Origin of the sequence: Cerasicoccus sp. TK19100 (assembly GCF_027257155.1) — a bacterium.
Taxonomy (GTDB): Bacteria; Verrucomicrobiota; Verrucomicrobiia; order Opitutales; family Cerasicoccaceae; genus Cerasicoccus; species Cerasicoccus fimbriatus.
Map to the genome: position 1 here is coordinate 512948 of NZ_JAPWDU010000002.1, position 115343 is coordinate 628290.

The following is a 115343-nucleotide window of genomic DNA, read 5'->3' on the forward strand; positions in this document are numbered from 1 at the left end:
CGCGGCACTGTTCTCCTCGATCCATGGCAACTGGCTGGCAGCGGCACCTTTGTTCATCCTTGGCATTCTGCTTTGCTACGCCTATGAACGCCATGGTAACATCTTTGTATCGATGGCAATGCATGGCTTTTTCAACGCAAATACCATTTTGATCCTGTTTCTTGCGCCCGACCTCGATTCGCTGTAAACGAAAACATTGTGACTCCTTTTACTGACCAGACTGACGACCAGATCATCCGCATTGGCGAAGTGCGACTGATCGAGAAAATCACCAAATGGATGGAGCCCATTTCCCCGCCACCGCCCTTTGGCATCGGCGATGACTGCGCCGTGATGGACTCCGGCGACGTCGGCACGCTCCTGACGACGGTGGACGCCTTAATCTGGAACGAACACTTTGACGACACCTTCACCCCCGAAGAGGCCGGTGCGAAACTCGTCAAACGCAACCTAAGCGACATCGCGGCCATGGGCGGTGCCCCGGCTGGCGCGGTCATCGCGCTGACCATGGCCGACAACGTCAGCATCTCCTGGCTGGAGCGGTTTTACGCCGGGATTTGCCAGGCGGCGATGCAGAATTATTTCCTCATCGTTGGCGGCGACATCACCCGGGGCGGTGCCAAAGATTTCTTCGGCGCACACCTGACCCTGATGGGCAGCGCCCCGCGCGCCATCCGGCGCCAAGGGGGGCAAAAGGCGGGCGACTTCATCCTCGTCACCGGTGAGTTGGGCGGCACCCGGCACGGCAAGGAAAAGACCTTCACTCCACGCCTGCGCGAGGGGGAATGGTTCGGCCAGCAAAACGTCGTCAAGGCAATGATCGACGTCACCGACGGCCTCGCCAAAGACCTCCCCGCCTTGCTACCCGAGGGCACGTGCGCCCACCTCGACGTCCCCAAGCTCCCCATCAGCGAATCGGCAAAACAGATTGCCACCAAGTCCGGTAAAACGCCACTGGAACACGCCCTGTGTGACGGCGAAGACTACGAGCTGCTGGTGATCCTCGACAGCGAAGTCGACCCCGAGCTCATGATTGGCGAGTGGCAAAAAAAGCACGACGCACCGCTCAGTTTGATTGGCCGTATCGCCGCAGCCGCCGACGGCCAAAACCGCGCCCTGCTCGACGCTGCCACCGGGGAGATTATCCAATGCGCCGCATTCGAGCATTTCCAGCGTTAGCGCACGCCCGGCAAAATGTCCGTGACTGACAAACTAAAGGGCTTATTCCTCGGAACCATGCGACATAGAGCAATTAGTGTGCAGAGGACGCCTCGGAGAAACGTCCCTACTCTTCATTGAAGTCCCCCCATTTGCCCAATGGGCAAATCCATGGATAGAACCGCAGGTTCTTACATGCCAGAGTAGGCCATGACTTCGAGCAGGGCCTGCTGAATCTTAGCCACGGCGGCACTGAGGGCCTGGCCGACGAAGTCCATTTTGGCGATGGTTTGGATGCGCTCCTTGTGGTCGATACGCTCTTGCTCGGTGAAGACGACGTTGCTCAGGTCGCAGGCGTCCATGAGGCAAATAATCACGACATCGCGCGGGTCCGGAATAGCATCGTGGTCGAGCACCACATCGCGGATGCGGGACTTGACCTCCTGCTCTTCGCGATCGTCGATCACCGGGTAGCGGCGCTCCTTGAGCACAAACAGAAAGCGGTGTTCCTCCTGTTTGAGGATGCCGCCCTGCTTGAGCTCGTCAAACAGGCGGGTCTTCCATTCGTCGATGTTGGCATTAACGGCGTTGAGCGCGCGCTGGATGGAGAGGTCGCTCTCGGCGGGGATCTTTGCCAGCACATCGTCCAGCAGCGCATCGCCGGTCGGCTGGCGGGAGATGACCTGCATGGTCTTGTCGTCGGAATCCAACACCCCCTTGAAGGCCAGCTCCATAATGAGCGCGCCCGAAATCGCCAGGCCCAGTGAGCCCTCCGGCAACGGGTGGACTTTGCCCGACGCATCGTCGAGCGCGAGCAAGAGGATTTCTTCCGCAAATCGTAGAGACATAAGCACAGCATGAGCGACTTTTCGGGCGGGCTAAAGCGAAAAGTTTTAGGTGTTGAGCTATCCCTCAAAATTCAACTCACTGTGCGGTATGGCAAAAGTCATCATCGTAGGAGCGGGAGGCGTCGGTAACGTCGTTGCCCATAAGTGTGCCCAAGCCCCGGAAGTATTTTCCGAGATCGTGCTCGCTTCGCGCACGGTGTCCAAGTGCGAGGCGATCGCGGCGGACATCAAGGCCAAGCAGGGTCGCGAGATTCGCGTAGCCGCGATCGACGCTGATGACGTCGCCGCGATGACGGAGTTCCTCAAGGCCGAGAAGCCCGACCTGCTGCTCAACGTTGCCCTGCCCTACCAGGACCTGCCGTTGATGGATGCCTGCCTTGCCGCCGGTGTGGACTACCTGGACACCGCCAACTACGAGCCGCCGGAAGAAGCCAAGTTTGAATACAAGTGGCAGTGGGCCTACCAGGACCGCTTTAAGGACGCCGGCCGCATGGCGCTGCTCGGCAGCGGCTTCGACCCCGGCGTGACCAATGTTTTTTGCGCCTACGCCCAGAAGCACTATTTTGACGAGATCGAGACCATCGACATCCTCGACGCCAATGCTGGCGACCACGGCCACCACTTCGCCACCAATTTTAACCCGGAGATCAACATCCGCGAGATCACGCAGGACGGTAAATACTGGGAAGAAGGCGAATGGAAGGAAATCCCGGCCATGAGTGTCATGCAGGTGTATGATTTCCCCGTTGTCGGCCCCAAGGACGCCTACCTGCTCTACCACGAAGAGCTGGAGTCACTGTGCCAGAACATCAAGGGCCTCAAGCGCATCCGCTTCTGGATGACTTTCGGGCAAAAATACATCACGCACCTCAACGTGCTGCAAAACGTCGGCATGACGTCGATCGAGCCCATTAACTTCAAGGGCCAGGAGATCGCCCCGATTGAGTTCCTCAAGGCCGTGCTGCCCGACCCGGCGTCCCTTGGCCCCCGCACCAAGGGCAAGACCTGCATCGGCTGCGACATCGTCGGCTACAAGGACGGCCAGAAGAAGCGCATTTTCATCTACAACGTCTGCGACCACGAGGAGTGCTACGCAGAGGTTTCCAGCCAAGCCATCAGCTACACAACTGGTGTGCCCGCCATGATAGGCGGCATGATGATGGTCACCGGTAAATGGCGTCAGGACGGCGTCTGGAACATGGAACAGCTCGACCCCGATCCCTTCATGGAACAGCTTAACCTGCGCGGCCTCCCTTGGCAGGTGCAGGAGCTACCCGTCGAGTGATAAATGCCTTACGTGGACCCATCTCCCTCAGGTAAAAAGCGCAAGCGCCGCAAGAGCGCCAACAGCAGCGGAAGTAGCCGAAACAGCAAAAGCGGGAGTAGCCCAAAGCGCTCCCGCAAAGCGAAGTCTGCGACCTTTAAGGACAAACCGGTGCCCACGTTCAGCATTGCCAGCTCGCTCTTTAACCGGGTTGAGCCCGGGGCCAAGGCGCGTAAGCTGCGTGCACGGGAGAAAGTCGCGTTGTATGTCCTGGGCTTTGTGTGCCTGGTCACCATCACATTAGTCACGTTTGCGTGGAATTCCCGCAGCCAGCCACTGCTCGACTGGCAAACCGTGGAAGCCTTGCCCACGCTGGAGGACCACGTGCTCGGCGTCAGCAGCGGAGCCGAAAAAGACAGCGCGGCCTACATCGAGCCCTTTATCTGCCGCGGCGACACCCGCTTTGCCCTGGATAACCTGGAGGCGCTTCTCCGCGCCGATGACAACTTCCGCTCGGTTCGCCGGACCCGCAACCAACTCCAGGCCGTGTATGTTTCCACCGCACTCGGCTTCAACAACGACCTGGTTTTTCAGGCCCGTAGCAAACCGGAGCGACTGGAGGTTTATGCCTCGGCCCGTATCAGCATTGGCGACTTCGGCACCAATCGCGTGGCACTGGAAGATCTGCGTGAGCGCTTGCGTGAACTGCATGTGTTGCGGTAGTTTTCCCGCAACACCATCACTGCCATGATCAACCAATACCACATGAAGGGGGGCGGCTACTACAACGCGCACTCCACCCCACAACACGATGCCATGTATGGCTGCCTGCCGTGGCTGCTCGAAGCGGTCGCATCGATGAAGCTCCCCGCCGATAAGCAACTGCGCACGCTGGATGTCGGGTGTTCGCAGGGCGCGAACTCCGTGGACATGCTCAAGCAACTCGTGGCCAAGCTACGCGAGGCCGGTGCCACTTCCATCCAGCCAAGCCTGGCTGACCTGCCCAGTAACGACTTTAACAGCGTTTTCGAGAACCTGTTTCCCGGCGGAGATAACGTCTTTGGTGGCACGGACGTGCTGCCGGCTGCGATCGGCGGCTCAGCCTATGAGCGCCTCGCCCCCACGCAATCGCTGCATGTCGTAACCACGTTCAACATGCTGGGCTGGCGCAAACAACCGCCAGTGACGCGGCTGCGCAACACCATTGCCGCATTTCATCCCACGCCATACGCAGAGCCACATGGTCCGCAGGCCGACCCGGCCGCGATTGACGCCGCGGTGGCAGAAGCCAAGCCGGACTTGGTCGACTTCTTCCGTGCCCGCGCCGAGGAACTAGTCCCCGGAGGCAAAATGCTCGTGCAAATATTCGGCAGCAGCGACGATGGTGGCAACACCGCACATGGCTGGCTGGACGCCTTGAACGACGTTTTGTTTTCGCTCATTGACGAGGGTAAATTGACCCAGCAGGCGATGGATGACTTTACCTTCCCCGTGGTTTGGCGTACCTTGGCAGAGCTGAAAGAGCCGCTGGAAAACGAACCCGACTTACGCGCCGCCTTCACCATCGAAAAGGCCGACAGCTGGGAAGTCCCGGTCGATTTTAACGTGCGTTACGAAGAAAGCGGCAACCTGCAAAACTGGGCGCACGAATACACCGAGGTGTTCCGCGCCGTCACCGAGACGACCTTAGCAGGCATCTTCCCCGAGGAGACGTGCGAAGCCTTGATCGATGAAGTTTACAAACGCATTGAAACGCGGTTTGCCGAAGATCCCGTTCGCTACCAGTTCCACTTTTATTCCATCGCCGTCTTGCTAACGCGCAACTGAAACATGGCCCAAGACCCGACACCACCTTTGACACCCGAGCGCCTGCAAGCGCTACGCGACATCCCCGCCCAAGACACACCCTCACCGTGCTACGTGGTCAACCTCGACCGACTGGAGGACAACTGCCGCATCCTGGCCAGCGTCCGCGAACGCTCCAGCGCGAAGGTCATACTTGCGCAAAAGGGATTCTCCATGCACGCCACCTACCCGCTACTGGCGCGCTACCTCGACGGCTCCACTGCAAGCGGTCTGCACGAGGCGCTGCTGGCCGAGGAGTATTTTGGCAAGGAAGTCCATGTTTACTCAGCGGCGTTTAAAGAGACGGACATCGCTTCGCTAGGCCGGTTCGCGCACACGCTGGTGTTCAATTCCGTGCGCCAATGGCAGCGCCACCAACCAGCGCTGGATACTTTGCAACGCAAAGTAGAAGTCGGTCTGCGCGTTAACCCCGAGCATTCCGAGGTCGAGACCGATCTCTACAACCCGGCCGCCCCCTGCTCCCGCCTGGGCATCACACGCGCCGAGCTGGACCGCCAAATGGCCGAAGCTGGCCTCACCGATTTAAGCGCGCTCGACGGCCTGCATTTCCATGCGCTCTGCGAACAGGACTCCGATGCGTTGGAAGGTGTTGCGCGCGCGTTCGAGGAGAAGTTTGGCGACCTGATTGCGAGTGGTAATTTCAAGTGGCTGAACTTCGGCGGCGGCCACCACATTACCCGCCCGGGCTACGACCTCGACCGCCTGTGCCGCGTCGTCTCGGAGTTTCGCGAAAAGTATGGCGTCGAGGTTTACCTGGAGCCCGGCGAAGCCGTGGCGCTGCATACCGGCGTGCTCGTGGCCACCGTGCTCGATGTGCTGGAAGCTGGCGGCGTCACGAACGCAATTCTGGATGTCTCCGCCACCTGCCACATGCCCGACGTGCTAGAAATGCCTTACCGGCCCAACATCCTAGACGCCGGTCAACCGGGCCAACGCGCCCACAACTACCGCCTCGGCGGCCCCAGCTGCCTGGCAGGCGATGTGATCGGCGATTACAGTTTCGACGCCCCGCTCGAGCCCGGCAGGCGCATCGTCTTCCTCGACATGGCGCACTACACGATGGTCAAGACTTCGACCTTTAACGGCGTGCCCCTACCCGCCATCGCGACCTTTAGTCAGGCCGATGGGCTGCAAGTCGTGCGCAAGTTTGGGTATCGGGACTTCGCGGAGAGGCTTAGTTAAAAGCGGCCATTATTGCTTAGTCCAAAAAACGCAGTGTCCGGAGTCTTTGGCATGTCGCCAAACCCGCATAACTTGCTCCCAATCCTCGGTCACACGTGTGAAGGAATTGGCGCGATAGTATTCGTATAAGCTATCAACATCACGGTAAATTGTCGCCAAGTTTTCCGTCTGAATTTTGATCGCACTGTGATGTGGGTCCGCGGCTTGCACCCTTTCGATGACTGAGCGGGCTTGATCCTGATGCCATTTCAATCGTTTTTCCGTAGCCTCGCGCTGAGCACGCACACGGGCATAGACCCCCACTACATCGCTAATATCAATTTGCTCAATCAACGCAAACTCCCGCACCACGCTTTCATGAAAGTAGACCGCAACGTAAACTTCCGGCATGTCTGAATAAAATTCTTTTTCATTAAAGAAGTGGCGGTTCACATGTGAGATAAATTCGATATAGGCCAACCGACTGGATGACGTTTCAACCTCAAAATTGATAATTTCAGCCGCTTCGGAAAAACGCAGCATCTGATTTTTGCTGAAGCTTGAATTTACCACGAGTGGGCGCAACTCAAACAAGTAAGCAACGCTACCTTCATCGAAATTGTCACCAAACTCTTTCCACCCTTGTTCCAACACCTGACGAGGTGCAGAAAAATGAATATCCTCAACCCCCATATTACCACTGCTTCTTCGAGCAACCGATGGCCACCATCACGATGCCAGCGGCACCCTGTAGCCCAAGGACCGTCAGCGCGAGCCATGGGGACGTAATCCACTCCGAATGCGAGTCGCGATAGGCGTCGAAAATACGGCTATCGATCATGGAGCTCATGTAGCCGCCCCAGCCCCAGTAGGCGTTGATGAACGGGCGGCAGACCCAGATCAGGTAGCTCGGCAGCGCCAGCACCACGCCGGACAAAGGCAACTGAAAACCGACCAAGTAGATCGACAAGAGCGAGGCTTTTTCCGCCGAGCGAAACAGCGCGCTGAAGCCCAGGCAGACCAGCGTCATCGACACACAAACGCCCGCCAAAACTGCGATCTGCGGCAGCCATGGGCCGGGAAATTGACAGATCACCTTTACGAACGCCGTCATCCACGCACCTTGCAGCGCGGCGAGCACGCCAACGAAGATCAGCTTGGACAAGGCATATGCGCCGACACTCAGGCCCGACAGGCGCTCCTTTTCGTAAATAGTGCGCTCACCTGCGATTTCGCGCGCGCCGTTGTTGGAGCCCATCAGCGTGAGCAGAATCACCTGAAACATGATCAGCCCCGTGACCAGTGAGGCGGTCTCCATTTTTTCAATGCGTATCTGAATCTCCTCCTGCATTTGCTGCAGGGTGTCGACCCGCTCCAGGGCCAGGCTCTCGATTTGCGGCAGCCCATCGAGCGCGAAGATCACCACCAGACACGGGAAGCCGAAGGTAATGGCCAGCGTCAACCAGAGGTAGCCGGTATCGCGGAAAAACAACACCATGCGTCGGCTAAGCAAGGTCATCAGCTGCGCCGCCATCGACGGGCGCTTTTCCGTGGGGTGGTCGGCCCGCTTGGGCGGTGGTGTTTGCAGCGCCTGCTTAGCCTGGGCCCAGCGCTCTTGCCAGTGGCTCAGCTCGTGCTGGTTGAGCAGGTCGTAGAGGTGCAACGCGTCGGGGATGCCGAAGTAGGCGCAGAGCTCTTCGTTGTTGCCCTGGAAGACGACATCGCCCTCGTATACGACCGTAATACGGTCAAAAAGCTCCAGCTTGGCGAGGTTGTGGATAATGCACAGGAAGGTCTTGCCATCGCGCTCGCTGAGTTGGCGCAGCAGCGCGAGAATCTGGTCTTCGGACAACGGGTCGAGGCCGGAGGTCACCTCATCACAGACCAGGCACTGTGGGTCGAGCGTCATTTCCAGCCCAAGGCCGAGGCGGCGCAATTGCCCCCCCGAAAGCGACTCCACTCGCTTTTCCCGGTGCTGGGCCAGGCCGATGGTTTCCAAAATATTCTCTAGGCGCTCCTTACGCTTGGCGGCGTCGGCCACATTTAGCTGGAGCGTAAAGCGGATCGACTCCTCCACCGTTAGCTTTGACTGGGCGATGCTAAACTGTGGCGCGAACCCCACGTGCCCCACGAGATCCTCTGAGCGGGTGATTTTCTGATCCCCGAAATAGGCCTCGCCCTCCGAGGGAAGGATGCCCAGAATTGCTTTCATGAGGGTGGTTTTACCACAACCGGAGGGGCCGATCACGGCATTGAGCCCGCCATCGAGGAACTCCGCGGATGCTCCGCTCAGGATCATGGGGCCCTGGCCGCCGGCGCGGACAATCATATTTTTGCAACGAAGCATGAATCAAAAAAGCGTTTGCGTGGTTTAAGAGGATTGATTGACAATGATTGTGGCAATGAGAAAAAACATCCCTCTTTATTTACTCCTCGGTTTGCTAATGGCGTTCACCCCGCTACAGGCAATCAAGGTCAAGGAAAACGCCTTGCGCAACAAGCGCTTGTTCGGCATCGAGATGCCGACGAACCTACAGTCGTTCTACGGGCGGCACGATCGGCTGAATTCCGTCTCACTACAAGAGTATCAGGCAGGCCCCTACAAGGTGACCGAGGTGGTTATCGACATTGCGTCCAGCCCCTGCCAAGTGCGGATCTACCACACCGAAGTCGGCTCGCTGCAGGATGCCCACGCAGCTGCGCCAACGGGCCCCACCGACAAGAAGCCGAATATTCCGTCTCAAGTGCAAAAGGTGGCCGACAAAGGTCGCAGCAAGATCAACGAAATCAACCCGCCGGTCATTAAGGATTACCCGATCACCACTCACGCCAAGACCATTGAGTTCCGCGTGTCTACCAAAGAAGAGCTGGAGGAATTTTATCGCCTGTTTGTCGGTGCCTACACCCAAAATAATGCCGTTGGTGCCGCCGATGAAGGAGACGATGAAGCCTCGGCCCGTGGACTGGCTGGCACCATTTTCCAGTTGGAATAAGCACGGCTCGCGATCGGTTAATCTTTGCCGTGACCCATTAGGAACTTTGCCTGACGGGCCACCGGCTCACTGATTTGTGCTTCCACAACTCGCATGGTGGAAGGAAAATGTCTGTCCGCTGTCATTTTTCATTCCCAGACACCCCCAAAAGCATAATGTGTATGGTAAAATGAACCCATTGCCCACCCGTTAATGCCCCAAATCCCCCAAGGACCGTTTACGCCAAGTCATCGCGGTGAATTTTTCGCCGGAGCTGAGTGCATCTGGAAGCTAGAGCTTTCCCAGAGCTACAATTGCCACTTGGCCTTTCGAAAATCATTTACCTGCGAATACGAGCTGTTCGCCGGCGAGCTTCGCATTAGCGCCAGTGACACCTACCGGTTGTTTATCAACGGCGCGGCAGTCGGTGAAGGCCCGGCCCGGAGCGAACGCGGCCAATGCTATGCCGATCTTTACGATGTCTCCCTGCTGCCTTTCACGCCCGGCGAAAATATCATTACGGTTCTCGCGCTAAATAAGAACTTGGCGGAGCACGGGCAGCCCCCCAAGAACGGCGCGCTTATCGCATCTCTCCTCGCCCACGACATTCGGGGAAACACCGTTAAGGTTCTCACTGGACCGGATTGGAAAGTTAGCGTGGCCGACTGGTATGTCACCCCTGCTCCCCGCCGCTTTTTTCCCGTGGGCTTCAACGAACACGTCGATTTTCGACGGGTCCAACACGACATCCTCGCGTTCAACTATCCCGACGATGACTGGGAACTCGCAGACGTGGTTGGCGACACCCACATGGCGCAATGCCTCAAGCGCCCGATCCCGCCCTACAAACAGAACCACATATTTCCCAAGCGGATCCTTCGTTACGGCAAGCTGGGTGAGCAATCGGGCATCATGGGCGTCGCGCTTAGCCAAACGCAACCATTCGACGCCCAGCACGCGCAGTTTCGGACATGGGTTTACGCGGAAAAAGACGTCGCGGAGGCCTATCTGTATTTCGGCTGCGACAACTACTCGCGCGTGCTTTTAAACGGTGACGAAATCTGGACTCAGGGCGAGCCCGACCACGGGTTCATTCATCATCTAAGCCATTACGAGGCGGCAACTTATGAGGGTATGATTCACGGCCAAGGGCTGCGCTACGAACCCAATACCAGTTGCCGTGAACGTGCGGCTTGCCAACTAAATACCGGTTGGAACGAACTCATTGTTGAGGTCAATTTCCTGAATCATGGCTACGGCTTTGAGCTGGTCTTTTGTGATTCGAAAACAGATTTACCGCTGCCGTTAATCTGCAGTGCGGAACAAAACGCTAAAACACAACACGGTTGGCACTGGCGCGAAAAGGACACCGAGATATGGCAGCCTCTGCCGACTGATTTGCCCGACCACCGCCCCTGGCTATCGCCCTCGCACTTGGCAGCCTGGGACCAGCGTATGTCAACCACCGCCAATGAATCCATTGAGTCGTTATTCCGACTGGGCGTTGATGAGGAAGTCGCCGTTTTGCAACCGGGAGAGTTTATTGAACTTGAGTTGGAAACCTACGCGATTGGCTACCTGAAACTACAGCTCACAGGGCCAGCCGGAAGCATCATCGACTTCGCCATTGCCGAGCGGGATGACGCAGACAGTGATCGGCTGCCATTCCTGAACAATGGCCTTTGGTTGGCCGAGCGCATCGTCCTGAGTGGCGATGAAAATTTCTACACCGGACTCGAACGCCGTGGCGGCCGCTTTCTGTACCTATGTGTGAGGCAGGCGGATGGTCCGGTAGCGATCAACTCCGTCATGATCCGCAATATCCGCTACGGCAACAGCCGTGCTGGAGAATTCACGTGTTCAGACCCCATCCTCAACTGGATGTGGAAGGCTGGCACGCTCACCACCGAGCTGGCCACTTTCGACCTCAGTGAAGATTGCCCAACTCGTGAAATGGCTCAATGGAGCGGCGACAGCTACCTGCGCATGTTTCTACTCGCGGGTCTGTGGGGAGACATGCGCATTTCCGAGAAAGCCTTACGCGAATTCGCCGCCGACCAAACCAACGTTCGTTGGGGCCGTGCCATGGTCCCGGCTGGCTATGGCGACAGCATTGTCGACTATGCCTTGCTCTTGCCCATTTGGTCGTGGGAGCACTACCAATTGACCGGCGATAATCAGTTCCTGCCTGCCGTTTTTTCCGGCGTCAGGAATTTGCTCGAATTCGCCGCAACACAAGTAGACATCCGCGGCTACTTGATTCCAAAAGATCGACATGCCAATCAGGTGTATCTCGACATGAAACTGGTCGGTGTCGTGCGCCAGCTACCACTCGTAACTGGTTTACAGGCCTACTACGTAAAGTCTCTTGAATGCGCTGCGCTGCTTGCCGAACTGATGGAGGAGCCGAACTTGGCGCGCAACTGGCGAGACACGGCGTCGAAACTGCGCCTGCAAATTAACCACGATCTATGGGCCGTTGACGAAGCGCTTTACGTCGATGGAGAGGACAGAGACGGAAACATCGCCCCCACCACCCGCGCCGCTACGAACTACATCATGCTCTGGGCCGACATCCCCGAGGCCCCGCAGCGCCAAGCAATTTTGCGTCAACTGTTCCCCAGAGATGCCAAGGAAAACCTTGCACTGTGGCGCAATGGCGAAGGTGTTTACTTAAAGCATTTCATGGCCGAAGCGCTTCTTAAGAACGGCCACGTAAAAGAAACCCTTCACGCATGGCGTGGGTTCTATGGCTCCATGATGAAACAACTGGAAACCATTCCCGAGGCCTGGGACCGCAGTTGGGCCGAGGAACTGCCAACCGGACAGGGAGGCACCCCATCGGCCAATGGGAATCCGGTCAGCACGGCCTCCCTACGCAGTATGGTACACCCCTTTGGTATCAGCACCATTTGGCATTTCATCTACTACATTGGCGGCATTCAGCCAGCCAAGCCGGGCTATCGGGAAATTTTTTGGGTTCCCATGCCGGGCGATTTGGAATTCCTCAACCTCCGTTTTCCACTCCCCAATAGTAATGAATATCTTACGCTCAAGATGGAGCCCAACAGTCGCGGCGGACGCGATTTAATCCTAACTTGCCCAGACAACATCCCCGTTCACCATGACGCGCGTTGGCTCAACCAGCGGGATAGCATGCAGGTGACACCGTAGCTAGAGCAGGCAGGCTAGAAAATACAAACGCCCGACGCCAATAAAGACGCCGGGCGCGGTTCACTGCTCCCCAAAAAAATTACTTTCGGCGGCGTATTGCGACGTATCCCAATACCAGGATACCTCCGCATAGCGCGAAGCTGCTAACTTCAGGTACCGCCGTTAAATAACCACTTCCGTCAATGTAGGCAGAGCCACCATTCAACATAATTTGTGAAAGCTGAGTGTTCGTTAAGCCCGAGGCATCAGTCCCAAATCGAATGCTGTCAACGCCCTCCACGAAGTTCATAATATTAAGCACTGTTGAAGCATTCCAGCTAATGGCGCTGCTATCGGAAAAGCTAAGGTCGGAATCACCGGCTCCCAGGTCGATAGCCGAGTCAGCCGAAAGCTGCAGCGTGCCCATTGCATCGGAGAAGCCGTTCGTCGAAAGCGTGCCGCCGTTGAAGACGATAGCACTCGTATCCGCGATGCGATCAGCGGCTCCCAGCAGCAGCGTTCCACTAGTAAGCGTCGTCGCTCCGGTGTAAGTATTTGCGCCATTGAGCCTGAGCGTTCCAACGCCCACCAACGAGATTCCGTTTGCACCACTCACATCGCCATTAATCTGAAAAGTGCCAGACGTATCCTTCACATTAATGTTGAGATTACTGTTCAGTATTACCCCGGTATTGATCTCCATCGTTGGATTCGCAAACAGGTTTTGGTAATTCAGAGTGGCAGAACCACTAGTGGTTTGAAAAACAAGACTGGCAGACCCTCCAGACACATTGTTTACCTCATACGAATGTGAACTCGCTCCACCTCCGCCACCAGATCCTAATGTCAGCGTACCAACGGTAAATGACTGATCAACACCTGCACTATTGGCGAGAATAAGTTTCTGATTAACATTAATGCCGCTCTTTTGAAGTGAAGCCACCGTATCGACACCGTCCGGAAATGAACCACCTACCCAGTTGGCACCATTGCCCCAGTAATTATCACCACCTGCATTATCAAAAGTAAAGGCGGACAACTGGGTCGCGAGCGCGGACAAGCATATAGGTGCCAGTGCCTTATGGTAATTTTTGATTATAGTTATGGCTTTTGGGGTTTTCATGATCAGATCTTTCGATAGGGGTTAGGAATCAAGCGAGAGTTCGCATGTAGATAACTAATAGGAGTAATCATGCCTAAGACTATTTACAGACCTTTGAATCTTTATCAGTTAGGTAAGCCATCATTGAAGATTCCTAAAAAGTTCTAAGATCATGTACGGGAACTTTCAGCCAGCAAAGACGCCGCTACCATGAGCCCTAACTGGTAAAGCATGCCCAATCTTGTGAACGGATTCTCCTGCATCAGAATTGTGCAAAGTTCGGGCAAGGTCAGTCTTCTCATTCGCTGACCGGTATTGCCCTCCACGCCCCCGCCGAGTGCAAGATGTGGGACAGCGTTTGCCCCTAACCAAGGCTACAAAACCAAGGCCATTCATCGAAAACAAACACTACAACCAACGACAGGAATCTTCCCCAAGCGTTTACGCCCAATAAAACATGAGCAGCTCATACGGATACTTTGACGACTCGAATCGCGAGTACGTCATCACTCGCCCCAACACGCCACGCCCTTGGAGCAACTACATCGGCAACGCCAACTTTGGTGGTGTCATTACCAACAATGCCGCAGGCTACACCTTTTATCGGTCTGCTGCTCAGGGGAAGTTGACTCGCTACAAATTTAACGCCCATGCAGGCGAGCTTAACGGTCGCTATGTTTACCTGCGCGACCAAGCCAATGGCGATTTCTGGAGCATTTCCTGGATGCCCGTTAAAAAACCACTGGCCCAATTTGAAAGCACCTGTCGCCATGGCACCGGCTATACGTGTATTGAGTCGACATACGGCTCGATAGCCAGCGAAGTCACATACTTTACGCCAGCCGGGGCGCTCTACGAAGTGTGGCGAATCACCGTTACCAACACCGGTAAACAAGCCCGTCACCTCAAAGTATTTCCGTGTGTGGAGCCCCAGTGTAACTGGAGCGCCGAAGACGACACGAAAAACCTGCAATACAATCAATACATCAGCGTAACGACCGGGACGCAAAACCTGATCGATATCGGCAGTAACATCAACATGCCGGAAGACCCCGGGCATTTTGAAAACAAGGATCAGGCGCGACACACATTTTTCGGTTTGGCCGGAGCCAAGGCCAACGCGTTCGACGCCGACCTGACGACCTTCCTCGGTACCTATGGGACTTACGCTGCCCCCGAGGCCGTGGTTCAGGGCCGTTGCTCCAACTCCACTGCTTCCGGCGACATGCCAGCCGCAGCCTTTGAAATCGAACTACAGTTGGCCCCCGGTGAAAGCAAAACTTTCGCCTGTGTCTTCGGCGTTGGTAAAGCCGAAGTCGAGGGCCGGGTAGCATTGCAATCGATGGCGAGCACTGAGCAGATCGATGCGGCGCTGAATACCATTAAAACCGAGACGCATCAGAAACTGCAATCCTTCGAAGTGCAAACACCCGATGCTGGCTTCAACAGCATGCTCAACACGTGGGCACCCTACAACTGCCTGATGACATTCTATTGGTCGCGCACGGCCAGCCTGGTTTACGCAGGTGAGCGCGACGGCCTTGGCTTCCGCGACACCATGCAGGACATGCTCGGCGCGATGGCGATAGAGCTGGACGAAGCACAGCGACGCATCGAACTCCTCCTGACCGGGCAGTTGGCCAACGGCGGTGCCCTGCCGGTTGTCAAACCCTTTGCCCATACCCCTGGCGCAATGCAGGAGCCCGATCATTACCGCGCCGACGACTGCCTTTGGTTCTTCAATGCCATCCCGGAATTCGTCAGGGAATCGGGCAATATCGACTTTTATAAAAAAGTCCTTCCCTACGCCGACAAAGGCAACGACACGGTGCTGGCGCACATGCGCCGCGCGATGGAATTCAACTTCGAGCGTTGCGGTGCCCACGGCCTTCCCTGCGGCTTACACGCCGACTGGAATGATTGCCTACGGCTCGGAGAATCGGGTGAGTCCATCTTCGTCGCTTTCCAGCTTCGCTTTGCGCTGCGCGAATACATCGACATTTGCGAACGCCTAAGCGAGCCGGAAGAGAAGGAATGGGCCACCGAAAAGCTTAAGGCATACGATACCGCCTTGGCCGAGCATGCCTGGGACGGGCAATGGTATTTGCGCGCCTATCGACATGACGGGCTCAAGTTCGGCTCTCAGGAAAATGAGGAAGGCAGCATCTTCATGAACCCGCAAGCGTGGGCCATCATCAGTGGACACGCGGACGATGAACGCGCAGCTCAATCCATGCAGGCGCTAAGGGATAAGCTGTCGACGGAGTATGGAGTCATGCTTTGCAGTCCACCCTACGTGAAAACCGATCCCAAGGTCGCCTTGTCCGTGCTGTTCAATCCTGGCATGAAGGAAAACGCTGGCATCTTTAACCACACGCAGGGCTGGGCGGTCATCGCGGAAGCCATGCTCGGGCACGGCGACCAAGCATGGCAGTATTTTCAAGCTTCGATGCCCGCCAGCTATAATGACAGAGCTGACCTGCGTGAAGTCGAACCATACGTCGTCTGCCAAAGCACACACAGCCAATACAGCCCACGCTTCGGTGCTGGCCGTGTTTCCTGGCTGTCGGGCAGCGCGACCTGGAACTACCACGCCGCGACGCAATACATCCTCGGCATCCGCCCCGACTACGATGGGCTGCGAATCGCTCCCTGCCTGCCAAGCCATTGGCCGGAAGTCAGCATTAGCCGCACGTTCCGCGGCAAACGTTTCGACATCACGATACGCAACGGAAGTGGTCAGCCGAAAATCGTATGCAATGGGCAATCGCTTCCATCCAATCTCATCTCCATGGAGCTTGCTGAAGCCAGCAACCAAATCCTCGTCACTCTTTAAGCCAAAATTACCGCATGAATAACACCTATCAAACGCGTCGCGACCAAATCACCCAGAGCTATCAAGCGCTCATCCAAACGCCCAACGAGGTGAATACCCATTGGACAAACGGCTGGTATGAACGCTGGAAGAACCCTGTGCTGACGGCGGCGCACGTGCCCCCGCATTGGCGCTACGATTACAATCCGGAAACCAATCCGCACTTCCTGGAACGCCTGGGTATCAATGCCATTTGTAACCCTGGTGCCATCGAAATGGATGGCAAATTTTTGTTGGTTGGCCGCGTCGAAGGCTTTGACCGCAAATCGTTTTTCGCGGTGGCGGAAAGCCCGAACGGAGTCGACCAATTTCAGTTTTGGGATGAGCCGATTGTCATGCCCGAAACCGACGTGCCAGACACCAACGTTTATGACATGCGCCTGGTTCGCCATGAAGATGGCTGGATCTACGGCCTCTTCTGCACGGAGCGCAAAGACCCGAACGCGAAGCCCGGCGACCTCTCGTCCGCCATTGCCCAGTGTGGCATCGCTAAGACCAAAGATCTCAAGACATGGACTCGTCTGCCGGACTTGAAGACCAATTCCGCTCAGCAACGTAACGTCGTGCTGCACCCCGAGTTTATTGATGGGCAATACGCCTTCTACACACGGCCGCAGGATGGCTTTATCGATGCTGGCAACGGCGGTGGCATCGGCTGGGGACTGTGCGCAGATATTAACCATGCGCAAATTGGCGACGAGATCATTATCAACGAGCGCGCTTATCACACGATCAAGGAATCAAAGAACGGCCAAGGCCCAGCCCCAATCAAGACCGAGCACGGCTGGTTGCACATTGCTCACGGGGTCCGCGGCTGCGCGGCCGGCCTTCGCTATGTCATTTACGGGTTTATAACGGCCTTGGATGAGCCATGGCGCATGACGCATAATCCGGGCGGATACCTGATCGCCCCAGAGGGAGAGGAACGCATTGGCGATGTGTCCAATGTCGTCTTTACCAATGGTGCCATTGCCCGCGACAATGGCGACGTGTATCTCTACTACGCCAGCTCTGACACGCGTTGCCACGTGGCCACCACGACTATAGAGCGTCTAACGGATGTCTTGATGAACACACCTGCTGACCCACTGCGCAGCGCAGCTTGCGTAGATCAACGACTGAAATTGATTCGCGCGAACCAGCAATTTCTCTAAACTATCCAGCATGATTACCCTGCGCCCGGAACAAACCATCGTCTTCGATGGCGACAGCCTCACGGCATTGCGATCCAGCCCCACAATGGATCAATGGCCTTGGCTAAAAATCAGCAACAATCATCGCTCATGGGCCGATGTTTTCTCCGAGCTGATTTTCGCCTGGCGTCCGGATCTGGGGCTGAACTTTCGCACTGCCGCAGTCGGCGGCTCAACCTGCATCGACTTGGAGCAGCGCTTTGATGCGACCATCGCGAAGATACGCCCCGATTGGGTGTTCATGACACTGGGCAGCAACGATGCCGCACAATCAATTCCCCTCGAACGTTTCGAGTCCACCCTTCGCAACTATGCGGAACGACTGAGCGACTGGGGCGGACAGCTGGTCTTCCTCCATAATTTTAAAAGCTGCGCGGGTGCCAGCGAGGAAGCGATTCGCAAAGAGTCGCTTCGCGTCCCCTACTACGAAGCTGAAGCCCAACTGGCTGAGGAAAGGCCAAACGTGCATCTCATCGATGTCGGTGAAGCATTAAGAACGAAAGCGGAGGCCTTACATGCGCAATACAACGGGCATAGTGTTTACAGCGACGGCCTCCATTTTAGTCATCTCGGCGCTATCATAATCGCCGGCGAAGTGCTCAAGGCCTGCGGCATCGTTACCCAATAAATCACATCAAGCATTTTATGATAAAATCCATTCACCAAACGATCCGCCTGATCTTCGCAATTTGCATTCTTGTGAACTTCACCAGGACGGCGTCGGCCAGCGCTGATGATTCCACCGGAGCCACGCGCGTAGCCAGTTGGAAAGATGACCGCACCGCTGCGTTCATGCTCATGTTTGACGATGGGTGGCCAGGGCAATTACAGGTAGCCATTCCGGAGCTACAGAAACGCGAGTTGACGGCCACCTTTTACATGGTCCCCGATAAGGGCGAATACAAGACACTTGCCCCCAAGTGGGCCGAAGCGATTAAGGGTGGATACATCATCTATGGTAACCACACCATGACGCATCAGGGCGTCCGCGACTACGAACACGCGCAGACTGAAATCCTTGAATGCACACGCATCATCCGGGAAGAGCTTCAACCAATTCCAGGCAAGCCCAATCGCCTAATCTCTTTTGCTCAGCCCGGCGTACCAAAGGGTAAGTGGACCCTCCCGAAGGAAGATTTAATCCGGGTTTTGGAAGAAGACAACATGATCAAGCGACCAACCTTCCGCGGACATGGTGCCATTTCTCACTTGCAAGAACTCGAGCAAATGACCGCCTTAGCCGAGGAAGCGATCGCCTCCCAAGGGACAGAGTATCTCATCTTGCACGGCGTCGAACGCATCGGCTCCAAGTGGCAGGATTTTTGGGCGCTCAAGCAGGACATCTTCCTCCCTCTGCTGGACTACCTGGCAGAGAAACAGGCAGCCAATGAGCTCTGGATCACCGACCACATTTCCTGGCATCAATACGAAACCGAGCGCAACGCAGCATCCGTCAAACTCCTGCAAGCCAACGACTCCAAAATTGAGCTCGAGCTCACGGCCTCCGTGAATCCTGAGCTATATGACCTGCCGCTCACCCTGATCACCAATGTGCCCGCAGAATGGAGCGAGTGTCAGATTAAGCAAGGTGATCGCACCGCCCTTGTCAGCGTCACCGATGGCAAGATCATCTATGACGCACTCCCTAACGGTGCCACGATTCAGATATCGGCGAAGAAATAAATTTCCACTGCGCTTACTGACGTGTAGCGCTTCAGTAAAAAGCGCATGAATATACACAAAAAAAAAAGCCGTCGCGTAATTGCGACGGCTTCTTTTTTAAAAGTGCACGATCAGTTGGACCGGCGACGCAATATTGCCAGGCCTAGAACAGAGAACCCAACCATCATGGCGTAAGTGCTAGGCTCGGGGATGGCGACGAGTTCGATCGCGTTAACAAAGGCTGCGTCCGTCGACAAAGTTCCGGTAACAGGAATGCTTACTACAATTTTCCCGGTTCCGTCCGTATTTAATCCTGAGAATGAATAAACATTCGTATTGTCTTCCGGCTCGATAGTGACCGAGTCTTGGCCCGCAATGTTCCAAGTAAAACTGGCTCTGTCGGTTCCAGCCGGCGTCCGGCTGATGAACGAAAGCGTATAGCTCAGACTGTCGTCCAAATTGGAGAAAGTAAACGTATTGGTAGAATTCTCGTTACTAAAGTATGCCAAATCCTGATAGGCCGTTTCCGGAATGGCCCCACTACCAATAAATCCCGGCGACGAAAAGCTTCCCGGATCGGTAACGGTGTTGATGCCGCCAATGCCGACTTTCGAGAGGGACTGGTTAGCGAGTGCTAACCCCACCCCGGTTGAGGCTCCGTCAGAAAACCGGATGGCATTCGTCACCGCATTGGCAGATTGCCCACCAGATGCAGCGGATAAGTTATTCCAATTGCCCCCCGTCGTGGAAGCAGAGAGTCCCAAGTCGAACACCAGCACATCGCCGCTTACGATGACGGCAGATGCCGGTACAGGCATGCTGAGAGAAGCAATAGCTAGGGGAAGTATTATTTTCATAAGTTTGTTGGGATATTGAGTGTGATTGTGGAACTAAATACTGAAAAATTTCGAATTTGAAGGCGAGCCCGCCTCCACTTTATCAGTTAGGTAAACTGCATCAGCTGCCTTTGGTGACAGGTATTCCTTCTGATGCACAGCCCTGGACGATCGCCCTAGCTGAGGCCCGGATACCCGGCAAACATGATGTTCTCACAGTCACCGATCCGTATTGCCGCAGCCAGGACGACACGTTGAGGCTAGTTCAGTCTACTGACTCTGGAAGACACCGCGGCCTTTCGTGCCAATGAAGACTTTGCCATAGTTTTGGCGGTCTCCGGCAAGGGCTTGAATATCTTTGATCGTTGGATTGGGAAGCGCCTCCCAAGTGGAGCCATAGTCATCCGAGCGATAGATACCAGGAACGCCGCTGATTCTTCCGTGGATAAAGACCGTGTAACCTGACCCGGTCTCAGCCTTACCAAAGCTAACCGCTGTTACCTTACCAACAGTAGTGATCGGTGACCAATTGTCGCCGGCATTAGTGGAGCGCCACAGGCCACCTCCGTTGTCATTGTAGGAGCCATCGTCACAGAGCCAGACATCGCCTCCGCTGGGACAAGTGGGCGATACCGGTGCCGCAACCAACTGAGGTGTACGCATATTGTAACTATTGCCATTCGAGACCGTCGCAACCTGTGTCCAATTAGCACCTTGGTTGGTGCTGCGATAGATTTTATGTGAAGTACCGCCGAAATTCGCGGCGTAGAAGTAGCCATTGGCGCGGTCCGATGCCAGAGGCTGCCCCAAAGGAGCCACGCTACTTCCGTTCGTATAGATGCCAGTGATTTCGGTGTAAGGGCCACCCGAAGCAGCCGACCAAGTCACGCCACGGTCCTTGCTATAATACATGGGCGTATTGGAGCCACCATTCTTAATGCCCATCCATACAATATTGTCAGGATTGGTCGCCGATACGGCAACACGTCCCCCGCCCTTCCAGAGCGCGCCCGGTGTCGAGTGCAGGTTCGTCGGGCGATTCGACCAGGTAATTTCGTTAGCGGGCGAATTGTCCGTACCACCATCGCCTTCGACCCAAGTCGTTGTCGGGGTCGCTTCGATAGTGGTATAGAAAGCCGTTGTGTCCGAGGCCTCGGCAAGTCGGTAAAGACGTAGAGTGGCCGATGTGATCGGCGCCTGTCCGCTGAGATCAAATTTCAGGTAGCTCCAGCGATGATAGTTCGCCTGACCGTAATAATTCTGAGCCTGTAATTCGACGTGATTCCCGTAGTTACTGCTCCCTCCGGCCGCACGAACGTAAGCATCGGCTGTCGGCGTTAATGTTGTGCTGCCGTTCAGCAAAAGCTCAGGTGGGTTCGTTCCTTCTTTCGAGGAGAAGTGCAAATAGGCATGGTTGGTTTGACCCGACTTGGCACGCAGCACCAAGGTGACCGAAGTGGCACCATCAGCCTGTCTTTTGCGGAGATACGGGCCAACATCGAATGTTTCCCAACCGGCAGTAGACGCATTGCTGACGTCCTTGGAATCCAGCACGCCAAATGTGCTCCAGTTCTCGCCGCCATCAATCGAAACACCACCTGATCCAGTGGATCCATTTGAGTTAACGGTTCCACGAACCCAGACATCTGGCGTCCCCTCAGAAAAATCCAAACCCGTAATATTGCTACCACCGGTTGTGTTACCACCGGCACCGTAAGGACGCGCGTTTGTATCCAGGTAACGCATGCCACCCACGTCCGCAAGGCCCGTGAGGAGTGCCGCGCCACTGGGTGCATTTTTCAGCGAGAGCGCCACCGTTTCTTCCTGGCGCTTTTGAAGCGTATGCCAGGTCGCTGCGGGGCTGCCGCCCAGATTTTGCGCATCCCGCGTCCGGCTAACGCCAAAGAAATCGCTGTGCCAGAGTTCATTGGAATCGGCGGGGTTTACCATCAATGAGGCCGTCGACCCAAACCAGTAGCCGGTTAAAGATTTCGTGCCGTCCGGCTCTTCCCGGCTCTGGCTAATCGAAGTCTGATTCGCCCACGTCGCACCACCATCCGTCGAACGCAGAACAATGCCCGAACCTTTGGTGACTTCTGCTACATAGACCGTGTTACCGGTCGCATCATTCGGATCGACCGCGACTGCATGATAGGCGACGGTCCGGCTGGGATAGCCGGCGGTCGTTGGCAGTGTGCTAAGTAGGCTCAACGTGCCATTGCGTGGCAGCTTGGCCACTCCGTCCGTACCACCCGACACATATAACGTGCCGTTATCCGCGATCTGCGCGCGGCGGGGCTCCGGCAAGGAGTCACCACCAACCTTCGACCAGGACGAGCCACCATCGGTGCTCTTATAGACGCCGCCGACGGACGGATCTGAAACGCCAGCATACAGAATTGTGCTACCGCCATTTGCGTCGCAAACCACGAAGGAGATGCCCGTATTGGTCGTACCGTAGGGCACTTCGCTGGAAGAAATTTGTGTGGCTGTCCAGGTGCCGCCACTCTTCTCAAATTTGCGCAGGCCCGAAGTGGAGGAGCCATACCAAAAAATATCGGAATCGTTCGGATCGACGGCCAAACGTTCGCCGTGAGCACGCTTACTTCCGTTACCTTGAATCACGAAGGTGTTACTATTGTCGACGAGCGACCAAGTTGCCCCGTAATCATCCGAAGTGTAGATGCCCCTTGCCGTAGGTGAAATTGAAGGATTGCCCACTGCTTTATAGAGCCGGCCTGGCGTACTCGGATCAACGGCAATACTCTCCACACACATCAATGCCGAAGCATCTACCGTATCATAGGGGACCATGGCGTCTGAAATAGAGACCCATGAACCATTGCCATCGACATCATCGGTCGGAGCCCAGCGAAAAGCACCGCCAACATCCGTGCGACAGTAAATCGCGTCGCCCGAAGGATCACTGATAACTCCGGTCACATAGCCGCCGCCGCCCAGTGGGACAGAGGTCCACAGCGGTACCGACTCCGTAGTATAATCCAGCGTAGGCAGATAACTACCACCACTATCAGCCATGCCAACTTGATAGAAGTTCCAGTAAATATAGGCATCGGGATTGATCCGGAAAAACACATAACCCTCGGTCGCATTGGCTTCGCGCATCGCGTTAAGTTGCAAATTCAGGTAGTCAACCAACGCAGCGCTGGAGTTGCTAACCTGCGTGTAAGATGGCGTACTTGGAAGGATGAAGTTGTCCTCGATGAGCACGCTATCGCTATCGAAAGGCCCACTGTAAAAATCCGATGGGTAAACGTCAGCGCCCGTCATGCTGTAGCCGATGCCATAGAGGTCTCCATTAATTGAGTGTGGAGACATGTAAGCAGTTCGCACGGTGTAAGTGGCCGAGGAAAACTGCTGCGTCGGGTCATTCAATATCGAATCAGGGATTTCAAACATATTGACCACTGCATACTGAACGCCGGAAATACCACCAATTCGCCCAGCGGTCGAAGTCGTACTTCCAACGGTTCCATCACTTCGGACTTCTGCGTCTTCGGTTAGGCCATCTAACGTGCCCGTTAAGGCTGATGCCGATGTAGAAAAAGTCACTGAGGATCCGATAGCAAGGAGCGCATAAGCGAGGGGGTTCCACCATTTTTTCCCAGCCGGTGGACGGCTGATTCTTATTTGTTTCATGTATACTTAGGGGTGTTACGGGGTTAGTTGATAAACTCACTGCTTGATCTTATAGAGTCCGACATAGCCGACCCAAAGTTCGCGAGTGAGTGGGTTGTAACGTAGAATTTGAGGACGGTTGTAGGGGATGTCTCCAGTCATATCCTGCCAGCTAGAGCCTCCATCAATGCTTTTGTAAATTGCGCCATCTGCAGCGTTGCTCCACACGTTGGCCGATATCCATATCGTATTGGGATCTTCCGGGTGAACCTCAATGCCGACGATAGAACGGTTGTTCTTAAAGTTCGTCAGCGTTTGCCAGGTTTTCCCCTGGTCCGTACTGCGATAAAGCTCTTTACCACCCGCATAGATGACGCCATCAGCCGTTGCCTTCAGATTGAACAAATACTGATCCTTGCGAAACACTCGCTGCCAGCTCTCACCGGCATCTTCACTACGATAAACACCGCCCTTTGAACCGAAGCCCGCCCAGAATATGCGCTGTGGATTCGTAGGATCGATAGCGAGCCCATAATACATGCGACGGCTGCCGGGTTGGTTCTTCAATTGGTCCCAAGTGTAGCCGCCATCAACGGATTTAAAGACTCCGCCACCGTTTTTGCCCGGAGTTGGGTCACCATCAATTCCCATGTAAACGATCTGCGGATTGGACGGGTCCACCGCCAAGGCGCGCGGATAACCGCGACCCCACATCGTGTTGGCGCTGATTTGATAATCCGGGAGGCCTGCTTTGGTCGCCTGATAGGTTTTGCCGCCGTCCTCGCTCACGACGACCAGCTGTGGGTATTCTCCACCCCATGGGCTAGCAGTCGAAATAATGCGATCCTGCCCCTCAATTTGATCCACTCTGACACGCCAATTGTGACCACTAAGATTGGCCTCATATTTCATCGGCCAGAGCTGCCTCCAACTATTCCCGTTGTCCGAGCTCATCAATGTCCCCTCATCCATGACCGATACGTAAACCCGGTCTCCCACGAACTGAATATCCGTGATGCAAGAGATGTCGGCGCCTTTAATGCGCTCCTCCCAAGTCACACCGCCATCCTCACTGAAAGAGCAGCGCCAATTGGCGCTCGTAAAGAGCTGCTCAGGATTGGCGGGATTGATTGTGACGTTCGTGACCGTGCTCATGCTCACGACCTTCCCCGACTCCGGCAGCGTCGGATTCCAAACGTAATCGGGCCTTGTTTTAGACGAGTTCGCCCATGTATTCCCACCATCTTCGGAACGATAAAATGCGCCATTCCAGCCGTCAGCACCAACGACATAGACATCCTGCGAATTGGTTGGGCTCACCGCGACTTCCAACAGGGATACTTTGTCTGAAATCCCCTCTTCCAAGCGGCTCCATGTCTTACCGTAATCAACCGACTTCCAGACGCCGTCGGAAAAGAATGTTCCATACACGACGTTTGCATGCTGCGGATCAAACGCGACACCAGAGGCTTTTTGTGGCGTCTCCAAGCGCACCCAGCTATTGCCCTGGTCACTGCTCAATACCAAGCCATTACTATCTGTCGCCGCAATCACGCGTGTAGGATCGACAGGAGAAACCGCCACCGAGTAAACCGAACCGACTACAGGATCGCCAATACGAAGATTGCCGTATTTAGACGGCTTTGAGTTATTGCTTAAAACCTTGGTCGGGATGATTACCGGCTTCGCAACCGAACCAGCTTGCCCGTCGATTGTTTGCGTGGCGGCAATGAAGAATGAACTGATGCTTGCCACATGCTGCTCCCGTGGCAGATCTCCAACGCAAGATAGATCAACGCGATCAATCTTAGACCAATCCGGCGTCGCTGGTGCCTCTGCCGCTTTGGCCGGGTGCTTTTTAGCGAACTCGGGATCGATTGAAAAGTCCTCCGCAGTCAGGATCACATCACGAGCGTCAGTATCGGCAAGAAGTCCATTGAGATTGCGACTGCGGTAGCTAAAGCCTGGCCCTTTCAAATAAACAAAGAAGCCTTTTGACGGAGTCGATCCATCGCCTTTGAAGTTCATGCCGAAGCCCACGGCATCAGCAGGATTCACGTTCTCAGGGAACGAGAGCTTCGTCCACATACCGCCGAAGTAATTGTCGTTGGCCTTGCCAAACTGCAAGCGGAGGCGGCCTTCCTCCGCGCCCTTGACGGCGACTTGATAAACCTCTTTCCAGAATTGTCCGCCATCTTTACTGCGAAAGACCTTCCCATTCGGAGTCCCGGCAAATATGATGTTTCCATCCGATGGCACAACAGCTACAGAGCGGATGCTCTTCTTTTTCTTACCAATAATGGCCAGCTCCTTCGGGCCCGCCTGGGGCAGCAGCTGCCAGCTCTCGCCTGCATCGGTGCTCTTGCATAGGCCACCAACAGTGGCTGCATATACCGTGTCAGGATTGCTTGGATCGACAGCCAATGAAAACACCGCGTAATCAACCAAGCCTTTATTGATTATGCGCCAATTCCGGCCGTGATCCTCGGTTTTATAGACACCACCCACATCGCCGGCCAGATAGATAACGCCATCACGAGTTGGATGGAAAGCAGCTGCATAGTAATAACCGCCTCCCCCCCAACCGGCGTGTTCCCATTCGGCATCGGAGGTCGATGTCGCCGCCAATGAAGAGAAGGCTAAAATGAGCCCTGCTAAAAACAGTCCAACCACATGGAAGCGAAAATGACGGAACGAGAAATAAGGGTACATCATACTTTTCGGTGAAAAGGCAAAAATAGCATCACCATAGCGAATTCAGAGAATTCGATAATCAGATGAAGGGCCGCATGTAACTGCTGGGGAATCGAGAAGCCGTCATCATTAATGCCTACCATCAAAGCATCAAATAAGTTGCTTCTTTAACAGTTAGGGCCACATCCACATCCGCCGATTCCGCACATAGCTGCGCTCTACAAGTGATACACAAGACACAGCAAGAGTGCTGGAACCATGCTTTTTGTAGACCTATATTTGAAAGCACAGATCTGACGCTCATCACTAGCCGACTGACCAGGCAACCGCTACGGCTCAATCGCAATGATGCAGAACCGCATCACATATCCTAACTACCGATGATCGTAACGATCACTTAAAAATAAAGCAATAGCATCAACTTCCACGGCACTGGCAGGCAAATCAATCAACTCCCAGAGCACTTTCCATTCTTGCTTTTGCCCCTTGGGCAAAGCCCATGTCGGGCTGATCGTTTCAATTTCGAAAGTTTCGCTTTCGCGTTTTAGGTATGACTGAAGATTACTCAGCTCTAAGTATAATTCATTAGGATCGAACTCAATGCTTTGGCAAAAAGCTTGTCTGTCCCTGACCATGGCAATCCAATTCCCATAAGTCCCGATTTTTTGCTCAGTATCATTTGCCACGCTAAACATTAAAACTCGCGAATCCGGTATGAGCGATGCAATGGGAGCTTCAGGAAATTTTGCAGGCCAGCGTCGATACGGTTTCTTCTTGGCATGCGCGATTCTCTCATCGGAATCCAATAAAATGTAATCTCCCTCACCCACCCCGGTAATCGTCCAAACATGCACTGGGTATGGGCTCTCTGCTACGCGATCCAGCCAATAGGTATGCAGTACTTTTGCGCTGTCTTCAAGTAGCTCAATATGATGAGTAATCTGCAAACCCAACTCAGGGCTGATGCCACTACGCATGGTCAAGCTCGTATCCGTTTTCGCAATCAACTCCCATGGTTCACCATCAATGACAGGATCAAAACCCGTATTACCATAAATCTGAGGGTTTAAATGCTGAGCTGTCGGCCAGATGCGATCACCACCCCATGGATGCCAATGCCAACTGGGAATTGATTCGATATCGAAGACAACAATCCAATCTGGTTCGTTATGCTGCTTGAATGATACAATGCGCCCGACCTCAAGCGCTACTTGTAAGCTCACAACATCGTTATCTATAGTTTCAACGGGCCCCAAATACTCGTAGTCGGCACGACTCCTGAGCAAAGATACGATAAAAAAAATGAGCGCTAAAGAATGCTTTTTTACCATGTCGATAACAGCGATATGATGCCCCCCTCCCCTTCGAATAAACTGACAGCAACGGGGCTACATAATAATAAAAAGGCTGTCCAGCCAACTGCCAGACAACCTCAAGAAACAAGCTTTTCGCGAGAGACTTACTTTCTGCGCATCAGCACAACGCCCAAGAGGGCAAAGGCACCAGCTATAGCCGCGTAAGTACCAGGCTCGGGAACTACTGCAGCGGAGAAGGAATCAAAGTTGACGGTTGTGCCACCGCCAGAGGGAGTACGAACACGCATCCCCATCGCAGAGCCCGTGTAATGTGTTGAGGCATCAAAGGCAGACGCAGTAATCGTTTGCGTCGGGCTACCGTCATCATAATCAGCCGAAAGCGTCAGCATGGAGCCGACATAGGTGCCCGTAACGGTAAGCGTAATGGACTGACCCAACGCAAAGGTGCCTCCAAAACTGGATGCGGATACAGCTGTGCCCGTCCCCGCTCCACCGACGTTGATGATCCGAAACTGGCCATTGCTGCCTTGATAGTCGACTAAGATGTAATCACTGGGAGAGCTTTCGCTGCTGCCGAGAATCGCCAAGCCCCAGTAAGCCTGCCCTGGGTCCACGGAGGACACCGAAAAAGTTGTGCTCACAGTGAAATCTGTGAAGTTGGAACCGGGGTTACCACCAAGCGTCAGCATCGAAAACCCAGCGGAGGTTGAGGTGTTTGCAGTAAACTGATAGGCGTCAGGATTCGTGTCTGAGTTCGTATCAACCAAGTTCCAACTGCCAACACCGGAAGTTGTGAAATCGGCCGCAGAGCTCGTAAAATCATTTAGGTAAGGAGATGCTACCGTTGCAGCGGATAATGAGCTGGTAAAAGCAATGGCTGCACTGCACGCGCCAATGAGAGTAATGTGATGAGTCTTCATTTGGGATTTATCTGTTTGGGGTTAGTGAAAATATTACGTTTATATCAGCAAAAATGCCACAGATGTAAGCAGAGCTCAATTTACATTTTACTTTATCAGTTAGGCCTCTATTTATCTTGCATTCGCAGCATATTTGATCCCATCTGTCAGCTGCCTTTGCAAATGTAATGCTGCAAAATTTACCAACTGCGCTACCATCATCGATCCGACTCAAATAATCGATCTATGGCAGAATCCCGACGCCCCCGTTTAAAAGATATCGCTGCAGAAGTTGGCGTATCGACCATGCTGGTTTCCATCGCTCTGCGAGGGATGACTGGAGTCTCTGAAGAAACGCGCAAGAAAATCAAAGACTGCGCAGACCGTCTTGGCTATAAGCCCGATCCGGCGCTTGCGGCATTGGCCGATTATCGACGTCGCACACGCGAACCGTCGTCATTCGAGCAGTTGGCCTACGTGACCAATTATGCGGTTAAAAACGACCCCTCCTGGGATTTCTCTAATCAGTTTTTTATCGGAGCCCAAAGACGTGGGATGGATTATGGCTACAAGGTTGTCCCCTATTGGTTAAAAGAAGATGGCTGCTCCCAAAGCCGGGCAAGTTCGATATTGTTCAACCGTGGAATCCGTGGGCTCATCATTGCCCCCGTGCCCGAAATTGAAGATAAGCTGGAACTGAACTGGAAGTATTTTTCCTCGGTGGCCATTGGCACATCACTCGTCAGCCCGGAACTGGACCACGTTGCATTCGATCACCACCATGCGATGAGAACAACGCTCGAAAAGCTACACGAGAAAGGCTATCGCAGAGTGGGACTATATATACGCAACCCGATAAATCGCCTGCGATTTTCACCGATGGATGCCTATCTAGGCTACCAGTATCGTGACGCTGATTCATCGCCCATCCCACCGTTAATGTTGCTGGGAGTTTCGTCTTCGGCTTTTTGGTCGTGGTATGACGAACATAAACCTGACGCGATCGTTACCGACAGCGATCCTGCTGTCCTTGGCCTCTTAAAAGAGCGTGGGCTTCAGGCACCTAAAGACGTCGGCCTAGCCTGCTTCAACCGATTCAGTCACGACAAGCGCAGCACCTCCTCCGTAACGCAGGACCTCCAGGCCATTGGAGCGGCATCGGTTGATCGTCTACACACCAACTTGTTGAGGAATGCATACGGAATCCCCGAGAACTCTTATGGCATTCACCTGCAAGGCCAGTGGTTCGCGGGCGATACGCTTCGCTAACTCGCCGAAGTCACTGAGTGATAGGCATATTCGATAGCTGCAATTGCCCACAGCTCGCTACCTAACTGGTAAAGTTTTTAAAGTTTTGAATAACCTCTTCAATTCCCAGAAACTGTCGACCATTAACGGCAATCATACCTCCGACTCCGCCGAGTGAAACAACCTTCCAAAGGCGTAAAATAATAGCCCCGAAATCCCGAAAAACGATTAACGTCTTGGCTTGCCAAAACGAAGTGCGGCAGGCGAACGGCGTAACTTTATTCTCAAACAAGTCCTATTCAGGCACTGCATCCATCCATCATCGATTGGATTATGCACGTAAATCATTCATCAATGAACACGTTTAAGCGCATCAAAACCCATTATACATTCGCCTTAGTTTTCTTAAGTTTAAGCGTGGGCATTAGCCATGCACAGGAATCGTCGACCAAGGAAATAGTATCGGGCAATGCGATGGTTATCGCCCAAGCACCCGAAGATGAATTGCCCGCACCGAGCGACTTAGTCATCTGGAAAGAGAGCCGCTACCCACGGTTTGAGAAAGGCTCTGTTGTGGATGCCGGAGAATGGCTTGGCGACGGCCAACCCGCGGGCGTCCATGGTGCGCTGCTAACGAACGATGAGGGAAATTTCGTCTTTGAAGACGGAACACCTGCGCGCTTTTGGGGCACCACGCTCGCCTATGGAGCCAGCTTCCCCAAGAACGATCATCAGATCGAAGCAATGGCGGATGCAATCGCTGCCAAGGGTTACAATGTAGTCCGCTTTCATCACAATGACCATATCTGGGGCAGCGTCAGCTTTCTGAAAAATGGTGAAGTGTTTGATCTCGACCCGAGCCGGATCGACATCGTTGACAAGTTGATAAAGGCCTTCATCGATCGCGGCATCTATATCTACATTGATCTGGTAGACCAACGCGGATGGACGGAAGAGGTTGGCATCCCCGATTGGGAGAAATTTGCAAAGCTCGAGAACTTCGGCTGGAAGGGCGTCTTCCCCATGCCGGTGATGGTCGATGCATGGAAGCGCGCCACAGACAAACTCATCAACCATGTAAATCCCTACACGGGCAAAAGCTATGCAGAAGATCCCGCCGTGATCTGCATAGAGATCATCAATGAAAACGGCCCCTTCTGGGATTGGACTTTCCTGACGCCGCCATCCGTAAAAACATGGTTCGATACGGCCTGGAATGCTTGGCTGTTGGAACGCTACGGAAATCGGGAAACGCTCGCCGCAGCCTGGACCGATGAAGAAGGCGTCTGCGGACTCTTCGATGATGAGGACCCCGCAGAGGGCAATGTTTACCGCCCCCAACTACAAGTGCTCGACAACTGGAATCGCTCCTATCGATCCAAGGCTCGTGGGGCCGCTCGCTACAATGACTTCATCGCCTTTTACCGGGACATCGCTACGGAATTCTATCAAGAGGCCAGTGCGCATTTGCGGGAAAGCGGATATAAGGGCCAGATCGTTGGGAGCCATGAATTACGCGGTCCCCAAAATCAGCTAGCCGAGATTGAAGGAGCCGGAACGATTTCCGCGCACCTTTACGGCGGAGACAAGATCGCATTCATGACGCGGCCAGGCACCTCCGGCGTCTCAATCGACGGAGTCGATGTCAGCTCGAAAAATTGGTTTGCCAACATACTGCGCATCAATGTGGACGGCACCCCGAGTTGGAATAACGAGTGGACCGCTGGCGGTCTCAGCTACCGCGCCGATTCTCACTTGGCAATCGCAGCCATGTTGGCCTTTCAGGGCATCAACGGTAGTGTGCATTTCACTTGGAGCCAGATTTGGGGTGGCGAACAAATGCCGGACCGCGATATCACCTACGACTGGATTGGTTGGCGCAAAAAATTCCACAAGTCCTTCACGACTTTGCATGACTCGCCCACGATGGCGATCCACCGCATCGCCGCCGCGCTCATGCGTCGCAGTGATCTGCCCCCTGCCCGCTACACGGTTCAGGTGGCTCATTCCGCGGAAGATGCCGCTGAGCAAAACCTACATGCAGTCGGTCTTGAAGGAGGCTCGGGCACCATTGGTGGCGCGGCGAACTTCCTGCCGATGTTGCATCAAACGGAAACGTATTTCTTCGAAGAAGCCTACGACGGTGATGCGGATGTCGTCTTCAGCACCGGCCGAACCGCTAGCGGCGATTACAGTCAGGCCAAGCACGCAGTCATCCTTGGCGATAATCCTTGGAACGACCGTTACCATAAAACACGTGACCTAGCCGCCCCTGCCCGCAAGTTACACCCGAAGCTGGTAACGACGAATCTCAGTGCGCCTACCGACTTCACCATCGAGCTCGGCTACGATGAGCCACTCACGGTCACATTCAGCAAGCTCGAAGCCGCCATCGAAGTTGATTCACTGCCCGACGGATCGACACCGATTGGCCTGAGCAAGGATGGCAAATATACACTGGGATGGCTAGATGACCGCTTTTTGGTTTTCCCTGCCGCAGGTCAATTTGATCGCTTGGGCCAGGACCCTCGTTGGCTCTATCGTTTCTACTTACAGGCGGCTGAGCACTGGGGCATGGACCTGGGAGAGAACAGCATGGAAAGCGCCACCTACTTCAGTGACAATGGGGCGCTTCGCACCGACTGGGGAACTGGCACGCAGTTTATCAATAGCCCGCGCACCCAAGCCATTGCAGGCTATCCTGGCTTTCGTCAAAAGAACCAAACTGATAACCTGGAAGTAGAACTCGTTCGCCCCTATGGCGTCGTTGCACTGACCAGCGCCGATGGCGAGCCGATTGAAAACTCCAAGCGCATGCTACTCGTCGCAGCAGGCCGCGTCCAGAATACCGATACGGAATACGTGACGGGTGAAGACGGCAAAGTACGCATGAAAAAGCTTGGCAAGGCACCGATCCGTGTCGAAGGCCTACATGGTCGCGTGACGCTTTCTAATTTGAAGCGCAACGACTTGGTCGTCCATGCCCTGGATGTCGAAGGTCGTCGCCTCGGCGAAGTGCACGTTGACCGCAAGGACAATGGTTTGGAATTTAACCTGAACCCGAGCCTGCAAACGATATGGTTCGAAATCGCGAGCCCGGAAATTTCGGCCCCATTGCTGGCTAAAGATGAACCATGGCCAACGGAAACAGTGCCGACTCCAGCCAAGCCCGACATTGCACCGTTAACGGTGAGCGAGTACACTGCATTGCTGATTCAGGACGGAGAAACCGCTACCGTAGTCGAAGACAGTGAAGACAATTTCCGCATTCCGCTAACCATCGCGGCTGACTTCAAACCCTATCAAGCTTACGGTAACTTAAAGGCGAGTTCAGCCAAATACAGTGATGAGTCCGCAGTCAAACTCGACCTTGGCGAGCACACTCAAGATTGGCACGCGGGAGCTTGGTTTGATGCAGCGCCAACTCCGGGTCTGAAGCCGGATGATGGCGAGGGCTTGAGCTTCTTCTTTGCTGGAGATGGCACAATGCCCCGCGATTGCAATATCGTCGTAAAGTGGACCGACGATCAAGGCAACAAGCAGCAGGCGAAATCCAGGAACCTCAGCGAACTGTTTGAAGATACCGCATGGAAAGAAATCATCCTGGGCCAGAACGATTTCCCCAATAAGGAGGTTGATTTCACGCGCATCGATCGGATCGATTTTTCCGTGGTTTCAAATCTGATGGCATCCAAGCATTTGGGCTACATTGGCGGTTTCCGCCTAGTGACCAAGACAAACTCTGCCGATGCGATGCTCCTGCAATATCTAGCTGAACGCATGCCGGCAGTTCAACAGCCCACGAGCGCAAAAATACGTTTGCCAATTGTTGCCGACACTAAAATCACTGCAGACGGAATGCCAGATGAAGCTGCCTGGGCTCAGAGCGTCAGCATTTCGATTGATGAAGGCAATGTACCTGGTTGGCAGAGTATTGGAAGCGCCCTCGTCACCGGTAACCGCAAAGGCGATGAGAAAGCAGACGTATGGATGCTAGCAACCCCAACCGGTTTGGCGCTCTACGTGGCGGTGGACAAGGCAGGCGCTCCAATCGTAAACGATGGCACCGAATGGTTTGAAGGCGACTGCATCGAAGTCTTCATCGATAAAGCTAACAGCAAAGGCAAACCGAGCAGCCAGCTATTCTTTGCCTACAAACGCCCGGGCATCAATCGCGCCACTACGAAAACCAGAGCGGCTGGAGTTGGGCGTATGCGCACACCTGAAGGCTACGCGCTGGAGATTTTTATACCGTGGAATGCAATACAGGTCAGCCCGGTTCCAGGCACCGTTTTCGCACTGGATTTTCAAATTAATTTTGGCGATCCCTCTGGTCGCTACCTCCAATACAGCTACGCCACCGGCACGAACGAGGCATGGTTCTCCAGTGAACGATACCTCGAAATTACCTTAGCCGAGTGATCTTGAATCCCAATCGAATTCCATTACCATCAACTCACCCACCTCCAATTGCTCTTATTCGCGATGATAAAAACATCGTGAGTGGACCCCCTCCCCTTGAAGAAACACAAAAATCAGAATAATGCCCCGGGCTTCGCGCTAATCATCGCGTTGAGCTTGATGGCATTCATCGTGTTACTGCTTTTGAGTTTCACGACTTTGGCTTCGATTGAAGTGAACCGCAGTGAACTCGACCGGGTGAAGCTTCTGGCGCAGGAAAATGCGCGCCTTGGAATACTTTCTGCGATTGGTGAGCTACAAAGACATACCGGGCCGGATCAACGCACCACAGCCCGAGCCGACATCAACGCAAACCTGGTCAACGCGACGAATGCCAACGCACATTGGTTGGGTGCTTACAAAAATGGCACCAGCGGAGATTACACTAAAACCCCCGGCGAAGTTGCCACGGAAATTATCAATGCTTCATCCAGCAATGGTAGCCAGGCCAAGTTATTAAACTGGTTGGTTAGCGGAAACGAAGGACTCGTCAGCTCCGACGGAACCTCCAATGGGCTCAAATTCTCGCCGGAAAGCACAGTCAATAATTTAACGTCCGCCAATGCGCTTTCGACAGACATCACGATTGCCAACAGCCCTGCCCGCCTACTGGTCGGCCCAAAAACGGTTGGTCAATCAGCCGTGGATTACGTTGCCGCACCACTGGTAGAAGTCGTCAATGATGACAACGTCGTCACCGGAGGCTACGCATGGTGGATCAGTGACAACGGCACCAAGGCCCCCCTCAATCTAACGATGCCCGAAGCGCTCGAAGAATCGAGCTATGCGTTTGTCACTTCACCCCGTGCGGCCATTGAGCTGATGGATGCCGAAAACGCGTCCGACCAGGTAACATTGGCCTCTTCTGACATGTTGGAGTTGGATCCGATGAGCGACGAGGCAGTATACGATCCAACGGACCCTGATTTACCAAGATTGCTGGATTTGGATCAAATGCCACTCCTGAAAGGTAGCGCAAATCGTTCTACCCTATCCAAACTGATTGACCTTCGCTACCACGACCTGACGACCGAATCGCAAGGCCTCTTAACCGATACCTATGCGGGTGGACTCAAGCAGGATATGTCAGTACTGCTATCGACATCCGCCCTCGAACCGCTGGACACGGATTTTCTCTTCCAAACAGAACCTGATCCCAATGATTCCGCCGAGCCGGACTTCGGCGTGCCGACCTGGGGTCAGCTGCGCAGCTTTGCTCAAACCACAGTCAACGATGAGTTAACGCCACGACTGCCGACTGAAACGGAAAGCGGCATCGCTCCATTACTCACCTACTTTTCGCTTGGCTTTGAGTATATCGTCTCAGCCGCTGGTATCGACATCCACCTGGCAGTCTCCCCCGTGGTCGTTCTTTGGAATCCCTACACAGTGCCCATCAAAGCCGCGAAATACGAAGTTGGCATGCAGCGCCGTAGTTCGGACAAAGCATGGTTTCAGCTTCAGGAATCACAACCGGATGGTAGCTGGAAAGACAAGGAGACACGCAGTTTGAACCGCGCTGGTGGCACATGGAATGGTGGCGAAAAACACAGATACTTTCGTTTTGTTGTTGATGCGGATGCCATTCCACCGGGCAAGAGCATCATCTACACATTAGAAGGCTCCGAGAGTGGAAAGACTTACGACGCTCCTTCGGATGGTGAGCCAGAAAACGTTTTAACTCCCGGCTTCAATCCAACTGGTCACGTATTGATGCGCTCTATTTCCAAGAAGAGCGAAGATAGTGATGCCTCCACTGTGTATCGAGTTGCCGTTGATCGAACCGATACGAGCAACAGAACCATTACAGGCAATACGTCCTATATCTCCTATAATAATTTCAAACCCAATCAAGGTGAGCTGTGCACCTACCTAGGAGAAGTCGTCAGTACGGAACCAATTGGAACAAACCCTACGGCTGATAAGCGTTGGTATCAAAGCTTCACCCGGGCTTATCCCGGAACGTTTCCCGGGATGTCCAGCAGCGGCCACACAGGACTCGCCCAGGGGCCAGCTCCGCTATCTTCGCTGACAACGCCTGCCTTTGCGCAAACATTCAAAGCCAGATTCTCCGGCTCGCCGATGCGCTGGCTTGCCCAAGGCAATCCCCGAGCATTTATCGCAATGCGTTATCCCCGCCGTTTGGGAGATTCAGGTGATGGTATGGACACCACCACCCCGGGATACATCGGCACCTCAAGTAATACAGATTGGCCGCAGTTTATTGTGGGCGATGATGAGGACGCCTCGTCCGGCTACGGACTAGACGCCGATGGCTCGGGAGAAACGATTCAAGCAACGCTGTTTGAGTATCGCCCGGAAAACCAACCCTTGCTGAGCTTGGGCCAGCTACAGCACGCAAATCTAGGTATCACCAACGGGCACCCCGCCTACGCAATCGGCAATAGCCTCGCAGATTTCCGATTGGGATCACTCAGTGACGTGCTATACTTCGCCAACGACAATACGTATAAACCGACGGCACTCGTCCGCATTTACTATGATTTTTCCTGGAATTTGAACCGTGCATTGTGGGACCGCTACTTCGTCTCCACGGTACCCAATGTCGGAACTGGCAAAATCACCGATACCGTATTAACGCCGATTCCAGACCAACTACCCAATTCTCGTATCAAGCTGAACGACGTCTACGTTGAGTCCGAAATCAGGGATGCGAATCTGGCGGCCAAGCACATGTCAATAAACGGTGCGTTCAACATCAACTCAACTTCCGAACAAGCATGGCGAGCGGTTCTGGGCGGTGCGAATCAACTGGGCTACGATCCGGTATCCGGAACACTTTCCACGGATCGAACTCAAGCTGCACTCTCGCGCTTTACCAAACCGACCACCGCTCCGAATGCAGTGAGCGCGACTTGGCAGGGGCATCGCGAACTCGACGAAGAACAGATCGCACAACTGGCGGCAAACATCGTTGAAGAAATCCGCAACCGTGGTCCCTTCGTATCACTGGCCGATTTCGTCAACCGCCGATTGGTCGACAATCCGAACACTCAATATCCCGATGGCGATCCTCTGGACGAACGTCTCCGCGGTACACTGCAGGGCGCAATTGACCGCACAACCAGCGGAGCCCTAGCCGCCAACAACGACACCACGCTGCACCTTGATGACATTCCAGACTACAGTGACACTAGCCAATACTACAACAAAAGCGCGATGCGTGGCGGTCGGGATTCGGTCGCACCATACAGCTCGAAGTCGGCCTTTGCGCCACAGTTCTTAACACAGGCAGACATCCTTTCCGCGATCGGTCCTATTTTATCCGCTCGGTCAGATACCTTTACGATACGCTCCTATGGCGAGTACGTAAACCCCTTGACCAATAACATAGAAAGTCGCGCATGGTGCGAAGCTGTCGTTCAGCGAACATACAATTATGTCGATGACGGAGTCAGTCCCGAGACACCGCCATCCCTGGCCGGTGCTATCAACCAATCCCTCGGGCGCAAATATGAAATCATATCTTTCAAATGGCTAACACCCGAAGAAATTTAAGCATCCTGCCGGTCTACGTCATCCTGGCACTACTCACGTTTTCCAGTCAGCCGCTGCTGGCTGCGGCAACCGATGCACTGACTTTCCGCACGTTGGCGGTGAGGCGTGCTTCGCCAAAATTGTTTTACAATGATGGTGAGAAGGAAGTGCGGCTTCACGCTGGCGATACAGCCTTGTCCAACGCATACACCGCTCCCCCCTCTGGAAAAATTGAAATATACTGCTATGTGCCAGCCAAGGATCCCAAGCTGCCCCCTGTGAAAGTGACCTTGGCTGAAGAACAGTTGTCGAATACCAGCGACAACATTCTCCTGATCCTGACTAACTCCAACAGTGATGAGGCAAACAAGGGGGCACCTTCGATTGAAACCCGCATGGTCGATGCCTCACTCGAAGCGCATCCGCTGAATACCGCCAGAGTTTTTAACTTCTCCAAACGAGATGCGGCCGCGAAGATTGAGGATGAATTTGCGCAGATCAATTCGGGAAAGGACCACCTGTTTAAATTTCCGGAAGACAATAAAATGTGGGTCAAAATTGCCGCCTATGAAGGATCTGATGAAGGTTGGATTATGAGAAATGGCGGCCCCAAGGCGGTCTTCCCCAACACGCGATCCATCATCGTGCTCTCAGACGCGTATCCATCGCGCGAAGACCCCGAGGGAAAACGCATCACGCTTCGCAACATTGTCGACCGCCACCCGCCCGTCCCTGCGGAAAGCTAAACACTCGCATTATCTGGCAATCCTAAGATCGATGGCGGTGCAGTATCCAAAACCGACGATGCAGCAAATTGCTCAGGCTGCCGGAGTTTCGCAGGCCGCAGTCTCCATGGCTTTGCGCAACCACGCTCGTATATCGAAGGCGACCTGTAAGCGCATTCAAGGCATAGCGAAAGAAATGGGCTACCGTCCGGACCCGTTGATCAGTACGCTTATGGCACAGCGACGTACGCGCAGCGCAACCAGCACCCAAGTCTGCCTGGCGATCATATCACTCTGGCCTGAAAGAAACGAAGCTTGGGAGAATAGCGAATTTTACAAACCCTACCGCGAAGGCATTGAGCAGCGGGCTGAGGCGCTCTCTTACCGCACCGAGATATATCCCTGTGATGGCTCAGCAAAAGAAGTAAGCTGCTTGCTGCGCATACTGAATGTCCGTGGTATTCAGGGAATTATTTTTTGCCAGGCTCACGAATCGATAACGACCATTCCCTTCCCTTTGGATTCATTTGCTTCGGTATTGATTGGCCCAGGCATTCGCGAGCCGAATATCTCGCGAGTAGATTCAGCGCTCGATTATGACATACATTTGGCTTGGCAAAGACTGCTCGATGCGGGGCGCAAGCGCATTGGGCTAGTCACTCACTCAATCTTTACGCACAAGACGCGTGGCGCGGCAATGGGCACTTTTTTAAATCTACAACGTCGCCTCGCCATTAAGGATAGCTTGGCTCCACTGGAGCTGGGGCAAGCCGATGACCTGCAGTCCATCTCTGAATGGATACAAGCTACGCGCCCGGATGCCATCCTGACTGAGCGGGCAGATATCGCCGAAGAACTGTCGCGCACATATCCTCAACTCGATGTCGTATGCTTTGCCTTATCTGATGGTCAGACCGGCCGTGGCATTCGCGTGGAGCGCAAAGAGATTGGAATGACTGCCGTCGATATTGTCGTCACGCAATTAAATCAAGGCGAACGCGGAATCCCGGCCGTTCCCAAGCGTCTATTAATCGAAGGTCATTGGCAGGATTAAACCCACCTAATGAATCGCCTGCCGTCATTTTAACGACAGGCTTCGCCGGTTCTCTATACAGTAGCCACCGAATGAGGCAAAGCAGCCAAATCCTCTGCCTCGCTAAGGCGTATGTTGCGCGTGTAGCGGGTGGTAATCTCGAGCTCGTCGATGTCCTGAACCACATGGTCGTTAATACGCATGTTAATGATGTTCACATCCTCAATGAGGTTGTCTTGGCTCCAGCCACCGATGATGGAAACGGTGTATCCTTGATTGCAAGGCATCATATGCCAGTGGATGCCGCGCAGGGTCACGCCACGGATGTGACCACGTTCTTCATCACTGCTGAAGCGCGATTTCGAAATGCGGAAGTCGATAAATTTGTCCCAGCAATGCTCGATACGGATATCCTCAAAGGTGATATTCTCGATGTTTGCCCGGTCATTATTGTGCAGGGAAAACACCGCGCCATTAGTATGGACTGAGAGCACGTCGATGTTTCGGAAAGTGACATCGCGCACATACTCGACACTTAGCTCATGCCCGATTTCCATGGCGTTACCCGCCTCAGCGCAAAGCAGTGTGCAGTTCTCGATAAGGATATCTTCCGGACATTCGCGAAAATCAAATTGTGCCGCCGTCAGATTCTTTTTGCCCAGGAGAAGAGCCTTTACCACGACGCAGTCGTCATTGTTCCGAAGGAAACAATCGTGGATGTGCACATGCTTGGATCCAACGATGTCGATACCGTCCGAGCAGACGACTTCACCGATTTGTTTCAGGTTATAGATTTCGACATGCTCAGAGGCTCCAGGCACCACCATCCAGCCACTGGGATGAATCATCGTAATGTCATGCAGCGTCACCCGGCGGCATCGGTTAAAAACAATGCTGGCAACATAGTCGCCACGCTCTCGGTCGTAAAAACCGCCGTCCAAAATGCCATATCCGCGAATGGTGACATCCTGTGCATTGTTGCATATCACGCGCGCCTTTAGCACCGCACCACCTTCGATGTAGAGCGTTTCACCGGAGTTTATTTCCAGCTCACCAATTTCGTATATTTGCCCTCGCTTGAAATAGCGGACCTTCGGATCCTCCGGAGAAGGCTTAACCGTTTCGGGCGGATTCGCCCAGAGAAACAGCGGGCGCATGCCTTCGATCTCGACACTCACTTTATCGGTATTCTCCAGCGTAAATCGCAGCTCTTTAACCTCTGCCTTTCCTTCGATACCAAGCTTTACCGGGCGGATTGCGAACTCTTCAATCGTATCGTGAAGCCGTTTCACCACCACCTCGACGGGTCCGTCCGATGGATCAAAAACGAAGTTCGCGAATGCCGCTGCTTCAGTGTGAAGCACCTCAATGGATTGGCCTGCCACGGTGAGCAGGAACTCCTTCGAAAAAACGCAGGAACGCGGATGCTTGAAATGCTGAATTGCAGGTGCCTTGGTTGCATCGACACGCTGCGAAGAAGAATCTTGGGCGGTTGAAATCATAGAGTGCAATTGGGGTGCTATCCAGAACACGCCCATCTTGCACGATGCTCCCTTTTTCCTTACGGGGAACAAACCATTTGTTGCTTATATCGATCAGCAAAACCCCGCATCAGCAAAGCACCTTGAATGAACTAAAGCCCGAGTAATTCACGAAGCCGCACATAAATCCTGGTAGCAATAAAAAGGTGGCCGGATGTATTCGGGTGCACACCGTCGTCAGCCAAATCGCTGGGCTTAATATGATGCATGAGCTCGGCAAAGGCTGCATTCAGATCCAGGAAATCGGTGCCATGTTTTTCGGCCGATGCTCCACTCGCGCTGACGTATAATTTCACTGATTCGCGAATCCTTGCTCGATACGAGTCGGGAAGATCGTCGTCCAAACTCAGATAGAATGGTGACACGAGCAAGAACCTCGTTGCTGGCAAGTGGCGGCACGTTAGCTCAATAATTTGGTCCAGAATTTTCGCATAACTTTCCGGGCTTTGTAGCACATTGGTAGCCGGGTCGACCTCGTAACGATTGCAGTCATTGATTCCCACCTTCAGCACGATCCAATCCGGTTTTTCGCACAAAGCATGATCCGTCCAGCGCGACCTCAAGTCTTCCATCGTATTACCCGCAATACCACGGTTAACCACCTCAAGCGGCCGCTCGGGGTGATAAATTTTCAGCATGTCCGCGACCAGTTGGACATAGCCATTGCCCAATGGCTGGTTCGTCGTGCGGCGATTGCAATCAGTAATGCTATCACCGATAAACAAAATGCGGGTCAGGTTTCCACTAACGCTTTTCATAAAGTAGCGCGGATCTAAAAATCAAACCGCTGGCTGCGCAACCTAAAGAAACGAAGTCGATTGACGGTAGTAAATTAACCCCTGAAAAAGTGGCCCAACCAACGGCGATGATGGCGGGCCTTTCAGCTTGGAGGTCGTCCGTATTAAAACTTTCGGACATCCGATCCATCGCGCAAGTATCATCTAGGCATTGACGCAGACCTGGGCTGGCACTTTGATAACCGGGCTTAATCCCCTTGATAAGGTTCACCGTAATGTCGCTTCAGACCGTCAACCCAGCCACCGGTGAGCTCGTTCGCGAGTTCCCATCCATCGATATACCCGAAATACTCCGCATCCTCGAAAACGTCGAGGCCGATGCAGCCGCTTGGCGTGAGGTGGCTTTCGAAGATCGCACCAAGTGCATGCGCAAGGCCGCGGAAGTACTGCTCGCCAACAAGGAAGCCTACGCGAAAACCATCACGCTCGAAATGGGCAAACCGATCAGCGAGGCCCTCGCTGAGGTCGAAAAATGCGCCAAGGTGTGCGAATACTACGCCGAAAACGCCGCCAACTTCCTGCAAGATCAGCCCTTGGAAGGCTCTGGACAAAAAGCCTTTGCAACATTTCAGCCGATCGGCTGCGTGCTGGCGATCATGCCTTGGAACTTCCCCTTCTGGCAGGTGTTCCGCGCGGCGGCCCCTGCCCTCATGGCGGGCAACGCCATGGTGCTCAAGCACGCCTCCAACGTCCCCCAGTGTGCACTGACCATTGAGGCCATTTTCCAGCAGGCAGGCTTTCCGATGAATTTATTCCGCACGCTCATGGTCGGCAATGACGGCGCAGCGGTTGCCATCGCCCACCCCACGGTGAGCGCGGTCACGCTGACTGGCTCCACCGCCGCCGGGGAGAAAGTTGCCGCCATGGCCGGTTCCCAGATCAAGAAGACGGTGCTGGAGCTCGGTGGTGCCGATGCCTACATCGTTCTCGAAGACGCCGATCTGGACCTCGCGGTAGAAAAAATTGTCGCCGGGCGTATGCTCAATGCGGGCCAAAGCTGCATTGCCGCCAAGCGCGCGATCGTGCTTTCCGAAGTGCGCCAAGCCTTTGAAGCTAAAGTCGTTGCGGCAATGGAGAAAATCTCTGCCGGCGATCCCACCAGTGCCGACACGAAGCTCGGCCCGATGGCTCGCGTCGACCTGCGAGACGAGCTTCACCAACAGGTGAGCGACAGCCTGAAGGCCGGTGCCGAGCTGCTAACGGGCGGCGTGGTTCCCGATAAGCCCGGTGCTTGGTATCCACCGACAGTGATCACTGGCGCACCGGAGGGCTCCCCCGGCTACGGCGAGGAACTGTTCGGCCCGGTGTTATCCATTATCGAAGCAAAGGACGAAGATGACGCAGTCCGCATCGCCAACAGCAGCGAATACGGACTCGGTGGCGGGGTTTTCACGCAAAACCACGAGCGCGGCATCGCTCTGGCCCGAACAAAACTCCATACGGGCACCGTGTTCATCAATGATTTCGTGAAATCCGACCCACGATTACCCTTTGGAGGCGTAAAAAGGTCTGGCTATGGCCGCGAATTGTCCGATTATGGCATCAAAGAATTTGTGAACATCAAGACGGTCTTGCTCGCCTAGACACAATAAGGTCGTAAAATTCCTTTCCTACCCTCAAGATTTCAATCCAAGCAGTCCCATGAGTAATTTTTTCCCTCACGAATCGCAAAAAGTCTACCAACTCGGTATCGAGTGGGTGGTTATGGTCGAAAATATCATCGAGGGAGATACACGTCGCAAGGGTCTCGCAGACCAGTTGGACAACATCGCCAACACCATTCCGATCCACATCGTTGCAGGCCTCGGCAAGAACTCAGCGGGTGAGCGCGTGAAGGCGTTTGACGCCGCCAAAAGCCAAGTCCTCGCCTGCTCCGCCGTAATGGATATGATGGTCGCGCGTAATGTCATGGAAAATGGCGACGCCAACCGCGGCAAACGCCACTTATCGGAAATGGCCCGCCTCCTCAACGGCATGATCCAATCCGCCAATACGCACGAGCTCATTCGCAACCGCCTACAGGTGCCGAGCTGATTGTTCACAATCGCACATTGAAACGAAAATCAGCTAGCGCGCCAGAATGGTGTAGCTGACCACGTTGGGCATGGGTGACATAAAATAGACGTCGATGGCGTCGTTTGCCGGAATGACCGTCGGCACGAAGGAAGTCTTGCCGGAACCCGCACTCGACGAATTAAAATTGCACGCTACGCGCGTGTCCAAATCGCTGTCCGTCAGGTTGTTAACGCGCACCCATACCCGCAGCGATCCATCGGTCAACGGATGCGCCTCGATACGGCCGAAACTGACGTTATCCGTGTGCGCATGAGACATTTGCGCGCCTGCCGGGATGAGCACGGTGCCATCCCAATCGCGCTCCAGTCCCTTGGGCGTAACGCCGAGGCCTGAGTTGCTGATCGGGGAGGCTTTTTCCACGCGAACCACGGTATGGTTGGCGTCCGTGGTACGAAGTTGCGGCTTCTTGGATCCCGTTTTCACGCTTTCGAGAGCGGCCGGAAACTCCGTGGCGCTGTCCACCGTATGCGGCATGGCCACATCAGCGCCGCCATCCATGGCCACGAGATTCGCGCCACCGGCGGAGACTTTATCTTGCTTGGCCTCCGGCTTAGCGCAGCCGGATAAGGAGAGGCCGACCAACAAACTAACGCCAAGGGCGATGCGTGCAGCCAACGCAGGCTTGGGAGATTGAGTTTTCACAGCAGAAAATGTAGAGCAGTTAACGCAAACTAAGCTAAGCCACCTGTCTCTCCAGGTCAGCAAAAAAGCGTAGAAAATTACCCGAACTGACCCGGGTCACGGTTCCGTTAACTACGCCACTGTCTGCCTGCGCTGCCAAATAGCCGCCAGGAAAAACAGCCCGCCCAGCCACAGCACCCAGTCGCCATAGCGCGCATAGAAGGTCAGTTGATCCCGCCAGATTGGATCATAGCTAAGCGCAAAAGATTTGCTCTGGCGCGAGTAAACCCGGCCATCCTCAGCCAGCAGGACATCGCGCACGTTGCCATATTCGTCGATCCAGCCACTCCAGCCATGGTTGCCGCAACGAACGACTGGGCGACGCGTTTCGACGGCGCGCAGCACTGAATGTGCTGCATGTTGGTAGGCACCGGCCTCTTCACCATACCAACCGTCATTGGTCACAACGACAATAAAGTCCGCGCCACTACGCACGACCTCCCGCCCTAGTCGCGAAAAGATGTCCTCATAACAAATCAGTGGCCCAGCTTGCCAGGTCTCCTCGCCCACAGTAACCGGTAAGGGTCGGGAGTGGTCGCCGGGCTTCAAATCAATGTCCAGCGGAACCACCGTACTGATGAAAAACAACACATCACGCAGCGGTATGTATTCGCCAAAAGGCACGAGCCGACGCTTGGCGTAATGCCCGTCATAGAGGCCTTTTTCCGGTTCCAGTAAGAAGAGCGCGTTGGCCCATTCGCCATTGGGGAACTGCGCCAGAGCGCCCGTTATCAGCGGGATGCCATGCTTGTCCACCCCACCCTGAATCCACAGCTCCATTTCGCGCTGCCCCTTGGCATTGATGATCGGGTAAGGTGGCGCGGCCTCCGGCCACAGGATCAGATCGGGTTTGGGCGTGGAGATCACCGCCTGCTCGGTCAGTTGACGCAGGACCCGGAAATTCTCATTCACCATGGACTGGTCCCATTTCAGGTCGGCCGGTATCCAAGGTTGCACGGCGGCAACGTTGAGCATCGGCTCCCGCTCCTGCGCCTTGCCAACTGTGCGCACATAGAGCCATACCGAGACAAACACCAGCGCCAGGGCCACGTAGAACTCAGGGCAAAACTGCCACCGCAGCTTCAGGCGGCTCGCCTTAGCGGGAGCGTCAGCCTTACCATCCTTCTCGTCATTGGCCGGGGTCAGGAAGAGCCGCTTGATGTAGAAAGCCAGCGTGAGATTAAAGAAGATCAGGATAAACGAGACCGCATACTGCCCGCCGAATTCTGCGGTTTGCAGCATCGGCGGGCGCTGCCATTGACTCGCCGCCAGTGGCAGCCAAGGGAAGCCCGTGAGTACCCAGGTCTTCAGCCATTCCAGGATCACCCACAGACCGGCCATACCCAGTAGCGCCAAAAGCCGCGCACCGAACCCGCGTTTCACGGCGTTGGGTAATATCCAGCGCCCCGCCAGTGCCCAGCCAGCCGGAAACAGCCCCAGCAAAAATGACAAGATCACCAGGCCGACCGAGCCCATCGGCGGATGCACATGGCGCAGCCAGATGATCAGCAAAAACCAACTAAGCCAAAAGCCGCCCAGCGCGCAGAAAAACGTCCGCCAGCGGGGCGGATTTGTCAGCAGCCAGAGCAACAGCGGAATAGCAAAGACATAGGCCGCCTCCGCCACATTACCCGGAGGAAACGCAGCAAAATGCAGCAAGCCCGAGGTAATCCCCGCCAGCGCGCCGATTAAACAGGGGCGTCTCGTCATGCCTTATTTTCCGGCGGTGGGAAAGCTCGCCATCAGCGTCTGCACGCCAGCATCCAAAGCATTGGTGGAAAGCGGCTCGTTTGCCGACCAGAGCTTTTCGCCATCCTTGCTTGCAGACAGGAACACATAAAGCGCGCGTTGCACATGCATGCTGCTATCACTGTAGCCCACGCTGTTGTTGGCCGACGTCGCCGACGACTGGTTCACGACCTTCCCCTGCTCATAGCTTCCGGAAATGACAATATCTGCGCTGCTCTTATCCTGAGTCACGTGGTATCCCTTCGCGGTCAGAACGTTAGCAATTGCCTCGTGGATGGCATTATCCACGCGCTCATGCGGAGCCGGATAACCATCGGTTTCCGGGAAATCCGGTTCAATATAAGCCGAGCTGGAGGCAGCTAGCTTTGCATTACCAGCCGAGCTGGAGTCCACATCCACATTTTCACAGCCCACCAGAAATAGCGCTACTGCAACAATGCTCGAAAAAACAGATAGTAACTTTGCCATGCCGTAGTAATCCGCCGACTGCTTCCGTATTGCAATTGAATTTTCCCATATTTAAGATTCCTCTAATCATTACCCAAGCAGCGCCCCCTAGCGCAAAATTGCTGAAACTTAATTTTCCATTAAGGGTTAAATACCTGCAATGAGTCTCGTCATCGGTCACCAAAGTCCCCGCCAAGCCTGGCAACCGCTGTCACCGGACAAGTGGGATACTGACAGCGCTGCGCACCTGCTGCGGCGGATGGGCTTTTCCGCGCGGCCAGCCGATGTCCAGCAGGCGCTCAACGATGGCCTACAGGCCACCGTGCGCGACGCCTTCAAAGGCCGCGAATTCCCCGTCCCTACCAAAACATGGGAGGCCGATTTAAAGGTAAAATACTTGCGCCGCAGCATGCGCAACCAGGACGAGGAAACACGCCGCGAAATTCAGCGTGAAATCCGTAAAGCCGAGCGCGACGCCTTCAGTGAATTCGCCATGGCGTGGATGGAGTTTGCCCGCCAACCGGAGAACTCCGCCCAAGAAAAATACGTGCTATTTTTAGAGAGCGTGTTTGTCGTCTCCTATGAAAAAGTGAAGGACGCCGGACGCCTTTACGACCACCAGAACATTCTGCGACGCGAAGGTTTCGACAGCTACCGCGACCTGGCCAAGACCGTCAGCCGCTCGCCGGCGATGATTCATTACCTCGACCTCAACCGCAGCACCAAGCAGGCACCCAATGAAAACTTCGCCCGCGAGCTGATGGAGCTCTTTACCCTCGGCCAGGGCAACTACACCGAGAACGACATCAAGCAGGCCGCGCGCTCGTTTACCGGCTATGGCTACCGCGAGTCCGATTATTACTTTGCCGAATTCAACTTTAACCCGCACGCCTACGACAACGGCGTGAAAACCGTCTTCGGTCAGACCGGTCGCTGGAACGGCGATGAGGTCATCGAAATGATCTTTGAGCAACCCGGTGCTAAGCTCTTCCTGCCCCGCGAATTATGCCTCTTTTACCTTAGCGAAACGCCGATCCCCGACGAATATCTGCAACCACTGGGAGACGAATGGGCACGCCGTGACTTCGACCAGCGTTGGCTCCTGGAAACCGTCTTTACCAGCGAGTTGTTCTTCGACCCACAGTTTCGCGGTGAGCTCATTAAGTCGCCGATTCATTACTACCTCGGCCTGTGCCAAGACATCAATCTCGACGTCTTCCCCGTACCTGAGCGCGTCGAGCAACAACTGCGCGGCATGGGCCAGCAGTTTCAAAACCCGCCCAACGTTCGGGGCTGGCTCGGCGGCAAGCACTGGATCACTTCCTCGACGCTCTCCGCCCGGCAGCAGCTCGTGCGGAACCTGCTCTACCCACCGAATATCAAACGCCTCAATGCTGACGAAAAAATGCGCATCGAGGAAGCGGTGGCCGACGGCAAGGGGCCGTTTTTTGTGGACGACGAGCGCCTAGAACCGCTGCTCAACAAGGACTCGCCCGACATGATCAACCACCTCTGCCGGTATTTCCTGCCACGCGATCCAACGGACGAGTTTAAGCAGCAGCTCGTCTCCCACATCAAGGTGCCCGTCAGCCAGCGCACTGAGCGCGTACGGGAGGCCTTGCTTGCCCTGCTCCAGTCGCCCGCCTATCAACTTTCCTAACGCCAACCAACGCCCAGCCATGTATAACCGCAACACGCCCATCGCCGTCACCCGGCGCGAATTCCTCCGCAGCTCCATGGGAGGCCTGGGCATGGTGGCGTTCAGCGGATTTGCACCCAGCTTTCTCGCGACGACTGCCCGTGCCAACGTCGCCGCGCCGGAGAAGGACCGGCAGATCCTGGTGCTTATTCAGCTCGCTGGCGGTAACGACGGGCTCAACACCTGCATCCCTTACTTGGATGATGAATATTACCGCCTGCGCCCCGACTTGGGCATCAAGGAAGGCTATCGCCAGATATCCGATCTCATTGCGCTTCACCCCAGTTGCGGCGGCATGGAGCGCCTGTTCAAAGACGGCAACCTGAGCATCATCCAGAACGTCGGCTACCCCAACCCCAACCGCAGCCACTTCCGCTCCACCGAAATTTGGGAAACAGCAACCGACAGCGACATCATCGGCCGCGATGGCTGGATCGGAAATTACTTCGACAACTACTGCGACGGGGCCGGCCACACCAGCAGCGACCCGCTAGGCCTGCACATCAGCAACGAGACACCCGGCCTGTTCATGTCCGAGAAAGTGCACTCCGTTTACGGCATGCCAACTCGTGGGCGCGTCGCGAAAAAAGCCGACACCGAAATGCAGTTGTTGGAAAAGCTCACTCAGGCCCCCGCCGCGTCCGACTCCGGCAACTACCTGCAGCACATGATGATGGATGCCATCGTCACCGAGCGGCGCGTGCAGGAAATCGTCGACCGCTACCGCCCACAGGCAAACTATCAAGGCAACCTCGGCCAGTCCTTGCGCAAGGTCGCCGCCATGGTCGCCAACGGCTTCGAAACGCGCGTGTACTTCGTGTCCCAAGGTGGCTATGACACCCACGCCAACCAGGCAGGTGGCCACGCCAACCGCCTCAACGAACTCTCCAACGCGCTCAGCGCCTTTCAGCAGGACCTGCAAAAACACGGCCTCGATGACCAGGTGCTGACGCTCGTCTTCTCCGAGTTTGGCCGCCGCCCCCAGCAAAACGGCAGCAACGGCACTGACCACGGAGCCGCCGCCCCGCTCTTCATCATGGGCAAGGATTTGCAGACGCCCCTCATGGGCAACCCGCCGGACCTCATCAACCTGGAAAACAAAGACCTGCGCCACGAATACGATTTCCGCCAAGTCTATGCGACCGTGATTCAGGACTGGTTCCAAGCCGACCCAAGCAAAGTCATCGACGGCCAATTCGACACCCTGCCGATCTTGTAGCTTCTAGACGCGGCTTCCTTTGCGGCAACGCTCGCTTACGGATTGGCCATCGACTCACCGGCGATGTGTCCGGTTGTCCATGCGGCCTGGAAATTGAAGCCGCCTGTAATGCCATCGATGTCGATACATTCACCGGCAAAGTGCAGCCCCGGAGCCATCTTGCTCTCCATGCGACGCCAGTCGATTTCCTTGCGACAGACCCCTCCGCAGGTGACAAACTCGTCCTTGTTCGTCGTCTTGCCCTGGATTGAGTAGCTGCCCGCCACGAGTTCCTGGATCAAGGCGTTTTCCTGATCCTTGGGCAGTTGCGCCCAGCGCATGTCTTCGCTAATACCGGATACGGAAACCAGTCGCTCCCAAAGCCGGCGCGGGATCGCGTCAAAAACCTTTGCCGTCACGTTGGTCTTGCCCGAACGCTTGCGCAGGCGGTTAAACTGCTCGCGGACTTGATTTTCCGTCGTCTGGCCAAGCCAATTAATGCTGATCGCGAAGTGGTAATTCTCCTCCTGTAGCGCCCTCGCCTCCCACGCTGAGAGCCGGAGAATCGCCGGGCCACTCAAGCCACGGTGGGTAATTAATATGGGGCCTTGTTGTGGCTTTCCGCCATCGTTGACGCGCACCTCGGCATCCTGCACCGAAAGCCCGGCCAAGCCATGCGTGCGCTTGTCCGCCACATTAAAGGCAAAGAGCGACGGTGCCAGCGGCTCAATCGTGTGGCCGAGCGCTTCGATCGCGCGGACCAAGGGCGAGGCCTTCAGCGAACCCGCCGCAATGCACACCGCGTCGGCACCATCCGTCTGGCCGTCCGTTCGCTCCAAGCGATAACCGCCGTCGCTGCGCGCAGTCAGCGACTTCAAACCCACGCCTTTGAGCCGTTCAATCCCCGCCTCTTGCGCACAGCGGAGAAAGCAATCTATGATCGTCTGCGAGTCGTCCGTTACGGGGAACATCCGCCCGTCATCCTCGCGCTTAATCTTGACGCCACGCGCGGCAAACCAGTCCAGCGTGTCCTGCGGCTGCCAGCGATGAAAGGCCGCGCGCAGCTCGCGTGAGCCGCGCGGATAGCGGGTGGAAAGCTCTTTGGGATCAAAGCACGAATGCGTCACGTTGCAGCGGCCGCCTCCCGAAATTTTGACCTTCGCCAGCCATTTTTGCCCACGCTCGTAGAGGGTGATTCTGGCACCGGGGTTCGCCTCAGCCGCAGTCAGCGCGGTAAAAAAGCCTGCCGCCCCGCCCCCGACAATTGCCAATCGGGGTGAGCGTTTCGAAGTTTGCGAAGCCTGCGCGCTTTTTTCCATGCGCATGGAGTTAGCTGCGATCATCGGCGAAAGACAAGGCCGGAACGAATCGGCTGGCGAATCACCACAAAGTGTTTTGACTAATGATTGCGCATCACGCTAGATCCATCACGTGCCACGAAACCAGCGCTCCAAATCATACTCGCGTTCAAAACGTAAAGACCTGAAAAAGCCGCTAACCGCGTTAACGGCAGTGATTCTACCGAGCGCCGCGCTGGTCAAGCTATCCGGCTGGATCAGCTATCAATATATATTGATCTATCTTGCGGTGATCTCGCTGATAACGTTCATCGCCTATCGGCGCGACAAACAAAAGGCGCAAACCGACGCTTGGCGAACACCGGAAAGCACCCTTCATATGATGGAGCTCGCGGGTGGCTGGCTTGCCGCCTTCTTCGCCCAAAGAACCTTCCGGCACAAGACCCAGAAAACATCCTTTCAGGTAACATTCTGGGCAATCGCCATTTTGCACAACTTGATCGCGCTGGAATACTTGCTCAATTGGCGTTTCACGAACGCGTTCATTCAGTTGATTAAAACTCACGCCGGATAGCGCTATCCAAGTGATTCCGGTGCCCCGGACTCCTATCGGAGCATCTTCTTATTGAATAAACAGGGCTTGTCGGGCGCGGGTTTTACCTTGAAACTGCGCGCATGACTCAACCTGCCTCCGAAGACGAACAACACGGCGAAGACTGGATTATCTGCGGACGCGCGGCCCTTGACGCCGTGTTCAAAAACCGCCCCAAGGCGCTGCGCAAACTATGGCTCGTTGAGGAAAATCAGGGCCCATTGGGTGAAATCTGCGCGTACCTGGCCGACGAAAAGCGCTCGTACTCGACGCAGACTTACGATCGCTTAACGCGCGTGGTTAAACACCCCAATCACGATGGCGTCATTGCGTTTATCGACCCGCCGCTCAAGCCGCAGTTTCAGATGTCCCACCTCGTCGACTGGCAAAAAAGCGGCGAGCCCCTGCTGATTATCGACCAGGTCGCGGCCCCCATTGAATTCGGTCGGCTGCTCAAAGTCGCGGTCAGCTTCAACATGCGCCGCGCCCTGGTGACCGATTCCCCGATGCAAGCGCCCATCGATGGCTCGGTTTACTCTGCCAGCCAAGGTGCCCTGGAGCATATTCGCTGCTACAGGATTGGTAAACTCGTGCCACTCTTTAAGCACATGGAGCCATATTTCCTGTCGATTGGTGTCGGCGGCCCCGGTGCCAGCCGCCCCAACTGGGCCAAGCCCTTGCGTGCCCCCGGCCGCTCGGCGGCAATCATTATCAGCGACCGTCCCGAAGGCATCGACAAGCGGATCGTCCCCCACTGCGAGCACCGCATTTACATCCCAACCAAGGGGCCGCTCCCACTGTCGGCAGCGGAAAATTTAGCCACGCTGCTCGCCTGGCTCACCGTCGAGGGCAAGCAGGGCAAGGACCGCGGATTCCGCGCGCGCCAAGCCGCCAAGAAGGCTGAAAAGAAGAAGTAATTCCTTTCGCCGAGTAATCGTTCTGCGCAACTTGCGCTACGCGGGCTTTCGCGTGGCCCACAGCGCGCCATCCACAATGAATTGCCACACGTGCGGGTGCTCATCGTATTCGGTAGGCTTGTGCCCGAGCGCGCAATAGAAGACCTTGCCAGCACCCCAGTTTTTGGTCCACGCGACCGGCATGTTAATCGTGTTGCCGTCGAACTGGTAATCCGTGGCCAGCAGAACGTTGTTACCCGGATCAACGTGCAGGTAGTATTGCTCGGAATCGTAGGCAAAGGTCGACGGCATGCCCGCAGTCAGCGGATGCTCCGGCTGCGTCACGCGCACCGCGTATTCGCCAACGTAGGGGTGCGAAACGAATTGGCCGCCCATCATGTGGCAGTAGTTCAGCGCCCCACGAAACGCGTCGCCCGAGCCATGCGCCGCCGCAAGGCCGGTGCCGTTCTTCACCGCATTCGTGAGCGCCGCTTCGCGCTCGTGCGAAAGCTCCGCCATAGTCACACACGGGATGATTAAGTCATATGAGGCCAGCTGCGTCGCATCATCGAGGCAGTCCAGTCCTTCGCATTGGGTGACGTCGTAACCATGCTCGGTCAGCGCGGCAACGTAGCGTTGGGCAATCTCTTTTGGGCTGTGGCCTTCCCAACCACCATGGAAAACAAGGGCTTTATAGGGCATGTTCTAGCTTGATAGGATTTCCGGATATGCTTGCAACCAAATTGAGTTGCCCTGCCCTCAGGCATCAGTTGATTGATATAAACGATGCCTCCCCCGAATATTCTCCTGATCACCGCCGACGACATGAACTGGGACGCCGTGGGTGTCTTCGGTTGCCCCGATGAAGCCACGACGCCCCACCTCGATCAGCTCGCGGCAGACGGCATACGCTTTGACCACGCTCATGTGACCATCGCCGTTTGCTGGCCATCGCGCTCGGCGATGATGACGGGGCGTTATCCTCACCGCAGCGGCGGCGAAGGCTTTCACCCATTACGTCAGGACAACGTCCCGATCCTGCCATCGCTCTTACGCGACGGCGGTTACCGCGTGGGCATTCTTGGCAAACTCGAACATTCAACCCCGTATGCCGAATTCCAGTGGGATATGGCGCTCGATCGCGAAGACCTCGGCCAGGGCCGCAATCCGGAAATCTACCGTCAGCGCGCGGCTGACTTTGTATCGCAAAGTAAAGCCAGTGGGCAGCCGTTTTTTCTGATGCTCAATAGCCACGATCCGCATCGGCCGTTTTACGGCAATGATGAATCTGCCTGGTATGACGACCGGGAATCACCGGCGGCGAAACCATCAAAAACCTTTACGCCGGATGAAGTCACCACTCCCGATTTTTTAACGGATCTACCGGAAGTCCGCCTGGAAGTATCCGAGTATTACAGTTCGGTTCGGCGCTGCGATGATACCGTGGGCGAAACGCTGGCCATGCTGCGCGAGCAAGGCCTCGAAAACAACACGCTCGTCATCTTTTTGTCCGACAACGGCATGGCCTTCCCGTTTGCCAAAACCAACTGCTACCTGCATAGCACGCGGACCCCCTGGATCATGCGCTGGCCGGGCGTCATTCAGTCTGGCACCGTAGACCGCGAGCATTTCGTGACCGGCATCGACATTGCCCCCACCCTTCTGGAGGCCGCTGGCGTCGCACAACCGGATGGCATGGACGGCGAATCATTTTTGCCCGTTTTACGTGGCGAAAAGCAAGGCGGCCGCGCGTTGGCGTTTACGCAATTTCACCAGACCGCAGGCCAACGAAACTACCCGATGCGCTGCGTGCAAAACCGCCGCTTTGGCTATATTTTCAACCCGTGGTCCAACGGCCAGCGCGTCTTTATGAACGAATCCCAGGCCGGGAGGACTTTTAACGCCATGCAAGCCGCCGCCGCGCAGGACCCCGAACTTGCCGCTCGCGTGCAGCTCTTTCTCTATCGTGTGCCGGAGGAATTTTACGATTTCCAGAACGACCCGCATGCCCTTGTAAACCTGATCGACGATCCCGCTTATGCCGATGAGCTCAACGCGCTGCGAAACGAATTGGAAGCTTGGATGCAGCGAACTGAAGACCCCACACTCACCGCGTTTCGTAACCGCAATTCCGCCGAAGCCCGTGAGGCATTCATGGCCGAATGTGGCGAACGTTAACCCAATTTTTTATGAAGAAACGCCCGAACATCATGCTCCTCGTCGCCGAAGACACTGGCCGCCACCAAGGCTGTTATGGCGACCCCGTGAACTGCACCCCGGCTGTGGACTCCATTGCGGCAGCTGGCACTCGCTACACGAATGCGTTTTCCACGGCACCGGTTTGCGCGCCCAGCCGCTCTGCCATGATGATGGGCAAGACCGCGTTTTCGCAAGGCTCGCACCACATGCGCTCCATGTTGAAGCACCCGCCCAAGCTCTTCACCGAAGCGCTGCGTGAATCGGGTTACTACGTTAATTGGACGAATAAGACGGACTTCAACTTCGAGCCGCCGTCGAGCTTTGCCGACGATTGCAGCTCGTGGTATGACGACCTCGCCAGCGGAAAACTGAAAGACCGCCCGTGGCTGCTCTACCGCAATTACGAGATCAGCCACGAGAGCAAAATGTGGCCGGATGCCTGGGGTGACGCCGTAGCGCCGCATCTGACGGAGAGTGACCGCGTCGATCCGGCTCGCGTTCCCGTGCCCCCCTACCTCGCCGATACGCCGGAGATTCGCGCGGACATTGCGCGCTATTATGAGTCACTCATTGCGCAAAACAAAGGCATCGCCCAGGCGCTCGATGCACTGGAAAAATCCGGCGAGCGCGACAACACCATCATCTTTTACTTTTCGGATCACGGTCGCGGCTTGCTACGCGAAAAGCGCTGGATGTACGACGCCGGTATCCACCTGCCATTGATCGTAAGCGCACCCGGCATAACGACTCCCGGCAGCGTCAGCGATGAGCTCGTCAGTTGGTTAGATCTCTCCAAAACAATTCTGTCACTTTGCGATGCAAAGCCAATCGATGGCGCGCAGGGTCGCATCTTTCTGGGCCCGGATACGCAACCCGAGCCCAAGTATGTATTCGCCGGGCGCGACCGAATGGACGAGGTGTTCGACCGCGTCCGCGTCGCCCGCAGTCGCAAGTATCACTACATTCGAAACGACTTTCCGCAACTGCCTTGGGCTTCGCGCCAGCAATACATGGAAAAGCAGATCACCACGCAGCAGATGCGCGAACTGAACGCCAAGGGACAACTAAACGCCGCGCAAGCCAACTGGTTCTCAACGGAGAAACCCGCTGAAGAATTTTTCGACATCCAGCAGGATCCACATTGCCTGAACAATCTGGCCAGCGCCCCATCAGTTGGCAAAGAACTCGCCGCACACCGAAAGGCACTGGCTGAGTTCCTCGACCAAACCGGCGACTTGGGCCAGCGTCCCGAAGCCGACCTGATCGCCGAGGGAATCGTTGAAAACAAGTTGCCAGAGTATTACGAACGCGTCGCCCCATTGCCGGAAAATTACCGCATTGGTGACCTCGTGGAAGCCCCCGTCGAGATGCCAAAGTAAGGCACCGGAATTTTGCTACGAATCATTACTCTTATTAGCAGCCAATCGGTGTCTGTTTAAGAAATCGCTCCAGGTGCCGATAAATAGACTAACACTTTTCGACCCGGGACCTAACCCGCTGCGTCTCAAGTCACCGCGTCTATCCCGGTGACTGCTGCAAAGCCCTCCGCCTGAAGACATCTAAGGCGGAGGTGTCTTTGCCTGCTGTTATTTGATGCGGCGCACTTGCGAACTTGTCAGTTTAAGCCATGCTAAAACTATGCCCAACGCAAAACGCATCGCCATCACCGGGGCCACTGGCCTGGTCGGAACCGCGCTAACCACTGCCCTGCGTGCACGGGGGGATGAAGTGGTCCCCATTTCGCGCTCATCACAACCTGGCGGCGTCGTATGGGATGTTGAGCAAGGCGAGTTGCCAGACAATGCCCTGGAGGGCATTGATGCGGTTATCCACCTGGCCGGAGCGGGCGTTGCCGACGAACGCTGGACGGACGAGCGCAAACGCATTCTTCGCGACAGCCGCATCAAAAGCGCCAACATGCTCGTCGATGTCATGCGTAAAATGGCCAAGCCTCCAAGCGTCTTTCTCTCGGCCTCGGGCGTTGGCTACTACGGGGCGCAGCCCGGCGCGGAGGTCGATGAATCAGCACCGCTTGGACAGGGCTTTCTCGCGGAAATCTGCCGCGACTGGGAGTCTGCCGCCATGAATGCAACCTCGGTCGGTGCCCGCGTCGCCATTGCGCGAACCGGCGTTGTGCTTGCCGAAAATGGCGGCGCACTGGACCGCATGCTGCCGCCGTTTAAGCTCGGTGTGGGCGGCCCGATTGGCTCGGGCAAACAGCGCCTGGGCTGGATTGCCCTCGACGACGCCGTGTCGGCATACCTCTTTCTCCTGGATAACGACCAGGCATCCGGCCCGTATAATTTCTGTGCGCCAGAAATCGTGACCAACAAGGAGTTTGCTACCGCTCTGGGCAAGGCCCTCGACCGCCCAGCCAAAGTGCCCGCACCCAAAATCGCGCTCAAGCTGGCCTTTGGTGAGCTAGTCGACGAAACGCTGCTCGCCGATCAACCCGCCGTGCCCAAGCGACTGACCGAGATGGGCTTCAATTTTCAATTTCCTACGCTCGACGCCGCACTACGGCACATACTTAAATAAACCATGGCTGACACAAAGATCGATCTACTCGTGATTGGCGCGGGCATCGCCGGGCTCTTGGCAGCGCGCGAGCTCGTGGATAAACACGGCCTGCGGGTGGCCATTTTTGATAAGAGCCGCGGCGTAGGAGGCCGCATGGCGACTCGGCGAGATGGCGATGCGTCCTACGACCATGGCGCTCAGTTTTTCTCGGTGACCAACCCGCGATTCAAGACGTGGGTGGACCAGTGGCTCGACCAGCGCGTCGTAAAGTTGTGGTTCGAACAGTTTGGCGACGAGCCGCCCATGATGCGCTATGCCGCCCTGCCATCGATGACAGCGGTCGCGAAAAAATTAGTCGACGGCTTGGAACTCCACCGTCAGTCCAAGATAACATCGGCCAGTCGGGAGTCAGGCGAATGGATCCTGAAAACCGAGGACGGTAACACCTTTCGTGGCCAGCGCTTGCTGATCAATGCACCGGTGCCGCAGGCCCTGGAAATTCTCGATGCGGGCGGTGTTTCGCTGCCCTCCGAAGACGACGCATTCCTGCGCTCGATTCGCTACGCCAAGACCATCGCTGCCATGGCTGAGCTGGATGGCCCCAGTGGATTGCCTGCCCCCGGTCGCCTCAAGCTAAATCCCCCCGAGCCGATTCAATGGATGGCAGACAACCAGCAAAAAGGCATCAGCGCCTTGCCAGCGGTCACCATCCATAGCGGGCATGATTTTGCCGAAAAGTATTTTGACGCGCCTGATGACGAGCGCCTGCCGCTGCTCGTTGAGGCGGCAAAGCCACACCTCCAGGCCAATATCCTCTCCGTGAAGGGCCATCGTTGGAAATTCGCCCACCGCCTCACTGAGCATGATCGCGACTTTTACGCCAACGCCGGGCTCGGCCTGTGGATGGCGGGTGACAGTTTCCACGCCCCCAAGGTGGAGGGTGCCGCGATGTCTGGCCTGCTCGCGGCGGATGATATTGCCGCGTCAGTCTGACGCCTCCCGTGCCCGCCATGCCGATTCACTATATTTTGCCCGCCATCGCGGCGGCGCTGTATGCGCTGTCCTCGTTGTTCAGTAAGCGGGCGCTGCAGGAAGGCGCAGGCACTTTGCGGCTGTCGTTCATGACGAACGTCGCCTTCTTTTTGGCCTTTGCGCCGATGGCGCTGCTGGCCGACGGGCAGCCGGACTGGAGCCAAGTCCACTGGCCGATCCTGGCGGGCACGGGCTTTTTCATCGGCCATGTGCTGACTTTTGCCGCGATCAAGCTGGGCGATGTTTCCGTGCAAGCCCCGATGATGGGCACCAAGGTCGTCTTTGTCGCAGCCTTCAGCGTGATCATTGGTGCCGGCCATGTGCCACTGCATTGGTGGATTGGCGCGGGGCTGACGGCGGTCGCGATTTTCCTGCTGGGCTTTTCGGATTGGTCGAACCGCCGCGCAGTCTGGCGCACGGCGGTCATGGCACTGGCGGCATCGGCCGTGTTTGGTCTCACCGATGCGATGGTCATGAAACACGCGGGTGCCTTTGGCCCGGGCTGGTTTCTGGCTACCGTAAACGGCGTGATGCTGCTGGAGTCCCTGCTGTTAATCCCGTTCTTCGAAGGGGGCCTGCGCGGCATCCCCAAGCCAGCCTGGAAATGGTTGATCGGCGGCTCAACCCTCATGGCCATCCAGGCCGTGTGCATTGGCACATCCATCGCATTTTGGGGCGACGCCACGGCGGTGAATATCATCTACGCCTCCCGTGGGCTGTGGGGGATAGTGCTCGTGTGGCTGGTCGGCAGCTGGTTTGGCAACCGCGAACGCGAGGCTGGAGGCAAGGTGATGGGGCGGCGTATGGCGGGTGCCATGATGCTCGTCGCAGCGATCATTCTCGTGCTCATTTAGCGTTGCCCTGAGGCGGCATCGGCCTACGGTTTACCGCTTTTCTTCAACCGATATACAACATGGCCACCTATAAAACATTACCCGGATTCCGCGACTTCTACCCTGAAGACTGTTCGCTGCGCAATCATCTGTTTTCCGTGTGGCGACAGACTTCCAAGCGCTTCGGCTTTCAGGAATACGACGGCCCTGTGCTCGAATCCCTGGAACTGCTCACGGCCAAGAGTGGCCAGGAAATCGTTGGCCAGTTGTTTAATTTTGAAGACAAAGGCGGGCGCGCCGTCACCCTGCGCCCGGAGCTGACCCCCACCCTGGCCCGCATGGTAGGGGCCAAGGCCAACGCCCTGCCCCGCCCCGTCAAGTGGTTTAGCATCGGCGAGAATTTCCGCTACGAGCGCCAGCAAAAGGGACGCCTGCGCTCGTTCTACCAGTTTAACGCCGACATCCTCGGCGAGCCCGGCCCCATCGCCGATGCCGAGGTGATCGGCCTCCTCGTTGAGAGCCTTTGCAACCAGGGCTTACGCGCGGGTGAGTTCATTGTCCGCCTGAGCGACCGCAATCTGTGGTACTACTTCATCGAGAGCCTTGGTTTCTCGGGTGATCAAGCCACCGCCGCGCTCGGCGTGATCGACAAAATGGAGCGTATGCCGCCGGAGAAGTCCGAGGCCGCCTTGGCCGAGCTCGGTGCCAGCGATCCCGCCAAGGTCCTACAGGCTATTCAGGAGTTTCAGGAGCTGCCCGATGTCTGCGCGATTGCCGCCTTCCTCGACAAGATGGACCTCGCCAGCGACGCCCGCGAAAAGCTCAATGGCCGCTTGGAGGCCTGGCGCGAACTGCTTTCGCTGATCGACGCCGCCGGTCTGGATCATTTCGTAAAAGTCGACCTGCGTATAGTTCGTGGGCTGGCTTACTACACGGGCTTCGTTTTCGAGGCATTTCAAACCGTCGGCAAGGGCCGTGCATTGGCCGGTGGTGGTCGCTACGATGACCTCATTGAAAAGCTCGGTGGTGCCTCGATGCCGGCCGTTGGTTTCGGCATGGGTGACGTGGTTCTCATGGACCTGCTCGACGAGCTCAAGCGCCTGCCCAAGCTAATCGACAAGGCCGATGTGTTCCTCGTTTACAGCGGAGACGACGCCTTCAAGATCGCCTTGGCCGATGCCTACGCACTGCGCCGCCAAGGCCTCCGTGCCGAGCTCAGCTACAAGGGTGCCGGTATGGGCAAGCAGTTTAAGCAGGCATCCAGCTCGGGTGCCGATTTTGCCCTGGTTTACGGCCCAGAGGAGCTCGCGCAAGGGATCGTAACCGTCAAGCACATGCGCTCCGGTGAACAGCAGACCGTGCCTTCCGCCCAGTTGGTAGGCAGCGTGCTGGCCCTATGGCGCGAGGGCTAAGGCCCAATGCCTGCGGGGTGTATCCGCTCTAATTCTGCATAATTTGCAAAGTAACTGCTAATTAAATGTTTAGCAGACCCGATGAAGCATTTCTGGTTTCAATTCGTATTGTCATTGAATATTTTCAGTGATACTCAATGGTGACAAATACAAGCACAGGCACGGCATGAAGCTCAAGAATCTCATTCTCATCCTCCTATTAGGTGGTCTCGGCTACTTCGGATACACGTATCTAGTAACGAATTTTAGCTCCGAGGCGATGGTCTACAAACGCTTCGCCGGTGCCTTGCTTGATGGCGAATCCTCGCGAGTTAAGCAACTGGTCGCTGATCAATCGGTGCTGGAGGCATTTCAAGCTCGGCAGCAGCGGGAAAATTTTCTCAATGGTGACGTCCGCTTCACCTGGTATTCCTTCAAGGATAAAGTCGTCTCTGAGGACGGCAACACCATCACCCTGACCGTGCTCCAAAACGCGCGTGTCGATCCGCCCGGCCAAGATACCTTCTACGGTGCCGAAGTGCGCACCGACCGCCACGTGGTTACCTTGAAAAAATTCCAGTCCTCCTGGCAGATATCCAGCTTTCAGGATACGCCAACCATGCAGTATAAGGCGGAGAAAAAGTCTAAATGAGCTGGCTCCAGCAAAACCTGAAAATTGCCCTTATTTCCCTGGGCATCGCAGCGGTCGCCATCTTCTTTATTGTCTCCGGTGAGTCTGGTCCTGAGGCCGAAATCAACGGCCTGCTCGACAAGCTTTGCGATAAACTTTCCTACGAAACCCAGCCCGCAAAACTGTCCCAATTGACGTCAGCCAAAGAGCTGTCCGGCTACTTCACGGAAGACCCCTATTTGCTGGCTTGGCCCGGACGCGCCGCAGTGACCAGCCGCGACGGCGTTAGCGGCGTGTTTATGTATGTCTTTTCCTACGCGAGCGAGGCGGATGTATCCATGTCGAGTCGGCAAGTGACCATCGATGGCAACCGCGCCATTGTCACCGCCACCATCACGGGCCGTGCCACGGTCGCAGGTGACTCCGAGCGCCACTCCGGCCGCTACCGCATCGAGCTGGAAAAAATCGACGGCGACTGGCTAATCGCTTCCACCGAGCCGATTAACTAGAGCACCTACACTTTAAATAGATGTGCTCTAACGCTTCTGTGCGGCAATACCGCTGCTGTCAGTGACCACCTTGTAGCTGGAAGGCTTGGTGAAATAAAAGCTCAGCATGCCGGAGTTGCGCACGACTTTTTCAAGCTTGGCTTCAGCGATTACTTTGCCGTTGAAAGACGTCTTCACCAGTCTGGGGACCAGCAAACCGTCCATGCGCTCGTAGTCGGAAAACTCAGTAACCAGTGGCGTCGTGCCCTCCTCCGGCGCGTAGGCCCGACGGCTTTCCACGAACGAATTTGCGTCGATCCAGACATCCAGCACGTCGCCATGAGCGTAGCCTTCCAGCCGCACATGGTGCTCGGGGATGTTTTGCTCATTCAGCTCCAGGCCTTTGTAAGAGGTCGTCAAGCGGAAGGAATCCGGCGAATCAAACGGCGTCAAAAACGAGTTGTTCAGCAGGAAAAAGCGCAGCTGCTGCGGGGTCAATTTTCGCACGCCCAAACTGGGCTGACCAGCAATCCAGCGCCAGCCATCTTCCCCATCGTAAACCTGCGTGACCGTGCCATCCGGCGTATCCAGTGTGTAGCGGACTTCGCCACTGCTGCGCTGGGTTAGCTCAAACGCCATGCTGCGCCCGTCCTGCTCCAGCGTCCCCTTGACCGTAATGCTGTTAATTTTCAGATAAGCCGAAGCATCTGCCCGCGCCTCACGGTAGCGAATCTGTAAGTCGTGCAAGTCGCGCGACATCTGTCCATGCGCAACGGACGCAATGACAAGGGCTATGACGCATAGGCATAACTTATTCATAGTGGGAATCATACGACAGTTTCCACTCTATTGGAATTTGCGCGGCTGGCAAAATTATTCGCCGCCAAAAACGCGCTTTCCAGCCCGTCTAATTCACACCAAAACGCGAGCTACGCCTCACCTTGATCCAGCGCGATCTTATACAGGAACGCATCACGCAATGCCTCCAGCGAAGCCTCGATGATATCGTCCGACGCGCCCACGGTGCCCCAAATGTTTTCGCCATCGGTCGACTCGATCTGGACGCGGACGATTGCCTTCGAGGCCTTTTGCCCATCCAGCACGCGCACCTTGAAGTCGGTCAGGCGGACATCATGCACCTTCGGGAACTCCGCCTCCAGCGCCTTGCGCAACGCGCCGTCAAGCGCGCCAACCGGGCCCGTAGCTTCGTCCACTACGTGGTAAACTTTTTCGCCGATCTTCACCTTCATGGTCGCCTCGGCAGTCACGTCGTCCTTCCACTCACCGTATTCGTCGTTGAGCTTGAAATTCTGAATCGTGAAAGGCTCGCTCTTACCATCGATATAGCGGCGGATGAGCAACTTAAACGACGCGTCGGCAGCCTCGTATTCGTAGCCCTTGAATTCCAGCGTCTTCAACTCATCGAGGAAGCTCTTCATCGCGGGGGACTTCGATTCGACGTCGAGGCCCATCTCGTGCGCCTTCATCATGATCGACGCGCGGCCCGACATATCCGAAACGACCACCCGCGTGCGGTTGCCAACGGCTTCGGGCTCAATGTGCTCGTAGGAATGCTTCACCTTGTTGACCGCGTCCGCATGCACCCCGCCCTTGTGGACAAAGGCCGATGCGCCCACGTAGGGCTGCTTGCTGTCGTGGCGCTGGTTCGCGAGCTCCGCTGTAAAGAGAGACAGATCGCGCAAGCTGGCAATCTTTCCCGAGCAAGCCATCGGGTAGCCCATTTTCAGCGAAAGATTCGGGATGATCGTCGTCAGGTTGGCGTTGCCGATACGTTCGCCGTAGCCGTTCATCGTGCCCTGCACCATCGTGGCACCCGCCTCGACGCCCGCCAGCGAAACGGCTACGCCCAATCCCGCATCGTTGTGGCAATGCATGCCAATCCGGGTCTGCGGGAAATGCGCTACGATCTTCTGAACGATGTCCTGCACCTCGCCGACGAGCGTGCCGCCATTGGTGTCGCACAGGGTCAGGAACGACGCCCCGCCGCGTTGAGCAGCTTCCAGGGTCTTTAGTGCAAACTCGGGGTTGTCCTTGTAACCGTCGAAAAAGTGTTCTGCGTCATAAACTACCTCACGCCCGTTATCGACGAGGTAGCGCGTAGTGTCTTCGATCATTTTGAGGTTTTCCTCGGCCGTCGTGCGCAGCACCTCCTCCACGTGCAGGAGCCAGGTTTTGCCGAAAAAGGTCACCACCGGCGTCTCCGCCTCCAGTAGCAGTTGGACCTGCGGGTCCTCCTCCACGGCGAGCTTCGCGCGGCGCGTCGAGCCAAATGCCGCCACCTTGGCGTGCTTGAATTTCACCTTCTTCACCTGCTCGAAGAACGCCATGTCTCGCGGGTTCGAGCCCGGCCAACCGCCCTCAATGTAATCAATACCGAACGAGTCCAGTTTCTCCGCCAGTCGCACTTTGGAGCTGACGGTGAAAGAAATGCCTTCGCCCTGCGTGCCGTCACGCAGGGTCGTGTCGTAAACAAAAACGTTTGGTTTCGCGGTATTCATCGTTCGGGAAAAACGGAGCATTGTGCCACATTGCGCCCCCGGGCCAAGTCTGAATTCACGGAGTTCGCGGTGTGTCGAACGGAGGAGTGGCGGAACAATGGCGGAACGCGAACCTCTGTATTCGCATTCTACCCATCACTTCCAATCTACCAGCATGGGCACCTGGCAAACGTGATGCGAACACGGAGGTTCGCGATCCGCCAGCGTTCGTTATCATTTGCTGCCCGCGGCCATGTGCGAAATCCCGTTGCCAACGGGAAAAATAGCCTGTTAGCTCTTAGGTTTAGCCTATGATTCAAACTGATGACCTGAACCCGATGATTAACCGCGCGTTCCTGCTGGGGGTGCGCGGACCCAAGATGCCCGAAGGGGAAGCCGAGACACTGCTCGATGAGCTGGAAGAGTTGGTCAGCAATTTAGGCATAGGTGTCGGCGTGAAGCAGGTCGTTAAAATTCGGGAGGCCAATGCGGCCTTTTTGCTCGGCACGGGAAAAGTCCGTGAGATCGCCGAGGAGATTAAGAATCACGGCTGCGATTCGCTGATTTTCGATGAACCGCTCTCGGCTGGTCAGCAGCGCAACTGGGAGAAGGAGCTCGGCGGGAAGATACTCGTCATCGACCGGCAGGAGATCATTTTAGATATCTTTAACAGCCGCGCGCAGACCAAGGAGGCGTCACTCCAAGTCGAGCTGGCGCGGCTGGAGTACGAGCTGCCGCGGATGAAGCGCGCGTGGAGCCACCTGGACCGTCAGCGCGGCGGTGGTGCCGTCCAGCGTGACGCCGGTGAAACCCAGCTCGAAATGGACCAACGCATGATCCGCACCCGCATTTCGCGGTTGAAGAAGGAGCTGACCGAGGTCCTCCAACACCGCGAGGTGCAGCGCAAAAAACGCCAGCGTGTCCCCTTGCCCACGGCCTCGATCGTTGGCTACACCAATGCGGGCAAGAGCAGCCTGCTCAACCGCGTCACGCAGTCCGAGGTGCTCGCGGCGGACAAACTCTTTGCCACACTCGATCCGACCACCCGCCGCGCCGAATTACCCAGTGGACAGGCCTTGCTCATGACGGACACGGTGGGCTTTATCCGCCGCCTGCCTCACCGCCTTGTCGAGGCCTTTAAGGCGACGCTGGAAGAAGCCGTCGTGGCGACGTTCTTGATTCACGTGCTCGACGCCTCCAGCCCAGATGTGGAGCACCATTACGCCACCACAATGAACGTCCTCAAAGAGCTCAAGGCCGACGAAAAGACGATCATCACCGTCTTCAACAAGGTGGACAAGATTGAAGACCCCATGCAGCTAACGATGCTGCGCCATGATTACCCGGATGCGTTGTTTATCAGCGTCAAGACCGGCTATGGCTTGGACAAACTGCTCGACAAGTGCCAGGAGTGCATTGGCGAATGGGGCGAGCCCGTCGAGCTACTGATCCCGCACGACCGCTACGACCTCATCAATCAGTTGCACGAGGCTGGTGCCATCACGAGTAAGGAAGTCACCGATGAGGGGGTCCACATCGAGGGCACGGCACCTAAGCGGTTGCTTGACCAAGTGAAGCCTTTTCTAATAAATGGCAGGACGATTGCTTAATCAACTGCTGTTATGAAAACACGCCTGTCCATCATTCTGCTTGCCAGCCTGGCACTGCTCGGCTTTCGCACGGTTTCCCCCGAAGAACGCGCCAAAGACATTATCCAGCGCGCCGAGGGGCACTTTACCATTCAGGAGTATGCCGAGTTGTATCGCTACGTGCGCATTACCAATGATGGCGACGTATTTGAGGGCCAGATGTTGATCATTTTTCGCTACAAGGATGACAAGATAAACGGCGTCTTCCGCCTCCTGCCCGACGACGACAACAAGGGCGTCACCCTGCTCAGCCGACAAGAGCCCAACCAACGGCCCAAGCTCGAAATGTATGACCACAATACTGACGAGGGCGGCCCGGTTGAGCTAAGTGAAGTTCGCAAAAAGTTGGGCGACACAGACTGGTATCTGGAAGGCATCTACGACGACGACCACAATCCGTGGATCTACGAAAACGTAAAATCAGCCAACTACCGCGGCTACGATGTCGATGTGATCGTGGGCCGCTACCGGGAGCGCGACATGCGCGATGCCACGGGCTATGACCACCGCCGCATGCTGATCCGCAAGTCCGACGAGCAGCCGCTGAGCATTGAGTTTTACGACTACAGCGGCCAGCTCATATACTGCGTGGACCTGCTCAGCAACGAGCACTTTGACTTCCAGGGCGAGACGAAATCCCGCACCAGGCAGCTACAACTGATCGACTTTCAGACTGGCTCCACCACCGTGCTGACCCGCATTCGCAGCAACTGGAATCCGCAACTGCCCGAGAAAATTTACGCACTGGAATACGCCGACGATTGGAACGAGGAAACGGACCGTTTGGTAACCAGCAAACTAATGCGCGACCTGAATAGTTACTAAGTGATGCCCCAGCCCCCCTCCTCCGGTGAAATCCTCTCCCGTGGCCTGACGGGCAGCTGCCCCAAGTGCGGCCAGCGCGGCCTGTTCCGCAATTGGTTTTTACTCAAAGACGCCTGCCCACACTGTGGCCTCAGCCTGGGCAAGGAAGACGGCTTCTACCTCGGCACGACCTCCATTGGGTATGTCGCGGCGATCATCATCGTGCTGATCCCGATTTGCTTTCTCGTGGTGGCAGATGTCATTGGGGTGTGGACCGGCGTGGCCATCGGCATTGCTGGCAGCCTGGTGCTCGTGGCAGCGCTTTACCCTGCCATGTTGATGGCGCTGATCACCGTTTACTATTTTTTCAGACCGCAGGAGCTGGCCGACAGCGCGGAAAACGACGCATAAACCATTCGCAGGATGCCAAGAAATCTCATTGCGGTTTATCGAACAGTAGGGACAATCGCCCCATGAAAAATGCTGTCATTTTCATGGGCGTCGCCTTCCTGGCGGCGTTTGCAGCTTGGTTGATAATCGGTTATGGTGCCCAAGAACAGGCACCAGTGGAAACGGAGAGTGAAACCGTTGTCGCGACCGAGGTGTTACCGACCCAAGCCTCTGCGGAAGAGCTCGCCGCCGCCGAACAACGCGTTTTGGAAGAGCGCGCCAAGGCTGAAGAAGCCGCGCGCCTGGCTGAGCTGGCCAACGCCCGGATCGACGCCGAGCGCAAGGCCCGCATTGACGAGCTAAACGAGCGACTGGCTCGCGAAGAGCGTGCCCGCGAAAACGCCGAGCGCGCCGCCGAAAACATGCGCATTAAGATGGAGCGCCTTCAAGCCGAACGCGAGAAAATGAAAACCGAGGAAGCGCAGTTGGCCAAGCGCGCTGCTGAGGCTGAGCAGGATTCACAAGCCACGCAGGCGCTGCTGCGCGAGATGGAGCGACGCCAAGCCGAGATGGAAAAGCGCAACGCCGAAATCGAGATGCTCGCCCAGAAGACCGAAGCCCTCGAAGCACAGTCGGCCTCCATCAAGCAGCGCCAAATTCAAATCGAAGAAACCATTCAAGCTGAAGGCGGCGAAATTACCATTCCTGGCTACAAAATCTGGTCTCCCAACTACCGACCCACACGCTTTAGCGATTAATCTTTCCCCCACCATGAAAGCTGCCCCCATCTTCATTCTTGGCCTTCTTCTGGGCGGGGCGGCCGGGTATTTTCTTTTTTCAGGCTCAGCCGCGCCGGAATCTGTTGCCGCAGTCGAAACGCAGGCAGCAGCCCACGAGACCAACGTTGCCAATCAGGACTGGCAAACACCCGCCGAAGTCGAAGCCGCCAACGAAGCGGTCGTGGAGCAATTGCGCAGTCTCGACTACAGCGATAAGATCGCAGCATTCGACGTATTGAAGCTCAGCCCAACGGCGAACAACATGATCAAAAGCCTGCAAGCCGCGCAGGCCATGAGCAGTGCCGAGCTTCAGCGAGCGTTAGAAGAGCTAGGCCAGTCGCCACCGACCGGGATTGGTGATTTTGCGGCACCGTTTTTCATTTTCTCGGCCTGGGTGGAGAGCGATTCCGACTCTGCCTACGCCTACTACCAGTCGGCGCAAAACCCAATGCAGCGCGGCATGTACGCGGCAGCGCTGTTTTCCGCCTGGGGCTCTACCGATCCCGAAGGCGCGCTGGAGGCCGTATACGCCATCGACAACTACCGCGAAAAGCAGGGCGCGTTTGGCGCGGTGATAGGTGCTATGGCTTCCAAAGACCCGGCCCGCGCCTATCAGGCCCTCCAGCAAAACCCGGACCTCGGCGGGCACCAGGCCTACCACGCATTATTCGGCAAATGGGCGACCACCGATCCCGCAGGTGCCTGGGCCGCGATTAATGTCCTGGACCCCGGTGCCAATCGTTCGATGGCAATCTCCAGCTATTTCGGCGCACTCGCCCGATCTGACAAACAACAGGCCGCCGACCAAGCCATGAACCTCATGGTCGCCAGCGAACGCGAATCAGCCATCTCCACCGTGATGCGGGTCTGGATGAGCGATGATTTCGAGGGCGCGCTGACCTATTTGGAATCCGTCCCCAGCGGCCCCGATCGCAACAAGATGCTCGAATCGGTGTCCTGGAATTTTGGTCAACAAAACCCCCAACGTGCGCTCGAGTGGGTGCTGGTCAACACCGATGGCAGCATGAAAGACCGGCTGACCGGAAACATCGTCCTCAACCTTGCGGACAGTGATCCCGTTGCGGCAGCGGCATTCGTTGAGACTCTTCCCTTTGGCAACGCCTACGAGAATTCCTTGCGCAACGTTGCCGGCGTCTGGCGGCGAACCGACCCGCAAAGTGCCGTGGAGTGGCTGATGAGTCTCCCAGAGGACAACGCGCGCAACTCCAGCCTCAACCGCACGATGACGGAGTTTGCCAAAAACCGCCCCAACGAGGCCAAGGCCTACGTGCTCACGATGGAAACCGGCGCGCAGCGCAGCCAGATGATCAACGAGATCGCCAAAGGCCTCGCCGAGCAGGACCCCTACGATGCCCTCAGTTGGGCCAAGAGCCTCGAAGAAGGCGAACAAAGCGAAGCGCGCAAGCAGACCCTTTGGCAATGGGCGGAAAACGATCCCGCCGCCGTCGCCAACTACCTGACCACCAAGGGCGAGGATGGCGATATGGACCACCTGACCAAGCAAATCGCCGGGAACTGGACCCGGCAAAACCCGGCAGAGGCCGGTGCCTGGGCCCTCTCCATTGAAGACGAGAGCCAGCAGGTCAAAGCCGTGGAATCCGTGAGCCGCCAATGGCTGGAGCACAACAGCTACGAAGCCTCCGAGTGGATCGCCGGGCTGCCCGAAGGCGAAGTCCGCGAAACCGGCGTCGTCCAGTTGGTGAATTCTTTAAAAAATTCCGACCCCGCCACCGCCCTTGAATGGACCGCCGAGCTGAGCGACACCGGACAGCAATACAAAGCGGCAGTGGATATTTACGCGCAGTTGTATAAGTCGGACCCGGTCGCCGCGGAAGAAACCTTACGCGGCAGTGATCTGCACCCTGATACGATCAACAAGCTGCTTGAAAAGCAGCAGAAGGAATGAGTGCAATCGAAGTATGCCGTAATAAATAATCGCCAAAAGCACGGCGGTCATGCATTCCCTTGTCCATGCATTTTGTGCGCATCATGCAGCTACTGCAAATGGGACGGAGTAAGGAAGCGGAGGAGATTGCCCGCGACTGGATCACCAAAGAGCCAAACGAAGCCAATGCCTTTTTCTGGCTGGCCCGCACGTTGACGAATCAGTCGCGCTACCGCGAGGCGCTCGATGTCATCAAAGCTGGTCTGGATCTCGACGCGATGAACGGCGATGCGCATTACATTCATGCCGAGATCCTCTTCCACATGGGCAAGCACCGCGCCGCGCTCAAGGAGCTGGAAACCGCCATCGAGATCGATCCCGACGACGAGCACTACCTCATCCTGATGGGCTACATCCTGCTCAAGCAGGGCAAGCGCCCCAAAGCGCTTGAGGCCGCCAATCGCGCGCTCGCCCTGGATCCGGAAAGCACCGACGCCCTGCAACTGCGCGCCGCCATCCTCGCCCGCATGAACAAAGCCGAAGCGGCTGAGGAAGACATGAACCTCGTCTTTGCCGACGCGGCGGACGACGATGGTGCCCACATGACCCAAGGCTGGAATTGCCTGCTGGGCGGCTCCTACGACCGCGCCCGCACCCACTTTGCCGAAGCCCTGCGCATCGATCCCACCAACGAAAGCGCTCGCCTCGGTCTGTTGGAAACGTTTAAGGCGCGCAGCGTGGTTTACCGTGTCCTTTTTGGCTTTTTGCTCTGGTACACGAAGCTGCCAACCATGTGGCAACTGGGGGTCATGGGCGGCTTTTTATTCCTGCGGGATGATATCCCATTGTGGATCGGTATGGTGTTTCGCTCGGCCGCAGTCTATATCATAGTCGACTACACCATCACGCTGTTTCTTATTCTGCTGCTGGCCAAAGACGCGATATTCAACCTGGTCATCTACTCCGACCCAACCACGAGAGTCGCCCTGAACGACATGGAAAAACGCGGCGTCGCCTGGTCGGCCCCGTTCCTGTTGCTCATCATTGCAGCCGCCGCGGCGCGGTTTTTCACGGGCTCGTTGTTCTTCATCCTGCACATGCTATTGGGCTCCGTCGGTGCCAGCGTGATGACCGAGATTCACCAACTGCGCAACGACAAGAGCCGCCGCGAAGGCTGGATTGGCGCAGGTCTCATCACAGCGTTGTGCATCGTATTTACCGTGGGTTATTACACCGGGCTGCCCGAGTCTTACCGCTGGTTTGGTATGTGTGTCCTGGGGATGCTCCTCGTTTCGCTGCGCCTGGATTACCTAAGTGAGCGGGAGTAGCCAACCGCAGTTTCCCAAAGGTAGGGCGCAGTCCCGCTTAGCGGGACAAGCCGCCACGCCGGAATGGCGTGCGCGGTTGGCTTTAGCCATCCGCATTTCGGCGAGAATCGACCTGTCGGCCTCTAAAGAGACCGACCTACGCCATCCACCGCCCTACCCTTATTAATAGCTGAAATCGCTGTAATCACGGAAGAAACCGGCATTGTCCGGGTCGTCAAACGGCGGCTCGATCGGCTGGTAGTCGAGGTAAAAGAAACGCGTATCATTGCCGCCCAGCGTGGTTTCGGTGATGCTGGTGTTGCCGTCGCCATCGAAGTCAGACCCGAGCGGGAACCAGGCTGAAAGATCATCGCTGTAATGCCACTGGTAGTGCAGGCTGGCGTTGGTGTTTGTCGTTAAATCCACCATGCCGGGCGACGGCTGTGGTGCCATGCTAACTGCTGGTCCCGGGCGCAGGCAATACTCCAACCATTTGAGCACCTCAACGCGGGCCAGGCGCTTCGCTTTCTGGTCGGCGTCTTCGTTGATGGTGTTCCAGTCGACCTCCGCGGCAAGCGTCGCCAAGTCGAAGGAGTGCTCGGCCAAATCGAAAATAAAGTGATGCTTCAGCGGATCATCGACGCCTTCAGCCTGCGCTTGCAGACTGGATGACAGCAGCTGCTTCATCGGATAAAGCGTGCCCGTCATCGGCGTCACGTTGGGGTTGGCAATGCCCATGAGGCTATCCTCGGTGCCGTGAAACACCAGCACCTGCATCCGGCGGTCGAGCATGTAACGGCCCGCCGCAATTGAGCTAGCCTGACCATGGTAGCGGTAGTGTGAGCCGCCACCATAGTAGAACGCGCCAAACTTCGGGAACGGCAGATTGTCCGGTATGCGCACCGGGCTGTCGACTTCCTTCATCACCGTCTCTTCGACGTACTGAACCGGATTTGTATTTTTAACCGCCACCAAGTCAACGTAGCTAACCTCATAAGTTCCCAGATCGACCGACGCATCGAGCACCGCGTTCATCCCGGTTTGCGCCCCGTGTGAAAAGCCGATCAGACCAATATTTTCCGTGTCGATATCGCCTCGCCCGGCCAGATAGGTCAAGGCCGCCACCACGTCTTTGGGGCGCTCGTAGTTGGGCGAGCACAGATCGTCGTCGACGAGCGGGTCGTAGCTGGGCCGGCGACTGCCGAAGTTACCGTCGATGCCGCGCGGATTGTAGCTGTCCACCAACAGCGCGACGAAACCCAGATCGGCCAGCATTTCGCCCCACTGCTCCAGGTGCGAGAGCGGTCCATTGGCAATCAGGTCATTGGACCAGTTGCCGCCCGAACCGTGTAAAAAAATAACCGCCGGGAACGGCCCGTTGCCGTGGATGTTAACATCCGGCACGTAAATTTGCGCGGCGAGGGTCAGTTGGTTCGGATTGTTGGGATAGCCCGGCAGCGCCGCGAGCTGCGCCGAAGGCGCGGGGATGACTTGTCGCAGAAGATTTTGCGGCATGTCGAAGAACACGATTTCCGTGGTAAAAGCCGCCAGCGCAGATGCGCCACTCATGAGAAAGGCCAGCACGCTGGCACGGATCGGTAGCATTGGAGCAGACATAGTTGCGGGATTAAAAAGCCAATGAGCCTAGCAAAATATCACACTTTGGGCAATTCCATCGCGATTGCCCTCTTCCTTTACCGATTCCTTTACAATCGCCAGTAGCGCTCGCCCGCCGGAAAAAGTTTCCGCTTTCGCGTCACGCTGGCTTGCATCGGCGGCGGTTCGTCTTCTCACTGCTTGTTTTTGGCATGCCCTGGTATCTGTATCTCGCGTTCAAACAACTGTTTCCGACTGGTCGGGCGGCATCGTTTTTCGCGTGGATAAGCATCACGGGCGTCGCGCTGGGCGTGGCGATCCTGATCGTGTTCGCCAGCATCATGAACGGCCTCGGTGAGCGCATTCGCGGCAAGGTTTCCGAGACATTCGGTCACGCCCACGTCTTCACCGGCAGCATTATTTACGACTACGAGGAGCTGCTCGACGATCTGCGCGCCTACCCAGGTGTCAAGGCCGCCACACCCTACACGAATGGCATGCTGATGATGCAGTTCGGCAATCGCCCGGCCTTCCCGAAAATCACCGGCCTCAACCCATGGGAAGAAGACCAGGTGGTGCCGCTGGAGGACTACATTCTGCAGGGCAGCATCGATAAATTTAACGACCAGAAAATCATTATCAGTATGGGCATCGCCCGCCAGCTTCAGGTTGGCGTGGGCGACTTGGTCAACCTCTACTCGCCCCTCATGCTCCAGCAGCTCAAGCGCGACGAGATCCCGCTGCCCATGGAGCTCGAAGTGTGCGCGATTTTCGAGTCCGGCTTTAACGAGGTGGATAACAACACCATCGTCGTCACCCGCCGCACAATGCAGGAACTTTACGGTCTGGGTGACGGTATTCACGGCGTCATGCTACTGATTGACGACCCGGACAGTGTCCACGATTTCACCCACAAGTTGCAGCAGCACCTCGGCGGTGATTACCAGTCACTCAGTTGGATGGAGGCTAATGAAAACCTGCTCTTTTTGCTCCAGTTTGAAAAGACGATCATGCTGTTTTTGCTGTTCGTGATCCTGATCATCGCGGGCTTCTGCATTAGCGCGATTTTGATCGTAACCGCGCTGCAAAAGACACGCGAAATTGGCCTGCTGCACGCCATGGGAGGACGCTCGCGCCAGCTAGCGGCCATTTTCTGCTTGGACGGTATGCTGGTTAGCATGATGGGCTGCATCGTGGGTACCGTGATGGCATTTCTGCTCATCAACGTCCGCAGCTTCATCATCAAGCTGATGCTTTACACAACCGGCCAAAGCGACGCCTTTCAGGAGCATTACCCTTTGCCCATCATGGACTTGCCGATCGCCTATCAAATCAGCGACTTCGTCCTCATTTACATTTTCTGCCTGCTCGTGGGTGCACTGGCCGGGCTCTATCCCGCGTGGCGCGCCGCCAATATGAACCCATCGGAAGCCATTCGGGCTGAGTAATTTATGACCCAGCAAAGCGCCATACTCGAAGCTCGCGGGCTCAGCAAAACCTTCCAAACGCCCACCCGGCCCATCCAGGTGCTCGACGAAGCCAACGTATTGCTCGCTTATGGCGAGAGCCTCTCGATTCGCGGCGAATCCGGCGCGGGCAAGACTACCCTGCTCTACCTGCTCTCGGTATTGGAAAAACCCGACAGCGGCGAACTTTACTGGGGTGGCGAAAGCGTGCTGGACAAGTCCCCAAACTGGCGCGCCCGCAAGCGCGCGACGTTCATGGGTTTTGTTTTTCAGGCCTACTATTTGATGCCCGAGCTCAATGCGCTGGAGAATGTCCTCCTGGCCCGCCGACTGCTTGGCAAAGTCCGCCGCGAAGACCGCGAACGCGCCGCCGATCTGCTCAACCGTGTCGGGCTGTCCGAACGTGCCAAACAAATACCGTCCAAGCTTTCCGGCGGCGAAAAGCAACGCGTGGCCGTCGCCCGCGCCCTGATGAATCAGCCGCCGCTCATCCTCGCCGACGAGCCCACGGGCAACCTCGACGAACGCACCGGCGAGCAAATTATGGACCTGCTGCTCAACCTGTGCGCCGAGGAAAAGACCAGTCTCATTCTCGTCACCCACAACCCAGACTTCGCCAAGCGCACAGATCGCGGCCTGAATTTGCACAATGGCCGGTTTGAGTCGGCGTAAATGCGACTGCTCCGCCCCCCTAGGCACAAGCCATTTGGCGCATTATTTAAAAACCAATCAGGCAGAGCGTGATTTTTATCTAGCCGCCGCGCCGCATTAACGCTACCCCATTGCGGCATGGAAATCGGAGCTATTTTTGACTGGGACGGCGTCGTCATCGACTCCTCCGCCGCACACGAACGCAGTTGGGAGCTACTGGCAGAGGAGAAAAACCTCCCGCTGCCCGCCGACCATTTTAAGAAAGGCTTTGGCCGGAAAAATCAATTTATCATCCCGAATCTGCTCAACTGGACGCAGAACACGGTCGAGATCGAAGAGCTCAGCTACCGTAAAGAGGAGCTCTATCGCGAGATCATCAAACGCGATGGCATCGACGCTCTGCCCGGCATCAAGGAGCTGCTTCAGTTCTTGCACAGCCGCGAAATCCCCTGCGTGGTCGGCACCTCCACGCCCCGCATTAACGTGGAAACCATCATCGACGTGCTTGGCATTCGCGAGTTTTTCAAGGACATCGTTTCGGCGGAAGATGTTACGCACGGCAAGCCCGACCCCGAGGTCTTCCTGCTTGGTGCCAAGAAGATCGTCCGTGAGCCCAACCGTTGTCTGGTGTTTGAAGACGCCCACTACGGAATCGAGGCCGGCATTAACGGCGGCATGAAGGTCGTCGCCGTCGCCACCACGCACCCGATTGAGGACCTCGGAGCCGCGCACATGCAAGTTCACCGCCTCAGCGACCTCAATTATGAAGCAATGCTCGACCTGGTAAGGTAAAATTTCCCGGGAACAAAACAGCCACTGACCTCTCTTACCCTGAAAGTAACCCGAAATAGAGGCTGGGAATTCCATTGACCTCCCCGCCGCAATAACAAATATCGCCCGCTTATGATACTAAAGCACCTACGTCCCCTCGCAGCCGCCGCCTTGCTATCTTTGCCCCTCGTATCGATGGCAGAGGACGCTGGTAGCGCCCAAAATATGACTACGATAGAAAACTTCGGCTGGTTCGTTGCCGAAAGCACGCAAAAACTCGAATTCAACGATGCCGAGAAGGAAGCGTTCATGAAAGGCGTCAAGCAAGCGCTCGACGGTCAAGACGGACCAGAAGACAAGCAAACAGCAGCCATGCAGGTGCAGCAATACCTGCAGCAGCGTTTCAACACCATTCAGGAGGGCGAAACCAAGAAGTTCTTTGAAGAACTGGCCGCCAATCCCAATGTGAAGCAGAGCCCAACCGGCCTCTACTATGAAATCATTGAAGAAGGCGACGCTGAGCGCGCCGGCGCGGATGATTCCGTAAAGGTTAACTACAAGGGCTCCCTGATCGACGGCACAGAGTTCGACAGCTCCTACAAGCGCGGCGAACCCGCAACCTTCCCGGTTGGTGGCGTCGTCAAGGGCTTCGGCGAAGGTGTCCAGCTCGTTGGCCCCGGTGGCAAGGTAAAGCTCTACATCCCGGGCAACCTCGGCTACGGCCCGAACCCGCCACGCGGCAGCCAGATCCCGCCGAACGGCACCCTGATCTTCGAAGTCGAGATGATCGACATCAACCCCGAGTCCTAAGCTTCAGCGACTCGTTCAATTTGAAAGGCGGCTCCAGCGGGGTCGCCTTTTTTATGAAGCACGGGCGTCTCGCCTGTGCCTCATTTAATCATTTATATCGTGTAGAAATCGTCGCATTAGGCACAGGCGGGACGCCCGTGCTACGACCAACTACTCGTCAAAATACACCGCGATCGCCGTCACGTTGTCCGGGCCGCCGCGATAGTTCGCCGTTTCGATGATCTCGTTCACGAGGTCTTTCGGCGAATCGGTTGCGAGAATCTTTTCGTGAATCTCGTCCATTTCCATGGTCTTGGTGACTCCATCGGAAAACAAGAGTGCGCGCTCACCGGGAACAATAATGTCCTCGTAGGTATCCACCTTGATACTCGCCAGTTGGCCAATACAGCGCGTGAGCGTATGCGAGAAATATTCGGGGATATAGGCGTGCTCCCCAGGGCGCAAACGGTCGAGCATATCCTGGGCCATGGTATGGTCCCTTGTGACTTGGCGCCAGGAGTCTTTGCCGAATACCACCAGACCGGTGTCACCCACATGACCGATGTGAAAGCGGTCCTGACGGAACTGAGCAACGGTCAAAGTCGTGCCAATACCCATATCGGCGCTGATTGAGCGGCCCTTTTCAAACACGCGTAAGTTCACGCGCTCAAACATGCTGCCGAAATCAACGGCATCGCCCGGCGCAAGCCCGGCAAGGTATTCATTGATGACTTCTGTTGCGAGGCCGGAGGCGACCGATCCTTCAGGCAGTCCGCCCAAGCCATCGGCTACAGCGAACAACTGGTGCGGCTCGGAAACAAAATAACTGTCTTCATTCTCGCTACGCATGAGCCCCTGATCGGTTTGCCCAAACGCACGAATAGAAAAGCTGGATACAGATGTAGACATAGTTAAAACACGAGCAGCAGTGGACGCACAATGTGTTTAAAATCAATCTTCTAGACCATTATCGTCGGAATGTAAAGCCGCTGAAGTTTCGAATACAGGAATTGAGGAAATTTCATTAATAACTTACGCGATACCCAGCAGTTGATCGCGGGTTTGCCGAGTGTATCGCTTATAGTCACGCTTAGGCAAGGCCCCCAGGAAGTAGCGGCCATATTCCTTATGTAATATCCGACTATCAAGTATCACCAAGCGCCCATGGTCCGTCTTTTTTCGCAACAGGCGGCCCACGCCTTGCCGAAAACGCATGATCGCATCGGGTAAGGTCATTTCGGCAAACGGATTGCCGCCACGCTGCTGAATCCACTCCGAGCGCGCTTCAAGCACCGGGTGCGTGGGCACATCAAACGGCAGGCGCGTGATAATTACCTGCGTTAAGGCCGGCCCTGGCGCATCGAATCCTGTCCAAAAGCTTTCCGTGCCCAGCAGCACCGCGTTACCGTCCTCCATGAAACGCTCCTTCAACTCGGCACGCGACATGCCCTGCCCTTGCATGAGCAGTTGGCGGTCCGAGCGATGCAGCAAGGGCGCGAGCTGATCGCCCACAGCCTTCAAGTCGGCATAGCTAGTAAACAGCGCCAGCACCCCACCCGCCATGGAGTGCGCGCAGGCGGCGATGTTCTCCGTCATGAATTTCCGGTCCAGCTGCCCCTGCCCCCGCGTCGGCTGAGGGGCGTCTTCTGCGATGAAAATATCCAGGTTGTTCTCGAAATCAAAGGGCGAGCTTTCCACGGCAAAATCCTCCCCCTCGGCCCCGGCCCGCCGCGCGAACGGGCTCATGTCGCCGCCGCTGGCGAGGGTGGCGCTGGTCATCAACACCGAGGTGCCGCGGTCAAACAACGTCTTGCGCAACGCCTCGGCGACATCCAGCGGCGCCGAGCGTATCTGCACGATGCTTTTCTTCCGTCCCGCCAGCTCCAACCAATACACGTGGTGCTCGCGGTGCTTGAGCTCCAGCGCGTGCTGAAGGCCGGTCAACATCTCATGCAGGCGGCGGCGGTGGTCGCCCAGTTCGTCCTTTAAATGATCGTCTTTGACGTTCGTCCGCAAGATGCCCAGGCGGTCCACCACCCGGCCCAATGGACGGTGCAACACGGGCACGGCCCAGTCTTCCTCGTGCAGGCGCACGATGTCCTGCCGCCTGAGCAGGCGGGAGCGGAGGTCATTGAAAAAGCCTTCACTGGCGGCGAGTGCCTCGGTCACCGCGCGATGATCCTGCGTCGAGCCGACCTTGGCCAGCAGCCCCTTGCCCTTCTTGCGGCTAGGGTTGTAGAGCAGCTTAAGCGCGCGGTCGACGCCGTAACTACTGATGCCGAGCCCGTAGTGATCCGTCGCAATGCCGGGCACGGTGTGCGCCTCGTCGAGCACCAGATAGTCCTCCGGGTAAAGCACTCCCGCGCTGTTGCCTGGGGCCAGCCCCGCCGCGATCAGGCTGAACAGCAGGCTGTGGTTCATCACGACCAAGTGCGACTCTTGGCGGGCCTTCAGCGCCCTCCGGTAAAAGCAGGTCTCCGGCGTGCAGTTCTTCTTGTTACACGAGGAAGAGTCGGCATTGACCCACTCCCAAACCTCGGAATCCGGGGCCGGCGAGAGCTCGTCGCGCAGGCCTTCCTTGGTGAGCGTCGACCACTCCGCAATGCGCTGCAGGTCCTCCACCTGCGGCCCGCCAAAGAGGTCACTCTTGGTCGCAATGGCCCGCGAAAGCCGGTAGCCGCACAGGTAATTGCCCCGTCCGACGAGGAGCGTGGCCTTAAAATTCCGGTAATCCGCCAGCTCGGGCGTCTTTTGGAACAGCATGCGCACCAAGGGGATATCGCTGTTGAGCAACTGCTGCTGCAGCGCAATGGTATGGGTGGACACCAGAAACGGCCGTCGCGCAATCACCGCCCGCATAATCCCTGGCACCAGGTAAGCCATCGACTTGCCCACGCCCGTCCCCGCCTCGAACAGCAGTGGGCGGTCGCTGACGAAATTGCGGATCACCGCCTGCGCCATCGCCTCCTGCTGTGGCCGGTGCTCCAAGCCAAGGTTATCCGCCAGCCACCCCGTCTCAGCAAAGACGTTGTCACTCGCCGCAACCAATGCTTTGGCGTATTGAGCGGCGTCCGGCGCCTCGGCGTTTTCACGGAAGGAGATCATTCAGCCAAGCAGTCTCACGGATGACCGCCCAGAGGCCAAGGAAAAGCTGACGTGAAGTTTGTCCCGTAACTCTTCGAGAAGAGTCTGCTAAGTTTGGAGTGCGCCAGCCCTCTGGCGCTTTAGAATTTTGTGCTTACGAATAAAAAGCTATACGAGCGTATTTTGGCTATATTTCAGTTGATCTGGCTTCATTGAAAATGCCAAAGCGCCAGAGGGCTGGCGCACTCCAAACCCATCAAACGAGTTTCACCTCCACCCTTCACACCAAAAACGAGTCCACTAGTCGACCGCCGTGGACCCAACCAGGGTGCGTCGAGTCCTCTAGCGTGCATTGCTCGGCGCGGAAAGTTTCGTAGAACTCGGCGCGTTCTTTCGGGGCGTCGTGTTGTGGGCAGGCGCAGTCGGTGAAGTCCAGTTCGTAGCCGGTGCGGTCTGCGATCAGGCCGCTAATACGCTCTTGATATAAGTGGTCACGCGAGAGTCGATCCATCGAGACCACCAGGTCCGTGTGCTGCATCGCCGCGCCGTAGGACAACAGATAGACCAGGATAAACGACTCACGCAGCAGGTCGAGATTGTCCGCGAAATTCCGGCTGATCTGATTATACGCCTCGGTAAAGCTCTCGTGCGCGCCCTTGATTTTCAGCTTAGGCAGATGGTGCTTCAGCGCGAGCGCTTCCAGGGCTGGAACCGTCCGGCTGAGCGTGGCCAGCATCACATATTGCATCGTAAAATAAGCCGTGTCGGCATCGCGCAACTGCTGGTAGTTCGACCAAAACACATCGAAGGGATCACGAATCAGCACGATATGAAACCCGCCCAACTCGCGCAGATGCGAGAGACGCCCGAGCGACCGGGTGAAGCCCAGCACCGGCTCTTTGTCTCGCTCCCGGGCGAGATCCAGCAGCCCCTGCAAGTAATGCAGTTGGCCGTGGTCCTTCCCGTCGAACCAGTAATTGAGCGCGAAGCGGATGTCATAATTGGCCACGCCGCAATCGCCGGTTTTGCCGCGCGGGCCGATCAGGTCAGCATAAACGGCCAGTTCCGGGCTCAAACCACCCGAATTGGCACCCACAATAGATAGTTGATCATTAAAGGGTTCCGTGAATACTAATGCGCTGTCACTCCCCTTGAATTTTTCCAGGAAATAAGTGTTCGAACACCGCCACAGACTATGGACAAACACCGGATTTCCCGTTTTTTTCAGTAACTTCATCAAAATATTTCCAGCCAGCTATAACAGTGCCTGATAAACTAGGAAAGCATGGATTTGCCCGCGTCGCCACGGCCTCGCCCGAGCTTCGCGTGGCCGATGTCGCCTTTAACGTCGGGGCCATCGTGGCTGCCTGGCAAGAATTCGCCGCCCAGGGCGCGCGCCTGGCCGTCTTCCCCGAGCTATGCCTGACGGGGTACACCTGCGCCGACCTGTTTCTCGACGCCACCCTTCGCCGCGCCGCGCTGGAGGCCCTGGCCACGCTGCGCGCCGCGAGCGTCAAGCTGCCCACGGCCATCGTCGTCGGCCTGCCGCTGGAGTCGCAGAACCGCCTTTACAATGTGGCTGCAGTCATCGGCGGCGGTGAAATCCTCGGCCTCGTGCCCAAGACGCACCTGCCAAATTACACCGAATTTTACGAGCAACGCTGGTTCGCCTCGGCCAACGAAACGCTGGCCGACGTCGTGGAAATCGATGGCGACGAGGTGCCCTTTGGCGCAGACCTGCTCTTCGATCTCGGCGGTGAGTCGCCCTGCATCGTCGGCGTGGAAATCTGCGAAGACCTGTGGACCGTCCAGCCGCCCAGTGGCAAGCTGGCCCTCGCCGGGGCCAACGTGATCGTCAACCCATCCGCCAGCGATGAGCTGTTGGGCAAGGCCGACTATCGCCGCGCCCTCGTCACCCAGCAATCCGCCCGCACCTACAGCGCCTACCTCTACGCCGGTGCCGGCCCGGGCGAGTCCAGCACGGACCTGGTCTACTCCGGCCACTGCATGATCGCCGAGAGCGGCCGCCTGCTCGCCGAGAGCGAGCGTTTTCACTTTGCCACGCAAAGCTTGGTGGCGGATATCGACTTGGACCACCTCAACCAGGACCGCCTGCGCAACAGCAGTTTCTCCGAGTCGATCGTGGCCAACGAATTCCGCGTCATCCGCGCGAGCCTGGGCGACGCCTCCCCCGCCCTGCCGCTCCAGCGCGACGTGAAGCGCCAGCCCTTTGTGCCGAGCGACCCCACGCGCCGTGCCGAGCGTTGCCGTGAAATCTTCGCCATCCAAGCCACCGGCCTCGCCAAGCGCCTGCGCCACACCGGCACGCAAAAGATCGTGGTCGGCATCTCCGGCGGGCTCGACTCCACCCTCGCCCTGCTCGTGGCCGTGGAAGCCTTTGACAAACTGGGCCTCGACCGCGCCGGCATCGTCGCGATCACCATGCCCGGCTTTGGCACCACCGACCGCACGAAGAACAACGCCACGCAGCTAATCGAAGTCCTAGGCGCCGAGCTGCGGACCATTTCCATCGACGCCGCCTGCCGACAGCACTTTGCCGACATCGGCCACGACGAGTCCGAGCACAACGTCGTTTACGAAAACACGCAGGCCCGCGAGCGCACGCAAATCCTGATGAACGTGGCAAACCAGGTCGGCGGCTTCGTCCTCGGCACGGGGGATCTCTCCGAGGCCGCGCTCGGCTGGTGCACCTACGCTGGCGACCACATTTCGATGTATCACGTAAACATCGGCGTGCCCAAGACCCTCGTACGCTACATCGTCGACTGGTGCGCGGACGAGCGCTACGCCGACGTCGCCCAAGCCCTGCTCCACGACATCGCCGAGACCCCGATCACGCCCGAGCTGCTCCCGCTCGACGACCTCGGCCAGCTCGCCCAAAAGACCGAGGAAACCGTCGGACCCTACGAGCTACACGATTTCTTCCTCTACTACGTGGTGCGCTTCGGCTACCGCCCGGGCAAGATCCTCTTCCTGGCCACGCACGCCTTCGACGGCGCTTATGACACAGTCACGATCAAGCACTGGCTAACGACATTCTACCGCCGCTTCTTCTCGCAACAGTTCAAGCGCAGTTGCTTCACCGACGGCCCCAAAGTCGGCACCGTCTCCCTCTCCCCCCGCGGCGACTGGCGCATGCCCAGCGACGCCGTCAGCAAGCTCTGGCTGGAGGAAGTGGAGCAATGGGAGGAGTAATGGGCTAAGGTGACTTGACAGATATAAACGATTAAAAACTAGCAATTCATCTACATATAACCATTAATTAATATCTATAGATTTCAATTATCACCCATTACAAAAATTGCTAATGGAATTGCCATCAACATATAGCGACGATTTTTATGGTGTAGAAGGTGGATACTACGAAGACACGGAGCCATCAGATTGCAGAGTGTATTCATTAGTATTCCCCCGTTAGGCTTCATTCCTTTCGCAGGAACTGGCAACGGGGACTACCACGGTTTCTATTGGCCAATAGGTAGAGAAAATAGCGAACCCATAGTTGCTTACAGTAGCCATGATGCATTTGCACTAATTCCTGAATATGGCGACATGCTTGCGGCAGCTAGGTGCCAAATAGCACAAAGCGAGGATCAAATGCCGCTGGACCCATTTGCTACTGCAATGGATATAGCAGGAATAGATCTCCCTACAGGTTTTGACATAGCGTCCATTGCCTCAAGCGACCATCAATCCTTCCTCAAACTCGATATCGATTCGCCATTTAGGAACTGTGCTGTGGCTGATATGCACGTGATGGAGGGCGATTTGGAGAAAGCGGAGGCACTTTATAAAAAGGCAATATCTTTACTGCCAGAATATGGCGCAGCACATTTCGGACTTGGATATTTATTACGTCGGTCAAGAAGGCATAGTGAAGCCGCAATACATCTGCGCTTAGCATTAATCTGTCCGCTTGTATTCTGGGGAGGAAGCTTCTGGGCTGAACATATTTTACCAGGATCCTTCCGGAATGATTGGGCGAGAAAGTCATTATTGTGGGTTAAAGGTATCAAGGAACCACATGAATCGCTAAAGGACGATCCGTTCCTAGAACGAATTCATGAGCTCAAACTCGAGACAGGAGTCGTCGAATGCGCAGACATGGATATTCTAAGCGAGTTAGTCGTTGAATACACTTCTCGAGGTCAGCACCTCGACGCGTTGATGATATGGATGAATCGGGCAGATCGAGCTGCCATGGAAACGACATCATTTCGTAAGCGATATAACATCACTCCATCAAGCTACGCTGAAACACTTAGTAGATTACTAAGGAACGCTAGTTGTGATAGGAGGGCCGAGTTGCTTGCGGATATGTTGAACAAGCTAGCCAATCCAAACGCTCTGCACCTCTAGTCTTATTAATCATGCGCCTCAGCCAAACGCTTTAGTTTGCCTTGCACAATGACGCGGCATCCAATCCGCGCATGCCCGATCTCTACCTCTCCGAGCCCTACCTCCAATCAATTCGCCAACGCATCGCTGACAAAGATCCGACCATCATGCCAGCAGCGTGGAAACACTGGCAGCACGAGGCGGATACTGTGGCCATGGTGGAGGCGCCGATCCGCATCGGCGACAACGGCGGCTACCGGGATTTTCGCAGCGATGTAACCTACGTTAAAGACGGTGTCATTCACCCCGAGGCCAACCACGAGAGCGTCCCACCTGCTCAACAAGCTCAGCCAGCGCACGCTGAGCCTCTCCTATCGCCTGAGCGGCGATACCCGATACGCCGAGCGCGCGCTGGAGTGGATTCACCGCTGGTGCATCGATCAGGACAGCTACATGTTTCCCGATGGCATCGTGGTTGCGCCGTTCACGCCCGGGCTTCGGCCCGGTGGCGATGTGGGCATATTCCTGCGCGGGGCCGAGGGCAAATCCGCCAAGCTCGCCGTCGACTATTGCTTAAATGGCCTGCTGGACATCGAGAACTGGCCCTTCGAGCTGATTAAGCCGATTGAGCAGGAGATCAGCGCGCACCCACCCGCGTTTCTCAAAATCGCCCAACGCCAATGGGGCGACGCCCGCTACCAACAGGTGCAGGAAAAATATTGGCCGGAGACACAGCACCTCGGCGAGGGTGCGTTGTTGTTTGGCTGATGCGGTAAGCGAGAGGTAGGGCGTCCGCGTCTTCATTTAAAACGTAGGGCTCGCGCTTGCGCGATGCCGCAGTCGCTCAAGCCTTACTGTCGGGCCACCTATTGCGGCATCGCGCAAGCGCGAGCCCTACATTTAAAAAGACACATGCGGCTTTTCAAAAACAACACTACTGTTGTTGCTCCGACACAGCAGGCTGTGTTGCTCCAACATAGCCACTGTTGTTTCCTAAACACAGCCACTGTTGTTTTGAAAAAGAAGCACTAGGCTTTTCGGAAAAGAAGCATAGGGCTTTTTGAAAACATAGCATTGGGCTTTTTGAACCAAAAACAGCTGGCTGCGAAAACACCCGTAGCATAGGCGTCCCGCCTGTGCCCGATTCAACGATTCTGAAACGCTACAACTCTTGATTGCGTAAGGCACAGGCGGGACGCCTATGCTACGTGGCGGCGGTGACGACGCACCGCCCTCCAGCTCAGCCGACTACCCCTGCCCGCCTTCGGCGATTTGCTGGGCGCGGGTGTATTGCTCGCGGAAGTGGCCGGAAATTTGGGTTAGCAGCTCCAGGCGGCCAAGGGCACCCTCACCGAGCTTTTCGTCGATCGTGGTTTTGGCCTGTTCGAAGTCGATCGCGGAGAGATCGCTGAGCACCGCGTAGGCGACGTCGGCATCGGCGGTGCGCCCCTCTTCACGGGCACGAAGGATCGAGCCCCACGCAGCACGGAGCTCCTCACCGGGGTCGATAAACGCCGCGCGCACCACGAAACGCAGCTCGCTGAAAAGTCGCCCGGTCCAACTAGGCTGGTAGACGAACCCCTCGGTCTCCTCGTAAGGCAACACGGTGGGATCGGAGCGGTATTCGGCGTATTGCGGCTCGTAAAGATCGCGGCGGATCGGCGAGCGGCGCAGTGCGTATTGGATCGGGCCACCGGGCGCGCCGACCTTGAAGTCCCAGAGCTTTTGCCCATCCGGCGATAGCGTGTATTCGATAAAGGCTTCGGCGATTTCCTCGTTCGGCGCGCCGCGCAGCAGGCCAATTGGGTCGGCCGAAATCGACGAGCCGCCCGGCGGCATGATGAAGCCAAAGCGGTCGCCGCCATCGCGGTCCACGAGGTTTTGCTCCTGGAAGCGGCCGTAGAAATCGATGGCCATGCCGATGGCGCAGTCGCCAGCGGAGACGTCGAGCACGGGCTTGGTCGCCGAGTCGGTGAAATAGCGGGCGTTGGCGCTGATCAGTTGGATCAGTTGCATGCCGTTCATCCAGCCTTGTGGGACGGCTTGCTCCTCGGGCATCCCCTCGGCAACGAGCTCCTGCATCTGCTGCTGCACGAGCATTTCGAAAGCCTTAGTGATCGAGCCGCTCTTGGTCGGGTCGGCCACAGCGACGCTGCCGTAAAACTTTGGGTCGGCCAAGTCGCGCCAATGCGTGGGCTCGCCTTCGAATCCGGCGGAGCGCAGTTCATCGCGGTTAAAGATAATGCCAAAGCTGGACAGCACTGCGCCGACATAGCGGTGCTCGTTGTCCCACAAAACTTCGCCCGAAAAGGTCTGCGGAATAATGTCCTCGGTGAACCAGCCGGGATGCTTTTCGAATACGTTGCTCGCCACGAGTTGGCCCTGCTGAGCCTTCACATTGAAGTCGTACCAGCCGCCACCGTGAAAGAGATCGATCCCCACGCCGACATTGCTATCGAGAAACGCCCGGCGCGCGGACTGCGCCTCGTCGTCGTCCGCAGGATCAGCGGGCAGCTCAATTCGGCGATTGTCGAACGCGCCAGCGACGGTGTCGTTCCAAGGGCGGCCAAGCTCCTTGGTCCAATAAAGGCGGAACTGGTTCGTGTATTCGGCGTTGAGGTACTTAACGATCTCACTCGTGCCGCCCGGGCTACGCCAGTCGATGACAACTACCTTGCCCGTTTCCCCCTCATACCATTTGCGGAAAGCGGTCTCGAACTCGTAGCGAATCGCCTCGTTGTGCGGCGAAATGATGACCAGCGTCGCATCCGGATTTTTCACGATATCCTGCTCTTTGCGCAAGGCAATCGGCACGCCAACGACGATGGCGATGAGCAGGACGATGATGGAATTCTTGAGCATGAGGATTAATTATCCCGCAGTGGCGCGGAGACGCGGAGGAGCCTTTGAAAACGAACTCTGCGCCTCTGCGCCACTGCGGGAAATACTCATCAGAAATTAGTTAGTTAGTTAGTTAGTATGACCACGTCTTCCGGGCGGGCGGTGGCGTAGATTTGGCCTTCGCGGGCACCGCCGAGGTGCTGTGGATTGATTTCGGAAACGCGGAGCGACTTGCCTCCGCCGGTGGGGGCAACGTCATAGTGCGCGACCTCACCGTAGTAAGTCAGGCCGGCTATCTTCGCGGGTATGCCATTAATCGCGGGTGCGTCGTCGAGGAGTTGAAGCATCTCGGGGCGAATCATTACCTGCACACTGTCGCCAGGCTTGAGCGTGACACCCTCAGGCGCGGCGCCGTGGATTTCGCCCATCGCGGTTTCGATGACCTCGTGGCCATTGGCGGTCGCCTTGTGCTTGCCCGGGATGAAATTCGCCTCGCCAATGAAGTCTGCTACAAACTGGTTCTTCGGGCGGCGGTAGACGTCTACCGGGCTGCCGACCTGCTGGAGCTCACCGCGCGAGAAGACCGCCATGCGGTCGGCGATGCTGAGGGCCTCCTTTTGGTCGTGGGTCACGTAAATCGTGGTCAGCTGATACTCCTTGCAGATGCGGCGGATTTCCAGGCGCATGTCGTTGCGGAGCTTGGCGTCGAGGTTGGAAAGCGGTTCGTCGAGCAGAAGGCACTTGGGGCGGATCACGAGGGCGCGGGCCAGTGCGACGCGCTGCTGCTGCCCGCCGGAAAGCGCGTTGGGCTTGCGCTCGGCGTATTCCTCCATCTGGACGGAGGCCAAGGCTTCGCGGGCACGTTGAGCGCGTTCGGCCTTGGGGACCTTTTGCTGCTCCAGGCCGAAGGCGACGTTGTCCAGCACAGTCATGTGTGGCCACAGCGCGTAGCTCTGGAACATCATGCCGGTGCCGCGCTTATGGGGTTCCCGCTTGGTGACATCTTCGTCGCCAAAGAGGATTTTGCCCTCCTCGGGAATATAAAATCCCGCCAGGCAGCGCAGGAGCGTGGTCTTGCCGCAGCCGCTGGGGCCGAGGAGGAAGAACAGCTCTCCGGGCGCGATTTCAACGTCAATACCGGCGAGCGCTGTCGTCTCGCCAAAGCGCTTTACGACGCCCTGCACACTTACCCCGATCATGCGGGCAACTCAGCGAATGCGGTGCCAACTGTCAAAACAAACGCGAGAAAATGGCAGTTGCGTCACACAATTGCTACCGTGGTGGCCGTAACTGGCGCGTAAAACGCTGTGGAACAAGCCATTCCGGTGCGGTTCATATTGACACCACGATGGCCAATGGCACCCTGTCAGGTTTTATTCATGTTAGAAGCTAGATTTCTCGGACTGTTTTTTGCGGCCCTTCTCGCCGCCCTCCCCCTGCACGCCAATCGGGAGCTAAAGGCCGACAACGGCGACCAGAGCCTCGCTGGCCTGGAAAAGCGCGTCGCCGCCGATCCGGATAATCTGGAGCTGCGCTATGACCTCGGCATCGCCTATACCGAAGTCGCCATGAACGAGGAAGACGAGGAGGCGCTGGACCGCTCGCTCATCATTTTTAAGCAGATTCTCAAAGACGATCCCAACAACGCGAAGACCCGCGCCATGCTCGGCAGCAACACCGTGATGAAGGCGCAGTATGTCTCCATTTTCAGTAAGCTGGACTACGTCGAGGAAGGCTACACGATCCTGGACGAGCTCATTGCCAGCGACCCGAATAACCCCGACACACGCCTGATCCGTGGCATTAACGCCTCCCGCAGCCCGGGCTTCCTCGGCCGTGGCGACGTCGCCGAAGAGGACTTCAATTGGCTGCTGACCGATCTACAAAAATCGGCCAACACCTATGACGACAACTACCGCCGCACGATCTACTATTATGTGGGCGACTGGTATCTGGACGACCGCGACAAGCGCTGCGTGGAGCTGCTCCTCAAGGCCTCTCAACTGCCCGGCGCGCCCCGCCTGACCGACGACATTGAAAAATCGCTCAAGAAAGCACAAAAACGTTTCCCATCGACTTACCGAAAGCTCACGCAATGACGCAAATTAGCCTAATGGACGACCTGGCCGAAATCCTCGTTAGCGAGGAGGCGCTGGCAGAGCGTATCGCGGAGCTCGGCGAAGAGATCACCAACCACTACCTTGGCAAAGACATCGAGGAGATCGTGGTGGTGGCCGTGACCAACGGCTCCATCGTGTTCGTGGCCGACCTGATGCGCAAGCTCAAGCTGCATGCGCGACTGGACTGCATCCGCGTGTCCTCGTACCGCGACGACACCCAACCCGTTTCCGAGCCCGAAATTATCGACAATATTCGCCTCAACATCGCGGGCGAACACGTGTTACTCATCGACGATATTCTCGACACCGGCAGCACCCTGCAAAAACTCGTCAGCGTGCTTCGCGCCATGAAGCCAGCCAGCCTGCGCACCTGCATCCTGCTGGACAAGGAAGGCCGACGCACCAAGACCTACCGCGCCAGCTACAGCGGCTTTACCATCCCGGAAGCCTTCGTCGTAGGCTACGGTTTGGACTTCGCCGAGCGCTACCGGAACCTGCCTTGCATCGGCGTTTTGCGTCCGGAATTGCAAAACCCGCCGGAATGGTGTTAGGGTAAAGGTTTGTAAAGTTTGAAGGCTCAAACAGTTCGAATGTTGAATAAACGCCGAGCAGCTAGTAACCTGGCAACCTTCGAACTTACAAACATTTCGAACCTTCGAACATTTACCAAATGACATTAGCAGAGAAACGGGACGAGCTCGTCGAGGACCTGTCGATCATTGAGGACCCGCAGGAGCGTTTTGCTTACATTATCGATAACGCACGGAGCCAAAAGCCCCTAGCAGACGAATTTAAGGTCGAAGCCTTCCGTATTGAGGGTTGCCAGTCTCAGCTGTGGCTCGTGCCGCGTTTTGAGGACGGGAAATGCTACTTTGAGACCGACTCAGACGCCGTGATCACCAAGGGCGTAGCAGGCCTTCTAACCCAGCTCTACAGCGGGTTTCCACCGGAAGAAATCATTGCCCTGCCGCCGGACTTCCTCGCCGAAGTCGGCATTACGCAGCACCTGACCCCCAACCGCCGTAATGGTCTTTCGAACGTCTGGAGTAAGATCGAGTCCTTCGCCGCGCACTGCTTAAAATCAGCCACCAGCGAGGCGAATTGACCCTAGAAAAATCGCAAATTTACCCCCGATAAATATTCGTGCAATCCAGTAGCCGCTGAGCAAGATTAGCCCGCACATGAATGTGTTAATCGCAGAAGACGACGCCATTTCGCAGAATTTGTTGAAGACCAATCTTCAACAAATGGGCTACCACGTGGCCGTTGCCAGCGATGGTGAGGAAGCTTGGCGCATTTACGACACCTGCCCGACCCGTATCGTAGTCAGCGACTGGCTGATGCCCTGCCTCGACGGCCTGGGCCTACTGGAGCGCATTCGCAATCGCCCCGAGTCGGACTACACCTACTTTATCATGCTCACGGCCAACGTTGGCGACGAGCAAAACTACGTCCGCGCGATGGATGCCGGCGTCGACGACTTCCTGAGCAAACCGCTCGACCGCACACAGCTGAAAATGCGCCTGCGCGTAGCCGAACGCATCCTGCAAAGCACCTCCCGTATCAAGTCGTTGGAAAACATCCTAACCATTTGCAGCTACACGAAGAAGATCAACTTCCCCGAAGAAGGCTGGCAGACGATCGAGCAATTCATGTCGCGCCACCTCGGCATCCAGGTCTCCCACGGCATTGATCCCGACTACTACGAGCGCGTTATCAAGCCCCAGCTCGAGGAGCTGAAGGCGGAAAACAAGCAAGCCTGATCCAGATTTTTTGCCTCAATCGCCTCGGCGCTAATTCGTTGCGATTTACCCTTGTCGACTGCTCTCCGGAACGTAGCATACTGCGTCATCCTTCCCGCTGAGAAGTCTCAGCGCCCAAGCCCGGGTGGTGGAATCGGTAGACACTGGGGACTTAAAATCCCTTGCCCGCAAGGGCGTGCGGGTTCGAGTCCCGCCCCGGGCACCACTTTGGGACGAAGGACTTGTGTGCTTTTGACCAAACAGCATACTAACACAAATAAAATCCTGTGCAGTTAAGATGCATAAAAGCCCCGCTCTTGAACACCATGAATGCATTGATACGTGAAACGGATAACCGTTTTTCAGTTCTTGACGAATCACAAGTTTTGACTGATATTTAAACATCATCCCCGTGGGAATCCACTCCTTTGAGAGTTGGCCTCACGGCTCCCCCCAGGCTACGGTCTGGGGGATTTTTATTTCTACTGATGTCATCCTCTCCGAATCGGACAGTCTTCTTTGTCGATGGATTTAATCTGTATCATTCAATCAGCGATGCCGAAAAAGATACGGACAGCCGACCGCTAAAATGGCTAGACCTGGGAAGTCTATGTGAATCCACGCTGCATTTGATCTCCCCGAACGCGGTTTTCGCTGGAGTTCACTATTTCTCAGCCTACGCCGATCATCTCTCGGAAGAGTCGCCAGAGAAGCCCAAGCGCCATCGCTTATTTGTTCGCGCTCTGACAGCCTCCCGACGGGTAAAATTTCATAGAGGTCGATTCAGTAAGCGCAAAACCTTTATCAAGTCCCTCGACTGCTACGAAGCCATCCACGAAGAGAAGGAGACTGACGTTGCCATAGCCTGCAAAGTACTAGGTATGGCTGTTCAAGATCAACTGGATACAGCAGTCCTAATAACCGGCGACAGCGATTTGCTTCCAGCGGTTAAAATGTTCCGCGAAGTTTGCCCATCTAAGACGATCTGCTTTGCGTTCCCATACCGAAGAAAGAGTAAAGAATTGTCCAAGGCCTGCCCAGGGTCATTTTCCCTCAGCCTGAAATCCTATGTTAAAAACCAATTTCCTGAGCGTGTCCGGTTGCCGAGTGGCAAACATATAATAATGCCGACAGAGTGGAAAAAGTGAAACCCCATTTATACGACCTTGAGGGTGCCTTTTTGGAGTGCCTACGCAGTTCACCACCATATTCATTTGATGCTTCTTCGCGGAAGAATGTCGTATTTGAAGAATTCGAGCGACAGCACTTTTAAGATTCCGTAGTCAGTACCCTAATCAAGAGAGGGATCGTTACGGCCGATGATATCGCTACGATGGATTTCAGCACATGGCTGAGCTTAAAAACAACCGATGTAAACTATTTGGCTAAGTTCGCCAGAAACGCATCGGTCGGGCGGCCTGAAGGAATAAAACGCGGTGGGTAGTGCGATTCATGCTGCTGGAAGCTGACTCCCGGGTCCTCCACGAGCGCTTCCCAGGTTGTCATGCCAAGCATGCCCTTTTCTTGGCCAAGCTCTGGATCAACCACTGCGACTTGCGTTGACTTAGGCAGCAGGCATTCGATGCCCATCGTCCAAACACAGTAGTTCATCAACTCACCGGTTTCCTGGTTGCGGCTAGCGTAGAATGACGCGACAAACAAATCGGTTCCCTCCTCTTCAAATTTCGCATCGAGCATTGCCTTCTGCTCCTCATATTCGCCCGCCTGAGTTTGCAAATGCAGCAACTCGAAGTTCGCCCGCAACTCGGCGTCCTCACCGGAGTATTCAAATAGGCTCCACTGCCCATTTCGCAATACCATCGCCTGTGGGCGCATCGCGCGCGGTTCTTGCAGGGCCTTTTGTGTGAATGCGAGAATGGCGCGCAGCCCTTCGGTGGATTCATCGCCAGTTGCAAAGACACGATTGCGATTCGCGCAAATGACGACCACATCTCCAGCAACATCGAGCGTGTTCCAGAGGTGCGTTAACAATAAGCGGGAGGAATCATAGTCATCATCCCAAGCCGCGATGTAAACCCCTTCCGTGGGTGAAATAAACTGCGGTTTCGTGAGGAGGCCTAAATTATTTCGCGCCAGCGATAAACCCTCTTCATAGTTCATGCCCCAATTCGCGAGTTGCTCCTGATTGATCATCGCCATGGCGTTCGGCGAATCGTAAACCAACGCCAGGCAAAGATTTCCGACCCAATTTTCAAACGCGACTTGCTTGGCGTCTTGAAACTTCGAGCGCAGTTTGATGCCCTCAAACATCATCCGCTCACGGACTACAGGTATGATATTTTCTTTGGCGTCCTCAAAGCGTTCCGGCATTTCATTGGCTCCCGCCTGCGCAACGCCCTGCACAAACCGATCCAACTGCGCTTTACGCTCAGCCCCCTTACTTTGGAGGTAATGGCCGTAAATATTACCCAGGAAAACCGAGCGGTCCTTACCGTCGTTTAACGTAAAATCTTTCTGATTATAACGAAAGCAATCCGAGCCGACCGCCTGGTTGAACCGCTTCCGCATCATCTCCGCAAAATCATCTTTGGAGAGGTCCTTTTGACGAAAGAAAGAAAACATAGAGTGACCCAAGGCATGGGGCGTTGTCATAGCAAGGCAATTTTTAAGCTTTACTAGGACGACACACCAGGCTTGAGCATTGCCGCCATGGCGTAAAGACAACTTCGCTTACCCGCCGAAGAAGCCGTCGATAAACTGGTTGTAGGTGCCCAGGTTGGGATCGTTGTCCACAAGCTGCGTATTCGGGTCACGAATCGGGCGATAGCCGGATGTGTTGAACGGCTGGTCTGGCAGCGTTTCGTTGGCCAGGGATTCGTCGTAGTGGAATGGGCCTGGCTTGCCGTTGAAGGTGGCGTTGTAGGCAAGCAAAGCGCCATACATCGCCCCTTTTCCGCCGCCGCCGTTGGAGACGAACATCGCCTCGGGCGCATAGATGACACCCGCGAAGTCGACATCACCATTTAAACTGATTTTCTGGCGCAGTTCGTCGGTCATGGTCTCCTCATCGAACTCACGCGTCGCATAGAGCTTAAGATTCGCGGGGCGACCTTCGTTGTTGATCGAAGCCGTGCCATTAACGGTAAAATCGCCATTGAAATATATCGTCACCCGGCCATTGACCGTGATGACTGGATTACCGCTGATGGTGATGTTTTGATCGGCAACAATGACCGTAGGGCCGTCGAACGTGACATCGCCCAGATCGACATCCTCTTTCAAGTGGTAATATTCCGGATAGCTGGAGGTACCGCCAATGGTGATACCACTCAATGTCTCTGCAACATCGGTCGTGGTGCCCATGACCACGTCCGCCGCATCATCGATCAATTTCTTGACGGGACCCTTTCCTGGATTGTCATCCTTCGCGGCCCAAGCGGCGACAGAAATAAAGCACCCAAGAAACAGCAGGAGCTTGACGAGGACCCGGCCGGAAAATTTGTGCTTTTGCTTGTTCATGGGAAAATTCGGATGTTTATATTATAAACGACTCTTCCAGATCGATGTGTCACTAGTATCAGGTAAGGTGATCACTGGAAATTCTGCGTTAAAACCATCGTAGATGCCGCCGGTTATCTGGATCGCCTTGCTTGCATCAACGTTTACAGCATCATCAGCGCCACTTCGCACGTCGCCGCGAATATCCGTTTGCGGGCCAAAAGAAATCTTCATTTCTTCGGATTCAGAGACCGTTCCAGCCGTGGCGTTATTGCGCTCCTTGTTCGTCGCCGGCACACCATAGGCACCGTATGATGAGTCGTAACTGTCCAACATTGAGTTATAATTGAGGTCGTTCTTTACGACGACGCCGCGGAACGGCGGGCTAAGCTCGGCGATAAAGGAAATGACCTTCTCCGCGCTGTGGCCAGTGCGGGTGTCAGATACCACGGCCTTACTAAAGACAGCGTATTGGTGGCTCGTCGAGTTCTCATCAGGCTTGGTGACGACCACGCGAATGACGGCCTGGTTGTTGCCCGCATAAACGTCTTCAGCGCTCATTTGGTCGTCTTCGGGCATGCGGATTTCGCGCACCCAATACTCGTCGCCATAGTAGTCATCACCAACGGTCCAGCCTTCGTCCAACCAGCTATTATCGTCGAACCGGTTGTTATTGAGCGACCACATCACCTCGTCCGCCCCAGCCTCAGCCGCAGCGTAAGCCATGTTGTAGAGGCGATTGTTAACGCTGGATTCGTAGTCGTTGACCACCATGGGCATCAGGGAGCCCAAGACGACGAATACAAACATGGAAAAGAGAAAAGCTGCAATTAGTGCCGAGCCCCGCTTCCGGTAGAAAGCGGCCATCCTGGCAAATAACTTTGGCTTAGGTATCATGGGTCAGTTTCGGGATGCAACTCGGGTAGTAAGATTTTTCTCGTAGGCTTGGCCACCGGCCTGCCGACTGGAGGTAATCGTCAGATCAAAAGACGACGTGCCAAAAACGCGATCGAACTGCATGTCGGTCACGCCCTCAAGCAAGCGCGTGCTTTTGTTATTCAACAGCTGCCCGCTGCTGGAAAACTCCGCGTATTGGCGACGCAGCACCTGATCGTCGCCAACCAGGTAAATAACCTTCGTCGTGGCGGGTTGAACACCGTTGGCATTTCTAATGGAAGGCAGGAAAATGGTGACCTTCGGAATTTCGCCGTTCTCGATCTCCTCATCGGTTAATTCTTCGATCTCAATCGACTGCAAACCGCGGATGTCATCAGTGATCCAGTTGATCGCATAGCGGAAATCGCGGTCGAGATCCGCCTGCGTCGCCAAGCTGTAGTGCACACGGCTGAAGCGTAGCATCGCCGTGAACCCAACCGCGAAGACCACCAGCGCGATACTGGAGGCGACCATCAGCTCCACCATGGTGAAGCCCTGGCGTCGATGTTGGCGAACTGTAGGGTGGTTACGCACTGATTCCGTATTTGGTGACCAAAGTGACAACACGTGCCTGCTGCTGCTTGCCGCTGGCGTCTAACCAGTTGACCTCGAGAATAACCTCCAGCTGATCTTCGCGATTATTGTGTTCTTGAATGAAAACTGCGGTCGAGATGCGGGGATCGGTAACGGACGTTTGGAACGGCCCCTCATTTTCGAGCTTAATGACTTCGCCCCAGCCCATGCCGCGCACACGCTCCATTTCCGCGAGTAAGATCTCGTTGGCCGTGACGTTTAGCCGACTGTTTTCCGACGCGAGCATAGCCGGGCGAAGCGCTGCGAAGGCAGCGCCCATCACCATGGCCACAAGGGACATGGCTACCATGACCTCTACCAGTGTCATACCAGCACAGGGCCATTTAGCTCTAGTAGGAATATTCATTTGCCTGCTATTACAACGGGTCTGAGGCCCTAAGCTTAATGAAAATCTAGCTTCACTGCAAGAAACCATTGATAAAGAAAGATTAAAAAACGACGCCCACCGTACCGGCATCGTCCCAAAATGCGAAAAAACAGCCAAACTCTCCCTAAAACTTGGAAAAGAAATCCTCGTAGGTGCCCAGCTTGGCGTCGCCGTCAAAGCTATCATTTGCCTTCACAATGTTGTAGTCTTCCATGTACATGGAATCATCGGCCAGCGTCATATCCTGCAGAGCCTCGTCGTAGTTGAGACCATTAAAGAGGTGATTCGTTGAGCCTTGGCCGTTGTTCGTGATGGTATTGGCGATCACGGCACCAAACATCCCGGAAGTGCCCTTGATTGAGAAGTCCGCATCCGGGGCATAAATAACCGCCGAAAGCCCAGCATTCCCGCCCAAACCAATCGTCTGCCCTTCCCCACCCGTGCCGTAAATCAAGAAATTGGAGGGGACCGACAACGTATTCACATCCGCATTTCCCTGAAGCGATAGCGGACCTTGCGCATACATTTTCAGGGAAGAATTGGGCGATATTTGAATGTCGCGGTTCTGAAAATCAAAGCCTTGGTCCGCAACGATGACCGCGTGGCCCACGATCTTGACGGCATTCGGCAGCGAAAAATTTTCCCTGAAATGAATAACGCTCGGATTATCCGGCGTACCTGCAGCATAAATCGTCGTCACCGCATTGGCCCCATTTCCGGATTTTTTCGAATAGACTCCGCTGGTTACCGCATCAATAACGCCGCCCAGAGTATCACCCAAGCTGCCCCCGCCGGAGGAACCACCGCCCGTGCCAGTACCACCGGAATCAGAATTGCCGGAGCTACCCGTGCCCGAGCCGCCCGAATTGCCGGAGCCATTTCCGTTGCCGTTGCCAGAGCTGGAACCGTTGCCTTGATTCGTCCCGCCGGAGCTTGATCCCCCTGTGTCGTTGCCCGAGCCGCCGGAACTGCCAGTGCCCGTATCGGAACCTCCGGTGTCACCACCGCCCGTTTCGGAACCTCCGGTGCCTGAGCCGCTGCCATTGCCATTGCCGTTGCCCCCACTGTTGCCGTTACCATTGCCGTTGCTTTTATCGTTTTTGGCTTCGACGTAAGGGATCGATACCGAAACGAGACCGGCGAGAATGAAGACCGAAAGGATTCGGCTGAGTTTGGTAGATTTCATGGGAGCAAATATTTCAGAATAAGCCGGGGCCATTATTGCCACTGGCGGCAGGGTGATCCACAGACGGGAAGCTGGCGGTGTAATTCGTGGTCTGGTTGTTAATCGTTCCGTTATACGAAACCGCATCACTGAAGACGTTGGCCCCGGTTAAAACATTACCAATGAGGAAGGCCGTCATATTCGCCTGAGTCTTTTTATTGGAGCTGCTGAGGCTGACGGAGTTGGAATCCGTGCTTAAAGATCCAACCACCCCATCGCTATCGCGGTTGTTGAGCGCATCAATGATGCTCGGGTAGTCATCGGAATTCGTAGCACCAATGATCGTTCCACTGCCCAAATCGAGAGAGTCCTTGGCGATAAAGCCAACGAAAGGCTTCAACTGATCGGTATTCACCTGAACGATTTGGTTGAGGTAGTCATTGCCGACAGGGTCCACGACAATGCCTTGCGCCATGACCTCCAAAGGCTGGCCGATCACCGGTTCGCGCACAGCAACCTTTGCGTAGCCAGTGTAGCCCGCCCCCAGATCGACACCATTAAACTCCACACGACGCACGTAGTAGGTATCGCCATCCGGTCCTTGAATGGCCGTCCAGTCGCCATCATTTTTCCAATCGCTGACTTCCCAGCCATTGCGATAAGCGGACCAAATTGCCTCCTCGCCACCGGCTTCCGCCAGCGCAAACGCAGAGGAATACAGCCGGTTACGAATCGATGTGCGATAGTCATTGAGGTAGCTTGGCAACATAGTCCCCAACATGATGAAGGCGACGATGGAAAAGATGATCGCGGCAATGAGCATCGAGCCGCGACGTTTGGTTGGTAGAGCTAGCAGTTGCATGTATTAATTCCTCATGCGGAAGGTGACGTCGCGATCCAGGGTGATGTTACGATCGCCCACATCCTTACTAAAAGTGATGGAATAACTGACCGTGTCCCCGGATTGGTTCACGGTGAAATTTGAAACGTTGTCCAGCAATGTCCGGTAATTTCCCGCCCCAACCGAGCGCTGTAGCTCATGGGTTTTTGAATTATAGACGTAGTAAACGATATCGCTGCTGCCAGCACCAGGCTTGGTTAAGGCAATCTGGCTGTGGCCAGACACTCTCGCCGTTGCGGCAATACGGGTGTCCAACGACATCTGCTGTAGCGTCGTGCGCATTTGCCGGTCAAACTCCGACCGCGCCGCCATGCTGAGATTTGTCTTTGAAAACTGAATAAACATCGAAACCGCCCCGGTGAGCACGAAGGCCGCGATCGCAACTGCAATCATGACTTCCGTGAGCGTGAAACCGGATTGCTTACGATGCCGAGACGCCACTTTGCGTGACGAGTGTGACCATGTTGGCGTCATGAGTTTTACCTTTCTTGTCGGTCCATGCGACCGACAGTGTGATTTCGACTTGGTCTGAGCGACCGTTTCTATCCGCAATTGCCAACGAGCTGGTTAGCCGGGGATCCGTCCCACTGTTGGTAAAGGAGAGAGCCTTGCCCTCCTCCTTGTAGAGATCATATTTGCTCTGGAGCGCCTCAATCTCGCTCCAATCCAACGAGCGAATGGACTCCAACTCGGACTCAAGCCAAAATTGGGCATCAGCATTTAAACGGGCATTTTCGGAAGCGCGAAAGCCGATGGATAGCGTTGCCATGGTGGATAGAAAGACCAGGGAGATGATTACCATCCCCACCATGACTTCGATCAGGGTAACACCAACGCGCCATTTACTGTGCAAGATCATTGAAACCAATTATACCTCAAAATGGCCAAAACCGGTAGTTCCATACGGCACGCAAATCGGCCCCTACGCCAATAATGCCAATTGGCCCCATTTTATCACATGCGATGCCAGACGCCTCTAATTTCCCCAAATGCAATACAGATTTACAGCAGGACTTTACCCCATTCCTAATTGTGAGAAATAAGTAAAAGAAATTTACATTTAAATATCAAATAAGGCCAGTCATACCTAATAACAAATCCGGAAATAGACTCATTACATTGCGTAACTATTAGCACTTTGGAGACTTAACCACAAATTATCCAAATAATTTAAAATCAGCGACTAAGAAAAAACCCCCAACCCCCAATAGGGCGTATTTAACAAGCACTTCGCCTCTTACTAACAAGTGTCATTTTTGCTATAATGTCGTGATTGTGAAATCAGCTGAATTGTGTTTTAAACAAGGTATCCGGGTAAGATCCGGAACTACAATTATCGAGGTGCTTGTCGCCATGGTAATTCTCGGCATGGTAATCGGCTCTTCCGTTGTATGCATGGGTTATGGATTTACCCGCATCGAAAATGCGCGCCACGCCACCCGTATATCCCAAGTCCTGCAAACGGAGATGGAGTCTATGCGATCCATGAGTTGGGAAGAGGTCGAAACACTGGTCGCCGACTCCGGTAAAACGTCAAAATTTGCCGCTCACTACACCCAGGGTGAAGACAGAATCCGCGATCTCGTGGCCACCCGAACAATCGAAGATGCGAAAGCGAACATGAAGTTGATCACGCTGACTGCGACGTGGAAAGATTCCCAAAACACTGAGCACTCACTCTCGTATATCACCTGGTATGGAAAGGAGGGCCTCAGTGATTACTACACGCGCGTTTTCTAAGCGGACCAAAGGGTTCACGATTATGGAAATCATGATTTCCACGGCCCTGCTCGGCTTCCTCATGGCGGGCCTGGTCAGCACGTTTGTATTCATGCTGCGCAGCTCGGTCTCCCTCGGCAATTACGCTGATATGAATCGCGACGGAACGTATTTCCTGGAGCGGTTTGGACGTGAAATCCGCATGACTTCAAACGTCATCACTGCGGCTGATAACAGCTTTACCATTGATGTCGATAGCACATCTGGAACGGAGCGCATCACCTACTCCTACCTCAGTTCCTCCGGTGAATTGGTTCGAGTAAACAACACAACCAGCAGCAAAAAAGTCATGCTGGATAACATCAGCGGCATTAAAATCGAATACTACAATATTCTCGGCGACTTAACGACGAATATCAACGAGGTGAAATCAATCCAGCTGCGCGTCGACCTCACGCGCAACAACATGCGCGATGACAACACGGACCACATCATCTCCGCTCGTTACAACATGCGCAACCGCATCATTACCAACTAAGGCCATCATGAAACGTAGATCACTTCCCCGCCGTCGCGGCTCAGCCCTCATGCTTGCGGTAATTCTGTCTGCGATTCTCGCCGTCATCAGCGCTTCATACTTAAAGATGGCCGGCAATGAGTCGCGCAATTCACACCTGTCCTTCATGCGCAATGCCGCGCTAAATCTCGCCGAGGCTGGAGCCGAAGAAGCCATTTGGGCACTCAACAATGATGACACATCCTCTTGGAAATCGCTTTCGAGCAATATAATCTACAAAAATAGCACCGGCTTCGACCTCAAGATGGCTAAGGATACGCAAATCCAAATGATCATCGTCGACTCGGCCACGGACCCTATTCTGCTGACCCGCGGGTTGATCAATATGCCGGATGGTAGCCGCATGGATAAATTTATCCGCATAGAACTGACCCCACGGTCAGTGGCCCCCAACGGACTGACCGCCAAAGATTCCATTACGTTCTCCGGCGGTAATGTGACCTTCGATGCCTATGATTCGAATTCCACGAATCTGCTTGGTAGTCTGGAAGATGCTGGCACTGTGGCCACCACGAGTATAATCAACGACGCCGCCAACATTTCCAACAGCTCCGTCATGGGTGGCGTCGCAACTGGCGGTGGCACCGTAGCCCTGGGCCCCAATGCCAAAGTATTTGATGCCAGCGATGTAAACAACTACGGCTCCCCGACCCATATTCCCGCCGGCTATGTGAATCCAAATCTGGTCACCAGTGACTTCCGTTCCGACTTCCCGGACATGACTGCGCCTTCCGCAACCAACTCCGTCGGCACGATTAGTAACAACATGTCACTGGGCAGTGGAACCTATGTGGCTGATGCTATCTCACTGAACAGCAACAAGAAGCTCCACATCACCGGTGATGTAAAACTCGTCGTGAAGGGGGACGTAAAAATCTCCGGCAACGGAACCGGGGGCATTTATGTCGACCAAACTAATGGCTCACTGGAGCTCTATGTCGCAGGCGATATGGACGTTGGCGGCAATGGCTTCGTCAATTTGAATACCAATAGCTATGACCCGACACCTTTAGGAGACTTCGGCGTCGTCCCGGATCTGGGTGTTTATCCCAAGCCAGAAAAAATGCTCATCTTCGGCATCGGAGATTCATCGCAGTCCATCAGCTACCATGGCAACGCCACTTTGTCCGGAGTCATCTATGCGCCCAACGCTGCCGTTAGCCTTAAGGGTGGTGGCAGCGGCGGCGAAGTCCTTGGTGCCATTGTCGCCAATACCATCAAGGTTACCGGAACGTATGGCTTTCACTACGACGTGCAGTTGAAAAACCTGTTCTTCGACGAGGATTCCTACCGTATGAAAAGCTGGAGCGAACTGCTAACAGCAAACGACAAGCAGAAATTCCGCGACATTTTCGACAAGCTCTAATAACGCACTTGGAAACTTCACTGACTCCAAAGAAACAACGAGCGATCTTGCCAGCTAAGGTCATTTGCCTAAGCTGAGCACTGAATGAATCCAGGAATCAGCATTTGGAACCGCCTGCTAAGTTTCATGGTGGTAATGCTGGCGTTTGTAGGGGCGCTACTCTTTTGGCAATTTCGCACTGAAAAGAAAAACAGCGAAGAATTGCTGCGCACCGCCGTGTCCCAACGGCAGGCGACACTCCAGCGCGTGAACCGCATCGTGTCGCGCTCCATGGAGAATTTTGCACTCGAGCAAAGCCGTTCCACTCTCGGCGATGCTCCTACCCTGGACGCGATCCAGCCCATTGCCCAAAATGCAAACGTGGATGTCGTGGGCTACTACCAAACCGATGGAGATGTCGCGGTAATTCATGACTTGAAACGTGGTAGCACGGGCCAGAGACCCATGATCAGTAAGGCGTCGCTCGACTTCCTGATCACCAATGGCGAGAAAGCGCTGTTTTTTGAATTAACGCCGCAAGGGCCGCTTCAGTGTGCCTTTACCCCGCTGGCAGCCGATGCAAATGGCGCGCCGAGCGGCTACCTGATTGTCGGGCGCTTTTGGGATCGTTTGTTTATGACGAACCTCGGCATGTCGGCCGAAACATTGATCCAACGCATTCCCATTGCCGCGATCAATGAGACCCCTACTGGCTTTTTCAATGACGGCCAGGAATATCGCGTTACGGAGATCGGCGTTGGCGCGATGGGCCAGCCCGTCTTGGCCTACACGGCAACTTTTGGACTTAACCAAGAGCTCACGCTGCTGCAAAAGAACCGAAATCAACTGCGACAAATTTCCTTCGCGATCATCGGCGTCATGACGCTCTTCTTTGCCGTGCTTTGGAAATGGCTCGCATACCCCATTAGACTCGTATCCGAGGCGCTGGAAACCGATGACCCCACGGTCCTCAAACCCATCCTCAATGAAGACTACGACTGGGCGCGCATCGCCCAACGCCTTACCGAGGCCAGCGAGGCGCGTCTTCAGTTGACGCGCGAAGTCCAGCGCCAACAGGAAGAAGTCCGCATCAGCGAGGAAAATGCCCGCGTGCGCGAGTCACTTGCGCGTGACTTGCATGACGGCGTCATCCAAAGCGTGTATGCCGTTGGCCTGCAGCTAGAACGGGCACACATGATGACTTCCCGGAATCCCGACAAAGCCAAGGAGCGCATCAATGAATGCAAGGACAGCCTCAATGGCATTATCGGCGAGTTGCGCGGCTTCATTCGCGGGCTAACCCCTGCCCCGCTCCAGGGTAAGAGCTTGCAAGATGCGCTTGAGCAACTGGTTATTCACACGCGTAAAAGCACAGAGGCCAACATCCATATCCACATTTCCCCCGAAGCTTGCAAATCGCTCAACACCGCGAAATCGCTGGAAATTTATCAGCTTTCACGCGAACTCCTGAGCAACGCAATTCGCCATGCCCAAGCGAAGAATATCCATGTGCGGCTCCTCTTTGAGAATGACTCCGTCGATCTACTCGTGTTCGACGACGGTATTGGCATGACTGAGGGCGATGGCCGTCCGGACAGCCGAGGCATGACCAACATCCGAGAACGGACTCGACAAATCGGCGCAAATGTTAAATTCTCGAAAAATAGCCCCCAAGGTACAAGGATTAGAATAATTCTGCCGTTAAATAAACCATGACAACCGTTACACCGACTAAAATCATCATCGTGGAAGACCACGAGGTGGTGCGTATTGGACTCCGTCAATTAATCAGTGATTGTGAGGAGTTTGAAATTCTCGGCGAGGCTGGCAATTGCCGCGATGCCATGGAAGTTTATACTAAGACTAAGCCGGACATCGTCCTGCTGGACCTCATGCTGCCCGATGGCAATGGCGTCGAGCTCTGTAAGCGCATGCGCGCCAGCGATCACCGTGCCAAGATTCTAGTCCTGACCTCTTGTGAGGACGACCGCGCCATTTTTGATGCATTCGCTCAAGGCATCGATGGCTACATCCTCAAAAACATTAACGGCGAAGCGATCATCTCTGCGCTACAGGATGTCTCCGCCGGCAAAAGCATTCTCGATCCTTCCGTTACCGCCCACGTGGTCAACCACATGCGCGACTCCAATCAGAGCAAGCAGGAGGACCTAGTGGAAACCCTTTCCGCACAGGAGCGTCGTGTTCTGGAGCAAGTTGCCAAAGGCCTGACCAACAAGGAAGTAGCCGTGGAGCTGAAACTGAGCGAAAAGACCGTTAAGAATTACTTCAGCAACGTCTTGAGCAAACTTTACGCCTCGCGCCGCACCGAAGCCGCTGCCCTCTACTGGAGCTACGTGCGCCGCCGCGAAGGCTTCCAATACCCCGGCAACGCGCGTTAATTTCGACGGCGAAAGTCGTTACCAAGTATTGAAAAGGGGCCTGCGCAACGTGCGCAGACCCCTTCTTTATTTGCTCTTACCCCAAGAATCTATTGGCCGGTCACGCTCCACGTCTCGCTGGCGTCGGTTGCTTGGCCTGCGCCGTTTACCGCGCGCACCGTCCAGTTGTGAGCGCCCGCGCCCGGTGATGCCATGGTCGCGCCATTGACGAGATCGCCGTAAACCTCGACTTCCCACAGGGAGAAGCCATACGGTGTCGGCGTGGTCAGGCATTGCACGTTCAGGTAGCGCGCGACGCCGGACAACCCGGTTAGATCGTCCACCCCGCCGTCACCGGTATTCGTGTAGTACAGTTCATTCCAAGTCACGCCATCGACGGACGCCTCGATCCGGTATTCCGAGCCGTAGGCGGCCTCCCACTGGAGCAACACGCGGTTGACAAGATAATCCGCCCCGAGGTCGATGGTCAGCGACTGAGGCGCAAATGCATCGCTCGACCAACGCGTAGTCGGATCACCATCGGTGGCCGCATCGAACGTTCCCTGATTCGTGGACGAGGTCACATACGGCCGGTCGAGCGCGACATTGGCATTTTCCGTTAAAGGAGCAACCGGAGCGAACTCGCCCTGCTTCACGCCATCGTAATAGAGCTCGAAGAACGCGACACCGCTACCGGTGTCGACCACGTCCTGCCAGAAAAATGACAAGGGCGCGCCCGCAACGACGTTAACACCATTCTCCGGCGCGATCAGTGAGAACGCTGGCGGTGCCGTCGTGTCGTTCAGCGTGAAATTAAACGGCCCCGAAGACTGCTCCAGTCCGGCCCAATTGACGGCGCGCACCTCCCAAGTGTGGAGTGCGTTCGAAAGCGGCAGATTCCGGTGATCCCAGGTCGTGCCCTTCGTCGTATGCACCTTCACTCCATCAACATAGACTTCGTAATGGCGCACACCTGATTCGCCATCCGCGCTGGCCGCCCAACTAAACGACGGTAAGTCCGGGCCGAACGATCCGCCGTTTGCGGGCACCTGTAGCACTGGTGCGGTCGGTGGAGTGGTGTCGGTGTAACCATAGTTTTGCAGACCATAGCCATATTGGAACAACGGATCGCCATAGATTGGCGGCACGGGTTGGCCCGCAGCGATCAGCGCACGGATCTCGTCGCGCTCGGCTTGGGTCGCCCCGATGTCGTAAGGAATGTCCCACTCTTCGACTTGGTTCTGCTGACTATCCGTGCCAATTTGAGCCATCGAGCGTGGCAATTGCCACGGTATCGTGCCGGTCGGAACGTAGTCGCCAAACAATACCTGAGCGAGCGCCGTGCCACCGCCGTCACCAGCACGGTAAGTTAACAACAAGGCATCCGCGCTGAGCTCTGCTGAATTCAATACGCAGGGACGCGCCATCACATAAGCCACGACCACAGGGACATTTTGATTCAGGTAGTTCTGAATGATCGCCGTTTGCGCGGCAGGCAGATAAGGCTCTTCGTTGGCCCACGAGGTGCCGTGCGTGTAGGACGGCTCACCAACGACCACCACCGCCAAGTCCGGCGTCTCTGGAGCGTTGTCCAAATAAACATTGAGCCCGGCCTGCGCGCCTCGCTCAGCTATCGCGTCAAACGGAGTTTGCGCGCCAGAGTAGTCGTGGAAACCGCTGGTCCAGATCGACCACTGGTTGCCGGTGTCGGCAAATGGTCCAGTCACCACGATATCGCTGCCTACGGGTAAATCGAGCGGCAGCACGCCGTTGTTCGTCATTAACGTCATGGCCTCGCGTGCGGCCTGAACAGCGAGATCGTAGTTATGCGGTGTGAACCATTCGCCTTCGCCATACGCGTAGTCACCATAGGGATTTTCGAAAATTCCCAGGCGAAATTTCATATCGAGAATACGGCGGACGTGTTCGTCGATCGTGGCTTCCGGAACTTCGGTCGCAAAATCGCCCATGACGGACGGCGCAGCGCCGCCCATGACATCGGAGCCCGCAATCGCGGAGCCCACCCAAGCGCCACTCGGGAGCCAGTCACTGCAGATCAGGCCCTCGTAGCCCAGCTCTTCACGGAGGTAAGCCAGGATGTACGGGTTATCCCCTGCCCCGGCTTCGCTTGGACCAAACAGCTGCGTGCCGCCATAGCCAGGCATAATCCCGCCCGTGCCAGCCTCAATCGCCGCGTGCCACGGACGCATATGGTAGTGCACCGTCGTGCCATCATAGACCATCTGCTGTTCACCACCGGCACCCTGCCCCGGCCAATGCTTCGTGGTCACCCAGAGTGATTGCGGGTTCAGCTCCGGACCGGCCTGCAAGCCAACCAGAATTGCGCGCACCATTGCGGCGGCAACATCGGCGTCTTCACCACAACCTTCTTGAATGCGCGGGTAAAGCACCTTCGTGCCGACCTCTGCGAGCGGCGACAAAGTACCACGCGCGCCAACCGCGATTTGCTCGCGTCGCTGCATGTCGCCCAGCTCACGGATAAGCGCGTAGTTCTTCATCGCGCCGAGTGCAGACTGCGTCGGGAACGTCGTCTTGTAGCCGTGAATGGTGTCGCCCGTCGTGATTGCCGGAATGCCGAGTCGCGTCGCGGCATTGCTGAGCTGCATCGCCTCTTCGTCGACCGGTGTCAGCGGGCCGAAGTGAAAACCTGCCGTCGGATACGTCTGCCCGTCAAAGAACATCTGCATTGCCTTTTCTTGCAGTGTCATACGCGCAAGCAAATCGTCAACACGGGTGTCAATAGGCTGTGTCCAGTCTTCGTAGGGTTCGATCGTGCCGCTTTTATTCAAGTCGCGCATCCCGTTAATGAGGCTGATTCCATCGTCCACCTGCTCGACGTTTGGCAGATAAAGGCTGAATGTGTGGATGTCCGAACGCGGATCACTCACGCCATCAATGGCGACAACATACCACTTGTAAGTCCAGCGGTCCGGCAACTCACTAGCCAAAGTAAAGCTGGTCGTGCTCGACTCGCCAACTTTGGTGTAACGCTCCAACAAGGAACCCGGTTGCGTGAAGTCGTAGTCCTCCTTGGTGATGTTCATATACACATCGTAGCGCGTGGCACCGGCGACCGCATCCCAGCTCAAGGTCGGCGTGCGGGTGCTGTTAATCATCGCATTGTCGGCCGGACTTTGTAATGCAAAGCTTCCGCTCAGCTCCGGCGCATCGGGCGCGGTGTAAGGATCGTCAATGATGTCATCGGGATTGTAACCGGCTTCTTCATACACTTCGAAATCGAAGAGCGAATAGCCATAAGCACTGCCGCGAGTAATGCCCTGCATACGCACGTAGCGGCCCGTTGCATCGAGTTCTAAGTCGTCGATTTGACCATTGCCGTTGGTAACGCTAAGCGCCGTCGTCCAATTCTGTGCATCGTCGGAAACATCGATATTATAGGCGCTGCCGTAAGCCGTTTCCCAGCTCAGCAAGACGCGCTTGAAATTATAAACGGCGCCAAGGTCGATGTAGATCCATTCATTGTCATTTTCGAGCGAGCCCCAGCGCGTGGCGCTGTCGCCGTCGTTTGCGAAGTCCGCAGCCAAACCAGCATCCTGACTCGATGACGCCACAATGGGTTTACCAAAGGCCAAGTCGTCACCGTTGCCAACTTGCACCACTTCGACCGTCAGCACGAGGCCCTCGTAAACGGTAATCGTCAGCGGAAAGCCACTCACGTTATTTCCCTGCGAATCCACCGCGCTGATGTCCAGATCGTTGTCTGGCCCGAGACTAACGAAGTCCTTGGTAACGGTGATCGTCGTGCCGATATCGTAATTAAGCACCCGGTCAACGATGAGGTTTTGCACGCGAATTTCGTTTTCGCTGTTGTTCGTATCAGGCGACAAGTTTAAGTCAATAAACTCGACGTAAGGGCCGACGAGCGGCACGTCAATCGGGCCGCCCGGCTCGACATTATCGTCGTCGAAATAAACTTCAAAATCCCACAGCGAGTAGCCATAAATCGTGCCGCGCGTCACGCCCTGCACGCGCACATACTGCGCCGTGGTTTCGGCAAAAGTTACTTCGTCCAAGCCACCATCGCCATTGTTGATCGTGGCAACATCAGTCCAGTTCGAAGCATCATCAGAAACCTGAATGATATAAGCCGAACCGAAAGCGGCTTCCCAGTTGAGCACGACGCGGTCAAAGGTCAGTGCGGCGCCAAGGTCGACGTAAATCCACTCCGTATCGGATTCCGCAGAAGCCCAACGCGTCAGGCTGTCCTCGTCGACCGCGGCATCCTTGGGCAGACCGACGGGATCAGCTTCCGAGGATGCGACTACGGTTTTGCCTGCGGCCAGATCACCACTGGGCTGCGGAGGGGATCCGTCATCACCATAAACTTCAAAGTCCCACAGCGAATAGCCCCACGGCGAACCACGCGTCACGCCCTGCATCCGGACGTAGCGGCCATCAGCAGGCGTTGCCAGAGTAATGTCATCCTCGCCGCCGTCGCCTGCAGTTTCGGTGTAAGCATCGGTCCAGTTCGTCGCATCATCGGACACCTGGATCACGTAGCCCGAGCCATAGGCAGCCTCCCAACGGAGCACCACGCGCTCGACGGATTTCGTTTCGCCGAGATCGACATAAATCCATTCATCGTCCTCAAAGGAGCTGCCCCAACGCGTCGACGGATCGCCATCGGTGGCCAGTGCTTCGGTGTAAGCCCCCTCAAAACTAGAGGCATATGTGGGCTGGCCTTCGGCGAGGTCATCATTGCTGGGCGGTGGTTCGCTAACTTCGTCATAGATAGCAAACTCCCATAGCGAGTAGCCGTAGCCACTGCCGCGCTCCGTACCGTACATGCGCACGTAGCGTGCATCGGCACCGACGGTAATCGTGTCCGTGCCGCCGTTGCCATCGGTTATTTCCGCGACATCGCTCCATGTCGACGCGTCGTCTGAAGTTTGTATAAAGTAATGGGAGGCAAAAGCACCTTCCCAGACCAGCTCGACATCGCCAATGGATTGCACTGAGCCGAGGTCGATATAAATCCATTGCGGGTCCGACCAGTCGCTACCCCAGCGCGTGCCAAGGTTGCCGTCGTTCACTTCGGTCGTGGTCAATCCAACTTGCGAGCTGGATGCGGTCGCGGGCTGATTTAGCGCCAGATTGGTTTGCCCGCTGGCGACGGACGCAGCGAGCAACGAAAGAGCGCCAAGGCCCGGTTTAAATATACGAGAATAATTCATCACAGTTGAGGGGGATCAGGGTTGGGTTGGGAAAAAGGCGGGGCCTCCATTGGGGAGGTAGGCCCCGCCTTGTAATTCATTTCCAGAGAGTCATTACTTTGCGTTGCAAAGCTTAATAGACTTCAAACTCCCACAGCGAGTAGCCCCATGGCGTAGCGCGGTCGATTCCGAGCATGCGCACGTAGCGACCACTGCCGGAGACCGACAAATCGTCTTCACCGCCGTCGCCGTTGGTGACTTCGATCAAGTCGCTCCAAGTCGAGGCGTCATTGGATACCTGAATCTTGTAATGCAATCCATAGGCACCTTCCCAGTTCAGCACGACTTGGGAAATTGTCTGCGTAGAGCCGAGGTCCACGTAGACCCATTCATCGTCTTCGAACTCACTGGACCAGCGGGTGCCGCCATCACCATCGACTGCAGCATCGGCAATGTAAGCGCCCTCATTGGAAGAGGCGAACGCGGGCTGACCTTCGGCCAAATTGCCACCCGGAGGCGGTGGTGTGCCTTGCGCGTAGATCTCGAACTCCCAAAGCGAATAGCCCCAGCCGGTGGCACGGGTGACGCCCTGCATGCGAACGTAGCGGCCACTGGTGCCAACGGGAAGATCGTCTTCTCCGCCGTCACCACCAGTTACGCTGACTGCGTTACTGAAGTTCGTTCCGTCGTCGGATAGTTGGATGTGGTAAGCCGAACCATAGGCACCTTCCCAACGCAGGATGACGGAATCAATGTAGGTCGATGCGCCCAGGTCGACGGTGATGTATTCATCGTCTTCAAACGCAGATGACCAACGCGTAGCCAGGCTTTCGTCGATCGCGGCAGAAGCCGACATCGCGCCGTTTTCTTCCGACGATGCGGTAGCCGTTCCGTTTGGCGCTACGTTTACATACGCGCCACCACCGGACACATTAACCGTGGCCGTATCGGCGAGCGAGCCCCCACCAGCCACCGTGCCCGTGAAAGTCGCAGTGACCGTAAACGGGCCGCCTTCCTGGGTCGCGGTGTAAACACCGTTGACGTCAATATTGCCGGTGTCAGCAGACCAGTTTATCTGGCTCGTTTCGCCGCCGTTCCAATTCGCATCGAACACGTAGGCATCGAAGTCCGTGGACATACCGTTGAGCAAATCCACGTCGGTCGGGTTCAGGAACAACTGTGCGCCTTCGATGGCGTCAGCACCCTCCGAACCGTAAACCTCGAACTCAAAGAACGAATAACCGTAGTCGAGCGCACGGTCGATACCCTGGAAGCGAACGTAGCGTGCGCTGGCTTCAACGGCGAGATTGTCGTCATTGGCATTCGCTTTTTCCACGGTCAGAATCGTAGTCCAGTTCGCGCCATCGTCGGAAACTTGCAGCTCATATTCGCTGGCATAGGCACCTTCCCAATCGATCACGATGCGCTCAATGTCGAAGGTGACGCCCAAGTCGACCTGGAACCATTCATCGTCGTTGCCATGTGCGCTTTCCCAACGGGTCGCGGCATTTTCATCGACGGCCAGTGGCGCTTCGCCCGGAGGACCAACGGCGCTCGAAGCTGTAGCGGTCTTACCAGCAGCCACGTTTTGTAGCGGCGGATGCACGGCAAACAGCGCGGTCTGCGATGCATTGCCATTGTCGGCAATCACGTAGTAAGCACCCGTTGTTCCGTTGGAGGTGAACACGCCATTGGCATCAATCGAGCCGCCACCATCGACAGCCCACACGAGGCCCACGAGGTCCACTGGGTCGCCGTATTGGTCGAGGCCCGCAGCAGAGAATGTCTGCGTGCTGCTAGCTTCGACGCGGGCGAACTCCGGCGTAATGGCGATGTCTGCCAGGTAAGGCGCGTCGCCCACACGGAACGTATAAGTTTCCTGCAAACCATCGGCGGTGACCGTGACCACTACCGGGTCGGCATTCGACGTGGCGGTAAACAGCCCTGCCCCGTTGATCGAGCCGCCGGCATTTACCGACCAGCTAACATTGGTCAGCTGATGTGTGGCTTCGTATTGGTCGAAACCGGTTACGGAGAACTGCACCGTGGAGCCAGGTGTAAACGTAGCGGCCGGATTCGATGCAGAGATTTGCAACGAGTTCAACGCTTGGTCGAGCTTGTGCTGCACGACCTTTTTCGCCGGGACCGGGAACGATCCAATGACCGCACCGCTGGTGCTATAAACCGTGGCGGTTTGCTCGACGTTGCTCGGGTTGTAAACCGCGTAGCTATAAACGCCGGTCGACGGATTGTAGAAGACCTGGCTGGTCGGGATGTCCGTGTAACGATCGTAAACGATGTGGCCCAGCGAACGGAGCGCGTGCGTGTAGTAATAAGTGAGGCCGCTGGTGTCGTTGGCGATGCCGATCGGGTGACCGTCCGCATAGAACTCGTCCATGAGCTCAGCAACGAGGTTCGCATCGTAGTGCGCCATATAGCCAAGGATTACATTTCCGAGTCCCACGCCCCAGTCACCGATGACCTTCTTAGCCTGCTCGGTATCAACGCCGCTTTGGTAGTTGAGCACCTCAAACTCCCACTTGTCCTCGAGGTAATTTACATCGTAGGTGTAGTTCGTGTAGAGGTAATCATACATCGGCCAACCTTCGAGCGGCTGACCAATGGTCGGCGGCACGAGGTTCGGATAGTTCGCCAGTGTGCCGGCGGACCAGATCGTCGGGTCAAGCGTGATGGCACCATCGGGCTCCACGGTGAAGCTCAACTGACCATTCACGTAAAGCGGGTTGCCACTTTGCGCGAGCGTGTAGGTCGGGTTGTGATCGTAGGCCAGCTTGATCGCACCAGCAAACTTCGCCAGCGCGCCAGCGGTGTCGCCGTTGTGCCATTCGGTTTGCGCAGGTGCGAGGTTGTAGTCGCGGATAACACCACGGGCAGCACCAGCCATGGTCGGCACGCGGTCTTGAATCATGGAGTTCATTTGCGACTTCGCAAAGGCCGGATCTTCACCCATATATGCGAGGCCAGGCTGAATCGGCAGCCACTGGATGCCATACATCCAGCCAGGATCGCCACTAAAGAATGTCGCATACGCGGTGCCGCTGTCGAAGACGATGCCCGCATACTCATGGCCGTATTCCACCGGGAAGGTACTGCCGTCGCCGAGAACAGGATTCGTGGCATCGGGATTGCCGTGGTAGTCGGTCCAGTATTCTTTGATCGCAAGGCGTTCAATCGCGTAGCCCATGGCACCAGCGGCGGTCATGTCGCTATCGTTCATGGCTTGGCCAAGCAAGAAGAGACCGCACCAGGATTGAATCGACTCAGAGCTCGACTCCTGGTTATTGCCGTTGCCCGCGCTGGTGCCACCCGCATAAGAATGGCCGTGCCAAGGGTCAAAGGTACGCAAGAACGGGAAGTCTGTATCGTTGCGATCCCAGTTGGCATATTGCTTGGCAACGAGGGTTACCATCTCGCCGTAGTCAGCAAGAAACTGCGGATCTTGCAACCCAAGCAGCGCGGCCGAACGCGTGAAGTAACCGTAGTGGAAATGGTGGTCAGTGAACTGCGATGAACCGTAGGATTCGTTAAAGCCAACCAACGCTTTGTAGCCGTCGTAACGGGCAAAGTATTTTTCCGTTTCGACGCCGTCGTAGGTGAACCAATCTTCCAGCGCAGTCGTCAGAGAAGCCTTAAGCGCTTCGACATGATCCGTGCCGAGGTCGGCCGCGATGGTCATGTAGTCGCCGTATTGCGTGAGGCTCTTGCCGCCCCAGTAGGTGTCACCGCCGTAGTCGGTCTTGGTGGCATACTGGTCGAGGTAGAATTCCATGCGCTCGGGTGAGTAATCATGTGTCCCACCGATCTGAGTTGGGGCCGGCAGATTCGGCAAAATGCCCGTGAACGGGAAGTCGATCTGCGCGGTGTTCGAGGCCGTTAGCTTCAGCTTACCACGCGGGGTCGTATAACTGTCGCCGGTGAAACTGAGGTTGTTATCCGTCTCGCGATAGTGATGCGGAATCCAACCCTGCAAGACTGTCGTATTGCCGCCTTTGAGCGCTTGCGCGGTGACGTTCCAATTCGTGCGGACAAAGCCGCCAGCCGGATTGTAAGTCCAGTTCATCGCGGTGTCGCGCGGGATCGCATAGGCATAGGCGTCGAAGGCACCGAGCGCGGTGTAGCTCGGCAACGCACTGACAACTAAGTAGCTGCCACTGCCGAAGTTAACCAGCAGTTCGCCATTGGCGTCTTCGAACGTCGTGCCATCAGGAGCGTGCAAGCCAAAGGACCGGCCCTGCACTTCCACCGAAATTGCCGCGCCGGTGTATGGCAGCGCAATCACGTTGCCCGCGGCATCACGGAAAACGGCGGAGGCGTCGATGGTGAGCAGCGGAGAAACGCCGGTCGCTTCCACCCAGACAAACGGCAGGCCATGGCCCATCGTTACGTCGTAGTAGGCGTTGGCGTTTTGCTCCAGGCGCATTTGCACATGCCAGTCGGACCAATCCAAGGCGACCGCGCTGGCGGGCGCAAAGTCGGTGCTGAATTTTACCGCCGGGTCCGCGTCATTCGTCATGACGATCTGATCAGCCATGATGTGGCCCCAGCCACCGGTGACGTTGTCAATGACTTCGACGTAGGCGGATTGCCCGTTGAACTCGGACACGTCCCATGTTTGCCACGCGAGGTTTTCCGAGTTCACGCCTGTAGCTGCGCGGACGACATTACCGCCGACCACGAGTCGAACTTCCGCGGCGCCGGGGTGATTTCCACCACCGACCAACGCGTGAATGTATTGCGCATTCACGGTGAAGGTTGGCGAGGTCAGCGCCCCCGTTGAACCATCGCCCCCGTGGAAGGAATTCGCTAACCCGGCGCCGTTGAAGTTCGTAACTAAGGATTGTCCGGAAACGGAACCCGCTGCCGGTCCGCTGCCAAAGGCCGTGCCGGTGGTGCTCCAACCGGATGGCCAGCCAGCGCCTTCAAAATCGGCGAGTATGGTATCACCCGGTCCAAGAACGATAGAAGCCTGCCCGCCGACAGCGATCGGAAACTCCGTCAGCATGTCGGTGCCCGAGGCAGAAAACTCGATGGGAAAATAGACATTTACTCCCGACGCATTGGTCTGCACCGAAAGCGGGTAAGGCCACATATTGCCGGAGTATTGGTTAAAAATCAGATCCGTCCACCAGTCGTTGGTCGGCACAGGCTCACCGGCCTTGGACGGGTGGATGTAGAGTTGGCGGTTCAGGAAGGCGGTGACGAGATCGATGTCTTCGCCGCCGACGATGTCTTCATGCTCGGGCGTATATTCCGCGTAGCTGCCAGCGCCAACGGGCACCGCTTGCTGCGCGTGAAGATAAGCCAACTGAGCTAGCGTAAGAGCTGTCGTCGCCGCGGCAAAGCGGCCCAGAAAGCTCCAATGCGGGGTGCACAGTAGTCTTTTCATAATTATGGGGGGTTGTGGGTTGGGGATACCGGCCGAGAAGCCGCTATTTATTGCAATTTAATGCAATTACTTGGGTAAAATTTTTAGCGATAGGTGAACGCTGAGAGGTCGCCAGGCGTTAGTGGGTTTCCGCGACGAATCGGAAAAACAGCCCGTCACCGAGTGCACCATCCGGCGGGATCAGCAGCAGGTTGCCACTTTGGGGGTCACTTAATAATTCATAGCCAGTGGTTAAAGTCCACGAGCCGAATGCGGGTCTGCTGGCGACAACGGTCCAAGACTCCGGAGACAAATCTTCAGACGCTTCCCATGCGATCGCCACATTGTTCAGCGGCTCGGCGATGCGTAGGTTAATGCCGCCCTGCCCTGGCTCAATGCGGACAATCGCGATCACGCCCTCGCTAGTCGCGTTAGACTGCAAGGTGTATTCCAGCAGATTGGCCAGACCATCACGGTCGTAGTCGCTATCAGGGTCAGCTGCGGTCGTGCCCGACTCCGCGCCAAAGGTTTCGTCGCGCCAAAGTTGATACGCGGACAGTTGCTGAATCCAGTCGCGGATGATTGCCTGGTCATTCAAGTCCATCGGATCATTCGGGCGCATGCGATCGCCAACCTGCGGGTGATCGGAATTGATTTTTTCCATCAGATAGCTGCGCTCGGGGGAGCCAGGCTCAACCAACTTGATGCCGGGTGCCTCGACACTGAGTTTGTTAACCAACTCCGTGAAGCTCGCCGAGGGCTGCAAGTCAAGACCACCGCTGTTGGTGGCAATGTCGTTGTGACAGCCGATGCAATTCGCAGTTAGAATCGGTTGCACATCGTTGATGAAGCTAACATTCGGCGTCTCGGCGATACCAGAAAGATCATCAGTATCGGT

At 55.9% G+C, this 115343-nt stretch carries 93 protein-coding genes and 1 tRNA gene (2 of these 94 running past the window's edge); 55 read left to right on the forward strand and 39 right to left on the reverse strand.

Features of this window, described 5'->3' with window-relative positions:
- Both O3S85_RS05680 and O3S85_RS05685 read left to right on the forward strand, forming a co-directional pair.
- Positions 1 to 187: the final stretch of a CPBP family intramembrane glutamic endopeptidase gene (locus tag O3S85_RS05680; protein WP_269538842.1), read on the forward strand. Its footprint begins 668 nt before the window's first position; only the last 187 of its 855 coding nucleotides appear in the window; its start codon lies off the left edge, out of view; its stop codon occupies positions 185 to 187.
- Between the two features lie 11 nt (positions 188 to 198).
- Entirely contained in the window at positions 199 to 1179 is a 981-nt protein-coding gene (locus tag O3S85_RS05685; RefSeq protein WP_269538843.1) for a thiamine-phosphate kinase, read from the forward strand.
- A 170-nt stretch (positions 1180 to 1349) separates the two neighbouring features.
- Here O3S85_RS05685 and O3S85_RS05690 read toward each other — a convergent pair whose 3' ends face one another.
- The gene (locus O3S85_RS05690; protein ID WP_269538844.1) at positions 1350 to 2006 is read right to left on the reverse strand and encodes a GOLPH3/VPS74 family protein; all 657 of its coding nucleotides are present in this window, start codon (positions 2004 to 2006) and stop codon (positions 1350 to 1352) included.
- Positions 2007 to 2094: 88 nt separating this feature from the next.
- On the opposite strand from O3S85_RS05690, the gene O3S85_RS05695 reads away from it, so the two are divergent.
- From O3S85_RS05695 to nspC, 4 genes are read left to right on the forward strand one after another with little or no spacing between them, the layout of a single operon-like run.
- Complete coding sequence (locus O3S85_RS05695) at positions 2095 to 3291, forward strand: saccharopine dehydrogenase family protein (protein WP_269538845.1); 1197 nt, start codon at positions 2095 to 2097, stop codon at positions 3289 to 3291.
- A gap of 3 nt (positions 3292 to 3294) precedes the next feature.
- Complete coding sequence (locus O3S85_RS05700) at positions 3295 to 3993, forward strand: DUF1499 domain-containing protein (RefSeq protein ID WP_269538846.1); 699 nt, start codon at positions 3295 to 3297, stop codon at positions 3991 to 3993.
- Positions 3994 to 4017: 24 nt separating this feature from the next.
- Positions 4018 to 5097, forward strand: coding sequence for a class I SAM-dependent methyltransferase (locus O3S85_RS05705; protein ID WP_269538847.1), 1080 nt, complete (start codon positions 4018 to 4020; stop codon positions 5095 to 5097).
- Between the two features lie 3 nt (positions 5098 to 5100).
- Positions 5101 to 6318 carry a carboxynorspermidine decarboxylase gene (gene nspC, locus O3S85_RS05710; protein ID WP_269538848.1) on the forward strand — a complete coding sequence of 406 codons (1218 nt, stop codon included), beginning with the start codon at positions 5101 to 5103 and terminating at the stop codon, positions 6316 to 6318.
- Positions 6319 to 6327: 9 nt separating this feature from the next.
- Here the strand turns inward: nspC and O3S85_RS05715 are convergent, their stop codons facing one another.
- The gene (locus tag O3S85_RS05715; RefSeq protein WP_269538849.1) at positions 6328 to 6990 is read right to left on the reverse strand and encodes a hypothetical protein; all 663 of its coding nucleotides are present in this window, start codon (positions 6988 to 6990) and stop codon (positions 6328 to 6330) included.
- Between the two features lies 1 nt (position 6991).
- A complete protein-coding gene (locus O3S85_RS05720) occupies positions 6992 to 8644 on the reverse strand; it encodes an ATP-binding cassette domain-containing protein (RefSeq protein WP_269538850.1) in 1653 nt (550 codons plus the stop codon).
- A gap of 55 nt (positions 8645 to 8699) precedes the next feature.
- Between O3S85_RS05720 and O3S85_RS05725 the strand changes: the two genes are divergently transcribed.
- A complete protein-coding gene (locus tag O3S85_RS05725; protein WP_269538851.1) occupies positions 8700 to 9290 on the forward strand; it encodes a hypothetical protein in 591 nt (196 codons plus the stop codon).
- A gap of 192 nt (positions 9291 to 9482) precedes the next feature.
- Entirely contained in the window at positions 9483 to 12443 is a 2961-nt protein-coding gene (locus tag O3S85_RS05730; RefSeq protein ID WP_269538852.1) for an alpha-L-rhamnosidase-related protein, read from the forward strand.
- A 79-nt stretch (positions 12444 to 12522) separates the two neighbouring features.
- Here O3S85_RS05730 and O3S85_RS05735 read toward each other — a convergent pair whose 3' ends face one another.
- On the reverse strand, positions 12523 to 13545 hold the full coding sequence (locus O3S85_RS05735) for an autotransporter-associated beta strand repeat-containing protein (protein ID WP_269538853.1): 1023 nt from the start codon (positions 13543 to 13545) through the stop codon (positions 12523 to 12525).
- Between the two features lie 436 nt (positions 13546 to 13981).
- Between O3S85_RS05735 and O3S85_RS05740 the strand changes: the two genes are divergently transcribed.
- From O3S85_RS05740 to O3S85_RS05755, 4 genes are read left to right on the forward strand one after another with little or no spacing between them, the layout of a single operon-like run.
- Positions 13982 to 16360 (forward strand): glycoside hydrolase family 94 protein, encoded by a 2379-nt coding sequence (locus tag O3S85_RS05740; RefSeq protein ID WP_269538854.1) that lies wholly within the window; start codon positions 13982 to 13984, stop codon positions 16358 to 16360.
- Positions 16361 to 16374: 14 nt separating this feature from the next.
- The gene (locus tag O3S85_RS05745) at positions 16375 to 17553 is read left to right on the forward strand and encodes a glycoside hydrolase family 130 protein (protein WP_269538855.1); all 1179 of its coding nucleotides are present in this window, start codon (positions 16375 to 16377) and stop codon (positions 17551 to 17553) included.
- A 10-nt stretch (positions 17554 to 17563) separates the two neighbouring features.
- Positions 17564 to 18220 carry an SGNH/GDSL hydrolase family protein gene (locus O3S85_RS05750; RefSeq protein WP_269538856.1) on the forward strand — a complete coding sequence of 219 codons (657 nt, stop codon included), beginning with the start codon at positions 17564 to 17566 and terminating at the stop codon, positions 18218 to 18220.
- A gap of 17 nt (positions 18221 to 18237) precedes the next feature.
- On the forward strand, positions 18238 to 19275 hold the full coding sequence (locus O3S85_RS05755) for a polysaccharide deacetylase family protein (protein WP_269538857.1): 1038 nt from the start codon (positions 18238 to 18240) through the stop codon (positions 19273 to 19275).
- A 110-nt stretch (positions 19276 to 19385) separates the two neighbouring features.
- On the opposite strand, the gene O3S85_RS05760 is transcribed toward O3S85_RS05755, so the two are convergent.
- From O3S85_RS05760 to O3S85_RS05780, 5 genes are all read right to left on the reverse strand, one after another.
- Positions 19386 to 20111, reverse strand: coding sequence for a PEP-CTERM sorting domain-containing protein (locus O3S85_RS05760; RefSeq protein ID WP_269538858.1), 726 nt, complete (start codon positions 20109 to 20111; stop codon positions 19386 to 19388).
- Between the two features lie 249 nt (positions 20112 to 20360).
- Positions 20361 to 23429 carry a CBM96 family carbohydrate-binding protein gene (locus O3S85_RS05765; RefSeq protein ID WP_269538859.1) on the reverse strand — a complete coding sequence of 1023 codons (3069 nt, stop codon included), beginning with the start codon at positions 23427 to 23429 and terminating at the stop codon, positions 20361 to 20363.
- 357 nt (positions 23430 to 23786) lie between these two features.
- Complete coding sequence (locus tag O3S85_RS05770) at positions 23787 to 26444, reverse strand: WD40/YVTN/BNR-like repeat-containing protein (protein ID WP_269538860.1); 2658 nt, start codon at positions 26442 to 26444, stop codon at positions 23787 to 23789.
- A gap of 353 nt (positions 26445 to 26797) precedes the next feature.
- The gene (locus O3S85_RS05775) at positions 26798 to 27754 is read right to left on the reverse strand and encodes a hypothetical protein (RefSeq protein WP_269538861.1); all 957 of its coding nucleotides are present in this window, start codon (positions 27752 to 27754) and stop codon (positions 26798 to 26800) included.
- Positions 27755 to 27882: 128 nt separating this feature from the next.
- A complete protein-coding gene (locus O3S85_RS05780) occupies positions 27883 to 28380 on the reverse strand; it encodes a PEP-CTERM sorting domain-containing protein (RefSeq protein ID WP_269538862.1) in 498 nt (165 codons plus the stop codon).
- 504 nt (positions 28381 to 28884) lie between these two features.
- Here O3S85_RS05780 and O3S85_RS05785 point away from each other — a divergent pair.
- On the forward strand, positions 28885 to 29907 hold the full coding sequence (locus O3S85_RS05785) for a LacI family DNA-binding transcriptional regulator (RefSeq protein WP_269538863.1): 1023 nt from the start codon (positions 28885 to 28887) through the stop codon (positions 29905 to 29907).
- Positions 29908 to 29968: 61 nt separating this feature from the next.
- Here O3S85_RS05785 and O3S85_RS05790 read toward each other — a convergent pair whose 3' ends face one another.
- Positions 29969 to 30178 carry a hypothetical protein gene (locus tag O3S85_RS05790; protein WP_269538864.1) on the reverse strand — a complete coding sequence of 70 codons (210 nt, stop codon included), beginning with the start codon at positions 30176 to 30178 and terminating at the stop codon, positions 29969 to 29971.
- Positions 30179 to 30303: 125 nt separating this feature from the next.
- Between O3S85_RS05790 and O3S85_RS05795 the strand changes: the two genes are divergently transcribed.
- The 4 genes from O3S85_RS05795 to O3S85_RS05810 all read left to right on the forward strand — a co-directional run bounded on the left by O3S85_RS05795 (position 30304) and on the right by O3S85_RS05810 (position 39624).
- Positions 30304 to 34308, forward strand: coding sequence for a sugar-binding protein (locus O3S85_RS05795; protein WP_269538865.1), 4005 nt, complete (start codon positions 30304 to 30306; stop codon positions 34306 to 34308).
- Between the two features lie 96 nt (positions 34309 to 34404).
- Positions 34405 to 37866 (forward strand): hypothetical protein, encoded by a 3462-nt coding sequence (locus O3S85_RS05800; protein ID WP_269538866.1) that lies wholly within the window; start codon positions 34405 to 34407, stop codon positions 37864 to 37866.
- Complete coding sequence (locus tag O3S85_RS05805; protein WP_269538867.1) at positions 37842 to 38591, forward strand: hypothetical protein; 750 nt, start codon at positions 37842 to 37844, stop codon at positions 38589 to 38591. The genes O3S85_RS05800 and O3S85_RS05805 overlap by 25 nt, the downstream gene beginning before the upstream one ends.
- Before the next feature lie 31 nt (positions 38592 to 38622).
- Positions 38623 to 39624: a LacI family DNA-binding transcriptional regulator gene (locus O3S85_RS05810; RefSeq protein ID WP_269538868.1), complete on the forward strand. Its 1002-nt coding sequence runs from the start codon at positions 38623 to 38625 to the stop codon at positions 39622 to 39624.
- Between the two features lie 53 nt (positions 39625 to 39677).
- Here O3S85_RS05810 and O3S85_RS05815 read toward each other — a convergent pair whose 3' ends face one another.
- The 3 genes from O3S85_RS05815 to O3S85_RS05825 all read right to left on the reverse strand — a co-directional run bounded on the left by O3S85_RS05815 (position 39678) and on the right by O3S85_RS05825 (position 42152).
- On the reverse strand, positions 39678 to 41105 hold the full coding sequence (locus O3S85_RS05815; RefSeq protein ID WP_269538869.1) for a glycosyl hydrolase family 28 protein: 1428 nt from the start codon (positions 41103 to 41105) through the stop codon (positions 39678 to 39680).
- A gap of 131 nt (positions 41106 to 41236) precedes the next feature.
- The gene (locus O3S85_RS05820; protein ID WP_269538870.1) at positions 41237 to 41902 is read right to left on the reverse strand and encodes an SGNH/GDSL hydrolase family protein; all 666 of its coding nucleotides are present in this window, start codon (positions 41900 to 41902) and stop codon (positions 41237 to 41239) included.
- Positions 41889 to 42152, reverse strand: a complete 264-nt coding sequence (locus O3S85_RS05825) for a hypothetical protein (protein ID WP_269538871.1) — start codon at positions 42150 to 42152, stop codon at positions 41889 to 41891. Before O3S85_RS05825 ends, O3S85_RS05820 begins: the two co-directional genes overlap by 14 nt.
- Before the next feature lie 4 nt (positions 42153 to 42156).
- On the opposite strand from O3S85_RS05825, the gene O3S85_RS05830 reads away from it, so the two are divergent.
- Positions 42157 to 43524 (forward strand): NAD-dependent succinate-semialdehyde dehydrogenase, encoded by a 1368-nt coding sequence (locus O3S85_RS05830; RefSeq protein WP_269538872.1) that lies wholly within the window; start codon positions 42157 to 42159, stop codon positions 43522 to 43524.
- Positions 43525 to 43582: 58 nt separating this feature from the next.
- Positions 43583 to 43975, forward strand: a complete 393-nt coding sequence (locus O3S85_RS05835; RefSeq protein ID WP_269538873.1) for a four helix bundle protein — start codon at positions 43583 to 43585, stop codon at positions 43973 to 43975.
- A 33-nt stretch (positions 43976 to 44008) separates the two neighbouring features.
- Here O3S85_RS05835 and O3S85_RS05840 read toward each other — a convergent pair whose 3' ends face one another.
- From O3S85_RS05840 to O3S85_RS05850, 3 genes are all read right to left on the reverse strand, one after another.
- Positions 44009 to 44659: a hypothetical protein gene (locus tag O3S85_RS05840; protein WP_269538874.1), complete on the reverse strand. Its 651-nt coding sequence runs from the start codon at positions 44657 to 44659 to the stop codon at positions 44009 to 44011.
- Positions 44660 to 44770: 111 nt separating this feature from the next.
- Positions 44771 to 46408 carry an apolipoprotein N-acyltransferase gene (gene lnt / locus O3S85_RS05845; protein WP_269538875.1) on the reverse strand — a complete coding sequence of 546 codons (1638 nt, stop codon included), beginning with the start codon at positions 46406 to 46408 and terminating at the stop codon, positions 44771 to 44773.
- A gap of 3 nt (positions 46409 to 46411) precedes the next feature.
- A complete protein-coding gene (locus tag O3S85_RS05850) occupies positions 46412 to 46915 on the reverse strand; it encodes a DUF4136 domain-containing protein (protein WP_269538876.1) in 504 nt (167 codons plus the stop codon).
- A 139-nt stretch (positions 46916 to 47054) separates the two neighbouring features.
- On the opposite strand from O3S85_RS05850, the gene O3S85_RS05855 reads away from it, so the two are divergent.
- Positions 47055 to 48554, forward strand: coding sequence for a DUF1800 domain-containing protein (locus O3S85_RS05855; RefSeq protein WP_269538877.1), 1500 nt, complete (start codon positions 47055 to 47057; stop codon positions 48552 to 48554).
- Between the two features lie 19 nt (positions 48555 to 48573).
- Positions 48574 to 49812 (forward strand): DUF1501 domain-containing protein, encoded by a 1239-nt coding sequence (locus O3S85_RS05860; RefSeq protein WP_269538878.1) that lies wholly within the window; start codon positions 48574 to 48576, stop codon positions 49810 to 49812.
- 35 nt (positions 49813 to 49847) lie between these two features.
- On the opposite strand, the gene O3S85_RS05865 is transcribed toward O3S85_RS05860, so the two are convergent.
- Complete coding sequence (locus tag O3S85_RS05865; protein WP_269538879.1) at positions 49848 to 51134, reverse strand: BaiN/RdsA family NAD(P)/FAD-dependent oxidoreductase; 1287 nt, start codon at positions 51132 to 51134, stop codon at positions 49848 to 49850.
- A gap of 88 nt (positions 51135 to 51222) precedes the next feature.
- Between O3S85_RS05865 and O3S85_RS05870 the strand changes: the two genes are divergently transcribed.
- Entirely contained in the window at positions 51223 to 51663 is a 441-nt protein-coding gene (locus O3S85_RS05870; RefSeq protein ID WP_269538880.1) for a DUF1294 domain-containing protein, read from the forward strand.
- Between the two features lie 101 nt (positions 51664 to 51764).
- Positions 51765 to 52598, forward strand: a complete 834-nt coding sequence (locus O3S85_RS05875) for an RNA methyltransferase substrate-binding domain-containing protein (RefSeq protein WP_269538881.1) — start codon at positions 51765 to 51767, stop codon at positions 52596 to 52598.
- A 36-nt stretch (positions 52599 to 52634) separates the two neighbouring features.
- Here the strand turns inward: O3S85_RS05875 and O3S85_RS05880 are convergent, their stop codons facing one another.
- Positions 52635 to 53279 (reverse strand): ThuA domain-containing protein, encoded by a 645-nt coding sequence (locus O3S85_RS05880; protein ID WP_269538882.1) that lies wholly within the window; start codon positions 53277 to 53279, stop codon positions 52635 to 52637.
- An 84-nt stretch (positions 53280 to 53363) separates the two neighbouring features.
- Here O3S85_RS05880 and O3S85_RS05885 point away from each other — a divergent pair, with 84 nt between their 5' ends.
- From O3S85_RS05885 to O3S85_RS05920, 8 genes are all read left to right on the forward strand, one after another.
- Positions 53364 to 54755, forward strand: a complete 1392-nt coding sequence (locus tag O3S85_RS05885; RefSeq protein WP_269538883.1) for a sulfatase family protein — start codon at positions 53364 to 53366, stop codon at positions 54753 to 54755.
- An 11-nt stretch (positions 54756 to 54766) separates the two neighbouring features.
- The gene (locus tag O3S85_RS05890; protein WP_269538884.1) at positions 54767 to 56155 is read left to right on the forward strand and encodes a sulfatase family protein; all 1389 of its coding nucleotides are present in this window, start codon (positions 54767 to 54769) and stop codon (positions 56153 to 56155) included.
- 259 nt (positions 56156 to 56414) lie between these two features.
- Positions 56415 to 57314 (forward strand): TIGR01777 family oxidoreductase, encoded by a 900-nt coding sequence (locus O3S85_RS05895; protein ID WP_269538885.1) that lies wholly within the window; start codon positions 56415 to 56417, stop codon positions 57312 to 57314.
- A gap of 3 nt (positions 57315 to 57317) precedes the next feature.
- Entirely contained in the window at positions 57318 to 58289 is a 972-nt protein-coding gene (locus O3S85_RS05900; protein WP_269538886.1) for an NAD(P)/FAD-dependent oxidoreductase, read from the forward strand.
- A 17-nt stretch (positions 58290 to 58306) separates the two neighbouring features.
- On the forward strand, positions 58307 to 59182 hold the full coding sequence (locus tag O3S85_RS05905) for a DMT family transporter (protein ID WP_269538887.1): 876 nt from the start codon (positions 58307 to 58309) through the stop codon (positions 59180 to 59182).
- A gap of 59 nt (positions 59183 to 59241) precedes the next feature.
- Positions 59242 to 60573, forward strand: coding sequence for a histidine--tRNA ligase (gene hisS, locus O3S85_RS05910; RefSeq protein WP_269538888.1), 1332 nt, complete (start codon positions 59242 to 59244; stop codon positions 60571 to 60573).
- 166 nt (positions 60574 to 60739) lie between these two features.
- Complete coding sequence (locus tag O3S85_RS05915) at positions 60740 to 61204, forward strand: hypothetical protein (protein WP_269538889.1); 465 nt, start codon at positions 60740 to 60742, stop codon at positions 61202 to 61204.
- Positions 61201 to 61692 (forward strand): nuclear transport factor 2 family protein, encoded by a 492-nt coding sequence (locus O3S85_RS05920; RefSeq protein WP_269538890.1) that lies wholly within the window; start codon positions 61201 to 61203, stop codon positions 61690 to 61692. The genes O3S85_RS05915 and O3S85_RS05920 overlap by 4 nt, the downstream gene beginning before the upstream one ends.
- A gap of 27 nt (positions 61693 to 61719) precedes the next feature.
- Here the strand turns inward: O3S85_RS05920 and O3S85_RS05925 are convergent, their stop codons facing one another.
- Both O3S85_RS05925 and cimA read right to left on the reverse strand, forming a co-directional pair.
- Positions 61720 to 62490: a hypothetical protein gene (locus O3S85_RS05925; RefSeq protein WP_269538891.1), complete on the reverse strand. Its 771-nt coding sequence runs from the start codon at positions 62488 to 62490 to the stop codon at positions 61720 to 61722.
- Positions 62491 to 62600: 110 nt separating this feature from the next.
- Entirely contained in the window at positions 62601 to 64190 is a 1590-nt protein-coding gene (cimA, locus tag O3S85_RS05930; protein ID WP_269538892.1) for a citramalate synthase, read from the reverse strand.
- 290 nt (positions 64191 to 64480) lie between these two features.
- On the opposite strand from cimA, the gene hflX reads away from it, so the two are divergent.
- From hflX to O3S85_RS05960, 6 genes are all read left to right on the forward strand, one after another.
- The gene (hflX, locus tag O3S85_RS05935; RefSeq protein WP_269538893.1) at positions 64481 to 65779 is read left to right on the forward strand and encodes a GTPase HflX; all 1299 of its coding nucleotides are present in this window, start codon (positions 64481 to 64483) and stop codon (positions 65777 to 65779) included.
- A gap of 12 nt (positions 65780 to 65791) precedes the next feature.
- Positions 65792 to 66643, forward strand: coding sequence for an outer membrane lipoprotein-sorting protein (locus tag O3S85_RS05940; RefSeq protein WP_269538894.1), 852 nt, complete (start codon positions 65792 to 65794; stop codon positions 66641 to 66643).
- 3 nt (positions 66644 to 66646) lie between these two features.
- On the forward strand, positions 66647 to 67033 hold the full coding sequence (locus O3S85_RS05945) for a DUF983 domain-containing protein (RefSeq protein WP_269538895.1): 387 nt from the start codon (positions 66647 to 66649) through the stop codon (positions 67031 to 67033).
- 62 nt (positions 67034 to 67095) lie between these two features.
- Positions 67096 to 67770, forward strand: coding sequence for a hypothetical protein (locus O3S85_RS05950; protein ID WP_269538896.1), 675 nt, complete (start codon positions 67096 to 67098; stop codon positions 67768 to 67770).
- A 13-nt stretch (positions 67771 to 67783) separates the two neighbouring features.
- Positions 67784 to 69718, forward strand: coding sequence for a hypothetical protein (locus tag O3S85_RS05955; protein ID WP_269538897.1), 1935 nt, complete (start codon positions 67784 to 67786; stop codon positions 69716 to 69718).
- 65 nt (positions 69719 to 69783) lie between these two features.
- Complete coding sequence (locus O3S85_RS05960; RefSeq protein ID WP_269539059.1) at positions 69784 to 71025, forward strand: tetratricopeptide repeat protein; 1242 nt, start codon at positions 69784 to 69786, stop codon at positions 71023 to 71025.
- A 162-nt stretch (positions 71026 to 71187) separates the two neighbouring features.
- Here O3S85_RS05960 and O3S85_RS05965 read toward each other — a convergent pair whose 3' ends face one another.
- The gene (locus O3S85_RS05965) at positions 71188 to 72621 is read right to left on the reverse strand and encodes a dienelactone hydrolase family protein (RefSeq protein WP_269538898.1); all 1434 of its coding nucleotides are present in this window, start codon (positions 72619 to 72621) and stop codon (positions 71188 to 71190) included.
- Between the two features lie 191 nt (positions 72622 to 72812).
- Here O3S85_RS05965 and O3S85_RS05970 point away from each other — a divergent pair, with 191 nt between their 5' ends.
- From O3S85_RS05970 to O3S85_RS05985, 4 genes are all read left to right on the forward strand, one after another.
- Positions 72813 to 74048, forward strand: a complete 1236-nt coding sequence (locus O3S85_RS05970; RefSeq protein ID WP_269538899.1) for an ABC transporter permease — start codon at positions 72813 to 72815, stop codon at positions 74046 to 74048.
- A 3-nt stretch (positions 74049 to 74051) separates the two neighbouring features.
- The gene (locus tag O3S85_RS05975; RefSeq protein ID WP_269538900.1) at positions 74052 to 74738 is read left to right on the forward strand and encodes an ABC transporter ATP-binding protein; all 687 of its coding nucleotides are present in this window, start codon (positions 74052 to 74054) and stop codon (positions 74736 to 74738) included.
- 117 nt (positions 74739 to 74855) lie between these two features.
- Positions 74856 to 75509, forward strand: coding sequence for an HAD family hydrolase (locus O3S85_RS05980; RefSeq protein WP_269538901.1), 654 nt, complete (start codon positions 74856 to 74858; stop codon positions 75507 to 75509).
- Between the two features lie 111 nt (positions 75510 to 75620).
- A complete protein-coding gene (locus O3S85_RS05985; protein WP_269538902.1) occupies positions 75621 to 76298 on the forward strand; it encodes an FKBP-type peptidyl-prolyl cis-trans isomerase in 678 nt (225 codons plus the stop codon).
- A 150-nt stretch (positions 76299 to 76448) separates the two neighbouring features.
- On the opposite strand, the gene O3S85_RS05990 is transcribed toward O3S85_RS05985, so the two are convergent.
- The 3 genes from O3S85_RS05990 to O3S85_RS06000 all read right to left on the reverse strand — a co-directional run bounded on the left by O3S85_RS05990 (position 76449) and on the right by O3S85_RS06000 (position 80598).
- The gene (locus O3S85_RS05990) at positions 76449 to 77186 is read right to left on the reverse strand and encodes a PP2C family protein-serine/threonine phosphatase (RefSeq protein WP_269538903.1); all 738 of its coding nucleotides are present in this window, start codon (positions 77184 to 77186) and stop codon (positions 76449 to 76451) included.
- 123 nt (positions 77187 to 77309) lie between these two features.
- Positions 77310 to 79382 (reverse strand): ATP-dependent DNA helicase, encoded by a 2073-nt coding sequence (locus O3S85_RS05995; RefSeq protein WP_269538904.1) that lies wholly within the window; start codon positions 79380 to 79382, stop codon positions 77310 to 77312.
- 259 nt (positions 79383 to 79641) lie between these two features.
- A complete protein-coding gene (locus tag O3S85_RS06000) occupies positions 79642 to 80598 on the reverse strand; it encodes a hypothetical protein (RefSeq protein WP_269538905.1) in 957 nt (318 codons plus the stop codon).
- A gap of 26 nt (positions 80599 to 80624) precedes the next feature.
- Here O3S85_RS06000 and O3S85_RS06005 point away from each other — a divergent pair, with 26 nt between their 5' ends.
- Both O3S85_RS06005 and O3S85_RS06010 read left to right on the forward strand, forming a co-directional pair.
- Positions 80625 to 82577, forward strand: a complete 1953-nt coding sequence (locus O3S85_RS06005; protein ID WP_269538906.1) for an NAD(+) synthase — start codon at positions 80625 to 80627, stop codon at positions 82575 to 82577.
- Between the two features lie 189 nt (positions 82578 to 82766).
- A complete protein-coding gene (locus tag O3S85_RS06010; RefSeq protein ID WP_269538907.1) occupies positions 82767 to 83741 on the forward strand; it encodes an SMI1/KNR4 family protein in 975 nt (324 codons plus the stop codon).
- 107 nt (positions 83742 to 83848) lie between these two features.
- Here the strand turns inward: O3S85_RS06010 and O3S85_RS06015 are convergent, their stop codons facing one another.
- Entirely contained in the window at positions 83849 to 84025 is a 177-nt protein-coding gene (locus O3S85_RS06015; protein WP_269538908.1) for a hypothetical protein, read from the reverse strand.
- Here O3S85_RS06015 and O3S85_RS06020 point away from each other — a divergent pair.
- Complete coding sequence (locus tag O3S85_RS06020; RefSeq protein ID WP_269538909.1) at positions 84015 to 84488, forward strand: alginate lyase family protein; 474 nt, start codon at positions 84015 to 84017, stop codon at positions 84486 to 84488. The two genes, O3S85_RS06015 and O3S85_RS06020, sit on opposite strands and share 11 nt — an antisense overlap.
- Positions 84489 to 84968: 480 nt before the next feature.
- On the opposite strand, the gene O3S85_RS06025 is transcribed toward O3S85_RS06020, so the two are convergent.
- Together O3S85_RS06025 and O3S85_RS06030 are read right to left on the reverse strand one after the other, a co-directional pair.
- A complete protein-coding gene (locus O3S85_RS06025; protein WP_269538910.1) occupies positions 84969 to 86582 on the reverse strand; it encodes an ABC transporter substrate-binding protein in 1614 nt (537 codons plus the stop codon).
- A 104-nt stretch (positions 86583 to 86686) separates the two neighbouring features.
- Positions 86687 to 87760 carry an ABC transporter ATP-binding protein gene (locus O3S85_RS06030; RefSeq protein ID WP_269538911.1) on the reverse strand — a complete coding sequence of 358 codons (1074 nt, stop codon included), beginning with the start codon at positions 87758 to 87760 and terminating at the stop codon, positions 86687 to 86689.
- A gap of 180 nt (positions 87761 to 87940) precedes the next feature.
- On the opposite strand from O3S85_RS06030, the gene O3S85_RS06035 reads away from it, so the two are divergent.
- The 6 genes from O3S85_RS06035 (at position 87941) to O3S85_RS06060 (ending at position 91571) form a co-directional block, all read left to right on the forward strand.
- The gene (locus O3S85_RS06035; protein ID WP_269538912.1) at positions 87941 to 88660 is read left to right on the forward strand and encodes a tetratricopeptide repeat protein; all 720 of its coding nucleotides are present in this window, start codon (positions 87941 to 87943) and stop codon (positions 88658 to 88660) included.
- Positions 88657 to 89232: a hypoxanthine phosphoribosyltransferase gene (gene hpt, locus O3S85_RS06040; protein WP_269538913.1), complete on the forward strand. Its 576-nt coding sequence runs from the start codon at positions 88657 to 88659 to the stop codon at positions 89230 to 89232. The genes O3S85_RS06035 and hpt overlap by 4 nt, the downstream gene beginning before the upstream one ends.
- Positions 89233 to 89351: 119 nt before the next feature.
- The gene (locus O3S85_RS06045) at positions 89352 to 89786 is read left to right on the forward strand and encodes a SufE family protein (RefSeq protein ID WP_269538914.1); all 435 of its coding nucleotides are present in this window, start codon (positions 89352 to 89354) and stop codon (positions 89784 to 89786) included.
- Between the two features lie 76 nt (positions 89787 to 89862).
- Positions 89863 to 90444 (forward strand): response regulator, encoded by a 582-nt coding sequence (locus O3S85_RS06050; protein WP_269538915.1) that lies wholly within the window; start codon positions 89863 to 89865, stop codon positions 90442 to 90444.
- A gap of 118 nt (positions 90445 to 90562) precedes the next feature.
- A tRNA-Leu gene (locus O3S85_RS06055) sits at positions 90563 to 90649 on the forward strand.
- A 262-nt stretch (positions 90650 to 90911) separates the two neighbouring features.
- Complete coding sequence (locus tag O3S85_RS06060) at positions 90912 to 91571, forward strand: NYN domain-containing protein (RefSeq protein ID WP_269538916.1); 660 nt, start codon at positions 90912 to 90914, stop codon at positions 91569 to 91571.
- Between the two features lie 229 nt (positions 91572 to 91800).
- Here the strand turns inward: O3S85_RS06060 and O3S85_RS06065 are convergent, their stop codons facing one another.
- From O3S85_RS06065 to O3S85_RS06105, 9 genes are all read right to left on the reverse strand, one after another.
- Positions 91801 to 93006, reverse strand: a complete 1206-nt coding sequence (locus tag O3S85_RS06065; protein WP_269538917.1) for a DUF1444 domain-containing protein — start codon at positions 93004 to 93006, stop codon at positions 91801 to 91803.
- A 108-nt stretch (positions 93007 to 93114) separates the two neighbouring features.
- Entirely contained in the window at positions 93115 to 93903 is a 789-nt protein-coding gene (locus O3S85_RS06070) for a DUF7305 domain-containing protein (RefSeq protein ID WP_269538918.1), read from the reverse strand.
- Between the two features lie 21 nt (positions 93904 to 93924).
- Positions 93925 to 94692, reverse strand: coding sequence for a hypothetical protein (locus O3S85_RS06075; RefSeq protein WP_269538919.1), 768 nt, complete (start codon positions 94690 to 94692; stop codon positions 93925 to 93927).
- 90 nt (positions 94693 to 94782) lie between these two features.
- Positions 94783 to 95352 carry a PilW family protein gene (locus O3S85_RS06080; protein ID WP_269538920.1) on the reverse strand — a complete coding sequence of 190 codons (570 nt, stop codon included), beginning with the start codon at positions 95350 to 95352 and terminating at the stop codon, positions 94783 to 94785.
- Entirely contained in the window at positions 95345 to 95719 is a 375-nt protein-coding gene (locus O3S85_RS06085; RefSeq protein ID WP_269538921.1) for a PulJ/GspJ family protein, read from the reverse strand. The genes O3S85_RS06080 and O3S85_RS06085 overlap by 8 nt, the downstream gene beginning before the upstream one ends.
- A gap of 184 nt (positions 95720 to 95903) precedes the next feature.
- Positions 95904 to 96965, reverse strand: coding sequence for a DUF7305 domain-containing protein (locus O3S85_RS06090; protein WP_269538922.1), 1062 nt, complete (start codon positions 96963 to 96965; stop codon positions 95904 to 95906).
- 13 nt (positions 96966 to 96978) lie between these two features.
- A complete protein-coding gene (locus tag O3S85_RS06095) occupies positions 96979 to 97806 on the reverse strand; it encodes a hypothetical protein (protein ID WP_269538923.1) in 828 nt (275 codons plus the stop codon).
- Positions 97807 to 97809: 3 nt separating this feature from the next.
- Complete coding sequence (locus tag O3S85_RS06100) at positions 97810 to 98319, reverse strand: prepilin-type N-terminal cleavage/methylation domain-containing protein (RefSeq protein ID WP_425499846.1); 510 nt, start codon at positions 98317 to 98319, stop codon at positions 97810 to 97812.
- Positions 98267 to 98704, reverse strand: a complete 438-nt coding sequence (locus O3S85_RS06105) for a type IV pilus modification PilV family protein (RefSeq protein WP_269538925.1) — start codon at positions 98702 to 98704, stop codon at positions 98267 to 98269. Before O3S85_RS06105 ends, O3S85_RS06100 begins: the two co-directional genes overlap by 53 nt.
- 494 nt (positions 98705 to 99198) lie before the next feature.
- Between O3S85_RS06105 and O3S85_RS06110 the strand changes: the two genes are divergently transcribed.
- From O3S85_RS06110 to O3S85_RS06130, 5 genes are all read left to right on the forward strand, one after another.
- Positions 99199 to 99585, forward strand: coding sequence for a hypothetical protein (locus O3S85_RS06110; RefSeq protein ID WP_269538926.1), 387 nt, complete (start codon positions 99199 to 99201; stop codon positions 99583 to 99585).
- Positions 99542 to 100102, forward strand: coding sequence for a PilW family protein (locus O3S85_RS06115; protein WP_269538927.1), 561 nt, complete (start codon positions 99542 to 99544; stop codon positions 100100 to 100102). Before O3S85_RS06110 ends, O3S85_RS06115 begins: the two co-directional genes overlap by 44 nt.
- A 7-nt stretch (positions 100103 to 100109) precedes the next feature.
- Positions 100110 to 101507, forward strand: a complete 1398-nt coding sequence (locus O3S85_RS06120; protein ID WP_269538928.1) for a DUF7305 domain-containing protein — start codon at positions 100110 to 100112, stop codon at positions 101505 to 101507.
- Positions 101508 to 101591: 84 nt separating this feature from the next.
- Entirely contained in the window at positions 101592 to 103202 is a 1611-nt protein-coding gene (locus O3S85_RS06125) for a histidine kinase (RefSeq protein WP_269538929.1), read from the forward strand.
- Positions 103199 to 103885, forward strand: a complete 687-nt coding sequence (locus O3S85_RS06130; protein WP_269538930.1) for a response regulator — start codon at positions 103199 to 103201, stop codon at positions 103883 to 103885. The genes O3S85_RS06125 and O3S85_RS06130 overlap by 4 nt, the downstream gene beginning before the upstream one ends.
- 89 nt (positions 103886 to 103974) lie before the next feature.
- Here O3S85_RS06130 and O3S85_RS06135 read toward each other — a convergent pair whose 3' ends face one another.
- From O3S85_RS06135 to O3S85_RS06145, 3 genes are all read right to left on the reverse strand, one after another.
- On the reverse strand, positions 103975 to 109080 hold the full coding sequence (locus O3S85_RS06135; RefSeq protein ID WP_269539061.1) for a galactose-binding domain-containing protein: 5106 nt from the start codon (positions 109078 to 109080) through the stop codon (positions 103975 to 103977).
- Positions 109081 to 109192: 112 nt separating this feature from the next.
- Complete coding sequence (locus tag O3S85_RS06140; protein WP_269538931.1) at positions 109193 to 114466, reverse strand: discoidin domain-containing protein; 5274 nt, start codon at positions 114464 to 114466, stop codon at positions 109193 to 109195.
- 118 nt (positions 114467 to 114584) lie between these two features.
- Positions 114585 to 115343, reverse strand: the final stretch of a protein-coding gene (locus O3S85_RS06145; RefSeq protein ID WP_269538932.1) for a PQQ-dependent sugar dehydrogenase. Its footprint extends 2523 nt past the window's final position; only the last 759 of its 3282 coding nucleotides appear in the window; its start codon lies beyond the right edge, outside the window; its stop codon occupies positions 114585 to 114587.

Excerpts from the sequence above, each read along its gene's own strand:
- O3S85_RS05880 (WP_269538882.1), bottom strand. The coding sequence starts at position 53,279 with ATGCCCTATAAAGCCCTTGTTTTCCATGGTGGTTGGGAAGGCCACAGC.
- O3S85_RS06000 (WP_269538905.1), bottom strand. The coding sequence starts at position 80,598 with ATGAAGTTACTGAAAAAAACGGGAAATCCGGTGTTTGTCCATAGTCTG.
- O3S85_RS05750 (WP_269538856.1), top strand. The coding sequence starts at position 17,564 with ATGATTACCCTGCGCCCGGAACAAACCATCGTCTTCGATGGCGACAGC.
- O3S85_RS05690 (WP_269538844.1), bottom strand. The coding sequence starts at position 2,006 with ATGTCTCTACGATTTGCGGAAGAAATCCTCTTGCTCGCGCTCGACGAT.
- O3S85_RS05730 (WP_269538852.1), top strand. The coding sequence starts at position 9,483 with ATGCCCCAAATCCCCCAAGGACCGTTTACGCCAAGTCATCGCGGTGAA.
- O3S85_RS06130 (WP_269538930.1), top strand. The coding sequence starts at position 103,199 with ATGACAACCGTTACACCGACTAAAATCATCATCGTGGAAGACCACGAG.
- lnt (WP_269538875.1), bottom strand. The coding sequence starts at position 46,408 with ATGACGAGACGCCCCTGTTTAATCGGCGCGCTGGCGGGGATTACCTCG.
- O3S85_RS06135 (WP_269539061.1), bottom strand. The coding sequence starts at position 109,080 with ATGAATTATTCTCGTATATTTAAACCGGGCCTTGGCGCTCTTTCGTTG.
- O3S85_RS05920 (WP_269538890.1), top strand. The coding sequence starts at position 61,201 with ATGAGCTGGCTCCAGCAAAACCTGAAAATTGCCCTTATTTCCCTGGGC.
- O3S85_RS06120 (WP_269538928.1), top strand. The coding sequence starts at position 100,110 with ATGAAACGTAGATCACTTCCCCGCCGTCGCGGCTCAGCCCTCATGCTT.
- O3S85_RS05820 (WP_269538870.1), bottom strand. The coding sequence starts at position 41,902 with ATGAAAAGCGTTAGTGGAAACCTGACCCGCATTTTGTTTATCGGTGAT.
- O3S85_RS06050 (WP_269538915.1), top strand. The coding sequence starts at position 89,863 with ATGAATGTGTTAATCGCAGAAGACGACGCCATTTCGCAGAATTTGTTG.
- O3S85_RS05835 (WP_269538873.1), top strand. The coding sequence starts at position 43,583 with ATGAGTAATTTTTTCCCTCACGAATCGCAAAAAGTCTACCAACTCGGT.
- O3S85_RS06140 (WP_269538931.1), bottom strand. The coding sequence starts at position 114,466 with ATGAAAAGACTACTGTGCACCCCGCATTGGAGCTTTCTGGGCCGCTTT.
- O3S85_RS05855 (WP_269538877.1), top strand. The coding sequence starts at position 47,055 with ATGAGTCTCGTCATCGGTCACCAAAGTCCCCGCCAAGCCTGGCAACCG.
- O3S85_RS05860 (WP_269538878.1), top strand. The coding sequence starts at position 48,574 with ATGTATAACCGCAACACGCCCATCGCCGTCACCCGGCGCGAATTCCTC.
- O3S85_RS06110 (WP_269538926.1), top strand. The coding sequence starts at position 99,199 with ATGGTAATTCTCGGCATGGTAATCGGCTCTTCCGTTGTATGCATGGGT.
- hisS (WP_269538888.1), top strand. The coding sequence starts at position 59,242 with ATGGCCACCTATAAAACATTACCCGGATTCCGCGACTTCTACCCTGAA.
- O3S85_RS06075 (WP_269538919.1), bottom strand. The coding sequence starts at position 94,692 with ATGTTTGTATTCGTCGTCTTGGGCTCCCTGATGCCCATGGTGGTCAAC.
- O3S85_RS05950 (WP_269538896.1), top strand. The coding sequence starts at position 67,096 with ATGAAAAATGCTGTCATTTTCATGGGCGTCGCCTTCCTGGCGGCGTTT.
- O3S85_RS05895 (WP_269538885.1), top strand. The coding sequence starts at position 56,415 with ATGCCCAACGCAAAACGCATCGCCATCACCGGGGCCACTGGCCTGGTC.
- hflX (WP_269538893.1), top strand. The coding sequence starts at position 64,481 with ATGATTCAAACTGATGACCTGAACCCGATGATTAACCGCGCGTTCCTG.
- O3S85_RS05940 (WP_269538894.1), top strand. The coding sequence starts at position 65,792 with ATGAAAACACGCCTGTCCATCATTCTGCTTGCCAGCCTGGCACTGCTC.
- O3S85_RS05925 (WP_269538891.1), bottom strand. The coding sequence starts at position 62,490 with ATGAATAAGTTATGCCTATGCGTCATAGCCCTTGTCATTGCGTCCGTT.
- O3S85_RS05890 (WP_269538884.1), top strand. The coding sequence starts at position 54,767 with ATGAAGAAACGCCCGAACATCATGCTCCTCGTCGCCGAAGACACTGGC.
- O3S85_RS06070 (WP_269538918.1), bottom strand. The coding sequence starts at position 93,903 with ATGAACAAGCAAAAGCACAAATTTTCCGGCCGGGTCCTCGTCAAGCTC.
- O3S85_RS05775 (WP_269538861.1), bottom strand. The coding sequence starts at position 27,754 with ATGGTAAAAAAGCATTCTTTAGCGCTCATTTTTTTTATCGTATCTTTG.
- O3S85_RS05885 (WP_269538883.1), top strand. The coding sequence starts at position 53,364 with ATGCCTCCCCCGAATATTCTCCTGATCACCGCCGACGACATGAACTGG.
- O3S85_RS05785 (WP_269538863.1), top strand. The coding sequence starts at position 28,885 with ATGGCAGAATCCCGACGCCCCCGTTTAAAAGATATCGCTGCAGAAGTT.
- hpt (WP_269538913.1), top strand. The coding sequence starts at position 88,657 with ATGACGCAAATTAGCCTAATGGACGACCTGGCCGAAATCCTCGTTAGC.
- O3S85_RS05975 (WP_269538900.1), top strand. The coding sequence starts at position 74,052 with ATGACCCAGCAAAGCGCCATACTCGAAGCTCGCGGGCTCAGCAAAACC.
- O3S85_RS05875 (WP_269538881.1), top strand. The coding sequence starts at position 51,765 with ATGACTCAACCTGCCTCCGAAGACGAACAACACGGCGAAGACTGGATT.
- O3S85_RS05900 (WP_269538886.1), top strand. The coding sequence starts at position 57,318 with ATGGCTGACACAAAGATCGATCTACTCGTGATTGGCGCGGGCATCGCC.
- O3S85_RS06090 (WP_269538922.1), bottom strand. The coding sequence starts at position 96,965 with ATGAAATCTACCAAACTCAGCCGAATCCTTTCGGTCTTCATTCTCGCC.
- O3S85_RS06045 (WP_269538914.1), top strand. The coding sequence starts at position 89,352 with ATGACATTAGCAGAGAAACGGGACGAGCTCGTCGAGGACCTGTCGATC.
- O3S85_RS05765 (WP_269538859.1), bottom strand. The coding sequence starts at position 23,429 with ATGTCTCCACACTCAATTAATGGAGACCTCTATGGCATCGGCTACAGC.
- O3S85_RS05815 (WP_269538869.1), bottom strand. The coding sequence starts at position 41,105 with ATGATTTCAACCGCCCAAGATTCTTCTTCGCAGCGTGTCGATGCAACC.
- O3S85_RS05850 (WP_269538876.1), bottom strand. The coding sequence starts at position 46,915 with ATGGCAAAGTTACTATCTGTTTTTTCGAGCATTGTTGCAGTAGCGCTA.
- O3S85_RS05755 (WP_269538857.1), top strand. The coding sequence starts at position 18,238 with ATGATAAAATCCATTCACCAAACGATCCGCCTGATCTTCGCAATTTGC.
- O3S85_RS06125 (WP_269538929.1), top strand. The coding sequence starts at position 101,592 with ATGAATCCAGGAATCAGCATTTGGAACCGCCTGCTAAGTTTCATGGTG.
- O3S85_RS05985 (WP_269538902.1), top strand. The coding sequence starts at position 75,621 with ATGATACTAAAGCACCTACGTCCCCTCGCAGCCGCCGCCTTGCTATCT.
- cimA (WP_269538892.1), bottom strand. The coding sequence starts at position 64,190 with ATGAATACCGCGAAACCAAACGTTTTTGTTTACGACACGACCCTGCGT.
- O3S85_RS05995 (WP_269538904.1), bottom strand. The coding sequence starts at position 79,382 with ATGATCTCCTTCCGTGAAAACGCCGAGGCGCCGGACGCCGCTCAATAC.
- O3S85_RS05705 (WP_269538847.1), top strand. The coding sequence starts at position 4,018 with ATGATCAACCAATACCACATGAAGGGGGGCGGCTACTACAACGCGCAC.
- O3S85_RS06115 (WP_269538927.1), top strand. The coding sequence starts at position 99,542 with ATGGAAAGGAGGGCCTCAGTGATTACTACACGCGCGTTTTCTAAGCGG.
- O3S85_RS05945 (WP_269538895.1), top strand. The coding sequence starts at position 66,647 with ATGCCCCAGCCCCCCTCCTCCGGTGAAATCCTCTCCCGTGGCCTGACG.
- O3S85_RS05740 (WP_269538854.1), top strand. The coding sequence starts at position 13,982 with ATGAGCAGCTCATACGGATACTTTGACGACTCGAATCGCGAGTACGTC.
- O3S85_RS05980 (WP_269538901.1), top strand. The coding sequence starts at position 74,856 with ATGGAAATCGGAGCTATTTTTGACTGGGACGGCGTCGTCATCGACTCC.
- O3S85_RS06085 (WP_269538921.1), bottom strand. The coding sequence starts at position 95,719 with ATGACACTGGTAGAGGTCATGGTAGCCATGTCCCTTGTGGCCATGGTG.
- O3S85_RS05830 (WP_269538872.1), top strand. The coding sequence starts at position 42,157 with ATGTCGCTTCAGACCGTCAACCCAGCCACCGGTGAGCTCGTTCGCGAG.
- nspC (WP_269538848.1), top strand. The coding sequence starts at position 5,101 with ATGGCCCAAGACCCGACACCACCTTTGACACCCGAGCGCCTGCAAGCG.
- O3S85_RS06105 (WP_269538925.1), bottom strand. The coding sequence starts at position 98,704 with ATGATCTTGCACAGTAAATGGCGCGTTGGTGTTACCCTGATCGAAGTC.
- O3S85_RS06100 (WP_425499846.1), bottom strand. The coding sequence starts at position 98,319 with ATGACGCCAACATGGTCACACTCGTCACGCAAAGTGGCGTCTCGGCAT.
- O3S85_RS06025 (WP_269538910.1), bottom strand. The coding sequence starts at position 86,582 with ATGCTCAAGAATTCCATCATCGTCCTGCTCATCGCCATCGTCGTTGGC.
- O3S85_RS06065 (WP_269538917.1), bottom strand. The coding sequence starts at position 93,006 with ATGTTTTCTTTCTTTCGTCAAAAGGACCTCTCCAAAGATGATTTTGCG.
- O3S85_RS05725 (WP_269538851.1), top strand. The coding sequence starts at position 8,700 with ATGAGAAAAAACATCCCTCTTTATTTACTCCTCGGTTTGCTAATGGCG.
- O3S85_RS06060 (WP_269538916.1), top strand. The coding sequence starts at position 90,912 with ATGTCATCCTCTCCGAATCGGACAGTCTTCTTTGTCGATGGATTTAAT.
- O3S85_RS06035 (WP_269538912.1), top strand. The coding sequence starts at position 87,941 with ATGTTAGAAGCTAGATTTCTCGGACTGTTTTTTGCGGCCCTTCTCGCC.
- O3S85_RS05990 (WP_269538903.1), bottom strand. The coding sequence starts at position 77,186 with ATGTCTACATCTGTATCCAGCTTTTCTATTCGTGCGTTTGGGCAAACC.
- O3S85_RS05905 (WP_269538887.1), top strand. The coding sequence starts at position 58,307 with ATGCCGATTCACTATATTTTGCCCGCCATCGCGGCGGCGCTGTATGCG.
- O3S85_RS06095 (WP_269538923.1), bottom strand. The coding sequence starts at position 97,806 with ATGCAACTGCTAGCTCTACCAACCAAACGTCGCGGCTCGATGCTCATT.
- O3S85_RS05805 (WP_269538867.1), top strand. The coding sequence starts at position 37,842 with ATGGCTAACACCCGAAGAAATTTAAGCATCCTGCCGGTCTACGTCATC.
- O3S85_RS05735 (WP_269538853.1), bottom strand. The coding sequence starts at position 13,545 with ATGAAAACCCCAAAAGCCATAACTATAATCAAAAATTACCATAAGGCA.
- O3S85_RS05915 (WP_269538889.1), top strand. The coding sequence starts at position 60,740 with ATGAAGCTCAAGAATCTCATTCTCATCCTCCTATTAGGTGGTCTCGGC.
- O3S85_RS06030 (WP_269538911.1), bottom strand. The coding sequence starts at position 87,760 with ATGATCGGGGTAAGTGTGCAGGGCGTCGTAAAGCGCTTTGGCGAGACG.
- O3S85_RS05970 (WP_269538899.1), top strand. The coding sequence starts at position 72,813 with ATGCCCTGGTATCTGTATCTCGCGTTCAAACAACTGTTTCCGACTGGT.
- O3S85_RS05700 (WP_269538846.1), top strand. The coding sequence starts at position 3,295 with ATGCCTTACGTGGACCCATCTCCCTCAGGTAAAAAGCGCAAGCGCCGC.
- O3S85_RS05955 (WP_269538897.1), top strand. The coding sequence starts at position 67,784 with ATGAAAGCTGCCCCCATCTTCATTCTTGGCCTTCTTCTGGGCGGGGCG.
- O3S85_RS05810 (WP_269538868.1), top strand. The coding sequence starts at position 38,623 with ATGGCGGTGCAGTATCCAAAACCGACGATGCAGCAAATTGCTCAGGCT.
- O3S85_RS05715 (WP_269538849.1), bottom strand. The coding sequence starts at position 6,990 with ATGGGGGTTGAGGATATTCATTTTTCTGCACCTCGTCAGGTGTTGGAA.
- O3S85_RS05865 (WP_269538879.1), bottom strand. The coding sequence starts at position 51,134 with ATGATCGCAGCTAACTCCATGCGCATGGAAAAAAGCGCGCAGGCTTCG.
- O3S85_RS05695 (WP_269538845.1), top strand. The coding sequence starts at position 2,095 with ATGGCAAAAGTCATCATCGTAGGAGCGGGAGGCGTCGGTAACGTCGTT.
- O3S85_RS05760 (WP_269538858.1), bottom strand. The coding sequence starts at position 20,111 with ATGAAAATAATACTTCCCCTAGCTATTGCTTCTCTCAGCATGCCTGTA.
- O3S85_RS05965 (WP_269538898.1), bottom strand. The coding sequence starts at position 72,621 with ATGTCTGCTCCAATGCTACCGATCCGTGCCAGCGTGCTGGCCTTTCTC.
- O3S85_RS05960 (WP_269539059.1), top strand. The coding sequence starts at position 69,784 with ATGCATTTTGTGCGCATCATGCAGCTACTGCAAATGGGACGGAGTAAG.
- O3S85_RS05770 (WP_269538860.1), bottom strand. The coding sequence starts at position 26,444 with ATGATGTACCCTTATTTCTCGTTCCGTCATTTTCGCTTCCATGTGGTT.
- O3S85_RS05720 (WP_269538850.1), bottom strand. The coding sequence starts at position 8,644 with ATGCTTCGTTGCAAAAATATGATTGTCCGCGCCGGCGGCCAGGGCCCC.
- O3S85_RS05745 (WP_269538855.1), top strand. The coding sequence starts at position 16,375 with ATGAATAACACCTATCAAACGCGTCGCGACCAAATCACCCAGAGCTAT.